Origin of the sequence: Streptomyces sp. CB02056, assembly GCF_001905545.1 — a bacterium.
Lineage (GTDB): Bacteria > Actinomycetota > Actinomycetes > Streptomycetales > Streptomycetaceae > Kitasatospora.
The window spans coordinates 503,045-615,478 of sequence record NZ_LIPD01000007.1; the positions used below are offsets into that span (position 1 = coordinate 503,045).

Consider the following 112,434-nt stretch of genomic DNA (forward strand, 5'->3'; position numbering starts at 1 on the left):
TCGGGGTCCGGCTCCGGGATCAGCGCTAGGCGAGCGGCGCCTTGGTGCGCAGGACCTCGATGAAGGCCCGCAGCCAGGCCGGGTGGTCGGGCCAGGCGCGGGCCGAGACGACGACGCCGTCCACGACCGCCTCGCCGTCCACGAACTCGGCGCCCGCCGCCTTGATGTCCGGGGCCAGCGCCGGGTAGGCGGAACTTCGGCGGCCGTCCAGCAGGCCGGCGGCGGCGGTGATCAGCGGGCCGTGGCAGATCTGGGCGACGGGCTTGTCCTCGGCGAAGAAGTGCCGGGCGATCCGCTGTACGTCCGGGTCGTTGCGCAGGTACTCGGGGGCGCGGCCGCCGGGGATGACCAGGGCCGCGTAGTCGGCCGGGTCGACGTCGGCGAGGGCCACGTCGGCGGGCCAGGTGTAGCCGGGCTTCTCGGTGTAGGTGTCGAAGCCCTCGACGAAGTCGTGCACCACGAACTGGAGGCGTTTCTTCGTCGGGGCCGCGATGTCGACCTGGTAGCCCTCCTCGCGCAGCCGCTGGTAGGGGTAGAACACCTCCAGTGACTCGGCGGCGTCCCCGGTGACGAGCAGGATCTTCGATGTCATCGCCGACATCCCTCCACGTGGTCGAGCCTCGGATCGGGTACGGGCGCCGGGCGGTGGCGGCCGGCCCGGGCCCGGTCCAACCTCCCGTACCGGCGACACCGTTGGCAACGGGGCGCACCGGGCGTACGACGGCGCATACGGAGCTACGCGCGCCGGTTGCGAGGAGTGCGCGCCTGGTCGGGCGCCCGGCTGCGGGGGTCGGCGGCCCGCGTCCTAGACTCCTGCTGCCCACGACCGTCCCGCTCCCGGAGGAGCCCATGCCCGACCGCACCACCTACCTCGTCCTCCCCGGCTACCAGAACTCCGGCCCCGAGCACTGGCAGACCCGCTGGGAGGCGGCCGGGCCGGAGTCCTTCCGCCGGGTCGAGCAGGCGGACTGGGACCACCCGGAGCGGACGGACTGGGTGGCCCGGGTGGACGCCGCGGTGGCCGCGGCCGCCGCCGAAGGCCCGGTGGTGCTGGTCGCCCACAGCCTGGGCTGCGTCACCGCGGCTCACTGGGTCGCCACCGCCTCCGCCGAGCGGACCGCCGCCGTCCGGGGCGCGCTGCTGGTCGCCCCGGCGGACGTCGACACCGCCGAGGTCCCGGAGCTGGTGAACTTCCGCCCGGTGGCGCTGGAGCGGTTCCCGTTCCCGGCCGTCGTGGTCTCCTCGACCGACGACCCGTGGGTCTCGGCCGAGCGGGCCCGCGCGTTCGCCGCCGCCTGGGGCGCCCGGTACGTCGAGCCGGGCGCGTACGGGCACCTCAACTCCGACTCCGGACTGGGCGACTGGCCGGAGGGCCGCGAACTGCTCGCCGGGCTGTGACCGCGGCGACGGGGGGAACGGGGGCGCGGGGACGATGAACCGGGGGACGATGAACCGACGGACGTCCCGGACCAGGCGCGTCCTGGTCCGGCTGCTGGCGGGCAGCGGGCTGGCCGCCGTCCTGCTCTACACCGAGGGCCAGTGGGAGAGCCGCTCGGGCGGGCTGATGCTGGTCGCCGACCTGCTCAACCAGCCGGAGCTGCTGATCGGCGGGGCGCTGGCGGCGCTGATCGCGGCCGCCTGGCTGAGCGACCCGCGCGCCGCCGTGCGGACGGCCACCCGGGCGGTCACGGTGACCGCCGGCGTGGTGTTCCTGCTCGGCGTGCTGGCCGCGCACAAGGTGTCGGCGGCCGAGACCCGCAGCCGGGAGGACGCCCCGGCCGGGGCCGAGCGGGCCCTGGTGGTGGTGCACCGCTCGTACGCCACCGGGCCGGGCCCGGACGAGCGCTGGCAGGTGCTGCTGGAGAGCGGCGAGGGCTGGTCGGCCCGGCGCTGGTCGCTGGCGGACATCGGCCGGCGCCCGGGCGACGCCCGGCTGGTGGAGGCGAGCTGGACCGGGCGCTCGCAGATCACCGTGGTGACCGACTCCTACCGGCGGGTGTTCAACCTCGACCAGGACAGCGGCGAACCGGTCGAGGCACGGTAGCCGGCCCCGCCTGGGTACGGGTACTCAGGCGGGGCCGGGCAGTTCACCGGTCGTCGGGGTCACCGCTGCCCGGGGTCACCGCTGCCCGGAGTCGCTGCTGCCCGGAGTCGCTGCTCCTCGGGGTCACTGGTCCGACGCGTCACTGGTCCGACGGGTCGGTGGTGCCGGGCGGGGCGGACGGCGCGGTGCGGCCGGGCGTCGGGCCGGTGTCGCGCGGCCGGCCGGTGTTGCCCGGGCCCCCGGTGGCGGGCGCGCCGCTGCAGGTGACCGAGCCCGGCGAGCCGCTGGCGGTGGTGCAGTTGGCGTCCCGCCGGGGCGGGTCCGGGATGCGGACGGTGGCGAACGGCTTCTCCGGCATGCTCCGGACGGCGTCGCTCATCGCCTGCTGCCAGATCGGCCCGGGGCCGGTGGCGCCGAAGACCTCGGCCTGGTACTTGCCGCCGATCCGGATGTTGCGCATCGGCACCTTGGTGCCCGGGCTGCCCAGCCAGACCGAGCCCGCCAGGTTGCCCGTGTAGCCGGTGAACCAGGCCGACTTCTTCTCGTCCGTCGTCCCGGTCTTGCCCGCGATCTGGCGACCGTCGTCCAGGCCGAGGTCGCGCGCCGTGCCGCCCTTCTCGGTCACCCCGAGCAGCACGCTGTTGATCACGTCGGCGGTGTCCTCGGACATCGCCGGGGAGCAGTGGACCGGGGGCACCGGGACGTCGGTGCCGTCCACGGTGGTGATCCTGTTGATCGCCAGCGGCGCGCAGTAGGTGCCCCGGGCGGCGAAGGTCGCGTACACGTTGGCCATGGTCAGCGGGCTGACCTCCTGGGTGCCGAGGCCGAGCGCGGGCAGTTCCTGGAGCGGCTCGCCGTTCGCCTTGCCCTCCATGCCCAGCTTGTTGGCCATCTGCTTGACCGCGCAGAGGCCGATCTCCTGCTCCATCTGCACGAAGTAGGTGTTCACGGAGAGCGCCATGGCCTGCTTGAGCTCGTACGGGCCGACCTCACCGGCGCTCTCGTTGGGGATGGTCCCCTCCTTCTTGCCCTTGCTGAGGTTCTTCCAGGTGCCGTCGCAGGTCTTCATCGTCGGCCAGTCCATCCGGTTCGGCGAGTCGTACCGCTGGGTGGGCGACAGGCCGGCCTCCAGGGCCGCGGCGGCCACGATCGGCTTGAAGTTGGAGCCGGGCTGGAAGCCGATGCCGCCGCCCATCGCCGCGTCCACGTTGTAGTTGACGACGGTCTCGTTCTTCTCCTTGGCCAGCCCGTACGGGCGGGTCTGCGCCATCGACAGGATCTTGCCGCTGCCGGGCTCGACCATCGTCATCGCGGCCGAGACCGGGTCGGTGACGTACACCTTGGTGGAGACGGCGTTCTGGGCGGCGGCCTGCTTGTCCGGGTCCATCGTGGTGTAGATGTTCAGGCCGCCGGTGTCCCACAGCTTCTTGCGTTCGGCCGAGCTCTTGCCGAACACCGGGTCCTGCTTGACCACGTGCCGCACGTAGTCGCAGAAGAAGCCCATGCCGGCCTTGGCGGTGATGCAACCGTTCTGCGGGTCCCGGTAGTTGAGGCCGAGCGGGGCGGCCTTCGCCTCCCTGGCCTGGTCCGCGGTGATGTGCTTGTTCTCCACCATCTTGTCGATGACGGTGTCGCGGCGCTTCTGCGCGGCCACCGGGTGCAGCTTCGGGTCGTACTGGGACGGGTTCTGCACCAGCCCGGCGAGCATCGCCGCCTCGGGCAGGCTGAGGTCCTTGGCGTCCTTGCTGAAGTAGCGCTGGGAGGCGGCCTGGATGCCGTACGCCTGGTGGCCGTAGAAGGTGATGTTGAGGTAGTTGGTGAGGATCTGCTCCTTACTCAGGTCCTCCTCCAGCTTGATGGCGTACCGGAGTTCCTGGATCTTGCGGCCGAGGGTCTTGCGCTGCGCCTCGCGCACCGCGTCGGCGTCGTCCCCGGCCTTCTCCACATTGACGTTCTTCACGTACTGCTGGGTCAGGGTGGAGGCGCCCTGGACGGCGGCGCCGCTCTCCGCGTTCTTGGTGATCGCGCGCAGGATGCCCTTGAGGTCGACGGCGCCGTGCTCGTAGAACCGGGCGTCCTCGATGTCCACCTGCGCCGTGCGGATCAGCGGGGACATCTGGTCGGCGGGTATGACGGTGCGGTCGCGCTCGTAGACCTTGGCGATCAGGCCGCCGTTGGCGTCGAAGATCTGCGTCGCCTGGCTCAGCGGCGGGGTCCTGAAGTCGTCGGGGATGCTCTCGAAGCCCTCGGCGCCGTTCTTCGCGCCGAGCCCGACCGCCCCGGCCGCCGGGAGGATCAGGCCCGCCAGCAGCACCCCGCCCAGCACGCTGGAGCCGAGGAAGGTGGCCGCGTGGCCCAGGAAGCCGATCGGGGTCTCGCGGCGCCTCGGTCGCGGCACCCAGGTGTCGCCCGGGTCCGAAGCGGCGGGTATGCGGCTCTTCGGTGACATAGATCGAACATTACGGCCGTGAACAGGCCATGGGGAGCGGGTGTTGGCGAAGGATTGTCACAAAATCGCGACGGATTCGACTCATTCCCGAAGGTCGAACGGGCGTGCACGACGGGGCAAGGACCGTTCGTCCACGGCCCGTTGCCCCGCGTGCCGCTCGGCCGACCTCGCTCGGCCGGTTCCGCTCAGCCGAACCCGCTCAACCCGCCGGGCAGAAGACGTCCCGGGCCGGGCGGTGGCCGGTGACCAGGTAGTCCGTCACCACCTCGTCGCCGCAGGCGTTCCCGTTGGCCCGGTACACGTCGTGGCCGCCCGAGTCCACCGTCACCATCCGCGCCCGGTCCCCGAACGCCGCACGCAGCTTGAGCGCGCCGGTGTACGGCGTCGCGGGGTCGCGCAGGTTCTGCGTGAGCAGCACATTGGACGGGCCCCGGTCGGTGACCCGCACCGGCGGCTCGGCGGGCGCGAACGGCCAGAAGGCGCAGGGCATCACGTTCACCGGCAGGCCGGCGGTGAGCGGGCGGGCGGCGCGGTCGGCGGTCACGGCCTTGGCGTAGCCGGCCGGGTCGGCGGGCCACCGGACGTCGTTGCAGAGGGTCCCGACCGAGACGGCGATGGTGTTCTGCACCGCCGCCTCCGGCGGCACCACCGGGGCGGGCAGCGGACGGCGGCCGAGACCGGCCAGCATCAGCGCCGCGACGTCCGGGAAGCGGGCGTCCGCGTTCATGCCGTCCAGCAGGGTCTGGCGCAGCACGTTGCCGTTCAGCTCCGCCGGGTTGGCGCCCGGCCAGGGCAGCGGGGCCCGGTCGAGGCGGGCGGCGAGGTCGAGGAAGAGCGGGCGGACCTCCTCGGGGGTGTCCGCGACCCGGTCCGGGTTGTCCGGCGCGGACGCCCACCTCGCGAAGTCCGGGAAGCGGTCCTCGACGCCCCGGCCGTAGGCGTCCAGCCAGCCGCGCCCGACCCGCGACGGGTCCGGGTCGTCGTTGCTGTCCAGCACGACCCGGTCGGTCCGCTCCGGGAACATGGTGGTGTAGACGGCGCCCGCGTAGGTGCCGTACGAGACGCCCCAGAGGGAGAGGCGGCGCTCGCCGAGGGCGCGGCGGATGCCGTCGAGGTCGCGGGCCTCGTTGGCGGTGGAGATGCTGCGCAGCACCGGGCCGCCGTTGCGCGCGCAGGTGTCGGCGATGCGGCGGGCGGTGGCCAGGTTCCCGTCGATCGAGCCGTCGGCGGCCGGCCAGGGACGCAGTTTGACCATCGACAGGTCGGCGGGGTCGAGGCCGCAGCTGACCGGGGTGGAGCGGCCGACGCCGCGCGGGTCGAAGCCGACCACGTCGTAGCGGTCCCGGACGGACTGGGGCAGGCGCCCGGCCATGCCGTGGACGAGGTCGAGGCTGGAACCTCCCGGTCCGCCGGGGACGGCCAGCAGGACGCCTCGGCGCCGGCCGGGGTCGGCGGCGCTGATCCGGGAGACGGCGAGGGTGACGCGGGCGCCGTCCGGATCGGCGTAGTCCAGCGGGACGGTGACCTCGGCGCACCGTTGGGGGCTGTCGGCCGGGGCGCCCGGACACGCGGCCCAGGCGAGGCCGTCCCGCCCGGGTTTCGCGCTCTCGGCCGCACCGGCGGGCAGGGCACTCAGTGCGGTCACGGCCAGGGCGGCGGCCGCGGTGACCGCGGCGGTGACGGTGCGGGTGGGGGCGGTGCGGGTGACTGTGGTTCGGGTGGGCTTCGTCATGCCCAAGAGTCTGCTGGGGCACGGGACTTGGGACCATGCGGGCAGCGGGCCGGTCGGGGGTGGGGAAAGCCCCCGGGCGCCGGGGAGGGGGCGGAGACCGCTTCCGGCCGCGGTCTCCGGCCGCGCGGGGTGGGGGTGGTGGGAGCGGTACGGCGGGGTCCGGTCCGGCTCAGAGGCCGAGCCGGCCCGGTTCGGCGGCCAGGGCGCGCAGCGGCTCGCGCGGGTCGGCGACCAGCCTGCGCTCCGCCAGGTCGAGGATGCCGCCGACACCGGTGATCTCGGCGGCCAGCACGCCGTCCTCGCGGACCAGCCGCTGCACCACCTGGAAGGTCTTGCCGTCCCGCCAGGTGAACGAGCAGCTGACCGCCACCGAGTCGCCCGCGCGCAGCTCCCGCAGGTACTTGACCGTGGTCTCCAGGACCACCGGGCCGACCCCCTTGGCGACCAGGTCCGCCTGGCGGATCCCGGCCGCCCGGAGGTACTCCCAGCGGGCGTGCTCGGCGTACTGGAGGTAGACCGCCTGGTTCAGGTGCCCCTGGGAGTCCGTCTCGTACCCGCGGACGGTGATGTGCGTGGTGAAGTCCTGATCACTCATGCCCCGCACGGTACTCCGGGCCCCCGGGGCACCACCTCGTGTCCTCCGTCACCCGTCCCACCCGGATCACCCGGACAGGACGGCCAGCAGCGGCGTGAGGGCGTCCGGCCGCCGGTCGACCGGCAGGTGCTCGACCGGGTGGAAGCCGCAGCCGAGCGCGGTCGCGCCGCCGTCGCAGGTCCGGTCGTCGCCGACCATCAGGACGTCCGCCGGGGCGAGGCCGAGCCGCTCGCAGGCGGCCTCGAAGATCACCGGGTCGGGCTTCTGGGCGCCGACCTCGTAGGACAGCACGTAGACGTCGACCAGCTCCTCCAGGCCGTACGCGCGGAAGACCGGCCGCAGGTCCCAGGCGATGTTGCTCACCACGGCGACCGGTACGCCCCGGCGGCGCAGCTCGCGCAGCACGGGGGCGGCGTCCGGGTACGGGCGCCAGCTCGCGGGCGCCAGGTGGGACTCGTAGAGGGCGTCCACGTCGATGGCCGCGGGCGGCTCGGCGGCGCGGGTCAGCGCGGTGTACGCGGTGCGGTGCAGCTCCGGGGTCAAGTCCCTGGTGTCCCAGGCCTGCTGGACCTCCGGCGGGATGCGGCGCGGCGGCACACCGCCGGGCAGCGCGCCGAACTCCTCCAGCCGGGCTATCAGTTCGGCCTCCTCCCCGGCGGGCAGGGCGAGGCCGGTGGCGGCGAGGTGGGCCGCCAGCCACTCGGCGGTGGAGACGACCCTGAAGAGGGTGCCGGAGAAGTCGAACATCACAGCTTTGGTCATGGCCCGAGCCTAAGTCCTTCCGGATCAGGGCAGGGTGAGGATCCGCGGGCCGTCCTCGGTGATGGCAACGGTGTGCTCGATGTGGGCGGCCCGGGCGCCGTCGACGGTGCGCAGGGTCCAGCCGTCCGGGTCGGTGCGGTGGTCGTCGCGGCCGCCGGCCAGCAGCATCGGCTCGATCGCCAGCACCAGGCCGGGGAGCAGCGGGTAACCCCGCCCTGGGCGGCCCTCGTTGGGCACGTGCGGGTCCTCGTGCATCCGGCGGCCGATGCCGTGGCCGCCGTAGCCGTCCAGCAGGCCGTACCGGCCGGCGCGGGCGACGGCGCCGATGGCGTGGGCGATGTCGCCGGTGCGGTTGCCGACCACGGCGGCGGCGATGCCGGCCTCCAGGGCGCGCCGGGTGGTCTCGATCAGGGCGGTGTCCTCGGGCCGGGCGGTGCCGACGGTGAAGCTGACCGCCGCGTCCCCGGCCCAGCCGTCCAGGAGGGCGCCGCAGTCGATGCTCACCAGGTCGCCGTCGCGCAGCCGGTAGCCGTCCGGGATGCCGTGCACCACGGCGTCGTTCACCGAGGCGCAGATGACGGCCGGGAACGGGACGGGCGCGAAGGCCGGACGGTAGCCGAGGAACGGCGAGGTGGCCCCGGCCGCCTTGAGCACGCCCCGCGCCACCTCGTCCAGCTCCAGCAGGCTCACCCCGACCGCCGCCTGCTCCCGGACGGCCGCCAGCGCGTCCGCCACCACCCGCCCGGCCTCGCGCATCGCGGCCAGCCCGGCGTCCGACTTGAGTTCGACCATGGTGCTTCTCTCCCCTGGATCCAATTCTTATACCGGTATTTGTATCACGGTCGTGGGGGTGGGACGCCCCAGGGCGGGAGGACCTGGGCCTGTCTTCAAGCTCCCGTCGTCCGCCCGGAGGGCGGGCGGGGCGGCGTTGGGGTGCGTGCATCGCAAGGCGGAGGAGGGAGCCACTGCGGAGCATTGGCGACCGACGACAACGCGGCGAGGTGCGTGCCCCGGCGTCGCCCCGCAGACGGGAGCTTGAAGACAGGCCCTAGACTCGTCGGCATGGTGAGGACTCCGCTGACCCCGTGGGAGCGCGAGCGCGGCGAGCACTTCGGAGCGCTGCTGCGCGAGGCGCGCGGCGAGCGCAGCATGGTCGAGGTGGCGGCGGTGGCCGGCGTCTCGGCGGAGACGCTGCGGAAGATCGAGACCGGCCGCGCGCCGACGCCGTCCTTCTTCACCATCGCGGCGCTGGCCTTCGCGCTCGACCTGTCCCTGGACGAACTGGCGGCCGCGTGCGCCCCCTCGGAGGACGGCGAGGCGCTCTCCGCCTAGCCCGCGCATGCCCGCCCGCGGCGGACCGACGAACGGCGGCGGCCCGCCCCGCGCGTGGTGCGCGGGGCGGGCCGTCGTCGTGGGCCAGGAGGTCAGCCGACCGAGCTGTTGTAGCTCTCGATCGCCGGCTGGAGCTCCTTGGCCGCGTCGGCCAGGGCCTGCTGGGCGGGCTTGGTGCCGGCGATGGTCTGCTCGATCGCGGTCTCCACGCCCTTGCGCGCCTGCGGCATCACGCCGAGCAGGCAGCCGGCCGTGGCCGGGGTCGGCTTGGTGGCCTTCAGCTGGTCGATCGCGGTCTGGAACTGCGGGTACTTGGCCACCCACTCCTTGTCCTTGGGGTCGTCCAGGGCCTTGGTGTTGACCGGGAAGTAGCCGGTGCCGGTGTGCCAGACGGCCTGCTGCTCGGGGGCGGAGACGAACTTCTCGAACTCCCAGGCGGCGCGCTTCTCGGCGTCGGAGTGGCCGGGGCCGCTGATCCACAGCGAGGCGCCGCCGATCACCGGGCCGCCCTGGTCGGCGGCGGTGACCTTCGGGAAGGCCGCGGTGCCGACGCCGAACTTCGCGGCCTCGGTGTAGCCGCGCAGCACGCCGGTGGACTCCAGGTGCATCGCGACCGTACCGGCCTTGAACGCGGCCTGGGCGTCGTCGGTGGTGCGGCCGGTGTTGGCCGCGTAGCCGCCCTTGACCAGGTCGGCCCACCACTGGACGATCTGTGCGCCCTGGGCGGAGTCGAAGACGACCTTGCCCGCCTTGTTGCCGCGGCCGTTGTCGTTGTCGCAGTACATGGTGCCGGACTCGGCGAGCAGCTGCTCGACGAACCAGCCGTAGATGGCGGCGCCGAAGCCGTACCGGACGGTCTTGCCGTCGCCGTCCTTCTTGGTCAGCTTCTTGGCCAGCTCGCCCAGCTCGGCCAGGTCCTTGGGGGCCTGGGCCGGGTCGAGACCGGCCTCCTTGAAGGCGTCGGTGTTCAGGTAGAGCAGCGGCATCGAGGAGTTGAACGGCATCGCCTGGAGCTTGCCGCCGACCGAGTAGTAGTTGCGGATGTTGGCGTCCAGGTCGTCCAGCGAGTAGCCGTCCTTGTCGGCGAAGGCCTGGGCCGGGACGGTCTGCTTGGAGTCGATCATGAACCGGGTGCCGATGTCGTAGACCTGCGCCAGGGCGGGGGTGCCCTTCTGCTGCACCGCGGCCTTGTACTTGGTGACCAGCTCGTCGTACTTGCCCTGGAACTGCGCCTTGACCTCGATCTTGCCCTGGTGGGCGGCGTTGAACTGGCCGACCAGCCCGTTCAGCACCTCGGCGTTCTTGCCGGTCATCGAGTGCCAGAACTCGACGCTGGTGACACCGGAGGCCTGGTCGAGCGCCTGGGCGCCGGGCGCGCCGGCGTCGGCGGAGCCGCCGGAGCCGGAACCGGAGCCGCTGGAGCTGCAGGCGGTCAGGGACAGGCCGGCCACCAGCAGGGCAGCGAGCGCGCGCGCACTCTTCTTCACGAGGGTTCTCTCTTTCGAGCGTTCGAGGAGGGGGGACACAGGAGGAGCGGGAGGGGCACGGTCAGCGGACCGCGCCCGCGGTGAGGCCGCGGACGATGAAGCGCTGGCCGAAGACCACCAGGGCGAGGGTGGGCAGCAGGGAGAGCACGACGCCGGCCAGGATCAGCCCGGGGTCGGCCATCTCGGCGTCGCGCAGCGAGGTGAGGCCGATCTGGAGGGTCTGCATGTTCGCCGTGCGGGTGATGATCAGCGGCCAGAAGTACTGGTTCCACGCCGACAGGAAGACGTAGATCGACAGCGCCGCGAGGGCCGGCTTGTTGAGCGGGACGACGATCCGCCACAGGAAGCGCCAGTGGCCGGCCCCGTCGATCCGGGCGGCGTCGCGCAGTTCGCCGGGCAGCTGGCGGAAGGCCTGGCGCAGCATGAACGTGCCGAAGCCGGAGGCCAGGAAGGGCAGCACCAGGCCGAAGTAGGTGTTGCCGAGCCCCCAGCCGGACAGCGTCAGGTAGTTGGGGATGATGATGGCCTCCCACGGGACCATCAGCGTGGCCAGGAACACCCCGAACACCACGGCGCGGGCCTTCATCGGCAGGAAGACGAAGGCGTACGCGGCGAGGACCGAGGTGAACAGCTGGGCGAGGGTGATGACGGTCGCCACGATCGCCGAGTTGGCGTACTGGCGGGCCAGCGGGATGGCGTCCACGGCGCCGGAGAAGTTCCGTCCGGTGACCGAGTGCGGCACCAGGGCCGGCGGGTAGGAGGAGAGCTCGGAGGGGCCCATGAAGGCGCCGGCGACGGCGTAGTAGACCGGGAAGGCCACGGTGACGACGGCGACGGCGAGCAGCAGGTAGACGGCGGCGCGGCCGAGCAGGTCGCGCGCGGAGCGCCCGGCGAGGGCGCGGGCGCGGGCGGGCGGACGGGGCGCCCCGGCCTTCGGCTCGGCCTCGGTGGTGAGGGTGGTCATGCGTAGTGCACCTTCCGCTCCAGGACGCCGAACTGGACGGCCGTGCAGGCGAGGACGACCACGAGCAGCACCACGGCCTGGGCGCTCGCGGTGCCGAAGTCGCTGGAGCCGTAGGCGAAGGCCTTCTCGTAGACGGAGTAGACGAGGGTCCGGGTGGAGCCGTCCGGCCCGCCCTTGGTGAGGATGTGGATCTGGCCGAAGCTCTGGAGCGCGTGGACGGTGGAGACCACGGTCAGGAAGAACAGGTTCGGACCGAGCATCGGGACGGTGATCGAACGGGCCAGCCGCAGGCCGGAGGCGCCGTCGATGCGGGCCGCCTCCAGGATCTCCCCCGGGATCGAGCCGATGCCCGCGGAGAGCACCAGCACGTTGTAGCCGAGGTTCATCCAGACCGTGGTGACGGCCACCGAGAGCAGGGCGTACCGGGAGTCGGTCAGCCAGCCGATCGGGCCGAGGCCCACGTGCGAGAGCAGCCCGTTGAGCACCCCGCTGGCGGGGTTGAAGAACACCGCGAACACCACCGAGGCGCTGGCCACCGAGAACGCGAAGGGCAGCGCGAAGGCCGAGCGCAGCAGTCGCACGCCCCGGATCCGGTTCTCCAGGAGCAGCACCAGCACCAGCGCGCCGAGCACCCCGGGCACCACGGTGAGCAGGGTGAACAGTGCCGTGGTCGTGAGGGTGCGGACGAAGTCGGCCGAGGCGAAGAGGTCGGTGTAGTGCTTGAACCCGACGTAGCGGGAGGGCGCGCCGAAGAGGTCGTTGGCGTGCCCGCTGAGGTAGAGGGTCCGTCCCAGCGGGTAGCCGATGAAGAGGACGAAGACCACCAGGGAGGGCAGCAGGAAGGCCCAGGCCAGCCCGTGTTCTCCCCAGCGGCTTCGACGGGCCGGGAGGGGCCCGGTGTGCGGTGCGGTCGGCATGTGTCGCGCGTCCGCCTTTCGTGATGTCGGTTCCGGCCGAAACCGTGTCTTGCCCGAACGACGGCGCGGAAACCCCGCGGTGATCAACGGGTGTCGCGGGGATTACGCGTTCGCGTCAGATCCGGCCGGTCGTGCCCGGACGGGCGGCGAACCGGCGGCAGACGGGCAGTTGGGCGGGCCACCGCGCTGTCGGAGGGGTGGCGTACGGTGCGCGGGTGGACGAAACGGAATTCGACATCCCGGCCGCAATGGCCGAAAGTGTGCGCTCCCGCGCGGGCGCCTGGGCACTCGTCAGGGGCTTCGCCGCGTACTGGGGCGAGCCGCTGGGGCCCGGCGACGGCTTCACGGACGCGGAGCTGGACGCCGCCGAGCGGCGGCTGGGCCTGCGGCTGCCGGTGGCGCTGCGCGAGGCGTACCGGCTGTTCGGCCGCCGGGCGGACCTGACCAGCAACCAGGACGTGCTGCTGACGCCGGACGAGCTGCACGTGCTGGACGGCGCCCTGGTGTTCCGGGCGGAGAACCAGGGCTGCGCGCACTGGGGCGTGCCGTTGGACGGCCTCGACCGGGAGGACCCGCCGACGGTGTTCCGGCTCGACCTGGCGGACAAGGCGCAGGAGCGGTGGGAGCCCTGGGACGAGCGCTTCTCGGCGACGGCCGCGGCGATGGCGCTGATGGAGAAGCTGCTGGAGGACCACGAGCTGACCGACTTCCTCGACTGGGACGAGGAACTGCCGGACGGTCTGGGCGAGTTGCCGGCGCTCGGTCGCCACTTCCGCTGGTACCAGGGCCCGGAGGTGCTGGTCGGGGTGGCCGAGGAGGCCTGGGTGGTGGTCCGGGCACGCACCCCGCAGGCGCTGGACGCGTTCTACGGGGTGGTGCCCGGGGAGTCGCCGGACGAGTAGCCCGGCGGGGATACGCGATCGGACGGTCAGACGGCCGGGCGGTCACGCGATCGGGTGGTCAGGCGATCGGGCGGTCAGGCCGAGGAGCCGCCGTCCAGGACGAGGTCGCTGCCGACGGTGTAGCCCGCCTCGTCCGAGGCCAGGTACAGCACCGCGGCGGCCACCTCCTCCGTCGCCCCGGCCCGGCCGACCGGGACCTCGGCCTTCATCCGCCCGGCCTTGGTCGCGGCGTCCTCGCCCGGCCGGGAGGACATCGGGGTGTCCACCGCGCCGGGGCTGACGGTGTTGATCCGCACGCCCTCGGCGATGTGGTCGAGGGCGGCGGCCCGGGTCAGCACGGTGACCGCGGCCTTGCTGGCGGCGTAGGCCCCGACGCCCGCGAGCCGCTTGTGGGCGCCCAGGTTGGACGAGACGTTGACGATCGCGCCGCCGCCGTGGGCCCGCATGTGGGCGATCTGCGGCTGCATGGCGAGCAGGGTGCCGGTGACGTTGATGCCGAACACCCGCTGCCACTCGGCCTCGTCGATGTCGGCGACCGGGCCGGCGGCGCCGAACACCCCGGCGTTGTTGACGGCGACGTCCAGGCCGCCGAACAGCTCGACGGTCTCACCGACCAGCCGGGCGGCGTCCTGGGCGTTCGTCACGTCGCCGGTGAGCGCCGCGGCCTTGCCGCCGGCCCGCTCGATCAGCTCGACGGTCTCGGCGAGCGGTCCGGCGGTGCGGCCGGCGACCGCGACCCGGGCGCCCTCGCGGGCGAAGGCGAGCGCGATGGCCCGGCCGATGCCGCTGCCCGCGCCGGTGACCAGGACGGACTTGTCGGCGAAACGCGTGCTCATGAGGTGAACTCCTTGATCCGGGTGGTGTGTTCGGGTGCGGTGGTGCTGGTGGTGCGGGTGGTAGGGGTGGCGCGGGACAGGGCGGCGACCGCGACGGCGGTGATCGCCAGCCCCGCGGCGGCCGCCGCGAAGGCCGCGGCGTAGCCACCGACGACGCCCGGGCGGGTGGCGGCGAGCGCCATCAGGGCGGCCAGTCCGGCCGTGGGGCCGAGTTCCATGGCCGTGTTGAACACTCCGGCGGCCAGCCCGGTGCGCTCGGGCGGCACCCCGCCGGTGGCGAGCACGGCCGCCCCGGCGAAGGCCGCGGCGGCGCCGGCGGGCAGCAGGAGCAGTCCGGGCAGCAGGCCGGAGGCGTAGCCGCTGCCGGGGGCGAGCCCGGCCAGCAGACCGAGTCCGGCGGCCGCCACGGCGAGGCCGCCGACGGTGACCGCCACCGGTCCGTACCGGACGGTCAGCGGGCCGGCCAGTCGGCCGGAGAGCAGCAGGACCACCGCGTACGGCACGAAGGCGGCGGAGGTGGCCGCGGCGCTCCAGCCGCGCAGCTGCTGGAGGTAGAGCGAGAGCAGGACGAAGGTGAGCGCGGTGCCGGCGGCGGTGGCCATGACGGCGGCGAGCGCGGTGGCGCGGCGCCGGTCGGCGAGGAAGCCGGGTGGCAGCAGCGGGTCGGCGGTGCGGCGCTCGACGGCGGCGAAGGCGAGCAGCAGGGCGAGCCCGGCGGCCAGCGGGCCGTACGTCCCGGGGCTGCGCCAGCCCTGCTCGGTGGAGGCCACCAGGGCGTAACTCGCCGCGCAGACACCGGCGGTGGCGAGGGCGGCGCCGGGCAGGTCGAGGGCCGGTCGGCGGACGGCGGGGGCATGACCAGGGGCTGCGGGCAGGGCGGCGGGCAGGGATCCGGAGCGGGCGAGCCCGGCCAGGGCGACCAGGACGGGCACCGCGAACAGCCAGCGCCAGGAGACCGCGGCGGCGACCGCGCCCGAGACCACGCTGCCGACGGTGGCGCCGAGCACCGACAGGCCGCCCCAGGTGGCCATCGCCCGCCGGTAGGCGGCCGGTTCGGGGTGCAGCACCCGGACCACGGCGACCGCCGCCGGGGCGGTGAGGGCCGCGCCCGCACCCTGTACGAAGCGGCTAGCCAGCAGGACGGGGTAGCCGGGCGCGAGAGCGCAGGCGATCGAGGCGGCGGCGAGCAGCACCAGGCCGGCGCGGAGCACCGGGCGCCCGCCGTGACGGTCCGTCAGCCGTCCGCCGAGCAGCAGCAGGGAGCTGAAGGAGAGGCCGTAGGCGGCGCTGAGCAGCAGCACGCCGGACGGGCCGAGCCCCAACTCCCGTGCCACCAGCGGCAGCGGCACGGTCAGGATCATGATCGTGAAGATCAGCACCGCCTGGACGACGCCGAGCAGCGCGAAGCCGTACCGGCCGGTAGCGATGACAGGCATGTAAAACCCTCCCCCCTATGTAGACCGTTCGGTCCAGTATGAGCCCAGCAGAAGACCCCGACCCGAGCCGACCGGGCGTCAGTCCAGCAGTGCCAGCGCCTGTTCGGCGGCGTCCCGCGCCAGGGGCGCGCCGTCGGCGGTCTTGCCCACCACCCGGATGCCCTGGAGCAGCACCACCAGCATCCTGGCGAGCGCCCGCGGGTCCCGCCCGGCGGGCAGTTCGCCCTGCGCGGCGGCCCGCGCCAGGGCGGCGGCGAGCAGCGTCTCCAGGCGGTCGAAGCTCGCCTCCACCCGGCGGGACGCGGCCGGGTCGTGCGGGGCCAGCTCCACCGCCGTGTTGGTGACGAAGCAGCCGAGCCGCCGCTCCCCCTCCTCCGCCGTCGCGTACTGGCGGACCAGCGCGCGGACCGCCGGCAGCGCCGGGCCCGGCTGGGACAGGTCGTCCAGCCGTGCCGAGTCGCTCTGCTCGCAGTAGCGCTCCAGCGCCCGCAGGTACAGCTCGCGCTTGCTGCCGAAGGTCGCGTAGAGACTGGCCCGGGCGATGCCGAGCCGCTCGACCAGGTCGGCCATCGAGGTGGCCTCGTAGCCGCGCTGCCAGAACAGCTCCAGGGCCGCCTGCAGCGCCGCGTCCGGGTCGAATTCCTTCGTTCGCGCCATGCCGGGAACAGTAGCCCTTTCTGGATCGGTCGGTCAAGAAAGGGCGATCAGTGGTCCAGACCTGATCTCTGACGGAGCATTGCCAAGTGGACTAGACCATGGCTACCCTTACCGCTCCCACATCCACCTCCTTCCCCCACAGGAGGCGCTTCGCATGTCCACATCCCGTCCCGCCCACTCCCGGCAGACCGCCGACGCCGTCAGACCCGTCGTGCTGACGGCGTTCCGGATCGTCGTCGGCCTGCTCTTCGCCTGCCACGGCGCCGCCTCGCTGTTCGGCGTGCTCGGCGGCGCCAAGGGCGGCGGCACCGTCCCGCTCGGCCAGTGGCCCGGCTGGTGGGCCGCGCTGATCCAGCTGGTCGGCGGCGTCCTGGTGCTGCTCGGCGCCGGCACCAGGGTGGCCGCCCTGCTCTGCTCCGGCTCGATGGCCTACGCCTACTTCACCGTCCACCAGGAGCACGCGCTGCTGCCGCTGCAGAACGGGGGCGAGCCCTCGGTGCTGTTCTGCTGGGCCTTCCTGGCCATCGCGGCGCTCGGCTCCGGCCCGTACGCCGTGGACCGCCTGCTCACCCGCCGGCCCCTGGCGGCGTCGGCCGAACCGGCGGTCCGGCCGACGTCGGCGGTCTGACGCACCGCCCGGGGCCGGTCAACGGTCCGACGGACCGCCCGCCGCCAGGTGTCGCTCGACCGAGGCGACCTTGGCGGTGAGGCCGTCGGTGACCCCGGCCCGGTCGTCGATCTTGATGACCGTGCTCACCCGGTTGCTATGCGCCTTCACCGCCTCGATCGCCGCCCTGATCACCGGCATCACCTCGTCCCACTCCCCCTCGATGCTGGTGAACATCGCGTCCGTGCGGTTCGGGAGACCGCTCTCCCGGACCACCCGGACGGCGGCGGCCACCGCCTCCCCCACGTCCTCGCCGATCCCCAGCGGGGTCACCGAAAAGGCTGCGATCACGGCTCTGCGCTCCTTGTGGTCGACGGCACCGGTCGCGGCCCGGGCCTGCACCCGGACCGCGACCAGGCTAGACGTCCCGCGACCGGGCTGGACGCCCCCCGACCGGACCGGACCTCAAGCCACCGAAGGCAGCGGCGGTTCGACGGCCAGCGGGGCGGTGGAGCGGGCCCGGTGCTGGTCGGCCCAGGAGACCAGCGCCACCGTGCAGGCGTGGTCCAGGTGGCGCAGCCCGGACCAGTCCAGTTCCACCGGCCGGTCCCCCGGCAGCCGTTCCAGGGTGTCCAGCAGCCGGGGCAGCCGCAGGAAGGTGGCGTTGCCGCTCAGCCGCACCCGGTGCAGCGGCTGCCCGGCCGGCTGCTCCTGCTCCTCCACCGCGATGTGCAGGTGCGAGGTCTGCCAGGCCGACTTGGCCACCGCCAGGCCGACGCCGATCAGCACCCCCTCGAACAGGTCGGTGGCGATGATCGCGACCGTCGTGACCACCAGCACCACCGCCTCGCCCAGGTGCCCGCGGCAGAGCGCGACGATCCGGCGCACCGGCACCAGCTTGGCGCCGGCGTGCACCAGGACGGCGGCCAGCGCGGTGAGCGGGACGAGCCCGAGCGCGCCGGGCAGCAGCGCGGTGAACACCAGCAGCCAGCCGCCGTGCAGGACCCGCGAGGCCTTGGTGCGCGCGCCGGCCTGGACGTTGGTCGCGCTGCGCACGATCACCGCGGTCATCGGCAGCGCGCCGAGCAGCCCGCAGACGGTGTTGCCGATGCCCTGGGCGGTGAGCTCGCGGTCGTAGTCGGTGCGCGGGCCGTGGTGCATCCGGTCGACGGCGGCGGCGCTGAACAGCGTCTCGGCGGAGGCGATCAGGGTGAAGGCGACGATCGTGCCGATCCCGGCGGGGCCGGCCAGGGCGGTCAGGGCGTCGCGCCCGGGCAGGTGCACCACGTCGAGCAGCCCGGCCACGTGGACGCGGGCCACCGGCAGGTCGGCGGCCGCGGTGACGGCGGCGGCCAGGCCGACGGCGGCCAGCGGGGCGGGGACGGCGCGGGCGGCCCGTTCCGGCAGGTACTTCCAGGCGACCAGGACCAGCAGGGTGCCGAGGCCGAGGGCGACGGCGCTCGGGTTGGCCGCAGCGGTCAGCACGTCGCCCAGCAGGTCGGGCAGTCCGGCGATCTTCTCGGGCCCGGTGGCGGGGGCGCGGCGGTCGGCGAGCGCGTAGAGCTGGCCGAACACCAGGGTCAGTCCGATGCCGGCCAGCATGCCGTGCACCACCGAGGCGGACATCGCCCGGAACCAGCGGCCGAGCCGCAGGGCGCCCATCGCCAGCTGGAGCAGGCCGGTGCCGAGCACCAGCAGGCCGAGCGCGCCGACGCCGAAGCGCTGGACGGCGTCGGCGACCAGGACGGTCAGTCCGGCGGCGGGCCCGCTGACCTGGAGGCTGCTGCCGGGCAGCAGGCCGGCCACCAGGCCGCCGACGATGCCGGTGACCAGCCCGAGTTCGGCCGGGACGCCGGAGGCGACGGCCACGCCGACGCAGAGCGGGAGGGCGACCAGGAACACCACCAGCGAGGCCGGCAGGTCGTGGCGCCAGGGGACGGCGCGCAGGACGGCGGCCGGGGTGCGGGGCCGGCCCGGCGGGCCGTGCTTGCGGAGGCGGCCCGGCGGGCTGTCGCTCCGGTGGGGCGGCGGGTTCACCCGGTCACCGCCAGGGACCGGGCAGGGGTGCAGCAGCGCATGGGGACGTTCCTTCCGCGCGTCCGCCGCAGCGGGCGCGCCGTTGCAAGGGCGGGGAGCAGGAGGAGGAGCGGGGAACGGGAGGGCAGGGGAAACAGCGGCGACAGCGGTACGGCCGCGGGTCCGGGCGGACCAGAGCGCGGCGGCGGGTGTCGGGTCGGTGCGGCCGGGGGGTGCGTCCCTCGCTCGGGTGCGGCGGACCGGGCGCGCTGGTCCTGGACGGGGCCACCGGCGGAGTTCCCCCGCTCCGCGGTGCTCCCGAAACCCCCCCTGCCGCGGCCTCAGTTGGACGTCACGGGCCCGGCGTGGCACCGACGGTACCCAGCCCGGCGGGGCGGGCCCACGGCAGGCACCGTCCCTTCACCGCCACTGCACACCGGCCGCTCTTCCCGGCGCGGAGCGTCCGCTTCCCCGGGCACACCAGCGCGATCGCCGTCCTGGCGTGCGAATCCCCGCCGCCCGACGGTCCGCCCAGCGCCTTCCACATTCTGTTGAAGTCCCCTTGACGCCCCGACGAGCCCCGCCCTACCGTGTTTCCACATACAGAAACCGTTCTTCCGTATGGTGGAATTCAGGAGATGAGCCCTCCGAGCCACTGCGGGCCGACGCAGGAGAGATCCGATGCCTCGTATGACAGCCGCCCGCGCGGCCGTGGAGATCCTCAAGCTCGAAGGCGTTGAGGTCGCGTTCGGCGTGCCGGGCGCGGCCATCAACCCGTTCTACGCCGCGCTCAAGGCCGCCGGCGGGATCGGGCACACGCTGGCCCGGCACGTCGAGGGCGCCTCCCACATGGCCGAGGGCTACACCCGCGCCAGGGCCGGCAACATCGGGGTCTGCGTCGGCACCTCGGGGCCGGCCGGCACCGACATGATCACCGGCCTGTACTCGGCGATCGCCGACTCCGTCCCGATCCTCTGCATCACCGGCCAGGCGCCCGTCGCCCGGCTGCACAAGGAGGACTTCCAGGCCGTCGACATCGCCTCGATCGCCGGGCCCGTCACCAAGGCCGCCACCACCGTGCTGGAGGCCGCGCAGGTCCCCGGCGTGTTCCAGCAGGCCTTCCACCTGATGCGCTCCGGTCGCCCCGGCCCGGTCCTGATCGACCTGCCGATCGACGTCCAGCTGACCGAGATCGACTTCGACCCGGAGGCCTACCAGCCGCTGCCGGTCTACAAGCCGGCCGCCAACCGCGTCCAGATCGAGAAGGCGGTCGCGCTGCTCCAGCGGTCCGAGCGCCCGCTGATCGTCGCGGGCGGCGGCGTCATCAACGCCGACGCCGCCGAACTGCTGCGGGAGTTCGCCGAACTCACCGGCGTCCCGGTGGTCCCCACCCTGATGGGCTGGGGCGTCATCCCGGACGACCACGCGCTCAACGCCGGCCTGGTCGGCCTCCAGACCTCGCACCGCTACGGCAACGAGACCTTCCTCGCCTCCGACTTCGTCCTCGGCATCGGCAACCGCTGGGCCAACCGCCACACCGGCGGCCTGGACGTCTACACCGCGGGCCGCACCTTCGTCCACGTCGACGTCGAGCCCACCCAGCTCGGCCGGATCTTCGCCCCGGACCTCGGCATCGCCTCCGACGCCGGGGCCGCGCTGGAGCTGTTCGTCGAGGTGGCGCGCGAACTGCGGGACGCCGGCACGCTCAAGGACCGCACCGCCTGGGCCGCCGCCGCCCAGGAGCGCAGGGCCCGGCTCCAGCGCCGCACCCACTTCGACGACGTGCCGCTCAAGCCGCAGCGCGTGTACGAGGAGATGAACCGGGCGTTCGGCCCGGAGACCCGCTACGTCACCACCATCGGCCTCTCCCAGATCGCCGGCGCGCAGCTGCTGCACGTCTACCGGCCGCGGCACTGGATCAACTGCGGCCAGGCCGGCCCGCTCGGCTGGACCATCCCGGCCGCGCTGGGCGTCGCCACCGCCGACCCGGGAGGGCAGGTGGTCGCGCTCTCCGGCGACTACGACTTCCAGTTCATGATCGAGGAGCTGGCGGTCGGCGCCCAGCACCGCATCCCGTACGTCCACGTGCTGGTGAACAACTCCTACCTGGGCCTGATCCGCCAGGCGCAGCGCGCCTTCGACATCGACTACCAGGTCAACCTGGAGTTCGAGAACGTCAACGCGCCGGAGCTGGGCGTCTACGGCGTGGACCACGTCAAGGTCGTCGAGGGCCTGGGCTGCAAGGCGATCCGGGTCACCGAGCCGGAGGGCCTGCTGCCCGCCTTCGAGGAGGCCAAGAAGCTGGCCGCCGAGTTCCGCGTCCCGGTCGTGGTCGAGGCGATCCTGGAGCGGGTCACCAACATCTCGATGGCCGCCGCCGACATCGACAAGGTCAACGAGTTCGAGGAGTTGGCCACCCTCCCCGAGCACGCGCCGACGGCGATCAGGCCGCTGGTGCCGTAACGCGGCGCACGCACCGGTCGCGCACGCCGGTCGCACGCACCAGCCGTACGCGCCGGCCGTACGCGCCGGTCGGGTGGGGGCGGACGAGCCGCTCCGCACGCCCCCACCCGCCCCCGCGCCCGGAACATCGGCACGCCGACCGCAGTTGACCAGGCGACGGCCGCTACCGTGGCCCACGAAGAGGCCCGGCCCGACGACTTCCCGAAAGGACCACCCCCGTGAGCCTGTACGACATCCCGCTGCGCACCCTCGACGGCGCGGCCACCTCGCTGGCCGACCACAAGGGCAAGGCGCTGCTGATCGTCAACGTCGCGTCCAAGTGCGGTCTGACCCCGCAGTACGAGGGCCTGGAGCGGCTCCAGCAGCGGTACGCCGGGCGCGGGTTCACCGTGCTGGGCTTCCCCTGCAACCAGTTCGCCGGACAGGAGCCCGGCAGCGCCGAGGAGATCCGCACCTTCTGCTCCACCACCTACGGCGTGACCTTCCCGCTGTTCGAGAAGATCGACGTCAACGGCGAGGACCGCCACCCGCTGTACGCCAAGCTCACCGAGGTCGCCGACGCCGAGGGCCAGGCCGGGGACATCGCCTGGAACTTCGAGAAGTTCCTGCTCTCCCCGGACGGCACCGTCGTCGCGCGCCTGCGCCCGCCCGTCGAGCCGGAGTCGCCGGAGCTGGTCGCCGCGCTCGAGGCCGTCCTGCCGGCCTGACCACACGCACCGCGGAGGCCCGGGGCCCGCGGCCCCGGGCCTCCGTCGTGCGCGCACGCAAGGCCCTCCTCGGGGTGTTGCGGACATGCCGAAGCGCCCCTACCGTGTGTGCCCCCGTTGATCCATCGCCCACGGATGGCCCACCCTGATGATCCGTCACATCAGAACAGCGGCAAGGGCGCTGCTCGCGGCCGGCCTGCTCGTCACCGGCACACCGGCCGGGGCCTCGCCAGCGGCGGCAGCCGCGGCGCCGACGGCCCTGACCGCGTCCGACTACACCCTCACCTCCGACTACCACCAGTACGACACCCTCGACTCGGCGCTCGCCACGACGCTCGGGACCTCCGCCGTGCACACGGTGATGGAGCACGCGAACCACGACCGGCAGGCGCTCCCCGCGTCCTTCTCCGTGGCCGGCCTGACCACCGGCTTCCGGTTCGACGACGGCGACAACTCCGACTGCCAGAGCTTCCCCCAGGGCATCACCACGAGCCGGGACGCCGTGGGGACCGCGAACAGCGGCAACTACGACGGCCACCAGCTCGTGCTGGTGAGCTGGTACACCAAGGACGGCTGCGGCGGCGCCCAGCAGCGCAGCCGGATCACCCTGGTCGACTGGGACGCCACCTACCCCGACACCTACCGCAAGATCCTCCTGGTGGAACCGACCGGCACCGCGGCCGCGCCGGACTTCAAGGACGTCCCGATCCACGCCGGCGGCGTCTCCTGGTACGGCGACCACCTCTACGTCGCCGACACCGGCCGCGGCATGCGCGTCTTCGACCTGCGCAAGATCCTCAACACCGACACCGGCGGCACCGCCGACCAGATCGGCCGCCAGCCCGGAGGCGCCTACTACGCCCACAACTACGCCTACGTGCTGCCCCAGGTCGGCACGGTCACCGCGCAGACCGCCTCCGGAGCCAAGCTGGTGTGGTCGTCGGTCTCCCTCGACCGGGTCAGCAAGTCGATCGTGATGACGGAGTACACCTGCCAGGCGGACTGCGTCGACTACCCGAACCGCCCGCCGAGGGCCGTCCGCTTCCCGTTCGCCGCCGGGGCGACGACCTTCGCCGCGACGACGACCGCAAGCCAGGCCCTCCAACTGCCCTGGTACAACCTCAACGGCGTGGCCTCCCACAACGGCCGGTGGTGGTTCAACTCCTCGGGGCAGAAGAAGCTCTACTACTGGACCCCGACCGCGGGCGCCTCGACCTTCGCCTGGGTGGGCGGCGGCGAGAGCCTCTCCTACTGGGAGGACGCCACCGGCCCCGACCTGCTGTGGTCGCTGCAGGAGAGCGCGGGCGGGCGCAACGTCTTCGCGGTCACCCAGTCCACCTACAGCGGCGGCTGAGCCCCTGGCTCGGGGTCGGCGGGGACGACTCGCCGGGGCCCCGTGGCGCACGGCCCGGTCGACGACGGCGACCCCGGGCGGGACCGTCGGCGACGGTCTGCCGGATGATGGGGGCAGGGGCACGGCAGCGGATGTGAGGGCGACACGGTGACAGCAGGCGAATCCATGGGGCTGGAGTCGGGACACCGGTCGGCGGACCGCGAGGGCCCGGAGACCGTCGCGGCCGCCGACCGGCCCGAGGCGGGCACGGAGCCCCCGGGCGGGGGCGCGGGGCGTCGGCGTTCCCTGGTCCGGCGGCTGGCGGTCCTGGTGCTCGTCCTCGTCCTGCTCTGCCTCCCGCCCTGGTGGACCCTGTTCGCCTCCGGCGCCGACTGGCCGTTCCCGGTCCTCCTGGCCGGCACGGTCGTCCTCGCGGCCTGGATGGTCTCCTTCCCCTTCCTGATGGTCGCGGGCCACGGGCGGCGGCGCAGCGACCGGGCCGCCCGCGTCGCGGACACCAGCCTCGGGGTGGTCTGGGTGCTGTTCACCTGGTCGGTGCTGGGCGGCTCGGTGGACCTGCTGCTGGCCGGACTCGACGTCGGCGGCACCGACCGGGCCAGGGCCGTGGCCGTGGCCGTCGCCGTGGTCTCGGCCGGGCTGCTGGGCTGGGGGCACCACGAGGCGATGCGCGTGCCCCGGGTGAAGCGGGTGGACGTGCACCTCCCGCGGCTCGGCGCCGGCCTGGACGGGACCAGGGTCGTGGTGCTGGCCGACACCCACTACGGGCCGATCGACCGGGCGGACTGGTCGGCGCGGGTCGCCGAGGCGGTCAACGCGCTCGACGCGGACGTCCTGGTCCATGCCGGCGACATCGCCGACGGCACCCCGGCCCAGCGCCGGGAGCAGTCCGCGCCGCTCGGGACGGTCCGGTCCCGGCTGGCCAAGGTCTACGTCACGGGGAACCACGAGTACGGCAGCGAGGCCCAGGGCTGGCTGGACCGGATGGCGGACCTGGGCTGGGAGCCGCTGCACAACCGCCACCTCGTGGTGGAGCGCGGCGGCGACGCCCTCGTGCTCGCCGGGGTGGACGACGTGACCGCGGAGTCCTCCGGCCTGGCCGGACACCGCGCGAACCTGGTCGGCGCGCTGGCGGGGGCGGACCCGGCCCTGCCGGTCCTGCTCGTCGCCCACCAGCCCAAGTACGTCCCGCAGGCCGCTGCCGCCGGCATCGACCTGCAGGTCTCCGGGCACACCCACGGCGGCCAGATCTGGCCGTTCAACTTCCTCGTCCGGATCGACCAGCCGGTGGTGCACGGCCTGAGCCGGCACGGGGAGCGGACCCAGCTCTACACCAGCCGCGGCACCGGCTTCTGGGGCCCGCCGTTCCGGGTCTTCGCCCCGAGCGAGATCACCCTGCTCACGCTGCGCTCGGGCGGTCCGTCGCCCGCCGCGTGACCGGCCGTTGAAAGGCTCGAACCGGGGCTCACGGCAGCAACAGCCGCGTCCCCGGCGGCAGTTCGCCGTCCCGGGCGGCGTCGCGCAGGTGCGCCAGCAGGGTGTCCCGCAGCGCCTCCGCCGCGCGGGTGAGCGGCACCTCGTGGCCGTGGGCGACGGCGATGGTGCGGCCCAGTCCGGGCCCGGCGAAGGCCGTCACCGCGAGGCCGGAGCGGGCGGCCACCATGCCGGGGACGACGGCGGGCCCGATCCCGGCCCGGACGAAGCCCAGCACCGCGTCCATCTCGCCGCCCTCCACCGCGAACTCCGGCTCGAACCCGGCCGCCCGGCAGGCCGCCAGGGTCGCCTCGCGGACGTCGTAGCCCTCCCGGAACATCACCAGCGGCCGGCCCTTCAGCTCCGTCACCCGGACCTTGCGCCGGGCCGGCCGCCCGGCCGCGACCAGCACCAGCTCCTCGTGCAGCAGTTCGGTGACCGCGAGCGCGGGCTCCTGCTCCCCGCTCGGCCGGGTGATGGTCAGCGCGAGGTCCAGCTCCCCCGCCGCCAGCCAGCCGACCAGGTCGCGCGAGCCGCCCTCGCGGACCACCAGCGCCACCCCCGGGTAGCGGTCCCGGAAGACCCGCAGCACGTCCGGCACCAGGCTGGTGCACAGGCTCGGCGGTGCGCCCAGCCGGACCCGGCCGCGGCGCAGCTGCACCGTCTCCTGCACGGCCAGCCGGGCGGTCTCGGTGTCCGCGAGGATGCGCCGGGCCAGCGGCAGCAGGGCGTCCCCGGCGTCCGTGAGCGCGATGTTGCCCCGGGTGCGGTGGAACAGTTCCGCACCCAACTCCCGTTCCAGGGCCCGGATCTGTTGCGAGAGTGACGGCTGCGCGACGTGTGCCGCCTCGGCGGCCCGGGTGAAGTGCCGGGTCTCGGCGACGGCCAGGAAGTAGCGGAGTTGCTGGAGCTGCACAGGGCCAGGATAGGCCGCATCGATAGTCCATGCCTATCGTCACGAGCCGCATCATGTCTTGGACGTACCCTCGACGCCGTCCCTACCGTTGCTGCCATGACAACCGCGACTCGGACGGCCCGGCATCCGTCCACCCTGGCGACCCTGTGGCGGTCGACCGTCGGCAAGAAGGCGGTCATGGCCGTCACCGGACTGGCCATGCTGCTGTACCTGGTCGCGCACATGCTGGGCAACCTCAAGGTGTTCTTCGGCCCGGACGACATCAACGGCTACGCGGCCTGGCTGCGCACCATCGGACAGCCCTTCCTGGGCCACGAGTGGTTCCTGTGGATCGCCCGGGCGGGCCTGCTGGCCGCCGTGGTGCTGCACGGCGTCTCCGCGTACCAGCTCAGCCGCCGCGACCTCGCGGCCCGCCCGAGCCGGTACGTGCACAAGCGCCGCCGCGCGAGCTACGCGACGCGGACCATGCGCTGGGGCGGGGTGATCCTGGCGCTGTTCATCGTCTGGCACATCCTCGACCTCACCACGCTGACCGTGAACCCGGGCACCGATCACGGCCAGACGTACCAGAACATCGTGGCCTCCTTCGGCCGCTGGTACGTCGACGTGTTCTACGTCGTCGCGATGCTGGCCGTCGGCCTGCACATCCGGCACGGGTTCTGGAGCGCCGCGCAGACCCTCGGCGCCAACAACGCCCGCCGCGACCGGGCGCTCAAGCTGGTCGCGAACGGCCTGGCGCTGGTGCTGACCGCCGGCTTCCTGTCCGTCCCCGTGGCCGTGATGACCGGAGTCGTGAAGTGAGCAGTGGTGGCCCGAGGCGTGAAGTGAGCAGTGCTGACCGGAGCGGTGAAGTGAGCAGTGGTGACATGAGCTACCTGGAGTACACCCTCGGCGAGCCGGTCGCCGACGCCAAGGCCCCCGCCGGGCCGATCGAACAGCGCTGGGACCAGCGGCGGTTCGACGCCAAGCTGGTCAACCCGGCCAACCGGCGCAAGCACACCGTGATCGTGGTCGGCACCGGCCTGGCCGGCGGCGCGGCCGGCGCCACCCTGGCCGAACAGGGCTACCACGTGGTCCAGTTCTGCTTCCAGGACTCCCCACGGCGGGCCCACTCGATCGCCGCCCAGGGCGGCATCAACGCGGCCAAGAACTACCGCAACGACGGCGACTCGGTCCGCCGGCTGTTCTACGACACCGTCAAGGGCGGCGACTTCCGGGCCCGCGAGTCCAACGTGCACCGGCTGGCCCAGGTGTCGGTGGAGATCATCGACCAGTGCGTGGCCCAGGGCGTGCCCTTCGCCCGCGAGTACGGCGGCCTGCTGGACACCCGGTCGTTCGGCGGCGTCCAGGTCTCCCGGACCTTCTACGCCCGCGGCCAGACCGGCCAGCAGCTGCTGCTCGGCGCCTACCAGGCGCTCTCCCGGCAGGTCGCCGCCGGGAACGTGGAGCTGCACCCGCGCACCGAGATGCTCGACCTGCTGGTGGTCGACGGCCGGGCCCGCGGCATCGTCGCCCGCGACCTCGTCACCGGCGAGATCCGCTCCTACACCGCGGACGCCGTGGTGCTCGCCAGCGGCGGCTACGGCAACGTCTTCTACCTCTCCACCAACGCCAAGAACTCCAACGCCACCGCGATCTGGCGGGCGCACCGGCGCGGCGCGTACTTCGCCAACCCGTGCTTCACCCAGATCCACCCGACCTGCATCCCGCGCTCGGGCGACCACCAGTCCAAGCTCACCCTGATGAGCGAGTCGCTGCGCAACGACGGCCGGATCTGGGTGCCCAAGGCGAAGGGCGACAACCGGCCGCCCGGGCAGATCCCGGAGGAGGAGCGGGACTACTACCTGGAGCGGATCTACCCCTCCTTCGGCAACCTGGTGCCGCGCGACATCGCCTCCCGGGCCGCCAAGAACGTCTGCGACGAGGGCCGCGGCATCGGCCCCGGCGGCCAGGGCGTCTACCTGGACTTCGCCGACGCGATCCGCCGGCTGGGCCGGGACGCCGTCGAGGCCAAGTACGGCAACCTCTTCGAGATGTACGAGCGGATCACCGCCGAGGACCCGTACCGGGTGCCGATGCGGATCTACCCGGCGATCCACTACACGATGGGCGGGCTCTGGGTCGACTACGACCTGCAGACCACCGTCCCGGGCCTGTTCGCGATCGGGGAGGCCAACTTCTCCGACCACGGCGCCAACCGGCTCGGCGCCAGCGCCCTGATGCAGGGCCTGGCCGACGGCTACTTCGTACTGCCGCCCACCATCAACGACTACCTGGCCCGCCACCCGCTGCCGGCCGTGCCCGCCGACCACCCGGTGCTCGCCGAGGTGGAGGCCGAGGTCGAGGACCGGCTCAACCTGATCCTCGCGGTGGACGGCGACCGCACCCCGGACTCCTTCCACCGCGAACTCGGCGAACTGCTCTGGGACGAGTGCGGGATGGCCCGCGACGAGGCCGGGCTGCGCCGGGCGCTGGAGCGGATCCCGCTGCTGCGCGAGGAGTTCTGGCGCCGGATCAAGGTGCCGGGCACCGGGCAGGAGCTCAACCAGTCGCTGGAGAAGGCCAACCGGCTGGTCGACTACTTCGAACTGGCCGAGCTGATGTGCCTGGACGCGCTGCACCGCGCCGAGTCCTGCGGCGGCCACTTCCGCACCGAGAGCCAGACCCCCGACGGCGAGGCCGCCCGCCGCGACGAGGACTTCTCCTACGCCGCCGCCTGGGAGTTCACCGGCACCGGCGCGGCACCCGTCCTCCACCGCGAGGAACTCGACTTCGAGTACGTCCACCCCACCCAGCGGAGCTACGCATGAACCTCACCCTGCGCATCTGGCGCCAGGCGGGCCCGGACGCACCCGGCTCGATGACCACCTACCGGGTCGACGGGATCAGCCCGGACATGTCCTTCCTGGAGATGCTGGACACCCTCAACGAGGAGCTGATCACCCGCGGCGACCAGCCCGTCGCCTTCGACCACGACTGCCGCGAGGGCATCTGCGGCGCCTGCGGCATGGTCATCAACGGCCAGGCGCACGGCCCCGAGCGCACCACCACCTGCCAGCTGCACATGCGGCACTTCCAGGACGGCGACACCATCGACGTCGAGCCCTGGCGGGCGGCGGCGTTCCCGGTGGTCAAGGACCTGGTGGTGGACCGCTCGGCCTTCGACCGGATCATCGGCTCCGGCGGCTACATCACCGCCCCCACCGGCAGCGCCCCCGAGGCGCACGCCACGCCCGTCCCCAAGGAGACCGCCGACACCGCCTTCGAGCACGCCGAGTGCATCGGCTGCGGCGCCTGCGTGGCGGCCTGCCCGAACGGCTCGGCGATGCTCTTCACCTCCGCCAAGGTGGTGCACCTCAACGTGCTGCCGCAGGGCGCGCCGGAACGGGCCGCCCGGGTACGGGACATGGTCTCGGCCATGGACGCCGAGGGCTTCGGCGGCTGCACCAACACCGGTGAGTGCGCCACCGCCTGCCCCAAGGGCATCCCGCTGCCCAGCATCGCGGCGATGAACCGGGAGTTCCTGCGGGCCGCCCGCGGCTGACGACTCCCCCGCTACGGTCGGCCCCTCGCTCTGGTGCTCAGGCGAGGGGCCGACGCCGTTCTGGAACAGGGCGCGCGGCGGCGGTTCGCGCTACCCGTACGGGTGGTGGATCGCCCGGGGCCGTGCTTCCTGACGGGGAATCGCGCTACGGTGGTGTCCGCTACGGAAGGACGGCATATGCCCGAGGTTCAGTCCTGTTCCGGTTGCGGCGGGTCCGGGGGGACCCAGAAGACCGAGGCCACGGTCGAACTGGACGAGGAAGGAAGCATGGTGCCCAGTGTCCACACCTTCTGGTCGCCCTGCGGCCGGTGCCACGGATCCGGAACGGTGATCGTCGGATGAGGTTCGTCTTCGAATGCGTCGAGTGCGGTGGGCACTACCTGCCGCCCGAGGAGATGGTGTACCCGGACGGGCCGGCCTCGCCGGTCTGGTGCACCGCCTGCCAGAGCGCCAAGCGCGCGGCCGGCGTCCGGGAGGACCCGCTGCTCGCCCGGGTCGCGCTGGCCGCCGCCCGGGCCGCACTGGCCCGGCGGGCCGCGGAGGCGGCCGAGCAGCCCGCCCGCCCGGACGTCCGCCCGTCCCGCCCGCCGCGGTCCCGCCGGGCCCGCTCCGGCCCCGGCGTGCTGCGCGGCAAGCTGGGCTGACGGCCCGCGGGACGACGGGTCGGCGGGACCAGGGCCGGGGCACACGAACCGACGGTGCGTCAGTTATCCGCCACGACAATGAACTTGTGCGGACCCGGGACGTGCTGGCACATTGTCCTCCCTCGCACGACAGTCTTGGGGGACATGGCCATGCAGCCGACCGATCCTTCCGATTCGACCCGGGCCGGACAGACCGGCTCCTTCCCGTTCGTTCCGCCGCCTCCGCCCGGCGGGCCGCCGACACCGGCCCCGTTCGGGCCGCCGCCGCCCACCACCCCGCCGCCGGCCTTCACGAGCGGTCCCGCCGGCACCCCGACCACCACCCGCGTCGCGGTCACCAACCGCATCCTCTGGATCGGGCAGGCCGCGTACCCGCTCGCCAACGTGGCCCGGGTCGGCACCTCCTTGATCGTGCCCGGCCGGCGCCGCGCGCTCCTGCGGCTGCTCGCCTTCGGCCTGGTCGTCTTCCTGCCGGTGCTCGTGATCGCGCAGGCCACCGACGGATCGTCCTCGGACTCCGGGTCCGGCACGCTGTTCCTCGTCGCGATGATCCTCGTGGCGCTCTACTTCCTGATCTTCACCTGGCCGGTGCTGCGCCGGCCCGACCTGTACGTGCTGGCCGTGGACACGGCCGGCCCGCCGACCGCGGTGCTGGCCTGGCTCACCGCGGAGCCGGCGTTCGAGCTGCAGGCCACCATCACTCGCGCGATCGAGAACCCGCAGGCCGAGTTCCAGCAGATCGTCCAGACCATCAGCGTGGACCTGCGGCAGTACCAGTTCGGCGACAGCGTCAACATCTACGGCGGCCAGGGAAACACGGGAGTCAGCAAGTGAACGACAACGAGCGTCCGGACGTCCAGTACGGCGACCGCGTCACCATCCACGGCGGCAGCGGCAACGTCGGCATCCAGCACAACAACGGGGCGGCCGGCGACCAGGCGCTGCCGCCGGAGGTCGCCGCGCTGTTCGCCCGGCTCGCCGCCGTGGTCACCGACCTGGCCCGGGACGGGCGGCTCCACGAGGCGGACCGACAGAGCCTCGCCGAGGCCCTGCCGGTGCTGACCAGCCCCGCCGCCGAGGAGCCGAGGAGCCGGCGCAACACCCTGCTGCTGCTGGCCGGCCTGGCCCAGAGCGTCGGCGAGGCCGCCGCGCCCGCGCTGGGCCTGGCGAACCAGCTCCTGGCCCTGCTCAGCGGCTGACCGACCGGCCGGCGCCCACCCACTCGCGGGCGGGCGCCGGCCTACGCCGTACCCCTTGCCCCCGTCTCCGCCGCCGTCTCGGTGAGGAAGCGTTCCACCAGCTCGGCGACGGTCTCCGGGGCGTCCTCGGGGCTGTAGTGGCCGACGCCGGGCAGTTCGACGGCCCGGCCGCGCGGGAACGCCTCGGCGAACAGGGGCAGGAAGTGCCGGGCGGCGAGGGTGCGGTCGGCCGCGCCCCAGAGCGCGAGCGCGGGCAGGGCGGCGAGCGCCGCGCGGGCCTCGGCGCCCGGGGTCTCGAAGGTGTGCGCCCCGGTGGCGAAGCCCTTCGCCCAGCCGATCGCCCCGGCGGCCTCCGCGGGGGACGGGAAGGCCGCGCCGTAGGCGGCCAGCCAGGTGTCGGTGATCAGGGCGTTGTTCTCGAAGCCGTTGAGCTTCAGGGTGCTGAGGACGGTGTGGCGGAGTTCGCCGAGGACGGCGTCCAGGCTGCCGTCGGCGTGCGCCCGGGCGATCCAGCCGAACCACGGGGACTCGGCCGCGTTGGCGGCGAGCGCCGCGCCGAGGCCGGGCTGGCCGAACGGCGTGGGCCCGTTGACGCTCACCACCCGGGCGATCAGCTCCGGGCGGCGGGCGGCCAGGCCCATGCCGACCGGCCCGCCGAAGTCGTGCAGGACCAGGGTGAGTTCGCGCAGGCCGAGGTCCAGGACGAGCGCCTCCAGGTTGTCGACGTGGTCCTGCAGCCAGTAGGTCCGGTCGGCCGGGGTGGCGCTCTTGCCGAAACCCATGTGGTCGGGGACGACCACCCGGTGGGTCGGGGCCAGGCGGCGGACCAGGTCGCGGAAGAGGTAGCCCCAGGTGGGTTCGCCGTGCAGGCAGAGCACCACGGGGCCGCTGCCCTCGTCCACGTAGTGCTGGCGGAAGCCGGCGGCGGTGCTGAAGTGCGGCCGGTACGGGAAGGTGCCGTCGAAGGTCTCGTGGGCGGCGATCATGGTCGGGCTCGCTCCAAGGTGGTAGCAACTTAAAACCGCAAGGCCGAGGCTAGGCCTTGCGGTTTTATTACGCAACCATGCTGGTCGGAGCGGTCATTGGCGGTCTCAGAACAGCGCCTCCTGGGTGTCCGGCTCCGGCGGGCGCAGACGCTCCTGGAGGACCAGGCCCTCGGACCCGCGGCCGGTGACCGGGCTGAGCGTCCAGCCGGTGAGCAGCCGGCTGTCCAGCAGCAGCGGTCCGGAGCCGTCCGTCTGGTCCAGGAAGAGGTGCCGGCCCACCGGCGCGCGGAGCCGGCCCGCGAGCACCGCGCCGTCGGCCAGCCCGGCGATCTCCCGGTACGCCTCCGGGGCGCCGCCGGCCAGCCCGTAGCGCTCGACGTGGTCGACCACCGGCCGGTCGGCGAGCAGCTCCACGGCGTGGCCGTCCAGCAGCCGGTGCGCCCGGGCGCGGGCGTCGCCGAGCACCGTACGGCGGTACGGGACGTCGCCGTGCGACCACCACTGCTCGGTCTTGATCCTGGACTTGTACCGCTCGCGGGCCAGGCCCGAGGCGGCGACGGTGAGTTCGGCGCGCCGGACCGCCGGCAGGGCGCCGCGGGCGGTGAACGCGTAGGCCAGCGCGCCCTGTTCGAGCAGCCGGCTGTCGCCGCGCTGCTCGGCGGTCAGGCCGACCTTGAGCAGGCCCTCGCCGAACCAGGCGAGGTAGAGCAGGTAGGTGCGGCCGTCGTCGAGGATCTGGTCCCGGGCGAGGGCGAGGCCGCGGTCCACGCTCTGGCAGGCCGGGCACTGCGTCGCGCCGCCGCCCGGGTCGATCACCGCGTGGTGCGGGCAGGGCGTGCACTCCGTCGCCCCGGCCAACCAGGCCCCCACGCAGCGGCGCGGGCCGCCCAGCAGCCAGCCGACCTCCACCCCCGGCGCCACGGCGCGCTCGTGCACCTGCGCGCCGCGCGCGGCCCCGAGCACGGCGCGGCCGTCCCGCCAGCTCAGGCCGGTGGAGACCCAGCCGGCGGGGCGGGCCCGGCGCTCGGGGGACTGCGGGGGCTGCGGGGGGATCGTCACGTTTCTCCTGGCCGTCGGTAGCCGACGAGACTACCCGGTGCCACCGACAGGCCGGGCGGCCCGGCGGAACCGCACCGGAAGCTCATTGACGTGACTCCGTCAAAGCAGTTAGCGTCCTTCCCAGTGCATCCCCCACGAACGATCCACTTCGGGAAGGGAACAACCATGCGCATCCTCCAGCGTGCCGCGGCCGTCACCGGCTCGCTCGCCCTCGCGGCCTCGGGCCTCGTCCTCGCCGCCGCCGTGCCGGCCTCGGCCACCACCACCGGGCTGAGCTGCAACGCGCCGTCCTACTTCACCGGCAGCGGCGGCCACGCGGGCGCGTCGATCCGCTGCGTCGGCTCGGCCTTCACCGGCCGGATCGTCTGCTACAAGCCGGGCTACGGCAACTACACCCACTACGGCAACCGCGTCGAGTCCGGCGGCACCTCGACCACCTGGTGCGACCTCGGCGCGACGATCCAGAAGGCCGACGGCGTCCCCTCCTGACCCCTCGGCAGCGCCACGCGGAAGACCGCGGGCCCGTCCGGCGACACACCGCCGGGCGGGCCCGCGCCCGCTCCCCCGGGCTCCACCGCCACTTCGCCACCCACACCCCGCTGGAGCCCTCGCCCCCGACCTCGGCGACTCCCCGGCTGCCTGCTCATCCGACCGCTCTCCACCGGATCTCCTGGATCGAGACTGACGGAGAGCAGGATCAACCCTCCACCACACCTTCCGCGGTCACCGGCCATTGGCCGCTGCTGCCGTCCGCCCGTCATCGACTCACCGGCCCTGGTCCCGCCCTCGCCCTCGCGCTCCGCCTCGCCCTCGACGCCCTGTCGGCCGCGCCAGCGGCCACGGACTGGATCCGGCCCGCCAGCCCACTCGACTGGAGGCACTGGGAGACCATCGAGCACCTCGCCGACGACCTTCTCGCCCGCGACGCCCGGCTCGGCCCGACACCGCCGCCGTGCGAGCAGTATGTGCCCTTCGCGGCGACCCGCCATGTCCCCGGCGACCCGAACAACTCCGTCCGCGTCGAAGCCGCCGATCGCGTCCCGGGACTGCTCGAAGTGCTCGACACTAGCGGCGGGTTGATGGCCGCCATGGTCCGGGTCGCCCCACCGGACACTCGCGCTTTCCACCCCTGGGACCTGACTGACTCTGTCGGCTTCGTGGCCATGAGCCTGGTCGAGACCCTGAACCACCTACACGACGTCACCCGAGGCCCTCGGCCTTCCCTGGACGCCGCCCGCCGACGTCTGCGAGCACACCGTGGCCCGGCTCTTCCCCGATGTCCCGGCCATCGGCGCCCCCCGACCTGCCCGGCGTCCCGCTGCGCACCGGCTGGCGCTGGTACGCCGACGCCCGGGCGCAACCTGCGGGTGTTCAACGGTCGGCCGATGCGGGAGGTCGACCGAATCGACTTCCCGCACCGGTTCCCATTCGGCTTCCTTTCTACCCCCGGTCACACCGGACCGCCAGCAGCCCGTCCACCCCACCAGCCCGTTGCCTCGGCATGAGGCGACGCACTAATAAAAAGACCGGACCGGGGAACTAGACGATCGCCTTGAGGCAGCACATTCGTTACCAGAGCACCCTTGCACGCCCTTCGCTGTTGAATCCGAGACCATGTCGATAGATTTCCGGCACCCAGTAGCGCCCGTCAGCTCCCTTGCTGAAAACCCCGAACTCGATCAGCAGATCCGCTTCCGCGACAGCCAGCTCGACCTGTTCCAGCTCGAACGGGACCAGAATCGAATGGCTGAGTCCCTGCATGTGCGTCAGGAGTCGGCCGATCTCCTTGTCCTCTTCCCCCACTGCAGTGATCTTGTTACTACTGCATTCGAGCAGGGCCTTACGCATGGCAGTGGGAACGAGCACGCGATCGTCCACCGTGTCGTTGTACTGCTCCGAATTCTTGGCGGCCGTTGCGAGGAACATGACTACATCACGCGCCTGCACCTGGCCCTTGAAGTCCCCGAGCGCCGCAGGTACCCACATGTGGGAACGCGCCTCACGAGACTTCGCGCTCCCCATCTTCCAACCCCACAGCTGGATCAGGCCGTTGATCAGATCCTCCTCCGAGAGATCTGTGATCCCGGAGGGCGACACAGGTTCGGGCAGCGCTTCGGCGTGCGAGGCCACCCAAAGCGCGAGGCGCAACGCCTCCACCTTGCTCCAGTGCAAAGCGTAGTGAGCGTACCTGCCTAGGAGCTGCGCGTTGTTCTGCCGAACCGCACCGGTGACAAGGTCACGCCTGACGAACACCACGAGCCCGAAGGGCCGGCCTCGCAGCGAGCGGAGCCATCCCAGGACGTCGATCAGTAGCACTCGCAATGCGGTGCGCTTCGTATCGTTGTCCAAGTTCTGCAGGAGGTCCTCGAGGCCGTCGACCACGAAGACCGCCTTGGCCTGCCGGCCGAGATCGATCAGGGCCTCTTCCGAGGTCCGCTGCTCGGATGGCTCCAGTCCGCAGGCCACGGCCAGACACTCCAGCCACAGGCTCCGCCAACCGAGTTCATCCAGGCCGTCCAACCTTCCCAGACCAGCTTTCAGCCGGTCCGGAATGCTTGATGCAGTGAGATTCCGTCGCGGCACGTCCCCGTACTTCGAGGCAAAGTCATCACGCAGGTCCTGCGGCTCAAAATCCCCGTACTCCAGATTCGCCGACTCCAGAACAGGAACAATGGGCGCCTCGACCGTGACGCCCCTGATCCCGGACTGCCCCGCGAAAGTCTGCCATGTCCGCGCCGCACACGCCTTCGCGTACATGAAGGTCTTTCCGGATCCCTTCGCCCCCACCACGAGAGCCTGCGGCAGCTCGGTCCGATGATCGGCGAGGAGACGACGAAGGGGTTCCGTCACGAGAAAGCCGCCGGCCGAGGAGAGCCCACTCTGCTCCGCATAGACGAGGTTCTCAGCGGTCCGAGCGAGGTTGCGCCGCAATTGACCGTATTCCACCTCCATCGCCCCGGGCTCAGGTTCGGTCGCGCTGCGGGGTACGGGGCTTGGGAGCAGGGATTCGAGTCCGTCGGCTACTCCGCACGATGAGATCACCTCCAACACCGCGTCCCACGATGAGGGAAGCGCGAGAAGTTCCTCTCTGAAGGGGCTCAGCACCGGCCGGGCGAGCAGCGCGGCATCAACGGGTTCCGTCTCGTCTCCGTCGCCCCCCTCCGGAACGCGGAGCGCACCTCCCAGAGCTGCCGAGAGAGCGCTGCGCGCAGCTTCCGCCTGGACCGTGTGGGCATCCATCCGGTACTGGGTGACAATGACAGACGTCGCGGGGTCGACGCCTTGGACCGTAGGAGCCTTTCCACCGAGCTGTCGGATCATCAACTCGGTACCGACAAGGGACTGATGACTCAGCGTCGTGACGAAGACGCGCTGGACTCTCGGATCGAGAAGCACCGGGGCCGAGAGCTCGGAAGCGCCGGCCCTGAGGTCAATGACGACCGTGTCCACTCCGAGTCGCGCCCCCAGAGCTGCCAGGGCCTCCGTCACGAAGTACACGGACCTCCCGGGGGAAAGAAGGTCCGCCGGCTCGATTCGGGGCGGAGTCAGCGTCGCGCGACGGCTCGACGGCATGACCGTCAGAGTCCCGCCACTCGCATAGTGACCGGCCTGCTGATTGGGCAGGTACGCGGCTGCGATGTCGACCGCTGCCGCAGGATCGCCGTTGTCCCCTCCCTGCAGGAGGGTGATGAAGTCCTCGTAGGTGAAGTCGCACTGCCCACCCTGCTCCTTGTGCATCCACGTGATGCCGGGAGCTTCCAGGTCGGCGTCGATCAGAAGGACCTTCCCACCGCTCCGCGCCAGCCTGTCCGCGACCGCAACCGCGTGGACAGTGCGCCCGACACCTCCCTTGAACGAGTGGAACGCCATGAGCTGGACATCACCGGAATATCCCGGCACCTCGGGCCGCTGCAGGGGTTCAGCCAATTCACGCGTGATGTGCTTCTCCCGAAGCAATGGAACGCGCCGCCTCCCCGCACCACGTTGATCGGCGTCCACTGTGAGTTCGACCCGCAATCCGGTGAACTCAGTGCTCCGCGGGTCGTCGAGGCCGAGCAGCAGGTCGCCCTCGACCCACCCCGCCGACCCCGTGCCGAACGCCTGGTCCAGCCAGCGCTTCACCGTCTCCGTATCGACCTTGGTGCTGGTGACCAGCTCCAGACAGTCCCACCAGCTGTCCGTGGCAACGAGCCAGTCGGGCCATTGTCCCGCCGCAGCCAACCTCGCCAAATGCTCATCCACATTGACCCAGCTGAAGAGGTGATCAGGGGGAACGATTCCACTGTCCATGATCTCCAACTTTCCATGTTCTGCCACGAGTCGATCCCCCTCAGTCCTGCTCGCACCATGAGATGAGCTCATCCAAAAGATCGCGGGCCTTTTTCTCGTCCTCGACATGCAGTTTCACACCATAACGCCAAGCCTGGTGCAGTTCGGCCAGGGCCACGTTCACGCCCGGATTCCCTGCCGCGCGGCAGTTCTTCATCCCCTTCAGCGCAGCGCCAAGACGCGCCGGCATGCCTAGATCCCGGGCCAGCTTCCAGAGATCGTGCGTCGGCTCGAGGTACGACGTGTCCCTTAGACCCCGGCGTACCAGCACTCTCTCCTTGAGCGCGCACTCCGCCGCATAGAAGAGGAGAAGACAGGATGTGACCGTGTCCCCGCCGTCAGCCACCCTGCCCGCACTGACCCGCAACTGCCACCGTCGTTTGCGGAGCGCAGCCACCCCCACGTGAAGCACCATGGCGCACATCATGGCACTGCGGCTCGCTTGAGAGGCAGCGATGTGATCAAAAGGTCGATAGAGATCGCTTTTTGATCGACCAACGGATCGCGTGATCATGTCTACTGCCCCCGGCGGCCTTCGGCGCTGACGGTCGCGGGGCTGGTCACCGGCGCTTGGCCGGGCGGGGTGTTCACGTTCTATTGTGGCGGGCGCGGTCGGCGGCGCGGTCGGGAGGCGGCGCCGCGGCGGCCGCATCGGGCGCGAGGCGAATGGGGTGGGCGGACGGTGTCGGGGCGGCGGAGCAGCGGGGTGCTGGCGATCTGGGCGGAGGCGCAGCGACAGCAGCAGCGCCGGGAGGAGGCCCGGTGGCGCGCCGAGGCGGCGGAGCAGCGCCGCCGGGAGCGGGAGCAGCGGGAGGTGCAGAAGGCGGCGGCCCGCGGCGAGCGTGAGGCGCAGCGCGCCTACCAGCAGTCGCGGGAGGCGGAGGTGGCCCGGCGGACGGCCGAACTGGACGCCCGGGTCGAGGAGTTGCGGGGGCTGCTGGCCGCCGGGCTGGCCGCGCCGGCCTTCGGCCCGCAGGCCCTGCTGGCGCCGCGGGCGGTGCCGCCGTTCGATCCGGGGCCGCTGGGCGAGCCGGTGCCGATGCCGGACCAGTCCTCGGCCCGGTACTTCGTGCCGCCGCCGGACCCGGTGCAGGCCCGCAACCCGGGGGTGCGGCAGCAGTACGAGCAGTACCTGGCCCAGGCCCGGGCCCGGTTCGAGCAGGACTGGTACGCCGCGCAGGCCCGGGAGGTGGACCGGCAGCACCGGCTGGCCGCGTACCACCAGGAGTACCTGGCCGGGGTCGAGCAGTCCCGCCGGCAGCAGGAGGAGCTGGCCGCCCGGACCGAGGAGCTGCTGCGCCGGCTGCGGGCGGGCGAGCCGGAGGCGGTGCAGGAGTACTTCACGGCCGGTCTGTACGCCTCGGCGGCCTGGCCGGAGGGCTTCCCGCACCGGCTGGCGGCGGCGTTCGACGCCGGGAGCCGGCAGCTGGTGGTGGACTGGGAGCTGCCCGGGCCGGACGTGGTGCCGGCCGCCGGCCGGGTGCGGTACGTGAAGTCGGACGACCGCGAGGCCGAGGTGGCCCGCCCGGCGACGGAGCGCAAGGCGCTGTACCGGGAGGTGCTGGCGCAGTCGGCGCTGCGGGTGGCGGTGGAGCTGTTCCGGGCGGACCGGGACGGGCTGCTGGACTCGGTGGTGCTGAACGGCTTCGTGCTCGGCATCGACCCGGCGACCGGCCGGGAGGCCGAGCGCTTCCTCTCCACCCTGACCGCCACCCGGGCGGGCTTCGCCGCCCTGGCGCTGGACCGGGTGGACCCGGTGGAGTGCTTCCAGGGCCTGGGCGGCCGGCTGTCGGCGCGCCCGGAGCGGCTGGACGAGGTGCGGCCGGACCGGCGGCCGGAGAGTGTCGGCGGGAGCCTGGCCGGGCACGGCGGCGAGGACGAGCCGGACCTGTTCGAGATGGACCCGCTGGACTTCGAGGAGCTGATCGCCGAGCTGTTCCGGCTGCGCGGCTTCCGGGTGATGACCACGGCCCGCAGCGGCGACGTCGGGGTGGACGTGGTGGCCGAGGACCTGGACCCGGTGACCGGCGGCACGATCGTGATCCAGGCGAAGCGCTACAAGAAGACCGTCCCGCCGACGGCGGTGCGCGACCTGGAGTCCACCGTCCGCCACCACGGTGCGATCAAGGGCATCCTGGTCACCACCGCGGGCTTCGGCCGCGGCTCGTACAGCTACATCGAGGGCAAGCCGCTGGCCCTGGTGAGCGGCCCGGAGCTGGTCGCCCTGCTCGCCGAGCAGGGCCTGCGCGGCCGGCTCGGCGGCGACGGTTCCTCCGCTGCCGCCTCGGCCGTCGCGAACGACCGGTCCGAGGAGGCGCGCGAGACCGCCCTCACGGTGAGCTGGCAGAGCCGGACGGCCGGCGGGGACGCTGTGGAGCTGGACGTCACCGCCTTCCTGTGCGCCGACGGCCGGGTGCTGAGCGACGAGCACTTCGTCTTCTTCAACAGCCCGCAGGACCCGGACGGCGCCGTGCGGCTGCACCCGACCCGCTCGGTGCCGGGCGAGCCGACCCGGGCGGCCCGGCTGGCCCTGGACCTGCACCGGCTGCCGGCCGCCGTCGAGGAGGTGGTGGTCGCCGTCTCCACCGAGGAGGAGGACCACCCGGCGCTGCCGCTCGGCTACGTGCACGGGCTGGCGCTCGCCGCCGCGTACGGGCCGGGCGCCGGCGGACCGGACGCCTGGGCGGGCCCGACCGGCGGGGTGCCGGACAGCGCGATGCTGCTCGGGGCGTTCCGCCGGGCTTCCGGCGGCTGGGAGTTCAGCCCGTCCGGGCGGGCGGTGACGAACGGCCTGGCCGGGCTGGCGGCGGCCTTCGGCGTGGCGGTCGAGTAGTCGGCCGGGCCCCGGCCCCTTCCGGAACCGTCCGGAACCTGCCGGGGCCCTTGGTCCTCAGGGTCCGGCGTCATACCTGAGGAGGAGAAGGCCCCCCGCCGTCCCGCCGGGTCGGCGGGGGCCGACCCTCCGCGTGGCATACGAATCGCATTCGAACAGCTTGGGATGATGTTACGGAGTTAAACATTCCGTTAATCAGCCCGAGGAGTCCACGTGACGTTCCCCGCAACCGCCGTCCACACCGGCCGCGCGGCCGCCCGAGCCACCAGCCTGAACAAGGTCTACGGGGAGGGGGAGACCCGCGTCGTCGCCCTCGACAACGTCAGCGTCGTGTTCCCCCAGGGCGAGTTCACCGCCATCATGGGCCCCTCCGGCTCCGGCAAGTCCACCCTCATGCACTGCATGGCCGGCCTCGACACCGTCACCTCCGGCTCCTCCACCATCGGCGACACCGAGCTCGTCGGCCTCAAGGACAAGCAGCTCACCCAGCTGCGCCGGGACCACATCGGCTTCATCTTCCAGGCCTTCAACCTGCTCCCCACGCTGACGGCCCTGGAGAACATCACCCTCCCCATGGACATCGCCGGCCGCAAGGTCGACAAGCCCTGGCTCGACCGCGTCGTCGACACCGTCGGCCTCTCCGGCCGCCTCAGCCACCGCCCCTCCCAGCTCTCCGGCGGCCAGCAGCAGCGCGTCGCCTGCGCCCGCGCCCTCGCCGGCAAGCCCGACATCATCTTCGCCGACGAGCCCACCGGCAACCTCGACTCCCGCTCCGGCGCCGAGATCCTCTCCTTCCTGCGCAACTCCGTGCGCGAGCTCGGCCAGACCGTCGTCATGGTCACCCACGACCCCGTCGCCGCCTCCTACGCCGACCGCGTCGTCTTCCTCGCCGACGGCCGCATCGTCGACGAACTCCACCAGCCCACCGCCGACACCGTCCTGGACCGCATGCGCCGCTTCGACGCCAAGGGCCGCACCAGCTGATCCGGCCCACCGAGGCCCGAAGCCACCCGTCCCCCGAGTACCCCCAGGACTGACACTCCCTCATGTTCCGCACCGCACTGCGCAATGTGCTCGCCCACAAGGGCCGGCTGCTGATGACGGTACTGGCCGTCATGCTCGGCACCGCCTTCGTGTCCGGCACGCTGGTCTTCTCCGACACCTTCGGCAACGCGCTGAGGACCCAGAACTCCAAGAGCTACACGGACGTCGCCGTCACGGTCGCCGACCGCGAGGCCCGCAACCTCAGCGACGACGACGGCGGCCGGATCGCCGGCCCGACCCTCACCGAGGAGACCCGTGCCAAGGTCGCCGCGGTGCCCGGCGTCGCCGAGGTCCGCGGCGTGGTCAGCGGCTTCGCCGGCATCGCCGACACCAAGGGCGCGCTGATCGGCAACGGCTTCTCCACCACCGGCACCAACTACGTGCCGGGCGCCGACGGCACCGACCCGCGCTACCCGCTGGTCGAGGGCCGCGGCCCGAAGGACGCCACCGAGATCGCGCTGGACCGCAAGACCGCCGACAAGGGCGGCTACAAGGTCGGCGACACCGTCCGGGTCGCGGTCAACGGCCCGGTGATGAAGCTCAAGCTCACCGGCACCCTGACCACCAACGACCCGCGCGTGGTGGCCGGCGGCTCGCTCGCCGCCTTCGACACCGCCACCGCCCAGCAGCTCTACCTGACCCCGGGCCGCTACGCCGAGCTGGACGTCAGGTCCAAGCCGGGCACCGACGACGCCGCGCTGCTCACCGCCGTCAAGCAGGCCGTCCCGCAGGGCGACTCCATCGAGGCGAAGACCGGCCGCGAACTCGCCGCCGAGCAGGACGAGATGATCCGGAAGGGCACCACCGTCCTGACCACCGTCCTGATGGGCTTCGCGGGCATCGCGCTGTTCGTCGGCATCTTCATCATCGCCAACACCTTCACCATGCTGGTCGCCCAGCGCACCAAGGAGCTGGCGCTGCTGCGCGCCGTCGGCGCCACCCGCCGCCAGATCACCCGCTCGGTGCTGATCGAGGCCGTGCTGGTCGGCCTGACCGCCGCGGTGACCGGCCTGCTGGCGGGCATCGGCATCGCCGCCGGACTCAAGTCGCTGCTCAACGGCCCGATGGACGCCAACCTGCCGGACGGCCCGCTGATCATCGCCCCGACCACGGTGGTCGCCGCGCTCGCGGTCGGCGTGCTGGTGACGGTGCTGGCCGCCTGGCTGCCCGCCCGCCGGGCCTCCCGGATCGCCCCGGTGGCGGCGATGAGCTCGGCCGAACAGCCCGCGACCCAGAAGGGCCTGCGGATCCGCAACACCATCGGCCTGCTGTTCTCCCTGGCCGGCCTCGCCGCGCTGGCCGGCGGTGTGGCCGGCAAGGAGGTCAAGCTGGTCGGCCTCGGCGCCGGCACGCTGCTGATCGGCGTGTTCGTGCTGACCCCGCTGCTGTCCCGGCCGCTGATCGCGCTGTTCGCCCCGCTGCTGCGCGCCGTGTACGGCGCCCCGGGCAAGCTGGCCCAGGAGAACGCGGTCCGCAACCCGCGCCGCACCGCCGCGACCGCCTCGGCGCTGACCATCGGCGTCACCCTGATCACCTCGCTGACGGTGATCGGCGCCTCGGTGAACCAGGCCGTGGACAAGGCCGCCGAGACCGACCTCAAGGCCGACTACACCGTCGCCATGCAGAACTTCTCGAAGCTCTCCCCCGAGGTCGCCGCCCAGATCGCCAAGGCGCCCGGCGTCAGCGTGATCAGCGCCGAGCGCAACGTCACCGTCAAGACCGGGCAGAACGGCGAGGACAGCGAGTGGATGACCGCGGTGGACGCCGCGACCATCGACCAGGTGGCCACCGTCAAGGTCAAGGAGGGCTCCCCGGACGCCCTCAAGCAGGGCAGGCTGCTGGTCAGTTCGGGCCGCGCCGAGCGCGCCGGCTACAAGGTCGGCGACACCCTCGCCGTCACCTACCCGGACGGCGCCAAGGGCTCGCTGACCGTCGGCGGCATCCTGGAGGCCAACACCGCGCTGGCCTCGGTCATCGTCCCGGAGGCCGTGGTCGCCCCGCACCTGGCGCCCGCCACCGGCCTGGAGAAGGTCCTGGTCAAGGGCACCAACGGCGCGACCGAGGAGCTGAAGCAGGCGCTGCGCGACGCGACCGGCGGCAACCCGCTGATCGCGGTCAAGGGCGCGAAGGAGATCAAGGCGGAGAACCGCCAGATGATCACCGGCATCCTGAACATGATGTACGGGCTGCTCGGCATGTCCGTGGTCATCGCGGTGCTCGGCGTGGTCAACACCATGGCCATGTCGGTGTTCGAGCGCCGCCGGGAGATCGGCATGCTGCGGGCGATCGGCCTGGACCGGCTCGGCATCCGCCGGATGGTCCGGCTGGAGTCGCTGCTGATCGCGCTGTTCGGCGGGCTGGTGGGTGTCGGACTCGGCATCCTGGTCGCCTGGGCGGGTGTGCGCACGCTGGCGGACAGCCTCAAGGACATCACCACCGTGGTGCCGCCGGTGCAGACCGTCGGCTTCCTGCTCGCGGCCGCCGTGATCGGCCTGCTGGCCGCGCTCTGGCCGGCCCACCGGGCGGCGAAGCTGGACATCCTGGACTCGATCAAGAGCCAGTAGTCCGGGCCCTGAACGGATGGAGCCCCCGGGGCGGTTCGGAAGAACCGGCCCGGGGGCTCCGTCGTGTCATCAGGCGAGCGTCATCAGGTGGACATCGTCAACCGGACAGCATCAAGTGAACCGGATCGGGTGAACCGGATCAGTTGAACAGCACCTTCTCGTTGTTCGGCTGCAGGGTGCCGGTGGTCAGCCCGGCGGCCGAGACCAGCAGCTGGCCGGCCGGCTTGCCGTCGGTGCCCAGCACCTCGGCGTTGACCGCCGTGGTCTCGTCCGGCGCGGTGACCTGGAGGCCGGTGAGCACGTGGCAGGTCGCGTCCGACTTGTCGCAGGCGCTCCACTTGAGGCCCGCGTAGCCGGACTTGTTGGGCTTCAGGGTGACCAGCACCGCGGGCCCGGGGTGCGACTCGCGGTTGGCCGCCAGCGCGTCCGCGCTGTTGTCGGCCTTCAGGCCGCCGAAGCCCGGGTAGCCGTACAGGGTGCAGTTGTGGCTGCTCTTGTTCTTGATCGTCAGCATCGCCGAGCCCGCGCCCTTGAGCTGCACGGTGGCGGTGATGTCGTCGCTCTTGCAGCGCGAACCGGCCGCCTGGCCGGCCATCGGGTCGCCCGGGACGGTGGCCCCGGCGGCGCTCGCCTTCGGGTCGCCCGGCTTGTCGTCGGTGTACTTCACGTCGTCGCACGCGGTCAGCAACACGGTCGCCGCGAGGGCGGCGACACCGGCGGCGACTAACCTGGCAGGCCTGCGAACGGTCATGTTCCCCCCATGTGTGGGTAATGGCATGGTGCTGTCACCCTAAGTACGAAGGTGGTGGCGCAACGGTTCCACTGGGACTGCAGTTTGTCAGAGCTGACCGTTTTCGTCGTCTTCCTGACTGGTTCCGACCGCTCCTGGCGAGAACTGGCTCCGCTCCTACGAAACCGCCCCGACCGGCGGGTGCCGGACGGGGCGGTACGGGTGGAGCGGGGTGGAGCGGGTGCTACGGGTGGAGCAGGTCGAACGGCCGGATCAGGCGGCCGGCTTGGCGGCCACCGGCTGGGCGGGCTTCTTGCTCCTGCCGCCGCCGAGGACGTTGAAGAACACCGCCAGGGTCGGGACCAGGTAGAGCAGCCAGACCACCAGCTGCAGCACCGTCGGGTCCGGCTGGAAGTTGAACACGCCCTTCAGCAGTGTGCCGTACCAGCTGTCCTTGGGGATGGTGCTGGAGATGTCGAAGGCCATGTTGTGCAGGCCGGGCAGCCAGCCGGCCTCCTGGAGGTCGTGCACGCCGTAGGCGAGGACGCCGGCCGCGACCACGACCAGCATCGCGCCGGTCCAGGTGAAGAACTTGGCCAGGTTGATCTTCAGCGCGCCCCGGTAGAACAGCCAGCCGAGCACCACCGAGGTGAGCAGGCCGAGTGCGGCGCCGATCAGCGGGTTCCAGCCGTCCCCGGTGGCCTGGACGGCGGTCCAGATGAACAGGGACGTCTCCAGGCCCTCACGGCCGACGGCCAGGAAGGCGGTGACCACCAGGGCGGTGGTGCCCATCGCGATCGCCGCGTCCAGCTTGCCGTGCAGCTCGGTCTTCAGGTGCCGGGCGGTGCGCCGCATCCAGAAGACCATCCAGGTCACCAGGCCGACCGAGATGATCGACAGCGAGCCGCCGAGCGCCTCCTGGGCCTCGAAGGTGAGCTGCGAGGAGCCGAACTGGAGCACCGCGCCGAAGGCCATGGAGAGCGCCACGGCCGAGCCGACGCCGATCCACACCGGCGGCAGCCGGTCCTTGCGGCCGGTCTTGACCAGGTAGGCGATCAGGATGCAGACGACCAGGCTGGCTTCTAGGCCTTCGCGCAGGCCGATCAGGTAGTTGCCGAACACGCGGGCTCCTGGGGGGTGTCGAGATGGTACGGGAGAACAGGAGGGGTGTCAGCCGAAGAGGGCCTGGCCCCACCACTCCCCCGGCTTGCGCACGCCCGCCGGGCAGGCGAAGTGGGCGGAGCCGACGTGCTGGATGTACTCGTTGAGCTTGTCGCTCGCCGCGAGCTTCTGCTGGAGCGGGACGAAGGCCTTGCGGGTGTCGCGCTGGTAGGCGAGGAAGAACAGCCCGGCGTCCAGGCGGCCGAGGCCGTCGGTGCCGTCGGTGAAGGAGAAGCCGCGGCGCAGGATCATCAGGCCGCTGTTGGCGTCCGGGTGGGCGAGGGCGACGTGCGAGGTCGCGGGCATCGCCGCGAGGTCCGGCGCGTCGTGCTCCTTGCCCTTGCCGTACGGGGCGCCCTCGCCCTTGGTGCGGCCGAAGGTGTCCTCCTGGTCCTTCAGCGAGGCGCGGTCCCAGGTCTCGATGTGCATCCGGATCCGCCGGGCGACCAGGTAGGAGCCGCCGGTCATCCACTCCGGGCCGTCGCCGGGGGCGGCCCAGACGTGGTCGGCCAGCTTCGCGCCGTCGGTGCCCGCGATGTTGTGGGTGCCGTCCTTGAACCCCATCAGGTTGCGCGGGGTCTGCTCGTCCGGGGTGGTCGAGGAGGTCTTGCCGAAGCCGAGCTGCGACCAGCGGATGTTGACGGTGCCCATGCCGATCCGGGCCAGGTTGCGGATCGCGTGCACGGCGACCTGCGGGTCGTCGGCACAGGCCTGGACGCAGAGGTCGCCGCCGCTGCGGGTCGGGTCGAGCTTGTCGCCCTTGAAGTTCGGCAGGTCGATCAGGCCCTCGGGGCGCTTGGCCTGGAGGCCGAAGCGGTCGACGCCGTCCTTCTCGAACAGGCTCGGCCCGAAGCCGATGGTCAGGGTGAGCCGGGAGGCGGGCAGGCCGAGGGCCTCGCCGGTGTCGTCCGGCGGCGCCTCCGGCGAGCCGGGCACCGCGCCGGTGCCGACCTCGCGGCCGCCGGTCATCGCGGCGGCCGCCTTGGTCCACTCCTTGAGCAGCTTGACCAGGGACTCCCGGGTGGCCTTCTCGGAGACGTCGAAGGCGGCGAAGTGCAGCCGGTCCTGGACCGGGGTGGAGATGCCCGCCTGGTGCTCGCCGTAGAACGGCACCTCGGCGCCGACGGGGGCGGCGACCGGGACGGCGTCGTCCTGCCGGGTGGCCGCGGCGACCGAGCCGACGGCGGCGGCGCCGAGCGCGACGCCCGCGCCGGCCCAGCCGATGACGGCGCGTCGGCTGACCGCGCCCCTGGTCCCGGTGGCGTCGGCGGCGGCCGGCGTCCCGTTCTGCTGCTCGTTCTCCGCGTCCATCGGCGGGCGGGCCCTTCTACTGTGCTGGACTTCTGCGCTGACCCGCGGAGGCCGTGGGGCCCGGATCGCGGGCCGCCACGGCGTCGGCGGGGTACTTCGGGGTGGGGTGGCCGGTTACTTGACGACCACGGCGGCGGCCAGCTTCGACAGCGGCTCGCCCAGCGAGTTGACCGCGTCGGAGAAGGCCTTGCGCTCGGCCTCGGTGACCTTGTCGTAGGAGGTGAAGGTGCCGTCGGCCTGCTTGTACTTGGCCAGCAGGGTGTTGATGGCGGCGAACTCGGAGTCCAGCGTCTTCGCCAGCTCCGCGTCCTTCTCGGAGGCGACCGGCTTCAGCAGCTCGTAGGCCTTCTGCGCGCCCTCGACGTTGGCGTGGAAGTCGGCCAGGTCGGTGTGGCTGTAGCGGTCCTCCTCACCGGTGATCTTGTTGGTGGCGACCTCGTCCAGCAGCTCCTTGGCGCCGTTGGCCATGCTGGTCGCGGTGATCTCCGCCTCGGGGATCTTCTTCTGCCAGTCCTTGAGGTCGGCGACCAGCTGGTCGGCGAGCTTCTTCTCGTCGTCGCCGATCTTCGCGTCGGCCCAGAGCGACTTCTCCAGCTTGTGCCAGCCGGTCCAGGCCTGGCCCGGCTCCAGCTTGTCCTCGCGGGTGTCGGTCTTCGGGTCGACGTCGCCGAAGCTCTCGGCGACCGGCTCGGTGCGCTCCCAGCCGGTGCGCGAGGGCGCGTAGAGCGACTTGGCCTTCTCCAGGTCGTCCGCCTTGATCGCGGCGGCGAAGGCCTCGACGGCCGGGATGGTGGCGTCGGCCTGCTCCTGGGCGTACTTCCGGTAGGAGTCGACGGCGGCGGCCAGGCGCGGGTCGGCCGGCGCGGCGCTGCCGCCCTCGCCGGTGACGGTGATCTTCTGGCGGATGCCGTTGCCGACCATGCCGGGCTTGCAGGCGATCTCGTACGAGCCGGCCTTGATCTCGGCGTTGATGCTCGCCTTGGTGCCGGGGCCGATGTTCTCGCGCTCGGTGACGATCTTGTCGCCGTCGCCGTAGACGTAGACCTCGGTGGTCTTGGAGCCCTTGTTGCTGATGTCCAGGACGACGTGGCCGGCCGGGAAGGTGGTCTTGGAGACCTCGCAGGCGGTGTCGGTCGCGTTCACCTTGACCGCGTCGGAGCCGCCGGCCTTGTCGTCCTTCTTGGACGCGCAGCCGGCCAGGGCTGCGGTCGCCACGGCGAGGGTGAGCAGCGCGGCTGCGGTGGAACGGCGACGGGCGGACATGCGGGCTCCAACGGGAAAGGGCATGGGTGTGCCAAGGCAGTGCGGCCGGCCGGGGACCAGCAGACCATCATTAGCTAAGGCATACCTTACGTAAAGACGATTTTCCGTCTACACCCACCCCCTGAACCGTTACCGTCCCGGTGTCCGGCGGGCGGCCGTCCTGCCCGGCGGCGGCCACCGTCCCGGCGGGCGGCTACCGTCCCGGCGGGCGGCTACCGTCCCGGCGTCCGGCGGGCCGCGGCCCGGGCCGTCCAGCGGCCCTCGTGCCGGCTGATCCGGATCGGGTGGCCGAAGGTCTCGCTGATCAGCTCCGTGGTCATCACCTCGTCCACCGGCCCGGCCGCCACGCACTCGCCGCCGCGCAGCAGCAGGGCGTGGGTGGTGCTCTCCGGCAGCTCCTCCAGGTGGTGGGTGACCAGCACGCTGGCCAGCTCCGGGTGCTGGTGGCGCAGCAGGTCCAGGCTGTCCAGCAGCAGCTCCCGGGCGGTCAGGTCGAGCCCCGTGGCCGGCTCGTCGAGCAGCAGCAGCCGGGGGCTGGGCATCAGCGCGCGGGCGATCAGGGCCCGGCCGCGCTCGCCCTGGGAGAGCGTCGTCCACGCGGCCTCGGCCATCGCGCGCATGCCGAGCGTGTCGATCAGCTGCTCGGCCCGCTCCAGCGCCTCCGGGGCCGGCTTGCGGTGGAACTCCGGCTCGATCGTGTTGGTGTAGCCGGTGAGCACCACCTCGCGCACGCTCAGCGGCGAGCGCAGCGGGTGGCGCGGGTTGACGTGCCCGAGGTGGGCGCGCAGCTCGCGGACGTCCACCCGGCCGAGCCGGCGGCCGAGCACGTCCACCTCGCCGCGGGTGGGGTGGGAGACGGCGCCGAGCAGCGCGAGCAGGGTGGACTTGCCGGCGCCGTTGGGGCCGAGCAGCGCCCAGTGCTCGCCGGGCCGGATCTCCAGGGTGATCCCGCGCAGCAGGTGGCGGCCGTCGCGCACGACGTCCACGTCGCGGGTGCGCAGCACCGGCCCGGCGAAGTCGGGGGCGGATGAGTTCATGGGACTCCGATCACGGTGCCGGGCAGGGTGCGGGCGGGGCGCCGCACGGGACGGTCCGGCGCCGTCCGTCCGCGTGCAGAGTACAACCGTCGAGTCGCGGGAGGTCGGGGCGTCCGAGGGGTGGACGCGCCAGAACCCTGTCGCCCGGCGGGAGTTGGGAGGAGGATGGTGCCCTTTCCGAGGGGGGACGAGGGGGGACTCGATGACCGCGGACGGGGAACGGGCCGCCGGCACGCTGCACGGGCTGGTCGAGGAACGGGCCCGCCGGGCGCCGGCCGCGGTGGCCGTGCGCTGCGGCGGGCAGGAGCTCACGTACGGGGAGCTGGTGGAGCGGGCCGGGCGGCTGGCCGCCGTGCTGGCGGAGCGGGGCCTGGCCCCGGGCGGGCGGGCGGCGGTCGCGCTGGGCCGGGGCACCGAGGTGTACGTGGCGCTGCTGGCCGTGCTGACGGCGGGCGCGGCGTTCGTGCCGCTGGAGCCCACCGCGCCGGACGCGCTGCTGCGGCACGTGCTGGCGGACGCCGCACCGGACGTGGTGGTCACCGAGGAGCGCCACCGGGTCCGGCTGGCGGACGCTGGCGGGGCGCCGCTGGTCTGCGTCGACACGGCCGCCCCCGCGCGGGCCCCGTTCGAGCCGCCCGAGGTCACCGCCGCCGACCTCGCCTGTGTCTTCTACACGTCCGGCTCCACCGGCCTGCCCCTCGGCGCGCTGATCGAGCACCGCAACCTACTGGCCGCGTACGAGGGCTGGCGCGAGGTGTACGGGCTCACCGCCGAGGACCGGATCCTGCAGACCGCGAGCCTGGAGTTCGACGTCTTCACCGCCGACTGGGTCCGGGCCCTCGGCACCGGCGCGACCCTGGTCGTCACCCCGTTCAACCTCACCCTGGACCGCGCCGCCGACCTCGGCGCGCTGCCCGCCCTGGTCGCCGCCGAGCGGATCACCGTCCTGGAGCTGAACGTCCGCACCGCGCGCCGGCTGACCGCCCTGCTGGCGCGGACCGGCGGCAGGCTGCCCGGGGTTCGACTGCTCACCGTGGGCGCCGAGAAGTGGTACCTGGACGAGCAGTTGGGCCTGCAGCGGCTGCTCGGCGGGGAGGCGAGGGTGCTGAACGTCTACGGGCTGGCCGAGGCCACCGTGGACAGCACCTGGTTCGACGCCAGGGGCACCGCGGCCGCCGAGGGCGCCGAACGGGTCTCGCTGGTCGGCCGGCCCTTCCCCGGCACCCGGGTGTACGTGCTGGGCCCGAACGGCACCCCCGCCAAGCAGGGCATGACGGGGGAGATCGCGATCGCCGGCGCCGGCCTGGCCCGCGGCTACCTGAACCGGCCGACGGACACCGCCCGCCGCTTCGTCCGGGCGGACTTCGACCCGGACGGCCGGGTGCTGCTGACCGGCGACCTCGGGGTGCTGCGGGCGGACGGCGTACTGGAGTTCACCGCCCGGGCCGCGACCGTGGTCGGCCCGCTCGGCGCGGAGCGGCCGACCGGCGTGCTGGCGCGGGTGCGGGCGGCGGTCCACGCGGAGGGCGCGCTGCGCGGGCACCCGGCGGTGCGGGAGGCGGCCGTCGTCTACGTGGAGCCGGTACCGGGGCGGCGGCGGCTGGTCGGCTACGCGGTGACCGATCCGGCCGTGTACGGGGCGGACGGCTGGTCGCTCTCCCAGTACCTGGAGAGGAAGCTCAGGGGCCGCCCGGTGCCCGCCGCCGTCGTCACGCTGCGCGAGCTGCCGCGCACCCGGGCGGGCAAGCTGGACCGCGCGGCACTGCCGCTGCCGGCCCCGCCGGAGCACGCCGCCCCGCGCTCCGCCAAGGCGGGCGGGCGGAGCGGCGGCAAGGGCGGCGGCAAGGCCGGGGGCCGGCGTTCCGGGAACGCGGGCTTCACCGGCGGCTGCGCGGCGGTGGTCTGCGTCCTGGTGTTCGCCTTCGCGGCCTGGGCGATGACCTTCGCGCTCTTCCCCGGCTCGACCGACCTCACGGGCGTCCCCTCCCCGTACCGCGGCTTCTTCCAGCTGCTGTACCTCTGCGAGAACCTGGCCTTCGGCGCCGGGATCGTCTACCTCACCATCGGTTTCGAGGCCGTCCTGCGGCTGGGCAGGCCGTTCGGGCTGTCGCTGCTGACCCATCTGGCGATCGCCTGGCTGCTGGTCAACTGGTGGCCGCAGGACAACCTCTACCGGCTCACCAGGGCCACCGACTGGCCGCGCGAGACGGCGATGGTGTTCGCGTTCAACGTCCCGCTGATGCTCGCGGCGCTGGTGCTGGTGCGCTTCGTGCTCTGGCGGCCGCCGGCCGGGAAGGAGTGACGGGACCCCGGCGGCTGCTCAGGCGCGCCCGACCCCGGCGGCGGCTGCTCAGGCGCACCTCGCCGGCGGCTCAGCGCAGCGCCTCGAACATCCGGGCCAGCCCGTGGTTCGCGGCGGCGACCAGCGCCTCGGCCGCGTCCAGCGACTCGGTGTCCGGCCCGGCCAGGGCGAGGCCGACGAAGGGCTCCGGCTCGCGGGAGGCGGTCGGGATCAGCGGCAGCAGGGTGACGCCGAGCCGGGCGCAGCGCGGCCGCAGCCGTTCCAGGTGGTCGTGCAGCGCGGCCTGGTCGAGCCGGGCGCCGAGCGGCATCGCGTCCAGGGTGCGGACCAGGTGGCCGGGGCCGCGCACCGCGTCGAGGCGGGCGCGCAGCACGAGGGCGACGGCCGGCCCGGTGAGCCGCAGGTTGATCTCGGTGGGGGCGAGCCGGCGCTCCCGGTCGGTGACGAAGTCGACGTCGTACCAGCCCCGGTAGCCCTCGGCGGCCAGCCGCTCCCCCACCGCCAGGGCGAACCGGCGGGCGGTGTCGGCGGCGTCCCCCGGCACCGTGCCGGGGCCGACGGTGACGCCCTGGTAGCGGGTGCCGGCCACCTCCATGGCGCCCGCGCCGACCGGGTGGACGGTGCCGTCCGGGCCGACCAGGGCGTCCTGGGTGAGGTCGCGGAGCCGGGCGGACGGGCCGGCGTCGACGTACTCCTCCAGCAGCACCTCCCCGTCGGCGGGCAGGAGTTCGGTGCGGACCAGGCGCCGCAGCAGGGCCCGGCCGCCGCCCGCGGCGAACAGTTCGGCGGGCTCCACCACGACGGTGCCGTAGCCGCCGACGCCGTACGGGCTCTTCAGCACCGTGGTCAGGCCCCGGACGGCGCGGGCGGTCAGCCGGCGGGCCGCCCGGCGCCGGCCGCCCGGGCGCTCCTGGTGCGGCACCCGGATGCCGGGGTGCCCGGGGGCGAGGGCGGTGAACAGGTCGTGCGCGGCGGCCTTGGACTCGTAGCGGCGGACGGCGGCCAGCTCGGGCCCCTCGCCCTGCGCGGCCGTCCGGCCCCACCCCACCACCGGACGGCCGGAGTCGGCGATCCTGGCCACCAGGGCGGGACGGTCGGCGAGGGCCTCGGCCACCGTGCGGTCCGGTGCCACGCCGCTGTGCACCTCGACCGGGCCCCAGGCCAACTCCCGGGCCAGCCAGTCGGTCCACTCCGGGGCGACCTCGGCGGGCAGCACCAGCAGCGCCGGTTCGGGGCTGTAGCAGGCGGCCAGGCAGGCGTAGTGGTGGGCGTGCCGCAGCCGTCGCAGGCGCTGCGCCGGGTCCATGCCGGGAGCGAGGAACTGCGCGTTGAAGTCCGCGACGTCGCCCACGTGGACCGCCGCCCGGCCGCCGGTCCAGGCCTCCACCCATCCGTCCATGGGGCGGAAGCGTAGAGCCTGGGAGGGCCGGCCGCCCAGTGTCGGAGCATCGGAGGCCGGCGGCAAGGTGTCAGAGCGCCAACAGCCCGGCGTCGGTGGGGCGCAGGCCGCAGGCGTCGAGGTAGAAGGGGCGCAGGTGCGGCTCGAAGTCGACGTGCAACCAGGCGCAGCCGGCCGCGCGGGCGCCGTCGGCGGCCTCCGCGACCAGCCGGGTGGCGACGCCCTGCCGCCGGGTGTCCGGGGAGACCGCGGTGTCGAGCAGGAAGGCGTGGACGCCGCCGTCCCAGGCGAGGTTGACGAAGCCGAGCAGGGCGCCGTCGGCGGTGCGGCGGGCGGTGACCCAGCCGAGGCTGTGCCGTTCCAGCCGGGCGAGCCGGCCGCCGGGTTCCACGGGGTGGCCGAAGGCCTCGGCGTGCAGGGCGTCGAGTTCGGGATCGGTGAGCGGGCCGCGCCACAGGTAGTCGATCGTCACGACGGCACTGTAGAGCCCTTGTTAACTTCCGATCATTTTTTATCGACCAAGGACACGACTTGGCAAAGTTATGACCTTTCCTCTAGCTCAATCTGACTGACCCCCGTCAATCTCGGTCGCAGCTCCTTTCCCTGCACAGCTACCCCCACTGGAGTCCGAGTGATCCCCACGTCCTCCTCCCGCCGTGCCCGCGTGGCCGCGGCCTTCGTGGTCGTCGCCGCCCTCGCCGGCGCCACCGTCCCGGCCGCCACCGCCTCCGCCGCCCCCGGCATGCGCGAGGCCGCGATATCCCAGGCCCGCGCCAACGTCGCCCACAACGCGGGGGTGTTCGGCTTCGGCGCCGGCCAGGACCTCGTGCTCAAGGACGTCGTGGTCGACGCCGACGGTGCCACCCACGTCCGCTTCGACCGGACCTTCCAGGGCCTGCCGGTGGTCGGCGGCGACCTGGTCGTCCACCAGGACGCCAAGGGCCGGCTCAAGGACTCCTCCCGCGCGGCCGCCCACGACGCCGCCGTGAAGTCGACCGTCCCCAAGGTGACCGCGCAGTCCGGCGCGGCCGGCGCGCTGGCCGCCGCCCCGGGTGTCAAGGATGCCGTCAGCAGCCCCGAGCTGGTCGTCTGGGCCGCCGACGGCACCCCCCGGCTGGCCTGGCGCACCACCGTCGAGGGCACCGGCGAGCACGGCCAGCCGGCGGGCAAGGTGGTCGTCACCGACGCCACCACGGGCGAGCAGATCGAGTCCTACGACGCCGAGCACCAGGCCGCCGGCACCGGGAACTCCGAGTACACCGGCACGGTCACCATCGACACCACCGCCGCGAACGGCGGCTACACCCTGACCGACCCGGTCCGCGGCCACGTTACCAAGGACGCCAACAACGTCGCCGCGAGCTCGCTCAAGGCCTCCTCCGGCACCGCGATCACCAGCACCACCAACGTCTGGGGCGACGGAAAGAAGTTCTCCTCCAACCGCACCACCGCCGCCGTCGACGCCCACGCCAACACCGCCTGGACGTACGACTACTACAAGAACGTCCACGGCCGCAGCGGCATCAAGAACGACGGCAAGGGCGCCACCGTCTTCGTCCACGTCGGCACCAACTGGGACAACGCCCAGTGGTCCGACACCTGCTTCTGCATGATGACCGGCGACGGCGACGGCACCACCGACCCGGAGCAGGTGGACCTCGACACCATGGGCCACGAGATGACCCACGGCGTCACCAGCGCCACCGCCAACCTGCGCTACAGCGGCGAGTCCGGCGGCCTCAACGAGTCCACCAGCGACATCTTCGGCACCATGGTCGAGTGGTACGCCAACAACAGCGTCGACAAGGGCGACTACCTGTTCAGCGACCAGTCCACCCCGCCGTGGCTGCGCCGCTTCGACAAGCCCTCGCTGGACGGCCGTTCGGCCGACTGCTGGAGCAGCGGCGTCGGCAAGCTCGACGTCCACTACTCCTCGGGCGTCGGCAACCACTGGTTCTACCTGGCCAGCGAGGGCAGCGGCACCAAGACCGTCAACGGCGTCACCTACACCAGCCCGACCTGCAACAACTCCACGCTGGCCGGTATCGGCAACGCCAAGGTCGCCAAGATCTGGTACCGCGCGCTGACCGTCTACATGACCTCCACCACCACCTACAAGGGCGCCCGCTCCGCCTCCCTGAACGCGGCCCGCGACCTGTACGGCGCCGGCAGCGCCGAGTACAACGCGGTCGCGGCGGCCTGGAGCGGCGTCAACGTCAACTGACGTACGTCTGTTAGTGGTTGAAGCCCACGTGGCAGTGGTCGTGGTGGGTGTCGTCGGTGAAGAACTGGTTGCCGACGCCGCCCGGGACCGCCACCGGACCGCCCACGTTGTACGAACCGGCGGCGGCCGCGTCCCGCATGAAGGACTCGACCAGTTGCCGGGACGTACCCGGGTCCACCACCGCCAGGCCGTCGATCCGCCAGACGTCGAAGGCCCGGCCCAGCGGATGGTCGCTGGGCCGGGTCGTCCCGAAGACGTCCAGCGGGTGGCCGGTCCGCACCACGCTCACCGAGAGCGTGTACGGGCCGGCCAGCCGCAGCATCGCCTCCAGCACGCTGTCGTGGACCGTGCCGCCGCGCAGGTCGGCGGCGGCCTCCGGCGGCAGCTCGATCCGGGGCTCGGCCAACACCCGGGCCACCGCGGGCGACGGCGCGACGGCGGCCGGGCCCGCGACACCCGGACGCAGGTCGGTGACGGTCCAGCGCGGCTCGGCCCGGCCCAGCCGGACGTCCACCGTGGTGCCGCCCTCGGCCACCGAGCCGTCCGGGCCTCGGGTCCACTGGCGGCACACCACCAGCACGCTCGCCGAGTCGTCGAGGATGCCGCCGTACTGGGCGACCACCACCTCCAGGCTCGCCTCCGACGCCGCCGGGGCCAACGGACCGGCGGCGTCGGCCAGCGCGGGCGGCAGGCCGAGCGCCGCCACCCGGGCCCGGGCCGCCTCCACCCCCTGCCCGCCGGGCGGCCAGGCGCCGAGCGCGGCGACCAGCTCGACGGCGCGGCGCTTGACGTCGGGCTGGATCTCGCCGGGGCCGGGCTGCCAGAGGGGCGGGCGGGGCAGCGGAGTGGGCGCGGGTGTCTCGGTCAGCGTTCCGGCCGGTGTCGCGGGCGTCGTCGTGCTCGGACTCGGCCCGGACGCCTGCGGCCTGCTCCCGCCCGTACACCCCGCCGCACCCAGCGCCAGCGCCGCCGCCGCGCCCGCCCGCAGCACCCCGCGCCGGTCCGGACCCCGGTCTCCACCCGTCATGCCGTCAGTATGCGGCTACGGCAGCTCCGGGGGCCGCAGGCCGTAGCGGCCCTCCTCGGTCCGCACGATCCAGTCGGACTCGCCGAGCTTCGCCCGCAGCAGCGCCATCGGGTACCTCAGCTCGTGGGGGTGGAGCGACGCGTCGTAGACCTTCCACAGGATCCTGTCCGGCGCGTGCACGCCCTCGCCCAGCTCGATCAGGCCGCGCAGCAGCTTGACGTCCGAGCGGTGGAGCCGGACCTCACGGCCGTCCACGGTGACGACCTGGGTGTCCAGGTCGATGACGAGGCGCCCGTCGAAGGCGGTCAGCGAGCCCTGCGGCTCCAGGACCACGCCGAGATGCCGGCGGATCCAGTCCGCCCCGGCCTGTTCGTCCACCGGCCGGGCGCCCGCCGCGTTCTCCTGCTCCACGCCCGGCAGCCTAACCGGCGGCGCCCCGCGCCGACCAGGCCGCGCTCCAACCGGCCAGCTCGGCCGGTCGGTTGGTGATGATCCCGTCCACGCCCGCCGCCGCGAGCACCTGCCAGCGGGCGGGCCGGTCGACCGTCCAGACGTTCACCGCCACCCCGGCGGCGTGCAGTTCCCCGACCACGCCGGGGCGGGCGGACAGCGCGTCGTCCGCGAGGTTGTAGGCGGACAGGCCGAGGTCGCGGGCGACCGCCACCGGGTCGGCGTCCGGGGTGGAGCGCAGCAGGCCGAGCGGCAGCTCGGGAGCCAGCTCGCGGGCGTACCGCAGGGCGTCCACCTCGAAGCTCTGGACGAGGACCCGGTCGGCCATGCCGTGGTCGCGCACCTCCTGGACGATCCGGGCGACCTCGTCGCGGCTGTGCTGGCCCTTGATCTCCAGCAGCAGCCTGCCGCCGCGGGTGCGCAGGTCCTCCAGCTGGGCGGCCAGGGTCGGCAGCCGGGTGCCCGCGTACGCGGGGGCGAACCAGGAGCCGGCGTCCAGCGCGTCGAGCTGGGCGGCGGTCAGCTCGCGGATCCGGCCGGTGCCGTCGGTGGTGCGGTCCACCGTGTCGTCGTGCAGCACGTACGGGACGCCGTCCCTGCTGGGCTGGACGTCGTCCTCGATCCACTCGGCGCCGGCCCGCCGGGCCACCTCGTCGGAGACCAGGGTGTTCTCGGGCGCGGCGGAGGAGGCGCCGCGGTGCGCGTACACGGTCGGCGGCGCACCGGCCGGGCGCAGCCGGGCGGCGGACGGTCGTGCCGGTGTCCCGGTGAGCGCGACGGCGCCGAGGGCGGCCCCGAGCAGCGCGGCGACGAGGACGACCTGTCGGGTGTAGGGGTGCCGGGGGTGCCGTTGGGGTGTCATGTCCCGCACGCTACGGTCGGCGGGACGCGCCCTCGCCACCGACACCGGTGTGCCCGGCCGACATGACGACGGACGGCGGAACGCCCGGCCACCCCTCCCCCAACGCGGCCACCGCCCCCATCCTCATGGACATGTTCGAATCACTGGCGGTCAGGCCGGTTCAGTAGCGATCATGACCGGCATGACGTCCGACAGCACCGCCGCCACCCCCGCCACCACCGCAGCCGCCGCCGCAGCCGCCGCAGCCGCCGCAGCCGCCGCAGCCGCCGCCGGCACCTGGAAGCTCGGCGACCGCACCGTCCACCGGATCGGCTTCGGCACGATGCGCCTGCCGCAGACCGGCCCGGCACTCGTCCCGCACGCCGTCCCGCGCGACCGTGAGCAGGCGCTGCGGGTGCTGCGCCGCGCGGTCGAGCTGGGCGTCAACCACATCGACACGGCGGCCTTCTACTTCTCCCCGCTGCGCTCCGCCAACGAGCTGATCAACCGGGCGCTCGCGCCGTACGCCGACGACCTGGTGATCGCCACCAAGGTCGGCCCCGGCCGCGGCATCGACGGCGAGTGGGTCGAGCACGCCCGCACCCCCGCGCGGCTGCGCGCCCAGGTCGAGCAGAACCTGCGCCAGCTCGGCCGCGACCACCTCGACCTGGTGAACCTGCGCATCCTCGGCACCGACTCGGTCGCCGAACGCTTCGGCGCGCTGGCCGAGTTGCGCGAGGCCGGGCTGATCCGGCAGCTGGGCCTGTCCAACGTCCACCCGCACCAGCTCGCCGAGGCTCAGGCCATCGCGCCGGTGGTCTGCGTGCAGAACCCGTACGGCATCGGCGCCACGCCGGAGCAGGACGAGCTGCTGCGGATCTGCGGGGAGCAGGGCATCGCCTTCGTCCCCTTCTACGCGATCGCCGGGGCCGGACGGCAGGACGGCGCCGGGGAGGCCGAGCCCGCCCAGGTCCGGGCGGTGGCCGAGGCACGCGGGGCGAGCACCGCCCAGGTCCGGCTGGCCTGGACGCTGCACCGCGGCCCGCACGTGCTGGCCATCCCGGGCACCGGCGACGTGGCGCACCTGGAGGAGAACATCGCCGCCGGGGCGCTGCGGCTGTCGGCGGAGGAGCTGGCGCTGCTGGACGAGGCCCACGCGGGCCGGGCCCACGCGGACGCGGCCTCCACGGGCTGAGCCGGAACCGGGCGCGGCCCCCGGCGTGTCACTCGGGACGACATGATCTTCGTCCCTCCCGAGGAGCCCCACGGCATGACCGACACCGCCACCCGCTACCTCTACCTGGCCCGCCACGGCGAGGCCGAGTCCCACGGCGACGACAGCGGACTCACCGCCGCCGGGCGCCGGCAGGCCGCGCTGCTGGGCCGGCGGCTGGCCGGCCGCCCGGTCTCGGCGCTGCACCACGGCCCGCTGCCCCGGGCGGCCGAGACCGCGCGCCTGGTCGCGGAGCAGCTGACCGGCGTGCGGCCGGAACCCTGCGAGGAGGCCGGGGACTTCGTTCCGTACGTGCCCGCGCGGAACGAACTGCCCGACGAAAGCGCGCGGTTCCTGCTGGACTTCCTCGCGGGCACCACGGCGGCGGAGCGGGAGGAGGGCGCGGTGCTGGCGCGGCGGGCCGTCGAACGGTTCACCGGGCCGGTGCCGGGCCGCGAGGAGCGGCACGAACTGGTCGTCACCCACGCCTTCCTGGTCGGCTGGCTGGTCCGGCACGCCCTGGACGCCCCGGCCTGGCGGTGGCTCGGCGTCAACGCCGCCAACGCGGCGATGACCGTCCTGCGCTACACGCCCGGACGGCCGCCCGCCGTCCTGCTGCTGAACGACCAGGGCCACCTGCCGGAGGAGCTGCACTGGACCGGCTACCCGCCCCAGTACCGCTTCTGACGATCGGTCAACCATCGCTCAAGGGAGGCTCGAAGGCCCGTCGACACGAATATGCAGACCGGTCTACTATCGCCGCATGGGAGTCAAGGGTGAGGAGACCCGGGCCCGGCTGATCGCCGGCACCAGGGAACTGATCGAGGCGCAGGGCTACTTCGGGACGGGACTCAACCGGATCGTCGCCGCCACCGGCGCCCCGCGCGGCTCGCTCTACTTCCACTTCCCCGGCGGCAAGGACCAGTTGGTGGCCGCCGCGCTCACCCAGGCCGGCCAGGAGGTCGAGGCGCTGCTCGCCTCCCTGGCCGGTGAGGGCGCCGACACCGTCGCCCTCGCCGGGCGGCTGATCGACGCCTTCGCCGAACGGCTGGAGCGCTCCCGGTACACCAGCGGCTGCCCGATCGCCACCGTCGCCCTGGAGGTGTCCGGCACCAACGAGGCGCTGCGGGCGCTCTGCGCCGAGCTGTACGCGGGCTGGCAGCGGATCCTGGCCGACCGGCTGGAGGGCGAGGGCTTCGGCCCGGCGCAGGCCCGGGTCGCCGCCGGGCAGACCCTCGCCCTGGTGGAGGGCGCCGTCCTGCTCGCCTCCGTCCGGCGCGACCCCGAACCGCTGGACCACGCCCGGCAGGCCGTCCGGCGGCTGCTCGGCGCCACGCAGGACCACGCAAGCGCCACCTGAACCCGAACACCGGACGGGCGACGGGCCGGCCGGACCGGGGACGACGGCCTGCGGAGCGGAGCCTCAGCGGCCGGCCGGATCCCGGTAGACGAGGTCCCCGTCCTGCCGGGCGGCGAGCTCCGTGATCAGGCCGTGGTCGGGCGACAGCGCGCACGCGGGATCGGTCCGCCCCGGGTCGCCGGTGAGGGCGAAGGCCTGGCAGCGGCAGCCGCCGAAGTCGACCTCCCGGAGGGCGCAGGAGGCGCAGGGCTCGGGCAGCCAGTCGGTGCCGCGGTAGGCCCGGAAGGCCGACGACTCGGACCAGATCCAGGCGAGGGCGTGGTCGCGGACGTTCGGCAGGTCCAGTGGGAGGTCGTAGGCGGCGGGGCAGGGCAGGACCCGGCCGTCGGGGGCGACGGTCAGGGAGACCGCGCCCCAGCCGCCCATGCAGGGCTTGGCGACGCCGTCGAAGTAGTCGGGGACGACCCAGACGAGTTCGACGCCGGTCCGCCGCCGTCGGCGCTCGACCGCCTCCCGGGCGCGGTCCAGCTGGTCCCGGGTGGGCATGAGGGCGGCCCGGTTGGCCAGTCCCCAGCCGTAGAACTGCGCGTTGGCGAGTTCGATGCGCACCGCGCCCCAGGCGATGCCGAGGTCCACGATCGCGTCGATGTCGTCGAGGTTCAGGCGGTGCAGGACGACGTTGAGGCCCAGCGGCAGTCCGGCCTCGCGGACCAGCGCGGCGGCCCGCTCCTTCGCCGCGAACGACCGGCGTCCGGCGATCAGCTCGGAGGAGGCGGCGTCGGCGCCCTGGACGGAGAGCTGGACGCTGGGCAGCCCGGCCGCGGTCAGCGCGGCCAGCCGCTCCCGGGTCAGGCCGAGTCCGCTGGTGACGAGCTGGGCGTAGATCCCGGCGCGGTCGGCCCCCGCGACGATCTCGGTCAGGTCGCGCCGCAACAGCGGTTCGCCGCCCGACAGGTGGACGTGCGCGACCCCGAGTTCACCGGCCTGCATCAGCACGTCAAGCCATTGACTTGTCGTCAGTTCCGCTCCACGGGAGGTGAGTTCGATCGGGTTGGAGCAGTACGGGCAGCGCAGAGGGCAGCCGTGGGTGAGTTCGGCCAGCATGGCCCAGGGCGGGTTCACCGCAGCCATCCCCGCTCCTTCAGGTCGTCGAGGAAGACCACGACGTCGTCGGCCCCCTCGACCGGGAACTCGGTGGTGATCTCCGGTACGGTCCGGGTGCCGTCGCACAGTCCGACGATCGCGGCCGCCTCGGCACTGAGGACGACGATGCGCTCCGGGACGACCAGCAGCGTGCTGTTCCGCACCGGGCAGTGGCGCAGCCGCGCGTAGCCGCTCAGGGCCGGTCGCCAGGTCACGCCGGGGCCCGTTCGACGGCGTCGAGGAGGGTCCACAGCAGCTCGCACTTGTAGGAGAGCGCCGCGATGGCGGCCTCCTGCTCGGCCCGGGTGCGGGCCCAGGACAGCACCAGGGACAGCGCCTCGTCGCTGTCCCGACGGCCCTGGCCGACGCGGGTCCTGAAGTAGGCGAGGCCCACGGGCTCGATCCAGGTGTAGTGGCGCTCGAAGGCGGCGATCCGGGTGGCCATCAGGTCCGGCGCGAACAGTTCGGTCAACGAGGCGGCCACGGCCTCCAGGGGCGTGCCGTGGCGGCAGAGGTTGACGTAGCCGTCGACGGCGAGCCGCACTCCGGGCAGCACCCCGCGGCCCGAGAGCAGGTCGGCGCGGTCGAGCCCGGCCGCCTCGCCGAGCCGCAGCCAGCGCTCGATGCCGCCTTCGTCGCCGTCGCCGCCGTCGTGGTCGGTGATCCGGCGGATCCACAGCCGGCGCAGGGCGGGGTCCTCCAGCTTGGCGAGGATCAGCGCGTCCTTGACCGGGATGTGCCGCTGGTAGTGGAAGCGGTTGAGGATCCAGGTGCGCAGCTCCTCCGGCAGCAGGAGCCCCTGGTGCATCCTCAGGTTGAAGGGGTGCCGGTGGTGGTAGCGGCGCTCGGGCACGGCCCTGAGCTCGCTCTCGAAGGTCGTCACCATGTGAGGACCGCTCCTTCCGCGGCCACCCCGAGGCCCCGGTCCGCCAGCTCCGCGTGGAGGGGGGAGTCCGGGTCGACGAGCGGGTTGGTGTTGTTCAGGTGGGTGTAGAGGCACCGGGCGGACAGGGCGGCGAGCCGGTCGCGGGTGGCGAGCACGGGCAGGTGGCCCATCCCGGTGGCGGACTTCGTGGAGAACCCGGCGGTGCGCGGCTCCTCGTCGTCCCAGAAGGTGCCGTCGACCAGGACCAGGTCGGCGTCCTCGCCGAAGCCGTCGGTCCAGACGCCGGTCGACGGCGCGTAGAGCAGTCCGCCCACCCGCAGGGCGCTCACCCAGTCCCCGTCGCAGGCGTCCCGGGCGTAGCGGGGGCGCTTGCCGGAGAGCGGTTCGAGCGCGACGCCGTCGAAGTCCCGCCAGCGCAGGCGGGTGTAGGGCGCGAGGACCTCGCCGAGGCCGAGTCCCTTGTGCACGGCGTCCCGTACCGCGTCGGTCGCCATGACCTCCAGTTCGTCGGCCTCGCGCAGCCGCGCCAGGCCGAGCGTGTGGTCGAGTTCGGCGTCCGTGAGGATCACGCCGGACAGCCGGGTGCGCCGGCCCTCGGGGTGCAGCCAGGGGCAGCGCTCGATCTGTTCGGCGATGTCCGGTGTGGCGTTCACGAGGTACACCCGGCCGGGCTCGGTCTCCACGGCGACGGACGCGTGCAGCCGTCGGCGCGACGGAACCGCGCGTGCCCCGGCACAGCCGGGGCACGCACAGTTCCACTGCGGGACACCGCCGCCGGCTGCCGTACCGAGTACGTGCAGTCGCACAGCGCTTCCTCCCTCTTCGAGTGGTGGTCCTACCGGTGCGGTGCGGTGGCCGCTACCGCTTGGCGAGGTAGTACGCCGAGACCTCCAGAGACGCCTCCACCACCTGGTAGCTCGGCTTGCGCCAACGGGCGCCTTCCGTCGGGGTGTTCGGCCGGTCGGTGGTGCGCTCCCGGGACTGCCGGGCACGCCTGGGCTGTTCCTCGTGACGGGTCATGACTGTCTCACCTCCGTGTCGGGGCTTCACTGCGTCGTGTTGTGGTCGTAGGGGACGGCGAGGATCGCGCCCGGATTCGCCAGGTGGGTGGTCGGGGTGCCGCCGTCGCCGCGGACCATGTGCTGGCCTTCGCTGTCGGTGGCGATGTACAGCGTCTTGCCGTCCGGGCTGAGGGCGACGTCGCGGTACCGGTTGACGGTCCGGAAGAGCTCCTCGTACTTCTTGCCGTCCTTGGAGAGCCGGAAGACGGTGCCGTTCTTCAACGAGGTGACGAGGACGTCGTCCCCGTACACCTTGAGGCTGCCGGGCGCCATGGTCGGCCAGCACATGTAGGCGGAGGCGGCGTCGGGGCAGACCGGCGTGGTGCCGAAGTTGTGCCCGCTCTCGACGGTCGTCCCGTACGTGCTGAGCGGGGAGACCATGTCCTTGGTGAAGTCCGTCTCCTTCGTCGTCGGCACCTCGGCCGGCGGCGTGTTCGGGTCCGGGTTGTAGGTGAGCTTCTCGCAACCGCCCTTGGCCTGCGACCAGTTGGAGTAGACGTACGCCTTGTCGTCCTTCCACCCGGCGACGTTGGGCCAGCCGTAGTTGCCGCCCTTCGTGATGAGGTTGAACTCGTCGTCGGTGAGCGGGCCGTTCTCGGCCGTGTAGAGGTCCTTGCCGCCGAAGTCCATCCCGTCCGGGTTGCGCATGCCGTAGGCGTAGATGTGGCTGCGGGCGCCGTTCAGCTCCGGGTTGTCGTCGGGGACGGAGCCGTCCGGGTTGATGCGGAGCACCTTGCCCTGGTACAGCGACCAGTCCGACGCGGCGACCTGGGCGGCGGTCGGCAGGTCCTGCGCGTGGTTCGGCAGACAGTAGTCGGCCATGTAGTTGTGGCCCTGGTCGCCGATCGAGTAGTAGAGCTTGCCGTCCTGTCCGTACCGGATCCGGGCCGACTGGTGCTGGTTGTGCCCCGGCAGCCCCGTCAGGATGGGCTGTTCGTCGGAGAGCTGGCCGTCCTTCGCGGTGTAGCGGACGATCTTCGTGGCCGAGTCGTTGCCGTTCTTGTAGGTGTAGGCGAGGTAGAGGTAGTCGCTGCCCTTGCCCTTGCCGAAGTCCGGGTGCAACGCGAAGCCCAGGACGCCGTCCTGCCCGTCCTGACTGTGGAAGGCCTTTCCCGTGAGGTCGAGGGCGGTGCTCTTGGCGCCGCTCTGCGGGTCGACCCGGGTGATCTTGAGCCCGGACTTCTCGCTGACCCAGAGCCGACCGTCGGGGGCGTAGGCGAGCTCGAACGGGTCTCCCAGCCCGTCCGTCACCACCTTCACCTGCGTCTGCGGTGCCTGGGCGGCCTGGGACTGGGGTGCCTGGGACTGCACGGGCTCGGCGGTGACGACAGCGGGCTTCTGCGCGGCGGTGCCGCCGGACGCCGCTCCCCCATTGTCGGAGCACGACGTGATCAGCGCGGCGGCGGGGATCAGGGCCAGTGCGACCGGGAGCTTTCTCATGATGCCTCCCACTCGTCGTGGCGACGAGTGTCTGGTTTCCGAATGACCGGATTCGGCGATTCCTACGGGGCCGGCCGCGCACGGTGCGGGCGCCCGGCGAGCGGGCCATCGCCAACGGTGGGGGGCGCCACCGGCGGCGTACGGCCGCCCGGCGTCCCGATCCTCACCGTAGGTCGGGTCCCCCGGATCCGCACCCCTCGTTGACCCGGTCGCGTGGCCCGGACGGCGGGGTCCTCCTCGACAGCAGCGCGGCGAAAAAGGCCGCGCCGGCGCGGGCCAGGATCACCGCGTGGCGCGGGCGCTTCGCATCCATCCGATCGCACCCCGGTCGTCGCAGCTGCGCTTGCCCCTCCCGTCCACGGCTTCCACTGGCATCATGGACGGGAGCTGACTCTTCGTCAGTTCCCCATCACGGGAGGCGGGATGGCGTTCCGGTTCCACTTCACCGGCGAGGATCTGGCGCGCACCAGGGTCGCGGGGGCGATGGCGGCGATGGTGGAACTGAACGTGGCGGTGCGCGTCCTGCGGGACCGCAACCACGAGGCGCGGTTCGGGGCCTGGCGGCGGACGGCGCGCGGGCGGCTGGGGCCGCAGGCCCGGATGGTCCTCGACCTGGTGCCGATGCACGGGGTGTCGCCCGGCTTCCTGAGTCCGCCGGGGGCCCGGAGCGTCGCGGAGCTGCTGGAGGGCGTCGCCGCCACGCCGGCCGGGCGGATCCGCGCGGACCTCGCCGACGCGGCGGCCACCCGTCCGCTACCCGGCTGGGCCCGTACGCTCGGCGAGGACCGTGACCTCATGCGCCGCCTGGTGGAGGCCCTCGGCCACGTCCACGACGTCCTGCTCGCCCCGTACCAGGCGTCCGCCGAGGACGCGTTGGCCGCGGACCGCGCGGTCCGCGGACGCGATCTGCTGCACGGCGGTGTGGAGCGGCTCTTCGAGCGGCTGCTGCCGGGCCGGATCCACTGGGAGGCCCCGGTGCTGCACGTCGAGCTGGCCTCCGGGCTGGACCGGGACATCCACCTCGACGGCCGGGGGCTGCTGCTGGTCCCGTCCGTCTTCGTCACGGGCGCACCCGTCGTGATCTACGACACCGAGCCACAGCCGATGCTGGTCCATCCCGCGCACCAGCCCACCGGAGCAGGGGTGTTGGCGGCGCCGCACGGGTCGTCACCGGCTCTGGACGCACTGCTGGGCCGCACCCGCGCCGCCGTGCTGCGGACCGTCGCGCAGCGGGAGGGCTGTACGACCGGGGACGTCGCCGCCGCCGTCCGAATCTCCGCGGCGAGCGCCAGCGAGCACGCGACGGTGCTGCGGGCGGCCGGGCTGGTCACCACCCTGCGGGACCGCAACACGGCGATCCACACCGCCACCGCGGCCGGGCTGACGCTCCTCGCCGCCGCTACGGGCTGAGGCCCGGCCCCGTGCGGGCGGGACCGAGGCTCACGCCCCGGTGCTGGACGGCGAGTTGACCCGCTGCGGCGCCGCGTCCGGGCGGCCGGTCTCCTCGGCCTCCCGGACGACCACCGCGTCCCCGGCGGCGGCCGCGCTCGCGAAGAAGTCCCGCAGCTCGCGCAGGTCGTGGACGACGAGCGCCGCCCAGGTCTCGGACCAGGGCGTCGGGTACCCGAGGTGCGCGGCCGTGCGGGCGAGCACGCTGTTCTGCTGGCGGACGAGTTCGCCGAGCGCCGAGCCGCGCAGGAAGGCGGAGGCCGCCGCGACCTGTTCGGGGCGCAGCACCGGCATGGCGCCGCACGGCAGTGCCCCGTCCGGTTCGTGCCGCCCGCCGCCGTAGACGGGCAGTCGGGCGGCCGGGTCGGGGTGCAGCCCGTTCTCGGTGAGCGCGAGTTCCATCAGGACGGCGGTGCGCCGCACGCCGAGGGCGAGCCCGGCGGCGGCCAGCCGGTCGTACCGGAGGTCGCGGTCGCGGGGCACGAGTTCGCCGAGTTCCTCCGGCGAGCAGGTGTCCACGGCCTGACCCGGCAGGCGGCGCCAGAAGTGATCCACACTCACCCGCCCAGCGTAACGAAGTCGCGGGGTGCCGATCCCGCGCCGAGCCGTTCAGACCTCGTCAAACCGGGGTTCGGGCCCCGTCAGGCCGCGTTCGGGCCCAGTCGGACCGCGTTCAGGCCTCGCCGGCGTGCCAGGCGGGCCATTCCCAGGGGCGGTCGGCCCAGTGGACCCGTTGGGGGTCGCGCGGGTCGAGGTCGGGGAAGAGCTGGTGGACGCGCGGCTCGAACTCCTCCGGTGCGAGCGGCTCCCAGCCGTGGCCCTCGAAGCGGACGAGGCGGTAGCGGCTGTCGGTGCGGAACTCGGCCACCTCGACCAGGGGGGTGGCCGTGCTGTTGGTCTCCATGCCCCCCAGCATGTGGCGCGGTGGCAATCAACGCCCGTCCAGACCCCTCTTCCGGGTCATGTCCCGGCGTCGGCGCGCTCGTTGAGCACGGCAAGGTTCTAGGGGGGCCGCTGGAAGGACGAGCACATGACTGGGCAGCCCACCGGAGGGCAGTGGCAGTGGCCGCAGAACGCTTGGCAGCCGCCGCCGGTTCCGACAGATCCGCTACCGCCGTGGTCCACCGCCACACCGCCGAGGCGCCTGTCGCGCAAGGCCTGGACGGCCGCGATGGTCGGCACGGGTGCCGTGCTGGCGTCCGTCCTGGCGATGTGCGGGCCGGGGTCGGGTGACGAGCTCAGCGTGGCGGCGCTGCCGGACGCCTCGCCCACCGCCTCGGACTCGACGGCGGCGCGGCTGCTGCCGGTCTCCCCGTCGCCGGTCACGCCGGCGCCGTCCCCGCTGCCGCCGCCCACCCCGGGCGCGGCGGTCCCGGTGGCCGGGCCGGGCACGGCGACGGCCGCGTCCGGTGCCGGGGGCAGCGCGACGCCCGACGCCCAGCACGCCTCGGCGAGTGCGCGCCCCAAGCCGGGGCACAGCCCGCACACCAGCACGCCGGCCCGTGGCCCGTCGGGCGCGCCCGCCCCGGCGAGTACCGGGGCGGGCGGCGGCCAGAACACCATCTGCGACCAGGCCGAGCGGGCGGGCCACTGGCCGCCCGGCTCGGACCAGGCCCGGGTCTGCCACAGCCTCTACGGCTGAACCGGCTGGCCCGGCAGCACCGGCTGAATCTGCTGGTCCGGCTGCACCGGCCGGTCCGACGTCGGCCCGGGAGCCGCAGGCGCGGCCGGAGCGCCCGGACCCGCCGGAGCCGCGGACGCCCCCGGGGCGCCCAGCAGCCCCCTGTCCAGCCGGGGCGCCAGCACCCGCGCCAGGGTGTCGGTGATGTGACCGGTGTCCCGGTACAGCACCACGCCCTCCAGCACGGCCGGGCAGGAGGGCCCGGTGCCGGGGCAGAGCAGCGGGCCGAGGTCGAGGGTCCGTACCCCGTACCGGGCGGCGAGCCCGCCGTCCAGTACGGGGTCGGGCTCGAAGGCGGTGTCGCGCGGGAAGAAGCAGGCGTCGGAGCGCCCGTCGGAGGCGGCCAGGCAGGTCGGGATGTCCTTGCCGGGCATCGGGGTGTCGCCGAGGTAGGCGAGCGGGGCGCCGAGCGCGGTGAGTCGGTCCAGGGTGCGGGTCCAGCCCTCGGTGCGCTCCTCCGGGCTGCCGTAGCGGTTGAGGCCCGCCATCAGGACCAGCCGCGGCTTGGGCCCGGAGGCCAGCCGGGTGAGGGTGTTCTCGCGCCAGCGGTCGCACTCCTCGAAGGTCCGGCCGAGCACGTTGTTGCGCACGGTGAGGGTGGCCAGCGGGCAGCCGGGCTTGACCAGGACCTCCAGGGCCCAGTGCCGCTGCTCGGCGAGGGCGAGGCCGGCGGAGATCCACTGCCCGGCGTGCGAGTCGCCGAGCAGCACGATCCGGTCGGGGCTGTCCTCGGCGCCGAAGAGGCAGCGCGGGCTGCTGTCGGCGTTGAGCGGGATCTCGCAGCCCTTGCCGGGCGGGAAGTCCTCCCGGGCCCGGGCGAGCGAGGGCGTCAGGGTGAGCACCCGGGTGCCGGGGGCGAGCAGGCCCGGGCCGTCGGCGGCTCCGGCGGGCGCCGCGACGGGCCCGGAGGAGGGGTCGCCGAGGGCGCGTACGGTGCCGCCGCCGAGGGTGAGCGCGGCGATCAGCGGGATGACCAGGGCGCTGGCGCCGACGGCGAGCCCGCGCCGGGGTGCCGGGCTGCTGCCGTACCGCAGCGGCTGTTCGACCAGCCGCAGGGTGAGCCAGGCGGGCAGCGCACTGGCGGCGGTGAGCGCGAGCAGGGTGGTCCAGGGCAGCGCGCCGTACCGGGCCTGGGCGATGGTCAGCACCGGCCAGTGCCACAGGTACCAGGCGTACGAGAGCCGTCCGGCGGCGCGCAGCGGGCGGGTGGCGAGCAGCCGTCCGGCGTCGGCGGCGCCGGGGCCGTCGTGCCCGGCGGCGTGTCCGGCGAGCAGGACGGCGGCGGTGCCGAGGACGGGCAGCAGCGCGGCGGTGCCGGGGAAGGGGGTGTCGCGGTCGTACAGGACCACCGGTGCGAGCACGGCCGCGAGGCCGAGCCAGCCGACCACCCGCAGCGACCACACCACCGGGCGCCGCTCGGCGCGGGAGAGCAGGGCCGGGCCGGCCAGCGCCGCGCAGGCGCCGGCCGCGAACTCCCAGAGCCGGCTGCCGGTGGAGAAGTAGGCGAGCGGCGCGGAGGTGGCCGTCCAGCGCAGGCAGAGCGCCAGTGAGACGCCGCCGACGGCCACCGTGGCGAGGGTGATCGCGAGGGTGCGGCGGCGCCCGTGCAGGTAGCGGGCGAGGCCGAGCAGCAGCACGCCCCAGAGCAGGTAGAACTGGTTCTCCACGCCCAGCGACCAGAAGTGCTGCAGCGGGCTGGGGTCGTGTTCGGCGGCCAGGTAGTCGGTCTGCTGGCCGACGAAGCGCCAGTTGGCGAACTGCCCGGCGGAGGCGATCAGGTCGCGGGCGAGGTCGGTGCCGCGCAGCGGGTCGAGCAGGGCGCCGCCGGCGACGGCGGTGGCGACCAGCACGGTGGCGGCGGCGGGCAGGATCCGCCGGGCGCGCCGGGCGGCGAAGTCCCACAGGCCGAGCGGGCGGCCGACGAGCAGGCCGGTGATCAGGAAGCCGGAGATGACGAAGAAGACGTCGACGCCGACGAAGCCGCCGGTCAGGCCGGGGACGGCGGAGTGGAAGGCGAGGACGGAGAGCACGGCGACGCCGCGCAGCCCCTCGATGTCGGGGCGGAAGGCGGTGCGCCGGCGGGCCTGCCCGCTCTCGGCGACGGTGGCGCGCTGCGGGGCGGCGAGTTCCCGGTCGACCCGGACGACGCCGGGCAGCAGGTCGACGCCTGGGCCGGACGCGGCGGAGGTCGGAGCGGAGGGCTGGACGTCAGCGGAAGAGGAGGACGACGACGGTGGTGGTACGGCCGTTGACACGGCGGTGCTCCTTGCAGGGCTGGCAGCGGTTTGTCGGGCCCGCCGGGCCGATGGGGCGGCCGGGCGGTGTCCGCGCCGGTGGGGCGACGCGCAAGGAAACGCAACAGGCAGGCGTTGCAGTGGAAGTGACGGTCCGTCAGAAGATCAGTGGGTCGGCCCAGCCGGAGGCCAGCAGCCCGCACAGCAGCAGCGCGGCGGTGACGGCGACGGCCTCGGCCCGTCCGAACCCGAGGTCGGAGCGGCCCGGTGCGGGCGCGGCGACCTCACCGACGGCGGCACCCTTGCCCCCGTTGGTCCCGTTCAGCAGCGGCCACAGCTCCCGGATCAGCGGGACCATGGTGTAGGTGGTGAGCGCGAGCAGTCCGGCGAGCGCCCAGTACGGCCGCCAGCCGTACAGCAGCGCGGCCCGGACCAGCCCGGCGGCGCCCGCGAGGACGACGAGCCCGAGCCAGGCGACCCCGATCCGGGCGACGGTGCGGGCGAGCGTGCTGCCGCCGGAGACGGCGCCGGTGGGCACCCAGTCTGCGGAGCGGCGGCGCAGCGCGTGCGCGATGGCGACCACGTGGCAGAGCCCGCCGAGGAGTTGGACCCGGGTGACCTCGAAGCGCCAGCGGGTGCGGGACATCGCGGGCAGCAGCACCAGGGCGACCCAGATCGGCGGCAGGAACGGCAGCACCTGCCAGGGCTGGATCTCCTCGGGCCGGAAGAACAGCATGATCAGGGCGGGCAGCGGTACGGCGAAGACGTTCACCGCGCTGGTGACGTAGCCGAGGATGCCGTTCCAGAAGCAGAGCCGGGCGGACTTCGGCAGCGGGCCGCGGCGGAAGTCCGGGTCGCGGACGAGCGCCAGGGAGCCGAGGCACCAGCGGTACTGCTGGCTGATGAAGGCGGGCAGGCCGGTGGGCGACATGCCCTTGGCGACCAGCGCGGGGACGTAGCGGGTGGACCATCCGGCGCGGGCGAGGGCGAGGCCGGTGTAGAGGTCCTCGCTGTGGTCGATCTCGGCGAAGCCGCCGATCCGCTGCAGCGCGGCGCGGCGGTACAGGGCGTTGGTGCCGCAGCAGACGGTGCCGTCCTGCGCGTCCCGGGAGGGCTGGATCCAGCGGTAGAAGATCTCCTGGGTCGCTCCCGCGGCGCGTTCGAGCCAGGACATGTCGGCGTCCGTGTCGAAGCACTGCGGGCTCTGCACGATGCCGACCCCGGGGTTGTCGAGGTAGGGCACCAGGTGGTGCAGGAAGTCGGGGCGCGGGCAGAAGTCGGCGTCCAGGACGGCGACGATCTCGCCGGTGCCCTCGGCCAGGCCGTGGTTGAGGTTGCCGGCCTTCTTGAACCGGCCCCGGTCGGGGCGGGCGTGGTAGCGGAAGCCGTAGGACTCGGCGAGTTCGCGCACCTCGGGGCGGCCGGCGTCGTCGAGGACCAGGACGGTCAGCTCACCGGGCCACTGGACGGCCGCGGTGTACCGGTAGGCGTTGTCCAGGACGGCCAGCGGTTCGCCGGCGGTCGGCAGCAGCAGGTCCACGCTCGGGGCGCGGGCGGGGCTCCAGGCGCGCAGCAGCAGGTCGTGCGAGTCGCGGGTGAAGCGCCGGGCGCGCTGGCCGTCGGTGAGCGAGAGCAGCCAGGTGGCCGCGTTGAGCACGGTGAGCACCAGGAAGGGCCAGAGCAGCGGCTTGCTGAGGGCGAACAGGCCGAGCGTGGCGGTGGCTCCCGCGTAGGAGAGGGTGGCGCAGAGCAGCACCCAGCGGCGCTGCGGGCCGAAGTACCAGTAGAGCTCCTCGTCGTCGGGCGGGCTGGGCAGCCGGTGGTCGTCGGGGTCCGCGGGTGTCCGGCGCGGACCGGTGTCGGGTGCGGGCATGGCGGTGCCATGGAGAACGGGCATGCGGAAATGGCCCCCCTGGGCAGCGGACGGAACGTGGCCGTTCGCACTCAGCCTCTCACATTGGCCTAGACCAATAATGAACGAGGTATGACATCTCCGCATCGCCCCAGCTCAGCGAGTTGACGGCAGATCACCTGCGGAAACCCGGTCCAGCGGAACTGAACCGAACCCCGAGGACGGGCCGTTTCCGAGGCCGTCAACCACCGGTACGACTACTGGTACGACCACCCGGACGACCCGGCGCCGGCTCCCGCACAGCCGTCAACTTCCGTACATGGACGTCAATTCCCGGCGGACTCCGCCTTCAACTCCTTGACGAGGTGCGCGAACCGGAGGTCCGGCCGCCGCGGGATGCCGAAGCGCTCGTCGCCGTACGGGAACGGGCTGAACTCGCCGGTGCGCCGGAAGCCGCGCCGCTCGTACCAGGCGATCAGCTCGGCGCGCTGCTCGATCACCGTCATCTCCATCGCGCCGACGCCCCACTCCTCGCCCGCCACCCGCTCCGCCTCGGCCAGCACGGCCCGGCCGATGCCGCCGCCCTGGAGCCCGGGACGCACCGAGAACATGCCGAAGTAGGCCAGCCCGCCGCGCCGCTCCAGCTGGCAGCAGGCGACCAGCTCGCCGTCCCGCTCGGCGAGCAGCACCACACCGTCGGGGTGGCCCACGGCCTCGGCGACGGCCTCCGGGTTGGTGCGCCGGCCGCCCAGCAGGTCCGCCTCCGTGGTCCACCCGGCCCGGCTGGAGTCGCCCCGGTAGGCGGACTCGACCAGCGCGACCAGCGCCGGGACGTCGGCGGGCGTGGCGGGCCGGAACACGGGCTCCCCGGCGGGCCGGGCGGAGTCGGTGGCGGTCTCGATCATGGGTGGTCTCTCCTCACGTGCAGGGGGCCGCCCGTGGTGGCCGGCCCGCGGGCATCGTGCCACAGCGCCCCCGCCGCACCCGGCGCCGCCTCCGCTGCCCGCCCCTCCCCCGGCCCCCTCCGCCGGCTCCTCCGTCGCCCCCGTCCCGGGGCCGGCCGCACCGGCAGAACCGGCAACGCCGGTTGCCGGTCCTGGCGTTCCGACCGAGGTGACGTGCGTTCACCATGTGAAAAAAGATGCCTGGTGGCGGTGCCAGGTACATGGCTACTCTGCGGTACGGCCGGTCAGACCCCGGCCGAACCGGGTCATTTCGACCTTCCCCACGCTCGGACCAGAGGAGTGCTCATGCCCCGCTCTTCCCGCTCCGCCCGCACCGCGGCCACCGCCGCGAGCACCGCCGCGGCCGCCAGACCGGCCCGCCGACGCCTGCCCGCACTGGCCGCCCTCGCCGCCGCGACCGCGCTGGTCGCCGGCGCCGCCGCCCCCGCGTACGCGGCCGACCCCGCCCCGGTCGCCCCCGTCGCCGAGGGCCGTCCCGGCTTCCACCCCGAGCAGGACTTCGCCGGCTCCACCGTCGCCGCCCGCGAGGGGCGAAGCACCGCCGCCCCGTTCGCCTCCCTCGCCGCCACCCAGACCCCGGGGCTGGACGTCTCCGGCTACCAGGGCAACGTCAACTGGTCCTCGGTGGCGGCCAACGGCGCCAAGTTCGCCTACGTCAAGGCGACCGAGGGCACCGGCTACACCAACCCGTCCTTCGCCCAGCAGTACAACGGCTCGTACAACGCCGGCCTGGTCCGCGGCGCCTACCACTTCGCGCTGCCGAACGCCTCCTCCGGCGCCACCCAGGCCAACTACTTCGTCAGCCACGGCGGCGGCTGGTCCGCCGACGGCAAGACCCTGCCGCCCGCGCTGGACATCGAGTACAACCCCTACGGCGCCACCTGCTACGGCCTCAGCCAGAGCGCCATGGTCAGCTGGATCCGCGACTTCAGCAACACCGTGCACTCCCGCACCGGCCGCTACCCCACCATCTACACCACCACCAACTGGTGGAGCCAGTGCACCGGCGACAACGGCGGCTTCGGCACCACCAACCCGCTCTGGATAGCCCGCTACGCCTCCTCCGTCGGCACCCTGCCGAACGGCTGGGGCTACCAGACCTTCTGGCAGTTCGCCGACTCCGGCACCTTCCCCGGTGACCAGAACTACTTCAACGGCGCGGCCGACCGCCTCCGCGCCCTCGCCCTGGGCTGACCCCGCGCAAGAACGTCGCCCCCGGCCTGGACCGGGGGCGACGTCCGGGATGTACGGATGTCCGGGCTCAGCCGTCGATGCGGTGCTGGCTCCAGAAGGAGCTCAGGTCCACCGTGGTGGCGGCCTGGGCCGCGGCCTTGAACTCCGCGGTGGTGGAGACGCCGTACCAGTGCGCCTGCGCGTAGTTCCGCAGCAGCGTGGTCATCGCGCTGTCGCCGATCGTCCGGCGCAGGTCGTGCAGGGCGCACTTGCCGTAGCCGTAGACGACCGTCGAGTAGCGCGAGGAGTTGGCGTCCCAGTACGCCATCGAGTTGGTGATCCGCTCCGCCGAGGACGCCCAGGAGACGCTGTTCCAGCAGCCGTTGCCGGTCTTGCCGAGGGCGAGGTCGGTGGCGTAGTCGGTGAAGGCCTCGTCCAGCCAGGGGCCGTTGTACTCGTCGTCGCCGACGATGCCGTACCACCACTGGTGGCCGATCTCGTGGGTGAGCGCCGTGGTGCTGACCAGGTCGAGGACGAAGCCCGGGTACTCCATGCCGCCGAACCAGAAGTTGTTGTCGAGCACCGCGTCCAACTCGCCGTACGGGTAGGCGCCGAAGCGCTGGGCGTGGGCGTCGACCGCCGAGGTCGCGGTGGAGAGCATCGACTGGGAGTCGGCCGCGCTGATGCCCGCCACCGAGTAGACGTTGACCTTCACCCCGGCGGCGGAGGTGCCGGAGATCCTCGTGAACGGCCCGGCGCCCCAGGCGAAGTCGCGCACCTTGCTCGCGGTCGCCTTGGTGACGGTCCGCCCGGCCGTGCCGGGGGTGTCCACCGAGGTGCCGGTCGCGGGCACCAGCAGACCGCTCGGGTGGTCCAGGGTGACGGCGAAGTCCGCGGCCACCGAGTAGAAGGACTCGCCGTTGTTGGTGTACGGGTCGAGGTGCCAGCCGGCCGCGTCCCGTATCGCCAGGACGGGCAGGGCGTTGCCGAGGAAGTTGTACGCGCCGTCGTGGCCGAAGCGGTCCGCGCCGCTCGGCACGGTGATGCCGAGGTCGAAGGCGACGGTGCCGCTCTGGCCCTGGGCGAGCGGGGCCGGCAGGGTGATCTTGAGCGCGGTGCAGTTCACCGTGAGCGGTGAGGGCGTGCCGCCGGTCACGTTGGTCACCGTGATCGGGGTGCTGGGGCAGCTGCCGTGGGCGTTGTCCCACAGCCGCAGGTACACCTCGTTCAGCGGGTCGGGCGAGGCGTTGGTGAACGTCACGCTCTCGTGCCCGGTCCAACTGCCGCCGGAGGAGTCGCTGGTGAGGCCGACGGTGTACGTCGGCGCGACCGGGGTGCGGGTCGGGTCGCCGGGCTGGGGCGACGTGCCGCCGCCGGAGACGTCCAGGGTGACGTCGTCCAGCACGAAGCTGGTCTGCAGGCTGGCGTCCTCGACGCCGGTGAAGGCGAGCGTCACGGACTGGCCGGCGAAGGCGGAGACGTCGAGCGTCCTGTGCACGTACCCGGCCTTCGCGTCCAGGTTGGAGTAGGTGGCCAGGGTGGTGGAGCCGAGTTTGACGGTCAGCTTGTCGTACGCGGTGCTGCCGGTCGTCTCGGCGGTGTCGACGTGCAGCCAGAACCCGAGCGTCGCGGTGCCGCACCCGGCGGGGAGGGTGACGGACTGCGAGAGCGTGTCGGTGTGGCTGGAGCCGTAGCCGTCGAGCCAGGCGTAGGAGCTGCCGGAGTGGGCGCTCTGGCCGGTGTCGGCGGTGATCGCGCCGCTCGGCGCCGACCAGGACGAACCACCGGACTCGAAACCGCCGTTGGCCACCACCTGGGCGGGTGTGCAGTCCGCGGCGCTCGCCACATTGGGGGTGGCGAGCGCCGCGAGGCCGGTCGCCGCGAACAGGGCGGCGCCGGTCAGGGCAGGCAGGAGTCTTCTCATCGGAGCCTCTCGTGGGGAGCGGGCCGGGAGCAGCAGCGTGACAGCAAACCCGCACCTTTGAAAGGCTCATGACATGAGACGCATACGCCTCACCCCACCCGACGGAAGCCCTACCGCAGCACCGGGAGCACCGCCTCGGCGCTACGGCCGGTCGCCGCCTCGATGAAGGCCACCGGGTCGGCCACCTCCGCCAGCAGGGCGCGGGTGAAGTGCAGCGCCCCCTCGGCGGGCGGCGGGCCGCCGACGGCCGCGATCAGGTCGAGCAGGTGGACGGTCGCCTCCATCAGCGCCACCTCGCCGAGCGCGCCGACCGTCACGCTGCCGAGCAGCGGGTGCGCCACCGTGGCCCCCGGCGGCAGGTCCGCGAGGCCGGCCAGCGCCGCCGGGCCCTCGACGCCGAACCGGGCGATCAGCACGGCGGGTTCGGCCACCTCGGCGGTCCGCTTCGCCGCCTCGGCGACCTGCCCGGCGGCGGTGTGGGCGATGCCGCCCGGCCGGTTGTAGGCACGCAGGATGCCGGCCCCGTCGGCCACCTCGGCCGGCGTGTCCAGGACGGCCGCGCGCAGCCCGGTGAACATCTCCGGCACCGGTGCCACGTGCGCGAACAGCTCCCGTACGGTCCACTCGGGCAGCCGGGTGGGACGGTCCCAGTCCTCGGCGGCCAGGGCCGCGCCCCGCTCCGCCCAGGAGGACCAGGCCTCCGCCAACAGCACGCGCACGGGATCGTTCTGACTGTTCATCGGCTCTCCTCGGGACGGTGATCACGGGATCGCCCCACGCTATCCCGGGCCCGCGGAAAGCCGTTTGCCACCCCCGCCCCGGGCCGTCACCATCGACCCATGACCGTCTCCGCCACCCGCCCGCTGCCCGTACCCGCCGCCACCCGCCCGGCCCCGGTCCAGCAGCAGCCCGGCCGCCCCCGGAGGCCCGACGCCCCCCGCGCGTGAGGGCCGCGCTGGCCGCGGGGCTGCTCGCCGGGCTCGGCGTGGCCGTCCCGGTGGGGGCCGTCGGGGCCTACCTGGTGTCGCTCACCGCACGCACCTCGCTGCGCACCGGCGCCTGCGCCGCCCTCGGCGTGGCCACCGCGGACGGGCTGTACGCCCTGCTCGCGGCGGCCGGCGGCACCGGCCTCGCACCGCTGCTCGAACCGGTCGCCCGGCCGCTGCGGATCGCCTCCGCCCTGGTGCTGCTCGCCCTGGCCGCCCGGACGGCCGCCACCGCACTGCGCGGCCGCTCCGGCCCCGCCGCCGGACCGCGGCCGTCGCCGCCCACCCCCGCCCGGGCCTTCCTCACCCTGCTGGGCATCACCCTGCTGAACCCGCTCACCGTGCTCTACTTCGCCGCCCTGGTGCTCGGCGGCGGCAGCCAGGACGGCGTCCCCGCCAGGGCCGCCTTCACCCTCGGCGCCTTCGCCGCCTCCGCCTGCTGGCAACTGCTGCTGGCCTCCGGCGGCGCCCTGCTCGGCCGGGCCCTCACCGGCCCGCGCGGCCGGCTGCTCACCGCCCTCGGCTCCGCCGCCCTGGTCGCCGCCCTCGCCGTCCGACTGCTGCTCGACTGAGGCCGGCGCCGGGCGTGGTGACCGGCGCCGCCGGGTCGGACGCGCTCAGCGACCGGGCGCCGGAAGGAGGTTGGCGAGCGGGTGCGGAGTGGCGTCACACACCGCGACCGGCCCCGCCACCCCGGTCGCCGCCCCCACCACCCCTCCCCCGGTCATCTGACCAGCGGGATCGGCAGCACCGCCGCCGCGCGGCCGCGCGCCCGTTTACGTCCTATTCCTCCCTTGTATCCTGGTTCTGTATCCGCTGAGTGACGTCCGCCGAAGACCCAGCCCGGCAGCGGGCCCCGCGCCCAAGCCGAGCCGACCGCCCGACGACGCCGCCACCGACCCGGAGGAGTGCGGAGATGGCCGAGCAGGACGCCCCCGAGAGGCGGGGCCGACTGAGCCGCCCGCTGGTACTGGGCGCCGCCGTGGCCCTGGTCGACCGCGAGGGCCTGGCCGCGCTGACCATGCGCAGGCTGGCCGCCGATCTCGGCGTGGAGTCGATGGCCCTGTACCGCTACACCCCGGGCAAGGAGGCGCTGATCGACGGCCTGGTCGAGGCCTACTTCGACGAGATCAACGCCCGGCTGCGGGCCGGCGCCGCCCGCGGCCCGCACGAGGACGGCTGGCGCGCCGAACTGCGCCGGATCGCCCGGGCGTTCGCCGCCACCGCGCACGCCCACCCCGAGATCCTGCCGCTGGTCGCGACCCGCCCGCTGGCCGTCCCGGTGGCCCGCCGCCCGGCCTCGGTGCTGGAGCTCACCGAGCACATCCTGGCCGTGCTCGGCCGGGCCGGCTTCGACGACGCCGGCGCGCTGACCGTCTACCGCACCTTCGTCGCCTGGAACCTCGGCTGCCTGCTGGTGGACAAGCGCCAGGTGGTCGACAACCCGAACGAGCCGGACCCGGCCCTGCGGCTCGGCCTGCACCGGCTGCCCGCCGCCGACTACCCCAGACTGCGCGCCCTGGTGCCCCGGTTCTCCGACTTCGACGACGAGGCCGAGATGCTGAGCGGCCTGGACAGCCTGCTCGACGGGATGCCCGAGCCGCCCCTTGACGGCTTCTACCGCGGCGACGCATCCTGAGGATACGAGGTACACGTCGGACATATCCGCTTGAATCCGGCACCGCTGAGCCGGCCGTGGGCCGCGCTCCCCCGGCGCCCGAGAAGAGGTCGCCATGTCCGCCGTTCCCACCCGACCGCCCCGACCCGACATTCTGCGCCTCCGCGTCACCGCCAGGGACCCGGAGGTCCTGCGCGCCCTGCTGCGCGAGGCCCGCCCCGACACCGGTGGCCGCCCGCACGTCGAACCGGACGGCAGCGTCGGCATCGACGTCTACGCCCCGGAGGACCGGATCGCCGCCCTCGAACGCGAGGGCGTCACCGTCACCCGGATCGGCAACGCCAGCGAGGCCGGCCGCGCCGCCCAGGCCGAGGTCGGCACCGGCGACCGGTTCGCCGCCGCCGACGCCGTCCCGCACGGCCTCGCCGCCAAGCCCGCCGGCTGACCCGGGAGGTCGTCATGCCGTACCTGAACATCACCGAGGTCGAGTCCGCCGTGGCCAGTCTGGCCACCGCCTACCCCGGCACGTCCGAACTGCTCACCCTGCCCGAGCCCTCCATCGAGGGCCGCACCGCCCACGCCCTCAAGATCGGTGCACCGGCCCCGGTCCCCAAGAGCTGCGTGATGATGATCGGCGGTGTGCACGCCCGTGAATGGGGCAGCTGCGAGATCCTCGTCCACCTCGCCGCCGACCTGCTGGAGGCCCAGCGCGACGGCACCGGCCTCGGCTACGGCGGCACCGTCTTCACCGCCGACCAGGTCCGGAACCTGCTCCAGCGGCTGGACCTGGTGCTCTTCCCGCTGGTCAACCCGGACGGCCGACTGTTCAGCCAGACCGCCGACCCGATGTGGCGCAAGAACCGCGACCCGGCCAACGCCGGGGGCAGCACGAACCCCGACTGCGTCGGCGTCGACCTCAACCGCAACTACGACTTCCTCTTCGACTTCGCCACCGCCTTCGCCCCGACCGCCACCCCGCAGGTGTCGGCCGACCCGTGCGACCAGCAGGTCTACGAGGGCCCGAGCGCCTTCTCCGAGCCCGAGACCCGCAACGTCCGCTGGCTGCTGGACCAGTTCCCGCGGACCGGGTGGTTCGTCGACGTGCACAGCTACTCCCAGGACATGCTCTACAACTGGGGCGACGACGAGAACCAGTCGGTCACCCCCGCCATGAACTTCCGCAACAGCCAGTACGACGGCAAGCGCGGCCTGCCCGGCGACGTCGCGTACGCGGAGTACATCCCCAAGACCGACGCCGACACCGCCGTGCTGCTCGCCGAGGCCTTCTGCCAGGGCCTGCACGGCGTGCGCGGCCTGGCGTACAAGCCGCTGAGCGGCTTCCACCTGTACCCGACCAGCGGCACCAGCGACGACTACGTCTTCGCCCGCCACTTCGTCGACCCCGAGCAGGGGAAGGTGCTCGGCTTCACCGTCGAGTGGGGCACGCAGTTCCACCCGCCGTGGGCCGAGATGCAGCGGATCGTCCTCGACGTGGACGCCGGGCTGGTGCGGTTCTGCCTGGCCACCGCCTGAACCCCTGCCCCGAAAGCCACAGTGCCCGACAGCAGGGCGCCCGCCACGACCGGTCGTGGCGGGCGCCTTGGGATGCGGGGTGCGCGGGTGCTCAGGCGGCCCGGTGGAAGAAGAACGGGTCGATGGACGGCGGCACCCGGGTGACCCCGTCCGAGCTGAGCAGTTGGTGGGTGGTGAAGTTGGCGTTGCGCTGGTAGGTCACGCCCACCGGGAAGTTGGCCCGGTCGGGGGTGTTGTTTCCGGCGAAGACGCCGTAGAAGTCCTTTCCGACCGTGACCATCCGGAGGTAGTCCCCCAGGTACGGCAGCTGCGTCCCGGCCGGCGGCACGTCGCCCGGGGCCTGGTGCAGCACATGGCTCTCCGTCGTCCCGAAGCCGTCGGCGGTCAGCTCCAGCACCGTCGACCACTGGTTGTGGACCAACTGCTGGTAGACCAGCCCGACCAGGCCGTCGGAGTTGACCGCCAGCGACGGGTTCTTGCCGTTGACCACGTCCGGGCGCGCCGCGGCCCAGGTCTGGCCCCGGTCCGCCGAGTGACGGCTGTGCAGCACGTAGTCGGTGGGGGCGGTTCCGCCGAGGTTGTCGCAGTAGGCGATCCAGACGCTGTTGGAGTCGGTGGGGTCCACGGCGACGGCCAGGTCCGCACCGGTGCGCTCCTGGCCCAGCGACCGCTGGTGCGGGTTGAACCGGGCCTTGCGGCCGGTGACCACGCGCTGGCCGACGTCGCCGACGGCCGAGTCGAGGAGGTCCTCGAAGGGGTTCGGTCCTACGCCGCCCTTGTCGTCACGGGTCATCACGACGTCGAAGGTGATCAGGGCCCCCGCGCCGGTGGCGGTCACGCTCAGGAAGGCGACGTAGATCGTGCCGTCCGGGTGCGCGGCGATCCGCACCGGCGGCCCGTCGAAGAGCGTGCCGGTGTGCCGGTCGAGCTTGACGGGCGCGAAACCGGCCGGAGCGGGCCCGGTGCCGGCGTCGTTCGAGACGTCCACGGTGGCGGTGCCGCCGGGCTGGGCGACGTCGTTGCTGCCGATGTACACCCGGTCGCCGCTGCCGCCGTTCGCCGTGACGGTGGTGGCGACGACCCAGGGCTGGTCCTCCCCGCTCCGGTCGACGAGCACGGCCATCGGCGTGCTCGCGGTGATGTCCGGCGCGCGCAGGATCTGCAGGTCGCCGCTCTGGCCGTTGAGGATGCCGGTGTAGAGCCGGCCCCCCGCCCCGCCGAAGCCGACGCTGATGTCCCCGGTGCCGAGTGCCCCGTTGCCCGGGACGACGCTGTTCAGCACCCAGGTGTCCCCGCCGTCCGTCGAGACGTAGACGGGGGCGAGCGGCCCGTTCATCGGGTCGGGGGTGAAGGCGGTCGCGACCATCTCCAGCGGGTTCTCCGGGTCGACCGCGAGGTTGGGCTCACTGTCCAGGTTGGTGTCGCCGCTCAGCGCCTTCGGGGTGATGTTGACGACCTTGATGGTGGGCATGTCGGCTCACCTCCGTTCCCGCAGCACGGCGAGCCTCTGCGCCGGCTGGTAGTCCTCGGGGTGGAGCAGCCGGTACGGCGCCCGCGCGGCGAGCTCGCCCCCGGTGGCGTGCAGCAGCCACAGGCCCAGCTGCCCGGGCGTCGGTTTGGGCACCGCGCGCCAGCGGATGTCCCCGCTGGCCGGGTAGAGCACGGTGGTCGGTCCGGGGGCTGCGCCGCCGGACTCGACGAGCGAGACATCGAGTGTGGCGCGCCACCAGTGCGGGTCGTGCTCGGAGTACTCGGCCAGGCCGAGGTCCTCCAGGCCGACCACGGTGGCGACCACGACGGCGTCCGCCTCGGCGGCGTGCGCGGCCAGGTCCTGGTCGCGGATCTCCCGCTGCACCGAGGAGAAGGGGAGTTCGTCGGCCGTGGTGGCGGCCAGCGAGACGTGCTGCCGGACGGCGTCGGCCGGCAGCCGGCCGACCTCGGCCACGCCCAGGCCCTCCCCGTAGACCATCCCCCTGGTGAAGAAGGCCGCCGTGTCGCCGACCTTCAACAGCTCGGCGTCGGTGGCCAGTTGGACGGTTACCTCGCTGCCGCCGAGCTGCCGGAAGGCCGCGGGTGCGTGCAGCACCTGGTCCACCCGGACCACGGCGGTCCGTTCGTTCCTGGCCTCGGCCGGCAGGGCGGCGAGCGAGGTGCCGCCGACCCTGGTGACGGTGCCGAGGAAGCTCAGCGGCGCACTCCGGACGAGGTCGGTCAGTCGGGGTGCGGCGGCTGGTGCGGTGTCGGTCATGACGGTCCTCCGATCCGCTCACCGCGCGGCGCGGACCGGGGCCGGGTGCGCCCGGCGCCACTCGGTCCGCGCGCCGAGCGCGCACCCGGCGGTGACGGCGGCCGCGAGCGCGACCACCAGCCACTCCGCGGCGCCGCTGCCGGCGTCCGGGTCGAGGCCGAGCAGCGTCTCGATCCACTGCGGCCACACCAGGGTGAGCAGGAACAGGAGCCCGGACAGCGCGCCGAGGGCCGTCTCCAGCCAGAATCGCGGGCGCACCGGGCTCGGTCGTCGATGGGCGGGGGCTTGTTGGGAAGGCATTGCCGCGCCTCCCCTCTCCCTCCACCCGGGCCGCGCCCGGCGCGCCACGCGCGCCGTCCCGGTGCCGCCGGGCCGCACGGGCCCCGCGACACGGCCGGCCGGACCGGCCCGGGTCGGGGTCTGCTCCCGTCGGCGCCGCCGGTCGGGGGCGTGGCCGCCGCGGGAGGGTGCTGCTGGGGGCGCGGCGCGGGGCCGCGCGGGGGGCCGTCTCTCGGGGCCGGGTGGTGCCGAACGTCGTCGGCGCCGTACGTCTACGAGGCACACGTACGAGGGACACGTACTGCGTATACGAGTCTGCTCGCCTCGTCGCAGCAGGTCAAGGGGCCCGGAGCGGCACGGGCAGCACGGGCGGCACGGGCGGCACGGGCGGCACGGGCGGCACGGGCGGCACGGGCGGCACGGGCGGCACGGGGCGCCGGCTCAGACCCGGGCGCCGAGCATCCGCAGGACCAGCTCCCCGTAGCGGCGCCCGAGCTCCTCCGGCACCTCGGAGGAGTTGTCGGTGTACCAGCGGGAGACGTCGATGCCCAGCGAGGTGACCGCGCGGGCCGCCGTCCGCACCTCCGCCACCTGGAACTCCCCCGCCGCCACGCCCGCCTCGATCAGCGCGCTGACCTCGCGCTCGATGTCCAGCCGCAGCGCCGCGACCACCGCGTAGGCGTCCTCGGGCAGCGCGTGCAGCTCGTAGTTGACCACCCGGCCGACCGTCCGGGCCCGGGCGTGCCAGGCGGTGAACTGCTCGACCAGCTCCCGCATCCGCTCGGCCGGTCCGCCCCCGCCGGCCACCGCGCCCCGGACCAGGGTCAGCGTGGCGGCGTGCCCGGCCCGGCTGATCTCGGCCAGCAGCGCGGCCTTCGACTGGTAGTGGATGTACAGCGCGGCCGGACTCATCCCCGCCGCCGTGGCGATGTCCCGGGTGGTGGTGGCGTGGAAGCCGCGCTCCGCGAACGACTCGACGGCGGCCTGGAGCAGCCGGTACGCCGCTTCGGGGCGGGCGTCGGCGCCGGGCAGGGTCGGCCAGAGGTCGGCGAGCGGGGTGCTGGTCATGGCGTCATCCTCCCAGAGAAACTCGTACAGGCTTTCGCGCCGGCCACCCCTCGGCCCGACCCCCGACCCGGGCCGGCGTGCGACGGGCAAGCGGTCGGCGGACTGTTGACAGCCTCCCGCACCGACAGCATGCTGAGCAAGCGCTTAGTCAGCTGACAGCAAGGATCCCCCGCACGAAAGGCAGGACGCTCCGTGGTGCACTCCTTCAAGGGCCGGGTGGCCGTCGTCACCGGATCGAGCCGGGGCATCGGCCTCGGCATCGCCCGCGAGCTGGTCGACCGCGGGGCCAGGGTCTGCCTCACCGCCCGCAACCCGGAGCCGCTGGCCGAGGCCGTCCGCGACCTGGGCGGCCCGGAGAACGCGATCGCCGTCGCGGGCAAGGCCGACGACCCGGCGCACCAGGAGGAGACCGTCACCCGCACCCTGGAGGCCTTCGGCCGGCTCGACCACCTGGTCAACAACACCGGCATCAACCCGGTCTACGGGCCGGTCCTCGACACCGACGAGGCCGCCGCCGCCAAGATCCTCGCCGTCAACGTGCTGGCCCCGCTGGCCTGGACCCGCCGCGCGCACGCCGCGTGGCTGGGCGAGCACGGCGGCTCGGTCGTCAACGTCGCCTCCATCGCGGGCATCCGCTCCTCGCTCGGGATCGGCATGTACGGCGTCAGCAAGGCCGCGCTGATCCGGCTCACCACCGAACTCGCCGCCGAGCTGGGCCCCCAGGGCATCCGGGTCAACGCCGTCGCCCCCGCCGTGGTCAAGACCAGGTTCGCCGAGGCCCTGTACGAGGGCCGCGAGGAGAAGGTCGCCAAGGCCTACCCGCTCGGCCGCCTCGGCGTCCCCGAGGACATCGCCGGCGCCGTCGCCTTCCTGCTCTCCCCCGACGCCGGCTGGATCACCGGCCAGACCCTGGTCGTCGACGGCGGGGTCACCCTGGGCGGCGGCATGTGACCCGGAGGTCACCGCCCCTCGGCGATGACCTCCAGGGCCGGGCGGGGCGCGCGGCCGAGCAGGGCCGCGAGGTCGCCCGGCCCGCCCGGGCCGGCGAGGAAGCCGTGGGCGATCGCCGAGTAGGTGCCCACCACCATCGGCACCTGGAAGTCCCGCGCGTCCGAGGCCGCCACCGCCGCCCGGGCGTCCGTCAGCCGTCCCGGCCGGTACGCGGCGCCGAGCGCCTCGGCCACCTCCGCGCCGCCCACCGCCCGCTCCCCCACCAGCTCGTACGTCCGGCCCGCGTGCCCGTCGGGCGCCAGGGCGACGTTCACCGCCGCCTCGGCGAGGTCCGCCCGGGCCACCGCCGCGAGCCGCCCGTCGCCGAGCGGGGCGCTGATCACCCCGTCCGGGCCGGGGGCGGCGATCGCACCCAGGAACTCGGCGTACAGGCCGTTGCGCAGCACCGTCCAGCGCAGGGTGGCGGACTCGCGCAGCCGCCGCTCGGTCCAGCGGTGGGCGAGGGCGTAGGGCAGGTGGTCGCCGTCGCCGGAGAGGCTGGTGTAGACCACGTGATCGACGCCCGCCCGCTCCGCCGCCCCGATCGCGGCGCCGTGCCGGGCGATCACCACGTCGTCCTCGGCGGCGCCGGCCGAGATCAGCAGCAGGGTCCGCACCCCGGTGAAGGCCTCCGCCAGTGTCCGCGGGCGGTCGAAGTCCACCAGCCGGGCCGGGACGCCCGCCGGCACCCGCTGCGGTGTGCGCGAGCCCGCGACGACGCCCTCCCGCCCGGCGAGCCGCTCCAGTACGAGCGCGCCCAGGCCTCCGTTGACTCCGGTGACGAGCAGCATGGGGTTCCTCCGGGGATGGTCGGTCGAGCAGATGATCGTTCGTCGGCTTCGCGACCATCCTCGGTAGCCTGGGCGTCCGGCGTAAGGAGGCACTTCCATGTCAGCAGGGCACACCGCGGTAACCACCCCCCGCCCGGTGGTCTGGTGCGAGGACGGCGTGGACTGCGGGATCCGCGACCTGCTGGACCGCCTGGGCGACAAGTGGTCCGTCCTCACCGTCGTCGAACTCGCCCAGGGCGTACGGCGGTTCCGCGAGCTGCAGCGCGCACTGCCGGGCATCTCGCAGCGGATGCTCACCCTGACCGTGCGCCGGCTGGAACGGGACGGCATGGTCTCGCGGACCGTCCACCCGACCGTCCCGCCGCAGGTGGAGTACGAGCTGACGCCGCTCGGCCACAGCCTGACCCACCTGGTGCGGGCGATGACGGACTGGTCGTACGACCACCACGACGCGATCGTCGACTCCCGGCGGCGGTGGGACGGGGCCAACCCGGGCTCCGGGATCCGCTGACCCCGTCCGGTGTCCCCCGGCACGCCGGGCCCGGCTACCGCTCGTACGCCATCTCCGGGAAGCGCGCCGAGGGCCCGTCCAGCAGGTGGTCGTCCTGGCCGCGCAGCCAGCGGTCGAAGAAGGACGCGACGTAGCTGCGGGTGGCGAGTTCGGCCCGGCCGGGGCGGATGTCGCCGACGTCCTTGCGCAGCTGGTCGGCGCCGAGCACGCCCTGCCGGGCGAGCTGCGGCAGCAGCGGCTGGGCGTCGGTGTACGAGCCGTGCCGGGAGCCGGTGAGGGTGACGTCGGCGTGCCAGCCGGTGCTGTGCCGCCACAGGGCGTTCCAGCCGGGCTGGTCGCGATAGCCGCCGGAGTCCTCGCTGCCGGTGCCCATCAGCAGGAACGGGCGGTCGAGGCCGTCCTCGGCGACGCTGGGCAGGAAGACGCCGGTGTGGCCGTCGGGGCCGGGGAAGTGCAGCTGGCCGTCCATGTTGATCCCGGCCGCGATCCGCGGGTCGTCGTGCATGGTCTGGAGCGCGGTGAAGCCGCCCGCCGACTGGCCGACCATGCCGATCCGGCCGAGGTCGAGGGCCCCGGCGACCCCGGCGGGCAGGCCCGGCCGCTCACCGAGCGCGGCGAGCTGGTCCAGCACGAAGCGGGTGTCGGCCACCCGGGTGTCCATCGCCTTGCGCAGCACCGCGCCGACGTCCAGGCCGGGCTGCCCGAGCATCCCGGGGAGCACCGAGGGGGCCAGGTCGCCGCCGGGGAAGGCGACTTCGGAGGCCTCGTAGGTGTGGTCGACGGTGACCACCAGGTAGCCGCGCGAGGCGAGGTCCTCGACCAGCGCCGTCCCCCAGGTGCGCGGGTCGCCGAGGCCGGGCGAGTACAGCACCACCGGGCGCGGGCCGCCGGGCAGCGCGGGGGCGTCCCGGCGGGCGTGGGTGCGGATGGCCGACCAGTCGGTGCGGCCGGGCGTGGTGCCGTAGTTGAGCAGGCCGACGCCGTCCGGGCCGTCGAAGTGCCGTCCGGCGGCGGGCTCCATGTACGGGGCCCGGTCGTCGCCGGCGGCCGGCCGGGAGGTCGGGTACCAGAGGCTGATCATCAGCTCGCGCCGCTGCCCGGGGTGCCAGGGGTCCTCCCGTGCGGTGTCGGTGAGGTGCACGGCGGTGGTCCCGATCGGGTACGGCCCGCTGGGCTCCGGCAGCCAGGCCCGGGCCTGCCGCCCGGGGCTCGTCTCCCCCGGCGGCGGCAGGACCGCCCCCGCGGCCGTGCCGATCGTGCCCACCGCCGCTGCCGCCGCCAGCACCGCCGCCGCCACCGCCCGTCCCGGAATTCCCATGGTGTCCCTCCGCGTTCCGATCGATCGAACACGCAGGACACTACGGTCGGGAACGGGCCGCCGCCGTCATACCTGGGGGCCAACCGGCCCCGGAATACCCGGGTGCCACACCCCTACGGGTCAGCGCCGGTACTGCCGCAGTTCCCTCCGGGCCAGCGAGCGCTTGTGCACCTCGTCCGGGCCGTCGGCCAGCCGCAGGGTGCGGTTGCCGGCCCAGAGCTGGGCGAGCGGGGTGTCCTGGCTGACGCCCGCCGCGCCGTGCGCCTGGACGGCCTTGTCCAGGATCCACTCGACGGTGCGCGGGGTGGCGATCTTGATCGCCTGGATCTCGGTGTGCGCCCCCCGGTTGCCGACGGTGTCCATCAGCCAGGCGGTCTTCAGCACCAGCAGCCGCAGCTGCTCGATCCGCACCCGGGACTCGGCGATCCAGTCCTGCACCACGCCCTGCTCGGCCAGCGGCTTCCCGAAGGCCACCCGCTCACTGGCCCGACGGCACATCAGCTCCAGCGCCCGCTCGGCGATGCCGATGGCCCGCATGCAGTGGTGGATCCGGCCGGGGCCGAGCCGGGCCTGGGCGATGGCGAAGCCCGTACCCTCCTCGCCGATCAGGTTCCCCACCGGGACGCGGACGTCCTCGAACAGGACCTCGGCGTGGCCGCCGTGGTCGGCGTCGTCGTAGCCGAACACCGTCATGCCGCGCCGGACGGTCACGCCCGGGGTGTCGCGCGGGACGAGCAGCATGCTCTGCCGGCGGTGCGGCTCGGCGGCCGGATCGGTCTTGCCCATCACGATGAGGATCCGGCAGTCGGGGTTCATCGCCCCGGTGATGTACCACTTGCGGCCGTTGACCACGTACGCGTCGCCGTCCCGCTCGATCCGGGTCTCGATGTTGGTGGCGTCCGAGGACGCGACCTCGGGCTCGGTCATCGCGAAGGCCGAGCGGATCCGGCCGTCGAGGAGGGGGCGCAGCCAGCGCTCGCGCTGCTCGGCGCTGCCGAACTGGGCGAGCAGCTCCATGTTGCCGGTGTCGGGCGCCGCGCAGTTGAGCGCGGGCGGGGCCAACTGGATGCTGCGGCCGGTGATTTCGGCGAGCGGGGCGTACTGGAGGTTGCTGAGGCCGGCCCCGAGCTCACCCGGCAGGAAGAGGTTCCAGAGCTTCTGCTTGCGGGCCGCGGCCTGGAGGTCGGCGATGACCGGGGGGACGGCCCAGCGGTCGCGGTCGGGGTCGGCGAGCTGGGCGGCGAGGACGGGCTCGGCGGGGTACACGTGCTCGTCCATGAAGGCGAGCAGCTGCTCGCGGAGTTCTTCCGTCCGGGCGTCGTAGGCGAAGTCCATCGGTTCTCAGCTCTCCTTGAGGGTGCTCAGGCCGTGCCGGGCGAGGATCGGGGCCATCTCGCCGGCGCGCTCGAAGCCGGCGCCCAGGGTGCGGCCCTGCCGGAAGCGGTAGTGGATGCCCTCGGCGACGGCGGCGAGCTTGAACGAGGCGAAGGCGACGTACCAGTCGAGGTCCTCGGCCCGGCGGCCGGTCGCGTCGGCGTAGCGGGAGACGATCTCGTCGGCCTTCGGGAAGCCTGGGGCGGTCATGGCGGAGGGGATGATGCCGCCGCCGACGCCCGCGAGTTCGGTGTACATCACCAGCAGGCCGATGTCGGTGAGCGGGTCGCCGAGGGTGGACATCTCCCAGTCCAGGACGGCCGTGATGGTGTCGGCGTCGTCGACCAGGACGTTGTCGAGGCGGTAGTCGCCGTGCACGAGCGCGGGCGCGGGCGAGGCCGGCAGGCGCTCGGCGAGCCTGGCGTGCAGGCGGTCGAGCTCGGGCAGGTCGCGGCTGTGGGAGGCGGCCAGCTGCTTGGACCAGCGGCGCAGCTGGCGTTCCAGGTAGCCCTCGGGCCGGCCGAAGTCGGCGAGGCCGACGGCGGCGGGGTCGATCCGGTGCAGGGTGGCGAGGGTGTCGACCAGCCGCTGCCCGAGCGCGTGCACCCGCCGCTCGCCGAGGGCGGCGAGCGGGGCGACGTCCCGGTGGGCGGTGCCGGGGACGTACTCCATCAGGTACCAGGGGGCGCCGAGGGTCTCGTCGTCCGGGTCGAGCAGGAGCGTCCGGGGCACGGGCACCCCGGTGTCGCGCAGCGCCGTCATCACCCGGTACTCGCGGCCCATGTCGTGGGCGGTGGCGAGGACGTGCCCGAGCGGCGGGCGCCGCAGGACCCAGCGGGAGGCGCCGTCGCCCAGGACGTACGTCAGGTTCGAGCGGCCCCCTTCGATGAGGTCGGCCCGCAGCGGCCCCTGGAGGAGGCCGGGCAGCTCGCGCTCCAGCCGGGACCGCAGGCGGGCCAGGTCCAGTCCGGGCGGGTCGACGGGGGTCTCGGCCATCGGGCGGCTCCTTGGGGTGGATCCTCATTGACTAAGCGCTTGCTTAGCATTCAGCCCGAGGATGTCCCCTGTCAATGCCGCGAAGCCCGGCCGAGGCCGTTTGGCACGCCATCTCCCGTGTGACAAAAGGAAGTTGCTCACCAAACCCACCCCCACCAAAACCACACCTTCCCGACCTCGACAGAGGTCGATCAAAAGTGTTCTGATGATCACATTCATCGATCATCTCCCGAACAGCTCCTGATTGAAGATCAGAGAAATGGGGTCCCGTGCGGACTGCTCGCGGCTCGGCCATCCTGCTGGCGATGGGGGTCCTCGGGGCCTCCGCCCTGGCGACGGGATGCGACGGCACACCGAGCAGACCCGCCGCCACCACCGGCACCACCCCGCCCAGCCCCGCCCCGAGCACCACCACCGAGGCCCCCGCCCCGCCACCGCCCGCTCCCACCCCCACCTGGGACGGCCAGGTCAAGGTGCTCGGCGACGGCTCCACCTCCGACACCGGCCCGCAGCCCAAGCAGCCCGTGCCGGAGAAGCTCAAGCCCGGGGAGAAGCCGCCGCAGTTCGTCGTCTTCTCCTGGGACGGGGCCCTGGAGGGCGACGACCGCCAGTTCTCCCGCTTCCGCAAGCTCGGCGCCGAGAACAACGCCCAGATGACCTTCTTCCTGAGCGGCCTCTACACCCTCCCCAAGTCCAAGAGCACGCTCTACAAGCCGCCGCAGCACAAGCCCGGCGACGCCTCCATCGACTACGCCACCGACCCCCACATCAAGGACACCCTGGAACAGCTGCGCCTCGCCTGGCTCGACGGCAACGAGATCGGCACCCACTTCAACGGGCACTTCTGCAACGCCAAGGGCGGCGGCGAGTGGAGCACCGAGGAGTGGAAGAGCGAACTCGACCAAGCCGTCTCCTTCGTCACCAACTGGAAGACCAACACCGGCTTCAAGGACCTCCCGCCGCTCCCCTTCGACTACACCAAGGAACTGGTCGGCGGCCGCGCCCCCTGCCTGGAGGGCCAGAAGAACCTGCTGCCGGCCGAGAAGGCGACGGGCTTCCGCTACGACGCAAGCTCCCCGGGCGAGTTCCAGGTCTGGCCGACGAAGAAGGAGGGCATCTGGAACTTCCCGCTGCAGCTGCTCCCCACGCCCGGCAAGTCCACCCAGAGCCTCTCGATGGACTTCAACTTCCTGGCGAACCAGTCCGGGAACACCACCAACGGCGACCCCAGGAAGTACGACACCTGGGAGAAGGAGACCCGCGAGAGCTACCTCGCCGGCTTCGAACGCGTCTACAACGGCAGCCGCGCCCCGCTGTTCATCGGGAACCACTTCGAGTCCTGGAACGGCGGCATCTACATGCAGGCCATCGAGGACGTGATGAAGGGCGTCTGCAAGCGCGACGGCGTCCGCTGCGTCTCCTTCCGCCAGGTCGCCGACTGGCTCGACGCCCAGGACCCGAAGGTCCTCGACCAGCTCCGCCAACTCGACCCCGCCCAACCGGCCGACTGGTCCCGCCTGGCCAAGTAGCCCGACGGACCGCCACCGGAGACCCGGCGCCGGCGCACGGGCGCCGGGTCTCCAAGCGGACCGCCGCAGCCGGGGCGCGGTCAGCCGCTCACGGTGAACAGGCCGTTGAGCTCCGGGTAGTCGATGGTCCGCCGGAGGGAGTCGTAACCGCCGGCGCGGTGCAGGTCGAGTGCCGCCTGCCGGGCCGCGGCGTAGGCGGCCTGTGCCACCCCCGAGCCGAGGCTGACCCGGGCCACGCCCAGGGCTCCCAGTTCCTCCACCGGCGCGGTGCCCGGGCCCGCCATGATGTTGAGGGGCACCGTCAGACCTGCGGCCAGGTCCCTGATGACGCCGGGGTCCGTGACACCGGGGACGAAGATCCCGTCCGCGCCGGCGTCCACGTAGCGGCGCGCCCGTCCCAGCGTCTCCCGCAGCCGGGTGGCGGGGTCGCCCAGCCCGAGCAGGTAGGTGTCGACACGGGCGTTGACGAACAGGTCGACGCCCGCCCGCCGCGCCGCACCGCGGGCGGCCGCGATCCGGTCGGCGAGCGCGCCCGGCGGGCGGGTGCCGTCCTCGATGTTGACGCCCACCACGCCGGCCTCCAGCACCCGCGTGACGGTCTCCGCGACCTCCGCCGGGCTCTGTCCGTAACCGCCCTCGATGTCTGCGGTCACCGGGACGGCGACCGCCGCCGCGATGCGGGCGATGGCCTCCAGCACCGGGCCCCGGGCGACGCGGTCCCCGTCCGGGGCGCCGAGCGACCAGGCCACCCCGGCGCTGGTGGTGGCGATCGCGGTCGCCCCCGCGGCCTCGATGACGCGGGCGCTGGCGACGTCCCAGGCGTTCGCGAGCGCGAGCGGACGGACGGGGGTGTGGAGGGAGCGGAAGAGCGCGGACCTGCTGGCGTTGATCATGCCCCAAGGCAACCAGCGGCTGCCACCGTTGTCCGGCGGAAAACCGACACCAACGACCGTAGGCCCAGGCCGCCTGAGCGCCGGGCGGGGCAGCCGCGGGGCGTCGCCAGGAGGGCGGTTCGGGCCGCCTTGCCACCTCGTCGTTCGGTGCGTGGGTGGGGCGCGAACTGTCGTGCTAGCTTCACCGGATGGGGCGACGTGGGGTGGCGGGGCGGGCGGCGATCGAGGGGGTGCGGGAGCTTGCCGGGGCGGGCTTGACGGCGCCCGAGGTCTTCCGGCGGGCGGATGAACTGCTGCGACCGGTGCTGGAGTTCGACGCCGTGTGCTGGCACACCGCGGATCCGGCGACCGGGTTGGTGAACTCGGTGCAGAGCGAGGACCTCACCCTGGACGCGTTCGAGCACGCCGTGCGGCTGGAGGTGTGGGCGGACGACGTGGCGACCTTTCCCGAGATCCGGCGCAGCGGGGTGCAGGCCGAGACGCTGAGCCGGGCGACCCGGGGGTCGCTACGGGAGAGTGTGCGGTTCCGGGAGCAGGTCAGGCCGGCCGGGTTCGGGGACGAGTTGCGGGCGGTGTTCGACGCGGCCGGCGGCATGTGGGGGTGCGCGGCGTTCCTGCGGGCTCCGGACCGCGGCCCGTACCTGGAGGGCCAGCGGCAGCTCGCCGACGCCGCTGCCCGGCATCTGGGCAACGCGCTGAGGGCCTGTCACGTACCGGCGGGCCCGCCTGAGGAGGCGGATGCCGGGCCGGCGGTGCTGGTGCTGGACCGGCGCAACCGGCTGCAGGCGCTGTCCGGACCGGCCGAGGAGTTGCTCGCCCGGCTGGCCGACCCCACGCCGTCCTCGCTGACCGTCCCGACCGGCGTGGCGATGGCCGCCGAGCAGGCCCGCCGGGCGGCGCACGGGCTGCCCGTGCCGCAGGCCCCGGTGCGGGTGTGGAGCCGGGACGACCGCTGGTACCTGCTGCACGGTTCCGCCCTGCGCGACGGCGGGGCGGCGGGCGCGGTGACGGTGGTGGCCTCGCCCGCCTCGCCGGCCGAGGTGATGCCGCTGTACCTGGCCGCGTACGGGCTGACCGCCCGCGAGCGGGAGGTGGCGCTGCTGCTGGTGCGCGGCGGTGACACCCGGGACGTGTCCCGGGCCCTCGCGATGACGCCGTACACGGTGCAGGACCACCTGAAGTCGGTGTTCACCAAGACCGGGGTGGGCAGCCGCCAGGAGCTGATCGCGCGGATCATGCTCGGCGAGGGGCGCTGCTGACCCGCGCCTCATGGCCGGCCCGAAGGCGCCCTCCCGATCGCCGCGCGGCGGTCGGGAGGGCGTCGTGCCGGGCGGGCGGACGGGGTGTCAGCCCCAGTTGCCCACCAGCGGGATGTCGCCCGGGTTGCCGAACTTCCTGCTGTAGACCACCAGGTCGGAGTTCTCGGCGGCCCCGTAGAAGGTCTGGTCGCCGGGCCGGTACACGCCGATGGTCTCCTTGCCGCTGCCGTCCCAGTCGCCCTTGACCGGGCGGTCGCCGGGGTTGCCGAACCTGACGCCCGGGCGCGGGTGTTCCGTCTCGTTGGAGTCGTTCAGGTAGAAGGTCTGGGTCTGCGGGTCGTAGACGGCGACGGTGGTGGTGCCGTTTCCGTCCCAGTCGCCGGCCAGCGGCTTCCAGCCCTCGTTGCCCAGCTTGATCCGGTACCTGACGGTGGCGTTGTCGTCGGACAGGTAGAAGTACTGGTCGCTGGGCCGGTAGACGCCGACCGTGCTCCGCCCCTGCCCGCTCCAGTCGCCGACCAGCGGGACGTCACCGGGGGCCCCGAACGGGAAGGTGGCGGCCACGGTGGCGTTGTCGTAGGACAGTTGGAAGGTCGCGGTGTCGCGGTGGTAGACGCCGACGGTGTCGGTGCCCGGCCCGTTCCAGTGGCCCGTCAGCGGGACGACGTCGCCGCCCCCGCCGCCGAACACGGCCTGGCCGGTGTACCAGCCGTTGTGGGCGGCCTGGCCGAAGCTGCCGTCCGAGGACCGGTACACGCCCACCGAGGCGGGCGCCGGCGTGGGCGTGGCGTCGACCACGGCCTTGCCGATCCTCTTCTGCGCCGCGACGGTCAGCGGCACCTTGTTCGGCTGGTCCGGGCCGAGCCAGCGGAAGTTCTGCAGGTAGACGACCCGGGGGTCCTGCGCGGCGATCGCGCGGTACTCGGCGTTGTACGCCGCGATGTCGGCGTCGGTCTTGCCGGAGTAGCAGCCGTCGGCGACCCGGTACTCGTTGGTGGACTCCGGGAAGAGCATCAGGTGCTGGTCCGGCGAGGAGAGGAAGGTCTTCAGGTTCGCCAGCAGCCGCTGGATCTCGCCGCGGCCCTCGCAGTAGTAGTCGAAGCCGACGATGTCGACCGTGGACGGGATCGGCGCGGTCTGCTCGGCGTTCCAGCGGTCGAGGCTCATGATCAGCGTCTTGTCCGGGAACGCGGCCCTGATCTGCTCCGCCTGCGTCTGGACCTGCGCGGGGCTCAGGCCGTGCGAGTAGGGCTCGTCGCTCACGTCGACGGCGCCGATCTTGTCGATGTTCGACCCGATGCGCCGCACCAGGTCCAGGAGGTTCCGCGCGGCGTTCGGGTTCGGGTCGACGGCCCAGGAACCCGGCGCACGCGGGACCACCGTCTCCTGGTTGAGGTCGATCACGCAGGCGGCCGGCCGGCACTGGTCCAGGAACTCCAGGCGGGGGTCCTGGTCGCGCAGGTAGTTGTTGAAGTTGGTCCACTGCGCCACCTCCGGCGCGTGGTTGGCGCTGAAGTTCGGCTCGTTCGGGTCCCGGATGTCGAAGAACCCGTAGTAGCCGAGCCCGCCCAGCATGGAGACCCGCAGGTCGTCCGCCGTGGTGACCTGGCCGGCCGCCGAGTGGTGGGCGCCGAGCGAGACGTAGCCGTCGCGGGGCAGCTTGGCGGCGGTGCGGCCGGAGAACACCGTCGTGCCGTTGACCCTGACGGTCGCCTGCTGCCGGTCGCCGGTCGCCAGCGCGGCCGACACCTCGTAGGAGCCGGCCGGCGGGACGGCGGGCAGCGCGGTCGGGGTGCCGCCCTGGAAGAGCGTCAGCCCGCCGTCGGCCTGGACGCGCAGGCCGAGCGCGATGTCCTCGGCGTCGACGGCGCCCGTGCCGCCCGAGGCGTTGCCGACGGCGAGGGAGGCCCAGTCCTGGCCGGAGGTGCTGCCGACCACGGGAGTCAGGACGGCGTGCACCGTGTAGGCGCCGCTCTGGACGTCCGAGGTGGCCGGCTTGTCGAGGCGGACCGCCGAGGTGCCCTTGGGGAAGGAGAGCACGTTCGGGTGGGCCGGGCTGTTGACCTGCACCGAGCCCGCCGGCGGGTCGAGGGCCAGGCCCTTGACACCCGACACGGCGGTGTAGTTGGCGGAGATCAGGCTCGGCTGGCGGGCAGCCAGGTCCTGGTTGAGGCCGTGGTCGGCGGTGGCGTTGGGCGCGCCGTCGAAGGTGTCGACGAACGGCTTGGCGCTGCGGGTGGCGCTGGTGTCGATCCGGCTGACGTTCAGGCCGTGGCCGGCGCCGTCACCGAAGGTGGTGACGCGGTTCGGGTCGGAGAGGTACGCGCCGAGGTAGAGGAACTCGCTGCCCGGCCAGCGGGTCACCCCGGCCGGCGCGGAGACGGTGAACGGGGTGCCGTTCACCGTCAGGATGACGGCGCGGTCGGCGCCGGTGGAGACGGTGAGCGAGACGGCGTACTGCGCCGTGGGCGCCACCGTGCCGGTCCAGAAGGGGTTCTCGCCGCCGCCACCGTGGAAGAGGGCGAGCTTGCCGCCCGAGGTGACGGTCAGGCCGAGGTCGACGTCGCCGCCGGTGACGTAGCCGTTGCCGCGGTGGCTGCGGCTCAGCACGATCGAGCCCCAGTCGGCGCCGCCGGTGTCGCCGACGACCGGGTCGACCACCGTCGAGACGGTGTAGTGGCCGGTGCCGTCCGCGACGGCGGGCGCGCCGAGCATGATCGCGGAGACGCCCTTGGCGAACAGCAGCCTGTCGGGGTGGTCCGGATGACTGGTCTGGACGAACCACTGGTCGGGCGCGGTCGAGGTGTCCCAGCGGCCGGAGACCCGGGTGTAGGAGATCCCGTGCTGCCCGGGCGGGGGCGACTGCCGGGCGTCGAGGCCGACGTTCAGCCCGTACAGCGGGTCGGTGTCCTGGGCCGGGTCCAGCCGGAAGGTGTCCGCGAAGGCGCGCGTGGCGGTGAGGTCCACCGGGGCCGGGCCGGACCCGTCACCGGCCGGTGCGCCGGGTGCTGAGCCGGCGGGTGCTGAGCCGCTGGGTGCTGAGCCGGCGGGTGCGGCGGCCGCCGTGGTGGGTGCGAGGCCCGCGGGCAGCAGTGCCAGCGCGATCGCCGAGGCGCCGGCGAGCAGCCCGCGGCCCAGGCGTTGAGTGAGTATCACCGAGTGTTCGTCTCCCGGTCGTCGAATCGGCGACGCGGGTGTGCGCCCCCGAGGGGAGAGCGGACACAGCGGTGTCGTACCCCAGCTCAGCGACCTTCCCCCCGGGCGGGATCATAGAGGGTGGGTACGAACGGCCGCGCCGGGTGTTCCGGCGCGGCCGTGGGCGGGTCGGCTCGTTCACACCCCGCAGGGCGTCGACACCTCGTACCTCATGACACCTCGTGGGGCGTTGGCACCTGGTGGCTCGTCACACCTCGAAGGGCGTGATCGTCTGCTCGGCGCGCCCGTCGAAGACCTGCGCGGTCACCGGGTCGCCGCTGCCCCCGGACGTGCTGGAAGTCATGGCCCAGCCGGCGGAGTTCACCACGGCCTCGTTCATCACGTCGTACGTCCACTGCTGGGCGGCCGAGCCGTCACACGCGGCGGGTGTGATCTGACCGCCGACGGAGGACGGCGCGGCCAGGCACTCGTTGCCCTCGGCGCTGCGCATGCTGCCGTCGCGGGCGAAGACGAACAGCTGGTTGCCGTTGGGCGATTCGGCGCAGCCGTAGGTGATCACGCCGGTGGCGCCGCCGCGGTCCAGACAGGCGCCGTTGGTGAAGCGCAGGGGCCAGCGGGCGGACTGGCCGAGACCGGTCTCGGTGATCAGCGTGCCGTCGTCCTGCTTCTGCTGCCGGACCATGTCCTGGCAGGTGCCGCTGGTCGACGTTCCCGTGTTCTCGGCGGTGAGGGTGCCGCCGTTGCCGGTCATCTTGCCCCACCGGTTCTCGGCGTACGCGTTGTCGTCGCACACGTACCGGGAGTCGTTCCAGTCGAAGTACTCCACCCAGCTGCTCCAACTGTGCTGGATCTTCGAGGAGTTCGGCAGCAGGGCCTCGCCCAGGACGAAGCTGGTGCCGGCGGTCTCGTCGCTCACGGTGACCTTCGCCCAGTGGGTCACGGGGTCGATCTCCACGTGGAAGGCGTAGGTGTCCCCGGTGACGGGACGGCCGTGGTTGACGGTGGTGTTGGAGCACTGCAGGTGCTGGCCCTCACCCTCGTTGTTCCAGCAGTGCGAGCCCTCGGTCCCGTCCTTGAACTGGAGGTCCTTGTCGGCCCAGGTCGACCAGAGGAACTGTCCGCTGTTCTGCTTGCCGAGCTGGAAGCCGGTGTAGGAGAGGTTCCCGTCGAAGTTGAACTGGTGCGCCCAGTACACGTCGCCGTCTCCCGGACTGGTGACCACGGTGTTGCGGAAGTCGACGTCCGTCACGGTGTCGGTGGTGTTGAAGGTCCAGTCCGAATAGGCGCCGGGCGTCTGACCGGTGGCCGTGATACCGGCGGCCGCCGGCAGGGCGGACGGCGTCGGAACGGCCTCGGCCGTCACGGCTCCGGTCCAGATCCCGGAGAGGGAGAGGAGGGCGGCGACGGTCGCCGGCCAGGCGGACGGGCGGGTTCGAGGACGGGCTGGGAATGACACGTGGGGCTCCTTGGGAGAATCGGGAGAAATCGGGCGGTCGAGCATCCACAAGATTTCTCCGGCCGGAGGCGCGCGGCAATCGGAAGCACTACGGAGCGTGACGGATTTCCTGCCGGATCCGCCCGAACGCCCTGGTCAGCGGGACGGTCCTGCGGGAGGTCCAGGCAGGGGCGGGCGGCGCGTGGGACGACCAACCGGACGCATCCGGCGACCGCCGCCCGGAGCATGGCCGGGCGGCGCCATGACGGTCAGTCGGGATTGTTTTCGGTCAGGTCCGTCGATGTATCGATCTGGATCTATCAGCGACCTGATCACCGCCGCTAAGGTGCGGCGCATCCCCGCTGTTACACCCTCCCCGCGCCGCACCGACGGCGGGGAGACGACCGATCGGAACGGTGTCGCCGTGACCACGATCCTCCGCAAGCTGATGACCCGTACGGGGAGGGCGGCCGCCACGGTCGCCGTGCTCGCGGCCGCCCTCACCGGCACGACGGCGGCCGGCGCGGCCTCCGCGGCCTCCCCAGCCCCGGCGGCCGCCGCAGCCGGCGGCTGGAGCTGCTCCGGGGCGCCCGTCCCGGCCGGCTACGTCATCACCATGTACAACGCCGGCGGCTGCAACAACCACGGCTCGTGGTACCAGCGGCCCGCGCAGGACCGCCTCTGGACCTGCTCCGGCTCGCCGATCGTCTCCGGCTATGTGCTGACGAACTACGACGCCCAGGGGTGCAGCGGCGTCGGCGCCTGGTACCACGAGCTGGTCCGCAACGGCGTCTGGACCTGCCCGTACTCGCCGATCCCGGCCGGGTACCGCAGCACCACCTACGACGCGCGCGGCTGCAGCGGCCTCGGCGCCTGGCTCACCGTGAAGATCTGAGCGGCGGGAACCGCAGGACGGGACGGCGGTGGGCGACGGCGCGCGCCGAGCACGGGGGCGAACCCGCGCGCCCGCCCGGCCGCCGTCCCCTCAGAACCGCAGGTCCATCCGCTGCTCGACCGCGTCGACGCCGAACTTGCGGGCCGGGCGGGAGACGGTGAGCTCGAACCCGGCCGTCGCGTAGAGGTGGTGGGCGGCGCCGAGTCCCTCGACCGTCCAGAGCAGCACGCCCTCGTACGCACGGGCCCGGGCCTCGTCCAGGGCCGTCTCCAGCATCCGGCGGCCCAGCCCCCGGCCCCGGGCGTCCGGGTCGAGGATCACCCACCGCAGCTGGCCCCAGCCGGGGCGCTCCTCCGCCCGGACGAGACCGGTGGCGCCGACCACCCGGCCGTCGATCTCGGCGACCCACAGGCGGCCGGGTGCCGCGCCGCCCTCACGGGCCCGGGCCAGCACCAACTCGGCCATCCCGGCGGCGACATAGGCCTCCATGGTCGCGTCCATGCCGTGCTCGCGGGAGTAGAGGACGCCGTGCAGGGCGGCGACGGCGCCCAGGTCTCCGGGCCGGAGGGCCTCGCGGATGGTCGCGGCTCCGGGTGCGCTGGCGGCCATGCGGCATCCCCTTTCACTGAAACACTCGTTTCAGTGAAACGATAGAGCACGTGTCCGCTCCCACCAACGCGCCCTCCCACCCGTCGCCTCATCCGTCATCCCCTCGGCGCGCGTCGGCTCGGCAGCCGTCCCCGCGTCGCGAGGACCTCCTCGCGGCGACCGTCCGCTACGTCGCCGAGCACAGCGTGTCCGACCTCTCCCTCCGCCCGCTGGCGGCCGGGATCGGCTCCAGCCCGCGCGTGCTGCTGTACCTGTTCGGGTCGAAGGAGCAGCTGGTCCGGGAGGTCCTGGCGGTCGGACGGGCCGAGCAACTGGCGCTGCTGGAACGGTCCGAGGCCGAGGGCGGCGGCGCCCGCGAGACCCTCGACCTGCTCTGGGAGTGGCTGACGCAGCCCGAACACCGAGGGGCGCTGCGGCTGTTCTTCGAGGGGTACGTCCGCGCCTTCGGCCGGCGCGAGCCGTGGCCGGACTTCGGCACCGCCTCGCTGGAGGAGTGGCTGCCACCGCTGGAACGCGTCCTCGACGGCACCCGGGCGAACCCCACCGTGGTGCTCGCCGTCCTCCGCGGCCTGCTGCTGGACCTGCTCGCCGGGGTCGACGACGAGTCCGACAGCTCCGACGGGTCCCACGCCCGGCGCGTCCACGCCGCCTGGCACGCCTTCCTCGACGCCGCCCTCGCCTGAGCCCCGGCCCGGGCGACGGATCCCGTCGGCCGACAGATGTCGCGCACCGACGGATGCCGCGGTCCCGACGGCCGCACCTCCGGCCGGGTCCGTCCCCTGCGCGGACCCGACCGGCAGCCCATGCGGCGCGTACGGGACTGACGCGTACGCCTGTCCCGTGCCGTGGGGATCGAGCCTAGGCAGGGGCGCTTACCGATCGCTTACCAATCACTGACGGCTGCGGCCCTCGACCGGTACGGCCGCGGCTGCGGCAACGGCCCCGGCCCCGGCCCCGGCCACTACCGGACGTCGCTCAGCTCCCGCGCCTCCGTGAGCACCCGCGCGGCCGACTCCGGCAGCCCGGCCGCCTCGTAGGCCCGGCCGAGCGCCCGGAGCGCCTCCGCGAGGAAGGAGCGCCAGCCGCGGGCGCGCCACACCAGCACGGACTCCTCCAGGTGGGCGACGGCCGAGGCGCGGTCCCCCGCCGCCAGGTCCAGCTCCCCGAGGATGCCGAGGGCCTGGGCGAGGTGGTGCCCCAGGTCGAAGCGGCGGGCGATGGCCAGCGCGGCCTCGGCCGTCTCCCGGGCGCGGCCGTCGCCGGTGGCCGCGTACAGCGTGGCCAGGTACAGCAACGAGAACGCCTCCACGTAGCGGTCCTTGAGCGAGCGGGCCATGGCGAGCGAGCGCAGGAGCAGCTCGCCGCCCCGCTCCACCTGGCCGGCCCGGCCGTGGGCGGCTCCCAGGAACTGGATCGCGGTCGCCTCGAAGCGGGTGTTGCCGATCAGCCGCGCCAGCCGCAGCGTCTCGGTGAGGTGCTCGATCGTGCGGTCGAGGTCCGTCTCCCCGTGGGCGATGGCGATGATCTGGTGCGCCCGGGCCTCGCCGCCCGGGTGGTCGTGGGCGGTGGCGAGGTCCAGGGCACGGTGGCCGGCGTCCAGGGCCTCCTGCGCGCGGCCCTGGGCGACCAGGCTCCAGGCCGTCAGGACGAGGGCGTCGGCGGCCCCGCGCTCCTCCCCGACCTGCTCGAACAGGCGCCGCAGGTGCCGCGCCCGCTCCTCCAGGGCGACCATCGTCTGGGCGCCGTCCGCCAGGTCGACGGCCGTGCCGGAGCCGTCGGCCGGGGTGGTCCAGGTCGTCACCTCGATCAGGCCGCGGGTGAGCACGGCGGTGCCCAGGCCGTCACCGGCCGACCGGCAGGCCTGGAGGACGGCCAGGTGGGTGGTGCGCCACTCGTCGTACAGGCCGCGCACGTCGCAGTACTTCTCCTGGCAGGCGGCGAGGTCCCAGGCCACCGGCACCATGCGCAGCGCGGCGGCCTGCCGGGCGCTCGCGTCCAGGGCCGGCTGCTCGGCGTCGAACCAGGCCATCGGGTCGTCCAGCAGCGCCGCCGCGACGCCGGACGGCATCGGGTGGCGCGGCGCGGTGCCGTGGATCGGCGCGAAGCACGGCCCGGGCACCTGGTCGGCCGCCTGCTCGGCCAGCCAGAGCCAGGCGCCGAAGGCCCGTCCGAGCGCGGCGGTGCGGGCGGCCGGCTCGTCCGCGGCCTCGGCGTGCTCGCGCGCGTACAGCCGGACGAGGTCGTGGAAGCGGTAGCGCAGGTGCGGCTCCGTGCCGGTCTCCTGGAGGAGCTGGGCGTCGATCAGCTCCTCCAGCTGGCGCTCGGCCCGCTCCGGCGGGATGTCGGCCACCGCCGCCGCGACCCACGGCGCGAAGTCGGGCGCGTCGAGCAGTCCGAGCAACCGGAACGTCCGGCGGGTCGGCTCAGGAAGCCGGGCGTAGCCGACGGCGAAGCCGGCCCGTACGGCCAGGTTCCCCGCGGCCAGTTCGTCGAGCCGGCGCCGTTCGTCGCGCAGCAGGTGCGCGAGCCGGGCCAGGGTCCAGCGCGGCCGGGCGGCCAGCCGGGCCCCGGCGATGCGGACGGCCAGCGGCATGCCGCCGCACAGCTCGACGATCTGGGCGGCGGCCACCGGTTCGGCGGCGACCCGGCGGTCCCCGAGGATGCGGCGCAGCAGCGTCCGGGCGTGGGGCGCGTCGAGTTCGTGCAGGTCGACGAGGTGCGAGCCGGGCAGCGCCGTGAGCGCGGCGCGGCTGGTGACCAGGACGGCCGGGCGGTCCGGCCCGTGCCCGGCCGGGTCCGCCGGGGTGCCCGGGAGCAGCGGGCCGATCTGCTGCTCCCCGGCGGCGTTGTCGAGCAGGACGAGCGTGCGGCGGCCGGCCAGCAGCGTGCGGTACAGCGCGGAACGCTCCTCCAGGGAGGCCGGGATCTCCCGGGGGTCCGCGCCGAGGGCGCGCAGGAAGGCGGCGAGGACGCCGGCCGGGTCGGCGGGCGTCTCGTCGGCCCCGCGCAGGTCCGCGTACAGCCGGCCGTCCGGGTAGTCGACGGCGGCGCGGTGGGCGCTGTGGACGGCCAGCGCCGTCTTGCCGATGCCGCCCATCCCGGCGATCACCGGCACCCGGCCGGCCGCCAGGGCGTCCAGGACGAGCCGCACCTGCTCGTCACGACCGGTGAAGTCCGGGATGTCACGCGGGAGTTGGGAAGGCACCCGGGACCGCCCCGGAACGGCTCGGGCATCCTCCCGGTCGTGCGCCAGCAGCGCCAGGAAGACGCTCTGCACCTGCTCGCCCGGCTCGATCCCCAGCTCCTCGGACAGCCGTCGGCGCAGCGCCTGGAAGCGGCGCAACGCCTCCGCCGCCCGCCCGTCCGCCGCCAGCAGCTCCAGCAGGGCGGCCTGCACCGGCTCGTCGTACGGGTACTCCTCGGCGAGCGCCGTCAGCGCGGGAACGGCCGTCCGGGCCGCCCCGTCGGCCTGCGCGGCCCGGGCCAGGGCCAGGGCCGTGGCACGCACCTCGTCCTCCACGGCGGCCACCAGCGGGTCCTCCCGGTTCACCCGCTCCAGCCCGGCCAGCACCGGCCCGCGCCGCAACCCGATCGCCCCGGCCACGTCCCCGTCGGCGGCGAACCCGCGGAACCGCCCGAGGTCCACCGCGCCCGGCCCGGTCACCAGCCGGTACCCCTGCGCGTCCGACTCCAGCACCACCGACTCGTCCCCGAACCCGCCGAGCCAGCCGCGCAGCCGCGACATCCCGGTGTGCACCGCACCCCGGCCCACCCGGTCCGCCTGCCCCGCCCACACCAGCTCCAGCAGCCGCCCCACCGACAGCCGCTCCCCCTCCGCCAGCAGCAGGACCCCCAACAGCCCCCGCAACACGCCGGCCCGCGGCAACACCTGCGGCACGGAGTCCACGGCGACCGCCAGGGGCCCCAACAGCCCGAACGTCATCTTCATCCGCTGCATCCGCTTCAGTCCCTCAGAGCCCACGACCGCCCTCGGCCCGCCCACGACCCTAATCCGGATTCCGATGAACAGCGGCCACCGCTCCTGCCCCGCCGTCGCCGTCCCGCCGACTCCACGGGCTCCTCCTCCTGGGTGTTCAGGCGAGAAGGATCTCCTCGGGCCTGCGGTTGAGCACCTCCGGGGATCGGCTGCTCAACAGGGCGTCGACGCACGTCATGAGATCCCCGCCATGATCCTGGACGGCAATCTCGCGCAGTTCCCTGACCAGGTCCTGCCCGTTGATCAGAACCACCGGGTACTGGTCCTCGACCATCTCCAACTGCGCCGGCTCGGAGTAGGAGCCGGTGGTGACGTACACGCCGATCCAGCCCCGCTTGAGACGGGCCACCACGCGTGCGATCTGTTCGGCCGATACGAGGCTGTCCGGCTTGATGCACTTGGCCTGCCCGAGGACGACCAGCTTCGTGCCGGCCAGGCCGCTGCCGAGATCGAGCCGCCCGACGAAGTCGGCACCACCGTCGCCGGAACGACGGGTGAGCCAACCCTCCTTGTAGCTGTGACCGGAGCCGCGCATCACCTTCTCGGCGACGACCGCTGCCAGAATCTCGAAGGCGTGCTTGTCGTCGTCGAACCGCTGGTAGACCGCCTGAAGGTCCGCCTCGATGGAACTGCCGGCCGTCGGGCGCTGGTCACGCACCTTGACCACCTGGCTGCGGGCCACCCGCCGACGCACCTTCGGCAGGACCGAGTGACCGTGCTTGACCCAACCTCGCCATGCTGCGGGTGCCAGCTTCAGGATCTCGGCATCGGACCGGCCAGGGTCCCGACGGGCGGTGATCCAGTCCCAGGACAGTTTGTCGTCCTCCTCGGTGAGGTCGATGACCGCGAGATCGAACACGTAGTTGGTGAACGTCGTCTTCGTCGCGCCTCCCCACTGGACGACACGTTCTGCCCGTTCGATCAAGGCCGCGCCGCAGAACTGGACCTGGCCCTTGTCCCTGCCGTTGTGCGGGACGGAACGGAAGAGCAGCAGCGGCGCGGCAGCAGCCCTTCCCTCGGGCGTGGGTGCCTGGTGGCTGTCGAAGGCCTCCAGGAGCGCCGCGTTACCCGTGGTGCCACCGACCGGCTTCATCGTTTCGGGCTTGTGGTCACCGAAGTAGCGGACATGTCCGTTGTCCACGTCGAACACGTCGTGCCACGGAGTCTGTTCCGAGCCCGCCTTCCAAGGGCTCGACCGGATCATCACAGCCGGTCGCCGCAGCCCGGCCACCGTCTTGACCTTGGCCATGGGGTTGATGCCCTTTTCGAGCTGGGCGCGTGGCCGGCCGGGGCTTTCAGTGACGAAGTAGAAGTTGTCGAATCCGTCGACGGTCGCCGGCGACGCGTCCTTCGTAGCCGCGTACCTGAGCACACTGCCCACGTGCAACGAACTTCCCACGGTTCCCCCTTCGGCACGACCTGTCCCTTCCATGATCTTGTCAGATCAGTCCGACAAGCAGATGGACGGGCAAGTCGTGATGCCGATCTACCTCGGCATCGGTCGGCCTGGGGCAGACGGGCAGGAAGGACACGGGGCAAAGCCTCAGCGCGGATCCACAGCCTGGCTTCGCGACCTATTGTGTGCTGCCCTCACGGACCAGGTTGTGTCCGCGGGCCGTGTGTAGCCAACGACGGCGGACGGCGACGACCTGCCCTCCTTCAGCGCCGCACCTCGACGCTGGCCCCGGCCGCGCGCAGCTCGCCCGCTACGGCCTCGGCGAGGTCCGAGGTCACGTCGTCGAGGATGGTCGCGGGAAGCCGCCCGAGGAGGAGCTTGCCGTGCCACAGGCTGAGCCCGGTCCGTCGCCTGACGGCCTTCGCGACCTCCAGGACGTGCGGGCCCGGATCGGTCACCACGACGCTGATGGGCCCCTCGTCACAGACCAGCTCGCCGTACAACTCCCCACCCCTTTCGCTCCGTTGCCCGGAGGGTAGGTGGTCCCCCGCGCCCGGTCCACGGAATTGTCCTCCGCCCGGCTCGCGGCGGCACCTCGGCCGCCGGCCGGAACGACACGACGGCAAGGCGTGGCTGCCGGGCCCGTGAGGGTCTCGGGCCCGGCAGCCGACCGGCCTACTGTGCCGCCGTCTTCATGTAGGTGCTCCAGATGCGGGTCGGGAGGGCGGCGTCGGAGGTGTCCGGGGTGGCGCCGCCGAGGCCTTCGAGGGAGAGCAGCTTCATGTCCTTCAGGTCCGCGCGGAAGATGGTGACCGCCGTCGACAGCTGCCCGTTGTAGCCGACGAACCACCCTGCCGTACGGTCTGCGGTGGTGCCGGGTTTGGCGGCCAGGCCGGGGCCGGCCTCCGCTGCCGGTTTGGCGGCTCCGTCGCGGACGGAACCCTTGAGTGCCGCGTCCACCTCGGCCGCGACCGATGGGGTCAGTGCCTGGGTGGCGGCGGGCAGGCGCAGGGGGAGCTGGGCGCCGTTGCGGGAGATCCTGAGGACGGAGTACGGGTCGGTGTGGCTGCCGCCGGCCGCGAAGGCGGCGTACGCGTCGGCGGTGCGGACGGCGCTGGGGGTGGAGTTGCCGACGCCGAGGGCGGGGACGAGTTCGCCCAGGCTGTTGGGGAGCAGGCCGAGGTCGGTGGCGGTCTTCTGCACCCGGTCCAGGCCGACGTCCATGCCGAGCTGCATCAGCGGCCCGTTGACGGACTGTTCGACCGCGTTCCGCAGGGTGACCGTGCCCCAGTTCCGCCTGCCGTCGTTGGCGGTCTTGACGATCTTCCCGTCCCGTCCCCAGTACGGCCCTTCCGGGGTCATCACGTTCACCCCGTCGTCGCCGTTGTAGGGGGTGGCGGGCGTCACCGGGGTGCGGTCGCCGCCCCGTTGGCGCTGCACTCCCTGGCCGAGCCCGGCGGCGTACACCACCGGTGTGAAGGCCGAACCGATCGGCACCGAGGTGGTGTTGGCGTTGTTGAAGCCCTGCTTGAGGTAGTCGGTGCCGCCGTAGAGCGCGACGATCCGGCCGTCCGGGGCCACCGAGGCGGCGCCGACCTTCAGGAGCTTGTCGGCCTCCCGGTTCTCCGGGTCGATCCCCGCGGTGCCCTCCCGTACGGCGGCGGCCAGGGCGTCGACCCTCGGCTTCTCGAAGGTGGTGCGGATCTGGTGGCCGCCGAGGTCGAACTGGGCCGGGGTGATGTCGCTGTGGCTCTCCACATAGGCGCGGGCCATGTCCACCAGGTACCCGGTCTGGCCGCTCAGCCCCGCCGACTTCGGCTGCGGCCTGGGCTCGGGGAACACGGTGTACTTGGCGCGCTCGGCGGCGGACAGCTTGCCGACCTCCACCATCCGGTCCAGGATCCACGACCAGCGCTCCTCGGCGCGCTCCCGGTTCTCCGCGCTGACCGCCGGGTCGTACTGCCCGGCGCCCTTCAACAGCGCGGCCAGGAAGGCGCCTTCGCTCGGGTCGAGCTGGGAGACGTCCTTGCCGTAGTACGCCGCCGCGGCGCGCTCGATGCCGTAACTGCCGCGCCCGAACCAGCTGGTGTTGAGGTAGCCGGCCAGGATGTCCTGCTTGCTCATCCGGTCGTCCAGCTTGATCGCGATGACGATCTCGCTGAGTTTGCGGGACATGTCCTGGCGCTGGTTCAGGTAGATGTTCTTGACGTACTGCTGGGTGATGGTGGAGCCGCCCTGGGTCTCACCGCCGGTGACCATCTGGACGACGGCGCGCCCGATGCCGGTGACGGAGATGCCCGGGTCGTCGTAGAAGGTCTCGTTCTCGGCGGCCAGCACCGCCCACTGCACCGGCTCCGGCACCTGGCCGAGCGGCACCTCCTGCCGGTTGGTCGGACCGATCCGCGCCATCTCGCTGCCGTCCGCCCAGTAGTAGACGTTGTTCTGCTGGGTGGCGAAGGAGTTCAGGTCCTCCGGGACGGCGGTGTGCGCGTAGAACCAGAGCAGCCAGCCGCTCAGCCCGGCCGCGCCCGTCCCGGCCACCAGCAGCAGCTGCCGCCAGGACGGGAGCCAGCGGCGGACGCCGCGCCGTCCGCAGCGCGGGTAGTCGATCCGCAGGGACGGGCGCCAGCCCCGGAACGGACGCGACCCGCGTAACGGCCGGGGGCGCGGGCGCGGCAGGAAACGTCGACGTCGGCGCCCGGGCGTCTCCTTCTCGGCGGTCTCGTCGGCGGTCTTCTCGGCGGTCTCCTCGGCCACGCCCTCGGCCGTCTCCCCGGCCCCGTCTTCGGCCACGTCTTCGGCCCCGCCGTCTTGCTGAGCACGCACAGTCCGGTCTCCGATTCGCTCGTGGGCTGACCCTCCGTACACATAGACGTGATGAGAACATCAGTACGTATGCCTGGCTTTGGTGTGATCATGGTCATACTGCGCTCGACGGGTGGGACGTGAGCGTCCGGCGGGCGGGCCGCGGACCGTGGACGAACAGCCCGCGGACGGCCGCCCGCGCCGAACCCGGTCCGCGCCAGCCCCGGCGTGCCGCCAGAATGGCGCCATGAGGATGATCCAGACCGCGCTCGGCACGCTGCTGCTCCTGCTGATCATCGGCAGCATCCTGCGCACGCTGGTCGTTCCGCGCGGCCTCTACTCGGCGCTGGTGATGCGGCTCTGGCGGGTGCTGCGCACGCTGCTGCGGCTGTCCGCCGGGCCGAACCGCGGCTACCTCGCGCAGGACCGGGCGCTCACCTGGCTGGCGCCGCTGGTGCTCCTCGGCATGCTCGGCGTCTGGCTCAGCTGCATGCTGACCGCCTACACCCTGCTGCTGCACGGCACCTCCGAACTGAGCTGGTCGGTCTCCGTGCGCGAGGCCGGGTCCAGCCTGTTCACCCTCGGCTTCGCGAGCGGCGAGCGGCTCCACCTCTCCGCGATCGACTTCCTGGCCGCCGCCAGCGGCCCGCTGGTCATCGCCCTCCAGATCGCCTACCTGCCGACCCTCTACGCCGCCTACCAGCGCCGCGAGACCGAGGTGACCCTGCTGCAGTCCCGGGCCGGCGAGCCCGCCTGGGGCCCCGAGCTGCTGGCCCGCCAGTCCCTGGTGGACACCGAGACGGCGCTCCCCCAGCTCTACCGGGACTGGGAGCGGCTGGCCGCCGACATCGGCGAGAGCCACTCCAACTACCCGGTGCTGCTCTCCTTCCGCTCCCCTCAGCCCCACCGCAGCTGGGTGGTCGGGCTGATCGCCGTGATGGACGCCGCCGCCCTGCACCTGGCGCTCTGCCCACGCTCGGCCCCGCCCGAGGCCCGGCTGGTGATCCGGGCCGGCTTCACCGCGATGCGCGACATCGGCCGCTCGCTGCGGATCGACTTCGAAGCGGACCCGGACCCGGACATCCCGATCCGGCTGACCTACGCCGAGTACCTGGGCGCCGTCGCGATGATCACCGCGGCCGGGTTCCCGCGCGAGCGCCCGGTCGAGGACGCCTGGGCGCACTTCCACGGCTGGCGGGTCAACTACGAGGCGCTGGCGTACGAACTGGCCCGGCGCAGCGACGCCGTCCCGGCGCTGTGGACCGGCCCGCGCGACTTCCGCGCCCCCGTCATCCCGCCGAGCCGCCCCACCGACCGCCGCCCGTCCTCGACCCCGCCGCCGGGGACACCGCTGCCGCCGCTGCCGCCCGCCTGAGCGGGCGGACCGGACGAACCGGGCGGACCGGGCGGACCGGGCGGACGGGACCGACCCGGGCGGACCGGGTACACTCGTCCGGAGTACGTGCCGTTCAGGAGCACGCAGGAGCAGAGGAAGAAGAGGGAGGTGGGGTTGATGACCGCGCTCAAGGCCGCCATGCGCAGCGTCCGGGTCTCCCTCACGTCCCGGGCCGCGGCCTGACCTCCTCCTGTCCCGCCTCGCCGGGGGCGTGAGCCCGCGGGGCCCGCACGAACACTCCTCAGGAACGGATCTCCGTCCACCATGCGCAACTGGATCACGCGTGCCGAGACCGGCACCGACATCCCGACCATCCGCGACATCAACCTCGCCGCCTTCGGAACTCCCGCCGAGGCCGACCTCGTCGACGCGCTGCGCGCCGACGCCTCCTGGATCGAGGGCCTGTCCCTCGTCGCCACCACCGAGCACGGCACCGACGAGCAGGGCACTGGTGAGCACGGCACCGCCGTCGGCCACGCCCTGCTGACCCGCTGCCACATCGGCGACGTCCCGGCCCTGTGCCTGGCCCCGTGCGCCGTGCTCCCCGCGTACCAGCGCACCGGCGCCGGCTCCGCCGCCGTCCGCGCCGCACTGGACGCGGCACGGGACCTGGGCGAGCGCCACGTCGTCGTCCTGGGGCACCCGGACTACTACCCGCGGTTCGGCTTCACCCGCGCCTCCGCCCACGGCATCGGCCTGAGCATCGAGGTCCCGGACGAGGCGCTGATGGCCCTCGCCCTGGACGCCGGCCACCCGCTGCCCGCGGGCACCGTCCGGTACGCCGCGCCGTTCGGCATCTGACGGACGACGCCGGGCGGGGCACCTGGGTGCCCCGCCCGGCGTCCTTCCCTACTGTCAGGGACTGTCAGGGCCCTGCCCGACAGCGGGCCTCAGACGGCCACCGTGGCGCCGGTCGCCAGCGAACGCTCGGCGCCGACCAGGATCTCCACCACCCGCAGGCCGAAGTCCGCCCCGCACGGGTGCGGCTCGCCGGAGGCCGCCGAGGCCCGCAGGGCGTCCAGCGCCCGGTGCAGCGCCGCGGCCGGTCCCTCGCCGCGCGGGGGCAGCTGCACCACGCCGTGCTCGCCGCGCAGCTCCATACCCGTCCCGCCGGCCGCGAGCGGCGCGGTCAGGCTGAGCGCGAGCGTGCTGGAGGCGCCGCCGGCGTGCCGTACCACCAGGTGGACGGTGTCCAGCGGGCCGGCCGCCGCCGTCACGTGCGTCGCGTCGCCCAGGATCGGCAGCAGGACGGACAGCGCGTGCGGGCCGACGTCCCACAGCGCGCCCTTCTCGACCCGCCACGGCGAGGCCGCGTACGGGCTGGTGCTGCCGGGCGCGAACACCGAGCCGAGCCAGTCCGAGCGGCCGGTGAACCAGCCGCCGAGCTCCGCCTGCCGCTCGATCCACGGGATCTGCTCGCCGCCGAAGCGCACGGTGAAGAAGACCACCGAGGCGACCTTGTGCTCGCGCACCGCCTCGGCCACGGCCTCGGCGTCCGGCACCGTCAGCGCGACCGGCTTGTCCAGCAGCAGGTGGCAGCCCGCCTCGGCGGCCCGCACGGCGAGGCCCGCCTGCACGGTCGGGGGCAGCGCGATGGAGACCGCGTCCACCTCGGCCAGCAGCCGGTCCAGGTCCGCGTACCCGGGCACGCCGTGCGCGGCGCCCAGCGCCTCGGCCGCCTCCGGTCGGCGGCCCCAGACGCCGGTGAACTCCAGCCCGGGGTGCTCGGCCAGGACGGGCGCGTGCACCCGCTCCGCCCAGGGGCCGGTTCCCAGCAGTCCGATCCGCACGATGTCTCCGTTTCCTTCGTGTTCCGTCGCGACGTCCGTGTTCTGTCGCAACGCCCGTGTTCCGTCGCGTTCGTGTTCCGTCGCGACGCCGCCGCGTGCTCGCGGCGCGTGATTCGCGGCGCGCGCCCTGGGTCAGCCCCGGACGCGAGCCAGGGTGAAGCCGTCGTAGCCCTTGCTGCCGACCGTCTGCACCGAGGTCGCGGTGACCGTCGGCTCGGCCGCGATCAGCTCGTGCAGCGCCCGGGTGCCGACCACCGCCGGGTCGGTGCTGTCCGCGTCGGCGACCGCGCCGCCGCGCACCACGTTGTCGACGATGATCAGCGAGCCGGGCCTGGTCAGCTGGAGCGCCCGGCGGAAGTACTCCGGGTTGCTCGGCTTGTCGGCGTCGATGAAGACCAGGTCGAAGGGCTCCACGCCCTGCTCGACCAGCTCGGCCAGCGAGTCGGCGGCCCGGCCGACCCGTACCTCGGCGACCCCGGCCAGCCCGGCGGCCGCCAGGTTGCCCCGGGCGACCTCGGCGTGCCGGGGGTCCAGCTCCAGGGTGAGCAGGGTGCCGTCCGCGGGCAGCGCCCGGGCCAGCCAGATCGCGCTGTAGCCGCCGAGCGTGCCGACCTCCAGGATCCGCTTCGCGCCCTGGGTCACTGCCAGCAGGTGGAGCAGCTTGCCCTGGTTGGGGGCGACCGCGATCTTCGGCAGCCCGGCCGCGTCGGCGGCGGCGGTGGCGCCCTCCAGCACCGGGTCGTGCCCGACCAGCTGCTCGGAGAAGTAGGCGTCCACGGCGTCCCAGGTCGGCTGCGAAGACATCGGGCCCTCCAGAGTGCAAGATCGGCAGCTACCCGGCCGATGCTACTCCGAGGGCCCGAGGGCACCACGACGGTGGTTGTGGACGGCCGGTCGGACGACCGGCCGTACGGGAGGTCAGTCGGCGACCGGCTCCTTGGTCGCGGCGGCGGCCTTGGCGGCCTCTTCCGCCTCGATCTTGGCGTGCGTCTTGGCGGCGCGGCGCTTCATGATCCAGGCCGAGAGCAGGCCGATCACCAGGGCCGCCCCCAGGCCCGCCCAGGAGAACCGGGCCAGCCAGGGCTCGATGCTCTTGCCGACCTTGTAGACCAGCAGCGTCGTGCCGCCGGCCCAGACCACGCCGCCCAGCACGTTGGCGATCAGGAACTTCCAGTACGGCATCTTCAGCGCGCCCGCGAGCGGACCGGCGAAGATGCGCAGCAGGGCGATGAACCGGCCGAAGAAGACCGCCCACATGCCCCACTTCTGGAAGGAGCGCTCGGCGGTGGCCAGGTGGGAGGGCCCGAAGTGCTTGGGGAACTTGCGTCCCAGCTTCTCGAAGAGCGGCTTGCCTCCCTTGCGCCCGATCGAGTAGCCGATCGAGTCGCCGATGATCGCGCCGGCGATCGCGCAGATGGCGACGCCCCACGGGCTCACCACACCCTTGACCGCCATCAGGGACGCCGTGACCAGGGCGATCTCGCCGGGCAGCGGAATGCCCAGCGACTCCAGCCCGATGATCAGACCGACCACGGCGTACACCGCTGTCGGCGGAATCCCCTCGATCCAGGCGTCGATGTGCAAGGCC

100 protein-coding genes are annotated in these 112,434 nt (G+C 73.4%); 39 read left to right on the plus strand and 61 right to left on the minus strand.

Translation table 11 applies throughout. From position 1 onward, the window contains the following. Positions 1 to 25: 25 nt before the first annotated feature. Positions 26 to 592 (minus strand): DJ-1/PfpI family protein, encoded by a 567-nt coding sequence (locus tag AMK13_RS21100; RefSeq protein WP_049660089.1) that lies wholly within the window; start codon positions 590 to 592, stop codon positions 26 to 28. Between the two features lie 257 nt (positions 593 to 849). On the opposite strand from AMK13_RS21100, the gene AMK13_RS21105 reads away from it, so the two are divergent. Together AMK13_RS21105 and AMK13_RS21110 are read left to right on the plus strand one after the other, a co-directional pair. Further along, on the plus strand, positions 850 to 1,398 hold the full coding sequence (locus AMK13_RS21105; protein WP_049660091.1) for an RBBP9/YdeN family alpha/beta hydrolase: 549 nt from the start codon (positions 850 to 852) through the stop codon (positions 1,396 to 1,398). Between the two features lie 49 nt (positions 1,399 to 1,447). Continuing rightward, the gene (locus AMK13_RS21110) at positions 1,448 to 2,044 is read left to right on the plus strand and encodes a hypothetical protein (protein WP_049660092.1); all 597 of its coding nucleotides are present in this window, start codon (positions 1,448 to 1,450) and stop codon (positions 2,042 to 2,044) included. 139 nt (positions 2,045 to 2,183) lie between these two features. On the opposite strand, the gene AMK13_RS21115 is transcribed toward AMK13_RS21110, so the two are convergent. From AMK13_RS21115 to map, 5 genes are all read right to left on the minus strand, one after another. Then, positions 2,184 to 4,493: a transglycosylase domain-containing protein gene (locus tag AMK13_RS21115; protein ID WP_074003629.1), complete on the minus strand. Its 2,310-nt coding sequence runs from the start codon at positions 4,491 to 4,493 to the stop codon at positions 2,184 to 2,186. 199 nt (positions 4,494 to 4,692) lie between these two features. Beyond that, positions 4,693 to 6,225 (minus strand): alpha/beta hydrolase, encoded by a 1,533-nt coding sequence (locus AMK13_RS21120; protein ID WP_074003630.1) that lies wholly within the window; start codon positions 6,223 to 6,225, stop codon positions 4,693 to 4,695. Between the two features lie 169 nt (positions 6,226 to 6,394). After that, positions 6,395 to 6,820 (minus strand): acyl-CoA thioesterase, encoded by a 426-nt coding sequence (locus AMK13_RS21125; RefSeq protein WP_074003631.1) that lies wholly within the window; start codon positions 6,818 to 6,820, stop codon positions 6,395 to 6,397. Positions 6,821 to 6,886: 66 nt separating this feature from the next. Then, positions 6,887 to 7,582 carry an HAD-IA family hydrolase gene (locus tag AMK13_RS21130; RefSeq protein ID WP_074003632.1) on the minus strand — a complete coding sequence of 232 codons (696 nt, stop codon included), beginning with the start codon at positions 7,580 to 7,582 and terminating at the stop codon, positions 6,887 to 6,889. A gap of 24 nt (positions 7,583 to 7,606) precedes the next feature. After that, entirely contained in the window at positions 7,607 to 8,374 is a 768-nt protein-coding gene (map, locus tag AMK13_RS21135) for a type I methionyl aminopeptidase (protein ID WP_074003633.1), read from the minus strand. 270 nt (positions 8,375 to 8,644) lie between these two features. Between map and AMK13_RS21140 the strand changes: the two genes are divergently transcribed. After that, a complete protein-coding gene (locus AMK13_RS21140; RefSeq protein ID WP_049655616.1) occupies positions 8,645 to 8,914 on the plus strand; it encodes a helix-turn-helix domain-containing protein in 270 nt (89 codons plus the stop codon). A 92-nt stretch (positions 8,915 to 9,006) separates the two neighbouring features. On the opposite strand, the gene AMK13_RS21145 is transcribed toward AMK13_RS21140, so the two are convergent. The 3 genes from AMK13_RS21145 to AMK13_RS21155 all read right to left on the minus strand — a co-directional run bounded on the left by AMK13_RS21145 (position 9,007) and on the right by AMK13_RS21155 (position 12,282). Continuing rightward, a complete protein-coding gene (locus AMK13_RS21145) occupies positions 9,007 to 10,401 on the minus strand; it encodes an ABC transporter substrate-binding protein (protein ID WP_053112245.1) in 1,395 nt (464 codons plus the stop codon). Between the two features lie 61 nt (positions 10,402 to 10,462). Next, positions 10,463 to 11,365: a carbohydrate ABC transporter permease gene (locus AMK13_RS21150; protein WP_079272327.1), complete on the minus strand. Its 903-nt coding sequence runs from the start codon at positions 11,363 to 11,365 to the stop codon at positions 10,463 to 10,465. Further along, positions 11,362 to 12,282 carry a carbohydrate ABC transporter permease gene (locus AMK13_RS21155; RefSeq protein ID WP_049655615.1) on the minus strand — a complete coding sequence of 307 codons (921 nt, stop codon included), beginning with the start codon at positions 12,280 to 12,282 and terminating at the stop codon, positions 11,362 to 11,364. The genes AMK13_RS21150 and AMK13_RS21155 overlap by 4 nt, the downstream gene beginning before the upstream one ends. 215 nt (positions 12,283 to 12,497) lie before the next feature. On the opposite strand from AMK13_RS21155, the gene AMK13_RS21160 reads away from it, so the two are divergent. After that, complete coding sequence (locus tag AMK13_RS21160) at positions 12,498 to 13,184, plus strand: SMI1/KNR4 family protein (RefSeq protein ID WP_143204591.1); 687 nt, start codon at positions 12,498 to 12,500, stop codon at positions 13,182 to 13,184. Positions 13,185 to 13,258: 74 nt separating this feature from the next. Here the strand turns inward: AMK13_RS21160 and AMK13_RS21165 are convergent, their stop codons facing one another. The 3 genes from AMK13_RS21165 to AMK13_RS21175 form a co-directional block, all read right to left on the minus strand. Next, the gene (locus tag AMK13_RS21165; RefSeq protein WP_049655613.1) at positions 13,259 to 14,020 is read right to left on the minus strand and encodes an SDR family NAD(P)-dependent oxidoreductase; all 762 of its coding nucleotides are present in this window, start codon (positions 14,018 to 14,020) and stop codon (positions 13,259 to 13,261) included. Further along, complete coding sequence (locus AMK13_RS21170) at positions 14,017 to 15,456, minus strand: MFS transporter (RefSeq protein WP_079272328.1); 1,440 nt, start codon at positions 15,454 to 15,456, stop codon at positions 14,017 to 14,019. Before AMK13_RS21170 ends, AMK13_RS21165 begins: the two co-directional genes overlap by 4 nt. Positions 15,457 to 15,534: 78 nt before the next feature. Then, positions 15,535 to 16,113 carry a TetR/AcrR family transcriptional regulator gene (locus AMK13_RS21175; protein ID WP_074003635.1) on the minus strand — a complete coding sequence of 193 codons (579 nt, stop codon included), beginning with the start codon at positions 16,111 to 16,113 and terminating at the stop codon, positions 15,535 to 15,537. Between the two features lie 154 nt (positions 16,114 to 16,267). Here AMK13_RS21175 and AMK13_RS21180 point away from each other — a divergent pair, with 154 nt between their 5' ends. Continuing rightward, positions 16,268 to 16,741: a DoxX family protein gene (locus AMK13_RS21180; RefSeq protein WP_074003636.1), complete on the plus strand. Its 474-nt coding sequence runs from the start codon at positions 16,268 to 16,270 to the stop codon at positions 16,739 to 16,741. Between the two features lie 18 nt (positions 16,742 to 16,759). On the opposite strand, the gene AMK13_RS21185 is transcribed toward AMK13_RS21180, so the two are convergent. Next, a complete protein-coding gene (locus AMK13_RS21185) occupies positions 16,760 to 17,071 on the minus strand; it encodes an MTH1187 family thiamine-binding protein (protein ID WP_049652700.1) in 312 nt (103 codons plus the stop codon). Between the two features lie 114 nt (positions 17,072 to 17,185). Next, the gene (locus tag AMK13_RS21190) at positions 17,186 to 18,667 is read right to left on the minus strand and encodes a SulP family inorganic anion transporter (protein ID WP_074003828.1); all 1,482 of its coding nucleotides are present in this window, start codon (positions 18,665 to 18,667) and stop codon (positions 17,186 to 17,188) included. A gap of 750 nt (positions 18,668 to 19,417) precedes the next feature. Here AMK13_RS21190 and gcl point away from each other — a divergent pair. The 4 genes from gcl (at position 19,418) to AMK13_RS21210 (ending at position 24,694) form a co-directional block, all read left to right on the plus strand. Further along, positions 19,418 to 21,199 carry a glyoxylate carboligase gene (gcl, locus tag AMK13_RS21195; RefSeq protein WP_074003637.1) on the plus strand — a complete coding sequence of 594 codons (1,782 nt, stop codon included), beginning with the start codon at positions 19,418 to 19,420 and terminating at the stop codon, positions 21,197 to 21,199. A 218-nt stretch (positions 21,200 to 21,417) separates the two neighbouring features. Beyond that, on the plus strand, positions 21,418 to 21,906 hold the full coding sequence (locus tag AMK13_RS21200) for a glutathione peroxidase (protein ID WP_049652707.1): 489 nt from the start codon (positions 21,418 to 21,420) through the stop codon (positions 21,904 to 21,906). 148 nt (positions 21,907 to 22,054) lie between these two features. Next, complete coding sequence (locus AMK13_RS21205) at positions 22,055 to 23,260, plus strand: hypothetical protein (protein WP_074003638.1); 1,206 nt, start codon at positions 22,055 to 22,057, stop codon at positions 23,258 to 23,260. Between the two features lie 165 nt (positions 23,261 to 23,425). After that, positions 23,426 to 24,694 carry a metallophosphoesterase gene (locus AMK13_RS21210; protein WP_079272330.1) on the plus strand — a complete coding sequence of 423 codons (1,269 nt, stop codon included), beginning with the start codon at positions 23,426 to 23,428 and terminating at the stop codon, positions 24,692 to 24,694. Positions 24,695 to 24,722: 28 nt separating this feature from the next. Here AMK13_RS21210 and AMK13_RS21215 read toward each other — a convergent pair whose 3' ends face one another. Continuing rightward, the gene (locus AMK13_RS21215) at positions 24,723 to 25,646 is read right to left on the minus strand and encodes a LysR family transcriptional regulator (RefSeq protein ID WP_074003639.1); all 924 of its coding nucleotides are present in this window, start codon (positions 25,644 to 25,646) and stop codon (positions 24,723 to 24,725) included. A 96-nt stretch (positions 25,647 to 25,742) separates the two neighbouring features. Between AMK13_RS21215 and AMK13_RS21220 the strand changes: the two genes are divergently transcribed. The 6 genes from AMK13_RS21220 (at position 25,743) to AMK13_RS21245 (ending at position 31,033) form a co-directional block, all read left to right on the plus strand. Continuing rightward, positions 25,743 to 26,447, plus strand: a complete 705-nt coding sequence (locus AMK13_RS21220) for a succinate dehydrogenase cytochrome b subunit (protein WP_049652714.1) — start codon at positions 25,743 to 25,745, stop codon at positions 26,445 to 26,447. Between the two features lie 65 nt (positions 26,448 to 26,512). Continuing rightward, the gene (locus AMK13_RS21225; protein WP_074003640.1) at positions 26,513 to 28,456 is read left to right on the plus strand and encodes a fumarate reductase/succinate dehydrogenase flavoprotein subunit; all 1,944 of its coding nucleotides are present in this window, start codon (positions 26,513 to 26,515) and stop codon (positions 28,454 to 28,456) included. Beyond that, a complete protein-coding gene (locus AMK13_RS21230; RefSeq protein ID WP_074003641.1) occupies positions 28,453 to 29,190 on the plus strand; it encodes a succinate dehydrogenase/fumarate reductase iron-sulfur subunit in 738 nt (245 codons plus the stop codon). Before AMK13_RS21225 ends, AMK13_RS21230 begins: the two co-directional genes overlap by 4 nt. 338 nt (positions 29,191 to 29,528) lie before the next feature. After that, positions 29,529 to 29,834, plus strand: a complete 306-nt coding sequence (locus tag AMK13_RS21235) for a hypothetical protein (RefSeq protein ID WP_074003642.1) — start codon at positions 29,529 to 29,531, stop codon at positions 29,832 to 29,834. A gap of 144 nt (positions 29,835 to 29,978) precedes the next feature. Next, positions 29,979 to 30,668, plus strand: coding sequence for a DUF6232 family protein (locus tag AMK13_RS21240; RefSeq protein ID WP_079272331.1), 690 nt, complete (start codon positions 29,979 to 29,981; stop codon positions 30,666 to 30,668). Further along, on the plus strand, positions 30,665 to 31,033 hold the full coding sequence (locus tag AMK13_RS21245) for a hypothetical protein (protein ID WP_074003643.1): 369 nt from the start codon (positions 30,665 to 30,667) through the stop codon (positions 31,031 to 31,033). The genes AMK13_RS21240 and AMK13_RS21245 overlap by 4 nt, the downstream gene beginning before the upstream one ends. A gap of 41 nt (positions 31,034 to 31,074) precedes the next feature. Here the strand turns inward: AMK13_RS21245 and AMK13_RS21250 are convergent, their stop codons facing one another. Together AMK13_RS21250 and AMK13_RS21255 are read right to left on the minus strand one after the other, a co-directional pair. Then, positions 31,075 to 32,019, minus strand: a complete 945-nt coding sequence (locus AMK13_RS21250; RefSeq protein ID WP_074003644.1) for an alpha/beta fold hydrolase — start codon at positions 32,017 to 32,019, stop codon at positions 31,075 to 31,077. Positions 32,020 to 32,124: 105 nt separating this feature from the next. Next, a complete protein-coding gene (locus tag AMK13_RS21255) occupies positions 32,125 to 33,078 on the minus strand; it encodes a DUF2797 domain-containing protein (protein ID WP_074003645.1) in 954 nt (317 codons plus the stop codon). 165 nt (positions 33,079 to 33,243) lie between these two features. On the opposite strand from AMK13_RS21255, the gene AMK13_RS21260 reads away from it, so the two are divergent. Beyond that, a complete protein-coding gene (locus AMK13_RS21260) occupies positions 33,244 to 33,567 on the plus strand; it encodes a hypothetical protein (RefSeq protein ID WP_074003646.1) in 324 nt (107 codons plus the stop codon). Positions 33,568 to 34,647: 1,080 nt separating this feature from the next. On the opposite strand, the gene AMK13_RS21265 is transcribed toward AMK13_RS21260, so the two are convergent. Both AMK13_RS21265 and AMK13_RS21270 read right to left on the minus strand, forming a co-directional pair. Next, positions 34,648 to 37,368: a KGGVGR-motif variant AAA ATPase gene (locus AMK13_RS21265; RefSeq protein WP_074003831.1), complete on the minus strand. Its 2,721-nt coding sequence runs from the start codon at positions 37,366 to 37,368 to the stop codon at positions 34,648 to 34,650. Between the two features lie 40 nt (positions 37,369 to 37,408). Next, a complete protein-coding gene (locus AMK13_RS21270; protein ID WP_143204592.1) occupies positions 37,409 to 37,822 on the minus strand; it encodes a hypothetical protein in 414 nt (137 codons plus the stop codon). A gap of 291 nt (positions 37,823 to 38,113) precedes the next feature. On the opposite strand from AMK13_RS21270, the gene AMK13_RS21275 reads away from it, so the two are divergent. The 3 genes from AMK13_RS21275 to AMK13_RS21285 all read left to right on the plus strand — a co-directional run bounded on the left by AMK13_RS21275 (position 38,114) and on the right by AMK13_RS21285 (position 43,848). Further along, complete coding sequence (locus tag AMK13_RS21275) at positions 38,114 to 40,240, plus strand: restriction endonuclease (protein WP_241852980.1); 2,127 nt, start codon at positions 38,114 to 38,116, stop codon at positions 40,238 to 40,240. Between the two features lie 213 nt (positions 40,241 to 40,453). Beyond that, on the plus strand, positions 40,454 to 41,224 hold the full coding sequence (locus AMK13_RS21280; RefSeq protein ID WP_049655792.1) for an ABC transporter ATP-binding protein: 771 nt from the start codon (positions 40,454 to 40,456) through the stop codon (positions 41,222 to 41,224). A 62-nt stretch (positions 41,225 to 41,286) separates the two neighbouring features. Further along, a complete protein-coding gene (locus AMK13_RS21285) occupies positions 41,287 to 43,848 on the plus strand; it encodes an ABC transporter permease (protein WP_074003649.1) in 2,562 nt (853 codons plus the stop codon). Positions 43,849 to 43,987: 139 nt separating this feature from the next. Here the strand turns inward: AMK13_RS21285 and AMK13_RS21290 are convergent, their stop codons facing one another. From AMK13_RS21290 to AMK13_RS21310, 5 genes are all read right to left on the minus strand, one after another. Then, positions 43,988 to 44,599, minus strand: coding sequence for a DUF4232 domain-containing protein (locus AMK13_RS21290; protein ID WP_158077734.1), 612 nt, complete (start codon positions 44,597 to 44,599; stop codon positions 43,988 to 43,990). A 252-nt stretch (positions 44,600 to 44,851) separates the two neighbouring features. After that, a complete protein-coding gene (gene efeU, locus AMK13_RS21295) occupies positions 44,852 to 45,700 on the minus strand; it encodes an iron uptake transporter permease EfeU (RefSeq protein ID WP_074003651.1) in 849 nt (282 codons plus the stop codon). Between the two features lie 48 nt (positions 45,701 to 45,748). After that, the gene (efeB, locus tag AMK13_RS21300) at positions 45,749 to 47,050 is read right to left on the minus strand and encodes an iron uptake transporter deferrochelatase/peroxidase subunit (protein ID WP_049655800.1); all 1,302 of its coding nucleotides are present in this window, start codon (positions 47,048 to 47,050) and stop codon (positions 45,749 to 45,751) included. A 114-nt stretch (positions 47,051 to 47,164) separates the two neighbouring features. After that, entirely contained in the window at positions 47,165 to 48,313 is a 1,149-nt protein-coding gene (efeO, locus tag AMK13_RS21305; RefSeq protein WP_074003652.1) for an iron uptake system protein EfeO, read from the minus strand. Positions 48,314 to 48,525: 212 nt separating this feature from the next. After that, positions 48,526 to 49,350, minus strand: a complete 825-nt coding sequence (locus tag AMK13_RS21310) for an ABC transporter ATP-binding protein (RefSeq protein WP_049655803.1) — start codon at positions 49,348 to 49,350, stop codon at positions 48,526 to 48,528. A 202-nt stretch (positions 49,351 to 49,552) separates the two neighbouring features. Between AMK13_RS21310 and AMK13_RS21315 the strand changes: the two genes are divergently transcribed. Beyond that, positions 49,553 to 51,652, plus strand: a complete 2,100-nt coding sequence (locus AMK13_RS21315) for an AMP-binding protein (protein WP_074003653.1) — start codon at positions 49,553 to 49,555, stop codon at positions 51,650 to 51,652. A 70-nt stretch (positions 51,653 to 51,722) separates the two neighbouring features. On the opposite strand, the gene AMK13_RS21320 is transcribed toward AMK13_RS21315, so the two are convergent. Next, positions 51,723 to 53,051, minus strand: a complete 1,329-nt coding sequence (locus AMK13_RS21320; RefSeq protein ID WP_143204593.1) for a hypothetical protein — start codon at positions 53,049 to 53,051, stop codon at positions 51,723 to 51,725. Between the two features lie 70 nt (positions 53,052 to 53,121). Continuing rightward, the gene (locus AMK13_RS21325) at positions 53,122 to 53,523 is read right to left on the minus strand and encodes a GNAT family N-acetyltransferase (RefSeq protein ID WP_074003655.1); all 402 of its coding nucleotides are present in this window, start codon (positions 53,521 to 53,523) and stop codon (positions 53,122 to 53,124) included. A gap of 159 nt (positions 53,524 to 53,682) precedes the next feature. Between AMK13_RS21325 and AMK13_RS21330 the strand changes: the two genes are divergently transcribed. Then, positions 53,683 to 55,275: a M4 family metallopeptidase gene (locus AMK13_RS21330; RefSeq protein ID WP_074003656.1), complete on the plus strand. Its 1,593-nt coding sequence runs from the start codon at positions 53,683 to 53,685 to the stop codon at positions 55,273 to 55,275. A 10-nt stretch (positions 55,276 to 55,285) separates the two neighbouring features. On the opposite strand, the gene AMK13_RS21335 is transcribed toward AMK13_RS21330, so the two are convergent. Genes AMK13_RS21335 through AMK13_RS21345 form a run of 3 tightly spaced genes read right to left on the minus strand, consistent with a single transcriptional unit; the run spans position 55,286 to position 57,614 of the window. Continuing rightward, positions 55,286 to 56,302 carry a hypothetical protein gene (locus AMK13_RS21335; RefSeq protein WP_074003657.1) on the minus strand — a complete coding sequence of 339 codons (1,017 nt, stop codon included), beginning with the start codon at positions 56,300 to 56,302 and terminating at the stop codon, positions 55,286 to 55,288. 15 nt (positions 56,303 to 56,317) lie between these two features. Continuing rightward, positions 56,318 to 56,713: a response regulator transcription factor gene (locus tag AMK13_RS21340; RefSeq protein WP_074003658.1), complete on the minus strand. Its 396-nt coding sequence runs from the start codon at positions 56,711 to 56,713 to the stop codon at positions 56,318 to 56,320. Between the two features lie 10 nt (positions 56,714 to 56,723). Next, positions 56,724 to 57,614, minus strand: coding sequence for a glycerophosphodiester phosphodiesterase (locus tag AMK13_RS21345; RefSeq protein ID WP_079272356.1), 891 nt, complete (start codon positions 57,612 to 57,614; stop codon positions 56,724 to 56,726). Between the two features lie 181 nt (positions 57,615 to 57,795). Between AMK13_RS21345 and AMK13_RS21350 the strand changes: the two genes are divergently transcribed. From AMK13_RS21350 to AMK13_RS21360, 3 genes are all read left to right on the plus strand, one after another. Next, positions 57,796 to 58,788 carry an oxidoreductase gene (locus AMK13_RS21350; RefSeq protein WP_074003832.1) on the plus strand — a complete coding sequence of 331 codons (993 nt, stop codon included), beginning with the start codon at positions 57,796 to 57,798 and terminating at the stop codon, positions 58,786 to 58,788. Between the two features lie 75 nt (positions 58,789 to 58,863). Next, positions 58,864 to 59,493 carry a histidine phosphatase family protein gene (locus AMK13_RS21355; protein WP_074003659.1) on the plus strand — a complete coding sequence of 210 codons (630 nt, stop codon included), beginning with the start codon at positions 58,864 to 58,866 and terminating at the stop codon, positions 59,491 to 59,493. Positions 59,494 to 59,569: 76 nt separating this feature from the next. Then, complete coding sequence (locus AMK13_RS21360) at positions 59,570 to 60,166, plus strand: TetR/AcrR family transcriptional regulator (RefSeq protein WP_074003660.1); 597 nt, start codon at positions 59,570 to 59,572, stop codon at positions 60,164 to 60,166. Positions 60,167 to 60,229: 63 nt separating this feature from the next. Here the strand turns inward: AMK13_RS21360 and pqqE are convergent, their stop codons facing one another. Genes pqqE through AMK13_RS21385 form a run of 6 tightly spaced genes read right to left on the minus strand, consistent with a single transcriptional unit; the run spans position 60,230 to position 64,696 of the window. Beyond that, entirely contained in the window at positions 60,230 to 61,297 is a 1,068-nt protein-coding gene (gene pqqE / locus AMK13_RS21365) for a pyrroloquinoline quinone biosynthesis protein PqqE (protein WP_074003661.1), read from the minus strand. Beyond that, on the minus strand, positions 61,285 to 61,524 hold the full coding sequence (gene pqqD / locus AMK13_RS21370; protein ID WP_074003662.1) for a pyrroloquinoline quinone biosynthesis peptide chaperone PqqD: 240 nt from the start codon (positions 61,522 to 61,524) through the stop codon (positions 61,285 to 61,287). Before pqqD ends, pqqE begins: the two co-directional genes overlap by 13 nt. Then, positions 61,521 to 62,195 carry a pyrroloquinoline-quinone synthase PqqC gene (pqqC, locus tag AMK13_RS21375; RefSeq protein WP_049654684.1) on the minus strand — a complete coding sequence of 225 codons (675 nt, stop codon included), beginning with the start codon at positions 62,193 to 62,195 and terminating at the stop codon, positions 61,521 to 61,523. The genes pqqD and pqqC overlap by 4 nt, the downstream gene beginning before the upstream one ends. Then, positions 62,189 to 63,001 (minus strand): pyrroloquinoline quinone biosynthesis protein PqqB, encoded by an 813-nt coding sequence (gene pqqB, locus AMK13_RS21380; RefSeq protein ID WP_049654682.1) that lies wholly within the window; start codon positions 62,999 to 63,001, stop codon positions 62,189 to 62,191. The genes pqqC and pqqB overlap by 7 nt, the downstream gene beginning before the upstream one ends. Positions 63,002 to 63,053: 52 nt before the next feature. Beyond that, positions 63,054 to 63,215 (minus strand): pyrroloquinoline quinone precursor peptide PqqA, encoded by a 162-nt coding sequence (locus AMK13_RS42005; RefSeq protein WP_107418802.1) that lies wholly within the window; start codon positions 63,213 to 63,215, stop codon positions 63,054 to 63,056. Between the two features lie 26 nt (positions 63,216 to 63,241). Then, positions 63,242 to 64,696, minus strand: a complete 1,455-nt coding sequence (locus tag AMK13_RS21385; RefSeq protein WP_074003663.1) for a glucose/sorbosone family PQQ-dependent dehydrogenase — start codon at positions 64,694 to 64,696, stop codon at positions 63,242 to 63,244. A 423-nt stretch (positions 64,697 to 65,119) separates the two neighbouring features. Here AMK13_RS21385 and AMK13_RS21390 point away from each other — a divergent pair, with 423 nt between their 5' ends. After that, positions 65,120 to 66,106: a winged helix-turn-helix domain-containing protein gene (locus AMK13_RS21390; protein ID WP_074003664.1), complete on the plus strand. Its 987-nt coding sequence runs from the start codon at positions 65,120 to 65,122 to the stop codon at positions 66,104 to 66,106. A gap of 30 nt (positions 66,107 to 66,136) precedes the next feature. Here the strand turns inward: AMK13_RS21390 and AMK13_RS21395 are convergent, their stop codons facing one another. Together AMK13_RS21395 and AMK13_RS21400 are read right to left on the minus strand one after the other, a co-directional pair. Then, on the minus strand, positions 66,137 to 66,706 hold the full coding sequence (locus tag AMK13_RS21395) for a hypothetical protein (RefSeq protein ID WP_143204594.1): 570 nt from the start codon (positions 66,704 to 66,706) through the stop codon (positions 66,137 to 66,139). Between the two features lie 112 nt (positions 66,707 to 66,818). After that, positions 66,819 to 67,049 (minus strand): hypothetical protein, encoded by a 231-nt coding sequence (locus AMK13_RS21400; protein WP_049654693.1) that lies wholly within the window; start codon positions 67,047 to 67,049, stop codon positions 66,819 to 66,821. Between the two features lie 126 nt (positions 67,050 to 67,175). On the opposite strand from AMK13_RS21400, the gene AMK13_RS21405 reads away from it, so the two are divergent. After that, positions 67,176 to 67,787, plus strand: coding sequence for a hypothetical protein (locus AMK13_RS21405; protein ID WP_143204595.1), 612 nt, complete (start codon positions 67,176 to 67,178; stop codon positions 67,785 to 67,787). Here AMK13_RS21405 and AMK13_RS21410 read toward each other — a convergent pair. From AMK13_RS21410 to AMK13_RS21420, 3 genes are all read right to left on the minus strand, one after another. Beyond that, positions 67,778 to 70,081 (minus strand): acyltransferase family protein, encoded by a 2,304-nt coding sequence (locus tag AMK13_RS21410; RefSeq protein ID WP_074003667.1) that lies wholly within the window; start codon positions 70,079 to 70,081, stop codon positions 67,778 to 67,780. The genes AMK13_RS21405 and AMK13_RS21410 overlap by 10 nt on opposite strands. A 136-nt stretch (positions 70,082 to 70,217) precedes the next feature. Next, on the minus strand, positions 70,218 to 71,957 hold the full coding sequence (locus AMK13_RS21415) for a glycosyltransferase family 2 protein (protein WP_338016312.1): 1,740 nt from the start codon (positions 71,955 to 71,957) through the stop codon (positions 70,218 to 70,220). Positions 71,958 to 72,238: 281 nt separating this feature from the next. After that, positions 72,239 to 72,817, minus strand: a complete 579-nt coding sequence (locus AMK13_RS21420; protein WP_049657166.1) for a GNAT family N-acetyltransferase — start codon at positions 72,815 to 72,817, stop codon at positions 72,239 to 72,241. A gap of 345 nt (positions 72,818 to 73,162) precedes the next feature. Between AMK13_RS21420 and AMK13_RS21425 the strand changes: the two genes are divergently transcribed. Beyond that, positions 73,163 to 74,071, plus strand: coding sequence for a lysozyme (locus tag AMK13_RS21425; protein ID WP_079272333.1), 909 nt, complete (start codon positions 73,163 to 73,165; stop codon positions 74,069 to 74,071). 67 nt (positions 74,072 to 74,138) lie between these two features. On the opposite strand, the gene AMK13_RS21430 is transcribed toward AMK13_RS21425, so the two are convergent. Then, positions 74,139 to 75,974, minus strand: a complete 1,836-nt coding sequence (locus tag AMK13_RS21430) for a M1 family metallopeptidase (protein ID WP_074003668.1) — start codon at positions 75,972 to 75,974, stop codon at positions 74,139 to 74,141. A gap of 110 nt (positions 75,975 to 76,084) precedes the next feature. Then, entirely contained in the window at positions 76,085 to 76,714 is a 630-nt protein-coding gene (locus AMK13_RS21435) for a maleylpyruvate isomerase N-terminal domain-containing protein (protein ID WP_074003669.1), read from the minus strand. Positions 76,715 to 76,917: 203 nt separating this feature from the next. Here AMK13_RS21435 and AMK13_RS21440 point away from each other — a divergent pair, with 203 nt between their 5' ends. The 4 genes from AMK13_RS21440 (at position 76,918) to AMK13_RS21455 (ending at position 80,111) form a co-directional block, all read left to right on the plus strand. After that, positions 76,918 to 77,532 carry a LysE family transporter gene (locus tag AMK13_RS21440; RefSeq protein ID WP_074003670.1) on the plus strand — a complete coding sequence of 205 codons (615 nt, stop codon included), beginning with the start codon at positions 76,918 to 76,920 and terminating at the stop codon, positions 77,530 to 77,532. A gap of 344 nt (positions 77,533 to 77,876) precedes the next feature. Next, positions 77,877 to 78,599, plus strand: coding sequence for a TetR/AcrR family transcriptional regulator (locus AMK13_RS21445; protein WP_049658718.1), 723 nt, complete (start codon positions 77,877 to 77,879; stop codon positions 78,597 to 78,599). A gap of 94 nt (positions 78,600 to 78,693) precedes the next feature. Further along, positions 78,694 to 79,023 carry a hypothetical protein gene (locus AMK13_RS21450; RefSeq protein WP_049658719.1) on the plus strand — a complete coding sequence of 110 codons (330 nt, stop codon included), beginning with the start codon at positions 78,694 to 78,696 and terminating at the stop codon, positions 79,021 to 79,023. Positions 79,024 to 79,037: 14 nt separating this feature from the next. After that, a complete protein-coding gene (locus AMK13_RS21455) occupies positions 79,038 to 80,111 on the plus strand; it encodes a M14 family metallopeptidase (protein WP_074003671.1) in 1,074 nt (357 codons plus the stop codon). A gap of 91 nt (positions 80,112 to 80,202) precedes the next feature. On the opposite strand, the gene AMK13_RS21460 is transcribed toward AMK13_RS21455, so the two are convergent. The 4 genes from AMK13_RS21460 to AMK13_RS21475 all read right to left on the minus strand — a co-directional run bounded on the left by AMK13_RS21460 (position 80,203) and on the right by AMK13_RS21475 (position 83,706). Next, a complete protein-coding gene (locus AMK13_RS21460) occupies positions 80,203 to 81,582 on the minus strand; it encodes a hypothetical protein (RefSeq protein ID WP_049658722.1) in 1,380 nt (459 codons plus the stop codon). 6 nt (positions 81,583 to 81,588) lie between these two features. Beyond that, positions 81,589 to 82,359 (minus strand): hypothetical protein, encoded by a 771-nt coding sequence (locus AMK13_RS21465; protein ID WP_074003672.1) that lies wholly within the window; start codon positions 82,357 to 82,359, stop codon positions 81,589 to 81,591. A gap of 18 nt (positions 82,360 to 82,377) precedes the next feature. Beyond that, positions 82,378 to 82,659 (minus strand): hypothetical protein, encoded by a 282-nt coding sequence (locus AMK13_RS21470; protein ID WP_049658726.1) that lies wholly within the window; start codon positions 82,657 to 82,659, stop codon positions 82,378 to 82,380. A 420-nt stretch (positions 82,660 to 83,079) separates the two neighbouring features. Next, a complete protein-coding gene (locus AMK13_RS21475) occupies positions 83,080 to 83,706 on the minus strand; it encodes a TetR/AcrR family transcriptional regulator (protein WP_074003673.1) in 627 nt (208 codons plus the stop codon). A 192-nt stretch (positions 83,707 to 83,898) separates the two neighbouring features. Here AMK13_RS21475 and AMK13_RS21480 point away from each other — a divergent pair, with 192 nt between their 5' ends. Further along, the gene (locus AMK13_RS21480; protein ID WP_074003674.1) at positions 83,899 to 84,657 is read left to right on the plus strand and encodes an SDR family oxidoreductase; all 759 of its coding nucleotides are present in this window, start codon (positions 83,899 to 83,901) and stop codon (positions 84,655 to 84,657) included. Between the two features lie 8 nt (positions 84,658 to 84,665). Here the strand turns inward: AMK13_RS21480 and AMK13_RS21485 are convergent, their stop codons facing one another. Continuing rightward, positions 84,666 to 85,487, minus strand: coding sequence for an NAD(P)H-binding protein (locus AMK13_RS21485; RefSeq protein WP_074003675.1), 822 nt, complete (start codon positions 85,485 to 85,487; stop codon positions 84,666 to 84,668). 97 nt (positions 85,488 to 85,584) lie between these two features. On the opposite strand from AMK13_RS21485, the gene AMK13_RS21490 reads away from it, so the two are divergent. Further along, the gene (locus AMK13_RS21490) at positions 85,585 to 85,998 is read left to right on the plus strand and encodes a winged helix-turn-helix transcriptional regulator (RefSeq protein WP_074003676.1); all 414 of its coding nucleotides are present in this window, start codon (positions 85,585 to 85,587) and stop codon (positions 85,996 to 85,998) included. A 34-nt stretch (positions 85,999 to 86,032) separates the two neighbouring features. On the opposite strand, the gene AMK13_RS21495 is transcribed toward AMK13_RS21490, so the two are convergent. The 3 genes from AMK13_RS21495 to AMK13_RS21505 all read right to left on the minus strand — a co-directional run bounded on the left by AMK13_RS21495 (position 86,033) and on the right by AMK13_RS21505 (position 89,686). After that, positions 86,033 to 87,316, minus strand: coding sequence for an alpha/beta hydrolase family protein (locus AMK13_RS21495; RefSeq protein ID WP_107418803.1), 1,284 nt, complete (start codon positions 87,314 to 87,316; stop codon positions 86,033 to 86,035). A 120-nt stretch (positions 87,317 to 87,436) separates the two neighbouring features. Next, positions 87,437 to 88,651 (minus strand): acyl-CoA dehydrogenase family protein, encoded by a 1,215-nt coding sequence (locus AMK13_RS21500; RefSeq protein ID WP_074003678.1) that lies wholly within the window; start codon positions 88,649 to 88,651, stop codon positions 87,437 to 87,439. A 6-nt stretch (positions 88,652 to 88,657) separates the two neighbouring features. Next, a complete protein-coding gene (locus tag AMK13_RS21505) occupies positions 88,658 to 89,686 on the minus strand; it encodes a phosphotransferase family protein (protein ID WP_074003679.1) in 1,029 nt (342 codons plus the stop codon). 305 nt (positions 89,687 to 89,991) lie between these two features. Between AMK13_RS21505 and AMK13_RS21510 the strand changes: the two genes are divergently transcribed. Then, the gene (locus AMK13_RS21510) at positions 89,992 to 91,215 is read left to right on the plus strand and encodes a hypothetical protein (RefSeq protein WP_074003680.1); all 1,224 of its coding nucleotides are present in this window, start codon (positions 89,992 to 89,994) and stop codon (positions 91,213 to 91,215) included. An 80-nt stretch (positions 91,216 to 91,295) separates the two neighbouring features. Here the strand turns inward: AMK13_RS21510 and AMK13_RS21515 are convergent, their stop codons facing one another. Continuing rightward, positions 91,296 to 92,108, minus strand: a complete 813-nt coding sequence (locus AMK13_RS21515; RefSeq protein ID WP_074003681.1) for an isocitrate lyase/PEP mutase family protein — start codon at positions 92,106 to 92,108, stop codon at positions 91,296 to 91,298. 188 nt (positions 92,109 to 92,296) lie between these two features. Between AMK13_RS21515 and AMK13_RS21520 the strand changes: the two genes are divergently transcribed. Beyond that, on the plus strand, positions 92,297 to 93,367 hold the full coding sequence (locus tag AMK13_RS21520) for a helix-turn-helix transcriptional regulator (RefSeq protein WP_143204598.1): 1,071 nt from the start codon (positions 92,297 to 92,299) through the stop codon (positions 93,365 to 93,367). Positions 93,368 to 93,454: 87 nt separating this feature from the next. Here the strand turns inward: AMK13_RS21520 and AMK13_RS21525 are convergent, their stop codons facing one another. Both AMK13_RS21525 and AMK13_RS21530 read right to left on the minus strand, forming a co-directional pair. Further along, a complete protein-coding gene (locus AMK13_RS21525) occupies positions 93,455 to 96,523 on the minus strand; it encodes a hypothetical protein (RefSeq protein ID WP_074003683.1) in 3,069 nt (1,022 codons plus the stop codon). 247 nt (positions 96,524 to 96,770) lie between these two features. Next, on the minus strand, positions 96,771 to 97,979 hold the full coding sequence (locus AMK13_RS21530) for an RICIN domain-containing protein (RefSeq protein ID WP_143204599.1): 1,209 nt from the start codon (positions 97,977 to 97,979) through the stop codon (positions 96,771 to 96,773). Positions 97,980 to 98,382: 403 nt separating this feature from the next. Between AMK13_RS21530 and AMK13_RS21535 the strand changes: the two genes are divergently transcribed. Beyond that, complete coding sequence (locus AMK13_RS21535; RefSeq protein ID WP_241852981.1) at positions 98,383 to 98,853, plus strand: hypothetical protein; 471 nt, start codon at positions 98,383 to 98,385, stop codon at positions 98,851 to 98,853. 90 nt (positions 98,854 to 98,943) lie between these two features. On the opposite strand, the gene AMK13_RS21540 is transcribed toward AMK13_RS21535, so the two are convergent. After that, positions 98,944 to 99,462: a GNAT family N-acetyltransferase gene (locus AMK13_RS21540; RefSeq protein WP_074003685.1), complete on the minus strand. Its 519-nt coding sequence runs from the start codon at positions 99,460 to 99,462 to the stop codon at positions 98,944 to 98,946. A 50-nt stretch (positions 99,463 to 99,512) separates the two neighbouring features. Here AMK13_RS21540 and AMK13_RS21545 point away from each other — a divergent pair, with 50 nt between their 5' ends. Continuing rightward, positions 99,513 to 100,145, plus strand: coding sequence for a TetR/AcrR family transcriptional regulator (locus AMK13_RS21545; RefSeq protein ID WP_079272335.1), 633 nt, complete (start codon positions 99,513 to 99,515; stop codon positions 100,143 to 100,145). Between the two features lie 278 nt (positions 100,146 to 100,423). Here AMK13_RS21545 and AMK13_RS21550 read toward each other — a convergent pair whose 3' ends face one another. The 4 genes from AMK13_RS21550 to AMK13_RS21565 form a co-directional block, all read right to left on the minus strand. Further along, complete coding sequence (locus AMK13_RS21550) at positions 100,424 to 103,411, minus strand: ATP-binding protein (RefSeq protein ID WP_198959400.1); 2,988 nt, start codon at positions 103,409 to 103,411, stop codon at positions 100,424 to 100,426. 145 nt (positions 103,412 to 103,556) lie between these two features. After that, positions 103,557 to 104,840 (minus strand): restriction endonuclease, encoded by a 1,284-nt coding sequence (locus AMK13_RS21555; RefSeq protein WP_241852983.1) that lies wholly within the window; start codon positions 104,838 to 104,840, stop codon positions 103,557 to 103,559. A 278-nt stretch (positions 104,841 to 105,118) separates the two neighbouring features. Beyond that, entirely contained in the window at positions 105,119 to 105,358 is a 240-nt protein-coding gene (locus AMK13_RS21560; RefSeq protein WP_074003686.1) for a ribosomal protein L7/L12, read from the minus strand. Between the two features lie 172 nt (positions 105,359 to 105,530). Beyond that, entirely contained in the window at positions 105,531 to 107,648 is a 2,118-nt protein-coding gene (locus AMK13_RS21565; protein ID WP_241852984.1) for a transglycosylase domain-containing protein, read from the minus strand. Positions 107,649 to 107,907: 259 nt separating this feature from the next. On the opposite strand from AMK13_RS21565, the gene AMK13_RS21570 reads away from it, so the two are divergent. Then, complete coding sequence (locus AMK13_RS21570) at positions 107,908 to 109,035, plus strand: hypothetical protein (RefSeq protein WP_074003687.1); 1,128 nt, start codon at positions 107,908 to 107,910, stop codon at positions 109,033 to 109,035. A gap of 285 nt (positions 109,036 to 109,320) precedes the next feature. Further along, on the plus strand, positions 109,321 to 109,857 hold the full coding sequence (locus AMK13_RS21575) for a GNAT family N-acetyltransferase (RefSeq protein WP_074003688.1): 537 nt from the start codon (positions 109,321 to 109,323) through the stop codon (positions 109,855 to 109,857). A gap of 89 nt (positions 109,858 to 109,946) precedes the next feature. Here AMK13_RS21575 and AMK13_RS21580 read toward each other — a convergent pair whose 3' ends face one another. The 3 genes from AMK13_RS21580 to AMK13_RS21590 all read right to left on the minus strand — a co-directional run bounded on the left by AMK13_RS21580 (position 109,947) and on the right by AMK13_RS21590 (position 112,430). Then, complete coding sequence (locus AMK13_RS21580) at positions 109,947 to 110,846, minus strand: Gfo/Idh/MocA family protein (RefSeq protein WP_074003689.1); 900 nt, start codon at positions 110,844 to 110,846, stop codon at positions 109,947 to 109,949. A 132-nt stretch (positions 110,847 to 110,978) separates the two neighbouring features. Continuing rightward, positions 110,979 to 111,650, minus strand: coding sequence for an O-methyltransferase (locus AMK13_RS21585; RefSeq protein ID WP_074003690.1), 672 nt, complete (start codon positions 111,648 to 111,650; stop codon positions 110,979 to 110,981). A 114-nt stretch (positions 111,651 to 111,764) separates the two neighbouring features. Further along, positions 111,765 to 112,430: a DedA family protein gene (locus tag AMK13_RS21590; protein ID WP_049650679.1), complete on the minus strand. Its 666-nt coding sequence runs from the start codon at positions 112,428 to 112,430 to the stop codon at positions 111,765 to 111,767. Positions 112,431 to 112,434 lie beyond the last annotated feature (4 nt).

Excerpts from the sequence above, each read along its gene's own strand:
- AMK13_RS21385 (WP_074003663.1), bottom strand. The coding sequence starts at position 64,696 with ATGAGAAAGCTCCCGGTCGCACTGGCCCTGATCCCCGCCGCCGCGCTG.
- AMK13_RS21355 (WP_074003659.1), top strand. The coding sequence starts at position 58,864 with ATGACCGACACCGCCACCCGCTACCTCTACCTGGCCCGCCACGGCGAG.
- AMK13_RS21425 (WP_079272333.1), top strand. The coding sequence starts at position 73,163 with ATGCCCCGCTCTTCCCGCTCCGCCCGCACCGCGGCCACCGCCGCGAGC.
- gcl (WP_074003637.1), top strand. The coding sequence starts at position 19,418 with ATGCCTCGTATGACAGCCGCCCGCGCGGCCGTGGAGATCCTCAAGCTC.
- AMK13_RS21210 (WP_079272330.1), top strand. The coding sequence starts at position 23,426 with ATGGGGCTGGAGTCGGGACACCGGTCGGCGGACCGCGAGGGCCCGGAG.
- AMK13_RS21140 (WP_049655616.1), top strand. The coding sequence starts at position 8,645 with ATGGTGAGGACTCCGCTGACCCCGTGGGAGCGCGAGCGCGGCGAGCAC.
- pqqE (WP_074003661.1), bottom strand. The coding sequence starts at position 61,297 with ATGGCTGCGGTGAACCCGCCCTGGGCCATGCTGGCCGAACTCACCCAC.
- AMK13_RS21285 (WP_074003649.1), top strand. The coding sequence starts at position 41,287 with ATGTTCCGCACCGCACTGCGCAATGTGCTCGCCCACAAGGGCCGGCTG.
- AMK13_RS21235 (WP_074003642.1), top strand. The coding sequence starts at position 29,529 with ATGAGGTTCGTCTTCGAATGCGTCGAGTGCGGTGGGCACTACCTGCCG.
- AMK13_RS21405 (WP_143204595.1), top strand. The coding sequence starts at position 67,176 with ATGACTGGGCAGCCCACCGGAGGGCAGTGGCAGTGGCCGCAGAACGCT.
- AMK13_RS21125 (WP_074003631.1), bottom strand. The coding sequence starts at position 6,820 with ATGAGTGATCAGGACTTCACCACGCACATCACCGTCCGCGGGTACGAG.
- AMK13_RS21360 (WP_074003660.1), top strand. The coding sequence starts at position 59,570 with ATGGGAGTCAAGGGTGAGGAGACCCGGGCCCGGCTGATCGCCGGCACC.
- AMK13_RS21570 (WP_074003687.1), top strand. The coding sequence starts at position 107,908 with ATGAGGATGATCCAGACCGCGCTCGGCACGCTGCTGCTCCTGCTGATC.
- AMK13_RS21320 (WP_143204593.1), bottom strand. The coding sequence starts at position 53,051 with ATGGACGGATGGGTGGAGGCCTGGACCGGCGGCCGGGCGGCGGTCCAC.
- AMK13_RS21520 (WP_143204598.1), top strand. The coding sequence starts at position 92,297 with ATGGGGCGACGTGGGGTGGCGGGGCGGGCGGCGATCGAGGGGGTGCGG.
- AMK13_RS21130 (WP_074003632.1), bottom strand. The coding sequence starts at position 7,582 with ATGACCAAAGCTGTGATGTTCGACTTCTCCGGCACCCTCTTCAGGGTC.
- AMK13_RS21225 (WP_074003640.1), top strand. The coding sequence starts at position 26,513 with ATGAGCTACCTGGAGTACACCCTCGGCGAGCCGGTCGCCGACGCCAAG.
- AMK13_RS21290 (WP_158077734.1), bottom strand. The coding sequence starts at position 44,599 with ATGACCGTTCGCAGGCCTGCCAGGTTAGTCGCCGCCGGTGTCGCCGCC.
- AMK13_RS21250 (WP_074003644.1), bottom strand. The coding sequence starts at position 32,019 with ATGATCGCCGCCCACGAGACCTTCGACGGCACCTTCCCGTACCGGCCG.
- AMK13_RS21205 (WP_074003638.1), top strand. The coding sequence starts at position 22,055 with ATGATCCGTCACATCAGAACAGCGGCAAGGGCGCTGCTCGCGGCCGGC.
- AMK13_RS21115 (WP_074003629.1), bottom strand. The coding sequence starts at position 4,493 with ATGTCACCGAAGAGCCGCATACCCGCCGCTTCGGACCCGGGCGACACC.
- AMK13_RS21450 (WP_049658719.1), top strand. The coding sequence starts at position 78,694 with ATGTCCGCCGTTCCCACCCGACCGCCCCGACCCGACATTCTGCGCCTC.
- AMK13_RS21220 (WP_049652714.1), top strand. The coding sequence starts at position 25,743 with ATGACAACCGCGACTCGGACGGCCCGGCATCCGTCCACCCTGGCGACC.
- AMK13_RS21420 (WP_049657166.1), bottom strand. The coding sequence starts at position 72,817 with ATGATCGAGACCGCCACCGACTCCGCCCGGCCCGCCGGGGAGCCCGTG.
- AMK13_RS42005 (WP_107418802.1), bottom strand. The coding sequence starts at position 63,215 with ATGACCCGTCACGAGGAACAGCCCAGGCGTGCCCGGCAGTCCCGGGAG.
- AMK13_RS21500 (WP_074003678.1), bottom strand. The coding sequence starts at position 88,651 with ATGGACTTCGCCTACGACGCCCGGACGGAAGAACTCCGCGAGCAGCTG.
- AMK13_RS21495 (WP_107418803.1), bottom strand. The coding sequence starts at position 87,316 with ATGGGAATTCCGGGACGGGCGGTGGCGGCGGCGGTGCTGGCGGCGGCA.
- AMK13_RS21155 (WP_049655615.1), bottom strand. The coding sequence starts at position 12,282 with ATGCCGACCGCACCGCACACCGGGCCCCTCCCGGCCCGTCGAAGCCGC.
- AMK13_RS21170 (WP_079272328.1), bottom strand. The coding sequence starts at position 15,456 with ATGCCTGTCATCGCTACCGGCCGGTACGGCTTCGCGCTGCTCGGCGTC.
- AMK13_RS21260 (WP_074003646.1), top strand. The coding sequence starts at position 33,244 with ATGCGCATCCTCCAGCGTGCCGCGGCCGTCACCGGCTCGCTCGCCCTC.
- AMK13_RS21470 (WP_049658726.1), bottom strand. The coding sequence starts at position 82,659 with ATGCCTTCCCAACAAGCCCCCGCCCATCGACGACCGAGCCCGGTGCGC.
- AMK13_RS21515 (WP_074003681.1), bottom strand. The coding sequence starts at position 92,108 with ATGATCAACGCCAGCAGGTCCGCGCTCTTCCGCTCCCTCCACACCCCC.
- AMK13_RS21455 (WP_074003671.1), top strand. The coding sequence starts at position 79,038 with ATGCCGTACCTGAACATCACCGAGGTCGAGTCCGCCGTGGCCAGTCTG.
- AMK13_RS21435 (WP_074003669.1), bottom strand. The coding sequence starts at position 76,714 with ATGAACAGTCAGAACGATCCCGTGCGCGTGCTGTTGGCGGAGGCCTGG.
- AMK13_RS21430 (WP_074003668.1), bottom strand. The coding sequence starts at position 75,974 with ATGAGAAGACTCCTGCCTGCCCTGACCGGCGCCGCCCTGTTCGCGGCG.
- efeO (WP_074003652.1), bottom strand. The coding sequence starts at position 48,313 with ATGTCCGCCCGTCGCCGTTCCACCGCAGCCGCGCTGCTCACCCTCGCC.
- AMK13_RS21490 (WP_074003676.1), top strand. The coding sequence starts at position 85,585 with ATGTCAGCAGGGCACACCGCGGTAACCACCCCCCGCCCGGTGGTCTGG.
- AMK13_RS21510 (WP_074003680.1), top strand. The coding sequence starts at position 89,992 with ATGGGGGTCCTCGGGGCCTCCGCCCTGGCGACGGGATGCGACGGCACA.
- AMK13_RS21390 (WP_074003664.1), top strand. The coding sequence starts at position 65,120 with ATGGCGTTCCGGTTCCACTTCACCGGCGAGGATCTGGCGCGCACCAGG.
- efeB (WP_049655800.1), bottom strand. The coding sequence starts at position 47,050 with ATGGACGCGGAGAACGAGCAGCAGAACGGGACGCCGGCCGCCGCCGAC.
- AMK13_RS21265 (WP_074003831.1), bottom strand. The coding sequence starts at position 37,368 with ATGGACAGTGGAATCGTTCCCCCTGATCACCTCTTCAGCTGGGTCAAT.
- AMK13_RS21445 (WP_049658718.1), top strand. The coding sequence starts at position 77,877 with ATGGCCGAGCAGGACGCCCCCGAGAGGCGGGGCCGACTGAGCCGCCCG.
- AMK13_RS21505 (WP_074003679.1), bottom strand. The coding sequence starts at position 89,686 with ATGGCCGAGACCCCCGTCGACCCGCCCGGACTGGACCTGGCCCGCCTG.
- AMK13_RS21575 (WP_074003688.1), top strand. The coding sequence starts at position 109,321 with ATGCGCAACTGGATCACGCGTGCCGAGACCGGCACCGACATCCCGACC.
- AMK13_RS21150 (WP_079272327.1), bottom strand. The coding sequence starts at position 11,365 with ATGACCACCCTCACCACCGAGGCCGAGCCGAAGGCCGGGGCGCCCCGT.
- AMK13_RS21540 (WP_074003685.1), bottom strand. The coding sequence starts at position 99,462 with ATGGCCGCCAGCGCACCCGGAGCCGCGACCATCCGCGAGGCCCTCCGG.
- AMK13_RS21475 (WP_074003673.1), bottom strand. The coding sequence starts at position 83,706 with ATGACCAGCACCCCGCTCGCCGACCTCTGGCCGACCCTGCCCGGCGCC.
- AMK13_RS21105 (WP_049660091.1), top strand. The coding sequence starts at position 850 with ATGCCCGACCGCACCACCTACCTCGTCCTCCCCGGCTACCAGAACTCC.
- AMK13_RS21400 (WP_049654693.1), bottom strand. The coding sequence starts at position 67,049 with ATGGAGACCAACAGCACGGCCACCCCCCTGGTCGAGGTGGCCGAGTTC.
- AMK13_RS21585 (WP_074003690.1), bottom strand. The coding sequence starts at position 111,650 with ATGTCTTCGCAGCCGACCTGGGACGCCGTGGACGCCTACTTCTCCGAG.
- AMK13_RS21485 (WP_074003675.1), bottom strand. The coding sequence starts at position 85,487 with ATGCTGCTCGTCACCGGAGTCAACGGAGGCCTGGGCGCGCTCGTACTG.
- AMK13_RS21550 (WP_198959400.1), bottom strand. The coding sequence starts at position 103,411 with ATGAAGATGACGTTCGGGCTGTTGGGGCCCCTGGCGGTCGCCGTGGAC.
- AMK13_RS21120 (WP_074003630.1), bottom strand. The coding sequence starts at position 6,225 with ATGACGAAGCCCACCCGAACCACAGTCACCCGCACCGCCCCCACCCGC.
- AMK13_RS21350 (WP_074003832.1), top strand. The coding sequence starts at position 57,796 with ATGACGTCCGACAGCACCGCCGCCACCCCCGCCACCACCGCAGCCGCC.
- AMK13_RS21315 (WP_074003653.1), top strand. The coding sequence starts at position 49,553 with ATGACCGCGGACGGGGAACGGGCCGCCGGCACGCTGCACGGGCTGGTC.
- AMK13_RS21310 (WP_049655803.1), bottom strand. The coding sequence starts at position 49,350 with ATGAACTCATCCGCCCCCGACTTCGCCGGGCCGGTGCTGCGCACCCGC.
- AMK13_RS21240 (WP_079272331.1), top strand. The coding sequence starts at position 29,979 with ATGGCCATGCAGCCGACCGATCCTTCCGATTCGACCCGGGCCGGACAG.
- map (WP_074003633.1), bottom strand. The coding sequence starts at position 8,374 with ATGGTCGAACTCAAGTCGGACGCCGGGCTGGCCGCGATGCGCGAGGCC.
- AMK13_RS21270 (WP_143204592.1), bottom strand. The coding sequence starts at position 37,822 with ATGGTGCTTCACGTGGGGGTGGCTGCGCTCCGCAAACGACGGTGGCAG.
- AMK13_RS21335 (WP_074003657.1), bottom strand. The coding sequence starts at position 56,302 with ATGACGGGTGGAGACCGGGGTCCGGACCGGCGCGGGGTGCTGCGGGCG.
- pqqC (WP_049654684.1), bottom strand. The coding sequence starts at position 62,195 with ATGGTGACGACCTTCGAGAGCGAGCTCAGGGCCGTGCCCGAGCGCCGC.
- AMK13_RS21415 (WP_338016312.1), bottom strand. The coding sequence starts at position 71,957 with ATGCCCGTTCTCCATGGCACCGCCATGCCCGCACCCGACACCGGTCCG.
- AMK13_RS21165 (WP_049655613.1), bottom strand. The coding sequence starts at position 14,020 with ATGAGCACGCGTTTCGCCGACAAGTCCGTCCTGGTCACCGGCGCGGGC.
- AMK13_RS21465 (WP_074003672.1), bottom strand. The coding sequence starts at position 82,359 with ATGACCGACACCGCACCAGCCGCCGCACCCCGACTGACCGACCTCGTC.
- AMK13_RS21100 (WP_049660089.1), bottom strand. The coding sequence starts at position 592 with ATGACATCGAAGATCCTGCTCGTCACCGGGGACGCCGCCGAGTCACTG.
- AMK13_RS21230 (WP_074003641.1), top strand. The coding sequence starts at position 28,453 with ATGAACCTCACCCTGCGCATCTGGCGCCAGGCGGGCCCGGACGCACCC.
- AMK13_RS21345 (WP_079272356.1), bottom strand. The coding sequence starts at position 57,614 with ATGACACCCCAACGGCACCCCCGGCACCCCTACACCCGACAGGTCGTC.
- AMK13_RS21180 (WP_074003636.1), top strand. The coding sequence starts at position 16,268 with ATGTCCACATCCCGTCCCGCCCACTCCCGGCAGACCGCCGACGCCGTC.
- AMK13_RS21460 (WP_049658722.1), bottom strand. The coding sequence starts at position 81,582 with ATGCCCACCATCAAGGTCGTCAACATCACCCCGAAGGCGCTGAGCGGC.
- AMK13_RS21175 (WP_074003635.1), bottom strand. The coding sequence starts at position 16,113 with ATGGCGCGAACGAAGGAATTCGACCCGGACGCGGCGCTGCAGGCGGCC.
- AMK13_RS21110 (WP_049660092.1), top strand. The coding sequence starts at position 1,448 with ATGAACCGACGGACGTCCCGGACCAGGCGCGTCCTGGTCCGGCTGCTG.